We start from the raw sequence: 115,343 nt of genomic DNA, 5'->3' as shown, positions 1-115,343 counted from the left end.
AGCAAGGCGGTATCCTTCCAGGTGAAGCTGCGGTGACCAATGCGGGAAATCTGCCTTTCCTGGGGATCATACATACGGTAGGGCCGATATGGAAAGGCGGAGCTGCGGGAGAAGCTGCAATTCTGGCCAAATGCTATTCGAGCAGTCTGGAGGCAGCCTGTAGACGGGGGGCGGTAAGTGTTGCTTTTCCCAACATCAGCACTGGGGTCTACAATTTCCCCAAAGTCCTGGCTTGTCAGACTGCGCTGAATTCTGTCATTGAGTATATAAAGGAACGCGATTCCGGTGGACTGCCGCTGAAACGGATAGAATTCATCTGCTATGAGAAGGATAATGCCCAATTATACGAGGAAATGCTTCATGGCTTTGCCTGAATTGCGTTATCACGTTCCTGTGCTAATATGAAAATCACAAGCTGCAACTATATAGATAAAAGTACATTCCAATGGGATGAGAGTGAGGGATCAGAAATGTGTTCTAATATTGGAGTGAACTTTGTTGTAGTTGATCCCGAGAATAAGGATTTGAGGGCGCTAATTGACCGTCTGGATGTTGAACTGAAATCAAGGTATCCGCATGAGACGATCTACGTAGTGGATTTCTCTGACCCCAAGGTGCGGGAAATGACCTTCGTGGTGGCTTATGCCGGGGACAAGCCGGTAGGCTGCGGGGGCCTGCGTCCACTGGCTGAAGATTCTTCCAGTATGGAACTCAAGCGGTTCTATGTAGATCCGGATACCCGCCAGCAAGGGATAGCAAACCGTATGCTGCTGGATTTGGAACAAAGGGCTGCAGCAGCGGGCTGCAGAGAAATCCGGCTGGAGACAGGCATCAAGCAGCCGGAAGCCATTGCCCTGTATGAGAAGAACGGCTACCGGCCCATTGATTTGTTTGGACCCTATATTGGTGATCCTGACAGTCTTTGTTACGGCAAAATTTTGTCTTAATCCAAGTTTATGCGTGGTACTTGCCGGCCGGTGCATCCAGCACCCACTCCAGCATCAGGATCATATCCTCAACCCGGCTCAGCTGGGCATTCAGCGGTTCCCGCTGGGGGCTGCCATCCGGCAGCGGTGTCAGCCGGGATTCCACGGATCTTTTCTGCAGGGTCAATTCGTTAATTTTGGATTGGATCTGTTGTTCGGTTCTCATGCTGGAAGCCTCCTGGCGGTGATGATTTGATGGTACTTCAAAACTATTATAACGGATACATGGGGGTATTAAAAATGAGTATCAATGTGAAGCAGCTAGCGGCAGAAAAGGCAGTAGAGTATGTTAAGGACGGAATGAGAGTCGGACTCGGAACAGGTTCTACAGCTTACTGGGCCATCCGGAAGCTCGGTGAGCGGGTAAAGGAAGGGCTGCAGATCACTGCCGTTGCCACTTCGGTTGCCTCAGAGGAACAGGCACGTGAGCTCGGGATCCCTCTGGTCGGTTTCGGCGATATCGGGAGTCTTGATCTCACCATCGACGGTGCGGATGAGCTGAACCATGATCTGGAGCTCATTAAGGGCGGCGGAGGTGCGCTGCTTCGTGAGAAGATCGTAGCCCGCAATAGTACACGGATGATTGTGGTGGCTGACGAGAGCAAAGCTGTTCATACGCTAGGTAAATTTCCATTGCCGGTGGAGATCGTTCCATTCGCCTGGGAGTGGACCGTGGCTGCGCTGGCCAAGCTGGGCTGCACACCAGAGCTCCGGCGGAGCGGGGATGCCCTGTACAAGACTGACAACGGAAATTACATTGCGGATTGCCGTTTCGGGTCTATTGCTTCAGCTGCTGAACTCGCGGATTCCCTTCAGAATATTACAGGGGTAGTGGAACATGGCCTCTTTATTGGCATCGCCGCTGTGGCGATTGTCGGCAAACCGGACGGGAGCATTGAAGTCATTGAGCGCGGGCAAGGCGAGTAACAAAGGTAAGCACAGCAGCACCGGCCAGAGCAGCAGGAAAAGGCACATGCCACCGCAAGCGGAGGGAATAGCCAAGGCGCTCCTCATGATTCTGTTTATTGGATATAGTGCCGCCCTGGTATACTGGATGTTCCTTGGATTTGGACGAACGGTTCATACAGAAGGGCCTTTCCGGTATAACCTGGAGCTGTTTCGTACTATAAGGTTGTATTTTGATCTAGAGAACGGAGTTTCTGTGACAGGAAGGGTTATCAATATACTGGGCAATGTAATTGTATTTGCGCCATTTGGGTTTCTGCTGCCGTTGCTGAAGCGGAATTTGCACGCTGTCATTCGGCTGCTCGTGGTCTCGGCAGCGGGCATACTGCTATTAGAAACCATGCAAATGCTGCTGCGCGCCGGCAGCTTCGATATTGATGATGTGCTGCTGAACCTTGTGGGAGTATTAAGCGGGTACATCTTGCTTCGGATTGTGTATTTTAGAAGAAAGTAAAAATGTAATCATAGGCTCTTATAGCAGGATTAGGTGAAAGTACGGAGAGGAGAACAAAACAAATGCTGATTGATTTGAAGCCGCGTATCGATACAGAAGAAGTAAAGGAGCTGCTGGCTTATGCTGTGATTGATGAACCGGATGCGCTCTGGCGTACAACGGTGGAATATGGAAGTAAGGCGGGACTTCAGCTCTGCGGCTGGGAAGAGGAAGGATTACTTGTAGGACTGGTAGGCTTTGAGGAGACCGAAGATGGTTCGCTGGAAATCCGTCATATTGCCGTGCTCCCGGAGAACCGGGGCAAAGGCTATGCGCGGGGAATCATTCTGGAGCTGCTGGCGGTCCGTAATCCGCGGTATCTGCTGGCTGAGACGGAGGATGAGATTGCCGCAGACTTTTACCGGAATCTAGGCTTTATGGTCTACAGTCTTGGGGAGAATCCCGCAGGTATTGAAATGTTCCGCTGTGTGTATGAAGTTGAAGAAGCTGAGGATGAGGAGTAATCCTGCGGACTGCATCCGCATTTTCCAAAATATAAGGATTTTATGTTTCATGCTGTTTAGGCAGCATGGGTGTAAGCCATTTCGCATATGAATTGCGGGGTGGCTTTTTTTTGCAGTATAAATCTTTTACGGGGACCTGATTCGTGATATTGACTTTTTAGGTTGCCAATCATATAGTTTTACTGTAAAACTATTCTATACACGAACTATTATCAGGGCTAGGAGGTTGGGATTTTGAAGCTTGAGGCGGAGCAATGGATTAACCGCTATGTGGATGCATATATGGTAGTGACCCGGCAGATCAACGCGCAAATTAGAGACAGTATGGCAGAAGGATTAACCAACGATCAATTTCTCATCATGCGTCTGATCAAGAGCCAGGATCTCTGTACTTCCACTTATTTAGCAGAAGCAGTAGCTGTGGGGAAGAGTTCCATCACTGCAATAATTAATAGACTGGTTGAAGCCGGATTTATTGACCGTACCCGGGATGAGAATGACCGCCGCCAAGTCTATTTGTCACTTACAAACACAGGAAGAGAAACCTATTCTACGGCTGAAAAGCAGGTACATGAGGTGATTTCCCCTTATTTCTCGCATTTTGAGGAACGGGATATTGAGAAATTCATCACTATGTTTGAAAAGCTGGCATTTTTGATGCAGGATACAGGAGGTAGAAACAATTGAAGACCATACTTAAAGCAAGATGGGCCATTATAGCCGTATGGCTCGCCGTGGCGGTTCTGTTATTTTTGACAGCTCCGGGCATGTCAGATCTGGTACGCGAGAAGGGGCAGATTTCCGTTCCGGACGGCTACTCCTCAACAAGGGCTTCAGAGATTATGAAGGAAGTGGCCGATGCCAAAGGCGGAGAGACGCTGCATCAGGTAGCGCTTGTCTTCAACAAACCCGGCGGACTTTCCGCTGAAGACACAGAGAGCATTAAGCAAGGCATCGGGAAGCTAACCGCTCAAAAAGACTCGCTCAAGATTGACTCCATCACTGACCCTTTTTCGCAGCCGGAATTGAAGGACACCCTGATTGCCAAAGACGGCAAAACGGTGATGACAGCGCTCATGGTAAGTGGCGGGGGGGAAGCCGTCAAGCAACTGCCGGATAAAGTGAATGCACTGCTAAGTGGTGTCAGCGCCGGTCACTACTTGACGAGCGAAGGACTGATTACAGAGGATACTATTGCCAGCTCGGAAGCAGGGCTGAAGAAATCGGAATACATCACCGTTATCTTCATTTTGCTGATTCTGTTTGTAGTCTTCCGTTCGTTTGTTGCACCATTTGTGCCGCTGCTGACTGTGGGGCTCAGTTATATTGTGTCTCAATCCATTGTAGCGTTTCTTGTGGACCGCTTTGATTTTCCATTATCGACCTTTACGCAGATATTCATGGTTGCCGTCATGTTCGGGATCGGGACGGATTACTGCATATTGCTGATCAGCCGCTTCAAGGAAGAGCTGGCTTCTGCTGAGGATACCAAAAGTGCAATTATTTCAACTTACCGAAAAGCAGGCGGCACAGTATTCTACTCCGGGCTTGCTGTATTTGTCGGCTTCCTGGCGATCGGACTGTCCAAGTTCGTGCTCTACCGTTCAGCGGTAGCGGTGGCCGTAGGAATCGCCGTGATGCTGCTGGCACTCGTGACAGTCGTCCCCTTCTTCATGGCAGTGCTTGGCAAAAGACTGTTCTGGCCGTCAAGCAGCAAGCTTGCGCACAGTGAGAGCCGGATTTGGGGGGCAACAGGTTCCTTTTCCCTTAAAAGACCTTGGGCAGCTTTGTTGATTGTAGCGGCGATCGTATTACCATTCCTGTTGACTTACACTGGCAAACTGTCCTTTAACAGCATGAATGAGATTGGTTCAAACTACGATTCGGTCAAGGGCTTTAACATTATTTCTGAGAGCTTCGGCCCCGGGGAATCTATGCCCGGCAAGATCGTTATTAAGAATGACGACCGTATGGACACCCCGGAATATATAGGGCTTGCGGAGAAAATTAGCCGTGAGCTGGAAAAGGTGGAAGGCGTTAAATCGGTACGCAGTATGTCGCGTCCGACCGGCGAACAGATCAATGACTTTTTGATTCCGACGCAGGTGGCAACTCTAACCGATGGTCTTAGCCAGAGCAATCAAGGACTGACCAAGATACAGTCGGGGCTGGAGAAAGCGAGTAAGCAGCTCAGTGACAATGAGCCGAAGCTGAATGAAGCTGTATCAGGCAGCGCGAAGCTGACACAAGGCACAGCCGCGCTGAGAAAAGGCATTGATGCTCTGGGAGACGGATTGTTGCGCATCGAAAACGGTATAAAGAGCGGCTCTTCGGGAGCCGGTGAGATCAAAGCTGGGCTGGCCCAGGCGGCAGCCAGTGCCAAGCAGTTAGCCGATGCCAATGCATCGCTGCTCGCGGGCTACAAGAAAATCGGGGCAGGACTGACGGCGCTGGATGGCGGACTTGGACAGCTCCAGACCCAGCTTCAAGGCGTGGCAACGGCACTGGGCGGTTTGGGTGCATCTTTCACCGGTCTGGAAGCTGCTCATCCGGATCTCCTGCAGGATGTGAATTATCAGACGATCAAAGGCACTGTAACACAGACTGGTGCAGGAACAGCTCAGCTCGCAGAGGGCCTAGGCCAGATTACGGGGCAGTTGAAAGGAGCCGCAGCGGGCCTGAATGAGGCCAATACGGGATATGCCAAAGCGGCAGCCGGACAGACTGCGCTGGCGCAGGGTCTCGATAAGCTGGTGGCTGGAATCGGCCAGCTGCAATCAGGACTGAATCAGGCAGCAGCCGGACAAGGACAGATCGTGGATAAGATTCCTTCCATTACAAGCGGTCTGGATCAGCTTCAGGGTGGCCAGCAGCAACTGGCAGACGGCTTCGGCCAGCTTACAGGACAAATCAGCCAATTGACCGATGGGCTGAGCGACAGTGCGGACGGCCTGAAGCAGATTACAGGCGGACTTGATTCTGCACAGGATTACCTGAAGCAGATTCAAGATGCCAAGGATGATGAGCTGAGCGGGTTCTTAGTACCGGCTGAGGCGCTTAAGTCTGATGGGATGGGGCAGGTGTTTGATAATTATCTGTCTGGAGACCGCAAGGTGATGACACTGGACGTAGTGTTTGCTGCCAATCCATACAGTGCGAAGGCGATAGACAGTATGGGGGATGTTCAGGCAGCTGTAGACCGCGCCGTCATAGGTACAAAGCTGGAAAATGCCGAAACGGCCATCAGCGGAGTAACCAGTACCTATAGTGATTTGCAGAAAATTTCGAATGAGGATTATACACGGACGGTTGTCCTTATGCTAGGCGGTATCTTCATCATACTGGTAGTTTTGCTTCGTTCGATTATTATGCCGCTGTATCTGATTCTTTCACTAGTCATCACATACTTTACAGCGCTCGGGGTGACCGAGGCGATTTTTGTACATTTGCTGAATTATTCAGGAATCACCTGGACGACGCCATTCTTCAGCTTTGTGATGCTGATTGCGCTGGGTGTGGACTATAGCATTTTCCTCATGGCCCGATTCAATGAGAACAAAACCTGGGATGTACGTGAAGCGATCCTGCACGCAATGCGTAACATGGGTACAGTTATCCTGTCTGCGGTAGTGATTTTAGGCGGCACCTTCGCCTCGATGTACCCGTCAGGAGTACTGTCAATGATGCAGATTGCAACCGTAGTCCTGTCGGGTCTTGCCCTGTACGCGCTGGTGTTTCTGCCGTTCTTCGTACCGGTGATGGTACGGATGTTCGGCCGGGCCAACTGGTGGCCGTTCAGCGGGTCCGCTTCAGATGACAAACCCAAATCGCTGGATATGTAAAAACTTTATCTGAGTTGTAGTTTGAACTCCAAAAAAACCTCCGCTGCACATTACCTGTGCTGGCAGGAGGTTTTTTCGTTGATGTATGTAGCAGCTGAACTAACGCATTTTTGCGAAATAACTGCGCAGCGCCCATCTGCGTTCCTGGCGTTTTTTGTATTTGGGGAGCGAGCGGTAAATAGCTGTTGATTCGGCAAAAGCACGTTTGGCATCGTCAACTCTGCCCAGTGCCTTGTACATCGAACCTGCAAGATAATAGGCTTCGCTGGAGGAGGATTGGATCTCTTGAAACTGGGTTACATAGTGCAAGGCTTTGTCATGGTCGGTATTGCGGAAGGTTTCGGCGAGACGGAGATAAGGCTGTCCGTATTGGGCCTTGCGGTTGATCTCCAGGCCTTGCAGCATCTGAGCTTCGCCTTCGGGCAGGAGACCCAGCTTCAAATTTGCATAGCCGAGCTCAACCCAATATTCGGCAGATTGCTCGTAGCGGTCAGCGATTTGTACAAGCAGTTCCTTGGATTCACTGTAACGCTTGCGCTCAATCAGCAACCGTGCCAAATCGAACTTGGCTGACACATCATTGGGATTGAGTGAAATGGTCGTCCGCAGTCTGGACATTTGGCGGCTCCGGCGGAAGGGTTTGGAGATGCTTGGGAATATACCGACGTATCGGCGGTCCAGAAAATACAGGATAACGAGCAGAAGGATAAGTGCCAGAAAAGGGTTGCCCACCAGGCGGTACAGCAGCAAAAAACCAAGAATTTTAAACATGAATTCCCTCCGTTATATTGGTGTTTCCGAACTCATTTCCTATAGAAGACTGCAGAGCAGGGTAATTATACCATATCAGCCTATATTTCTGATTGTAATTTTTTGAACAGAACGAGCACAACTTTTGCGGACTGGACTGCGTATATAGACTATATTATACAAAAGATACCAATCTGCTTGAGAAGAAAGGCAGGATTGCCATGAATATATTTTTCCGGAAAATCCGACTTTTAGGTATGCTATCAACAATTGCTGTAACTGCAGTAACTGGAGTATTTGGATTACCTTCTATTCACGTAACTGCCTCCGGTTCAACTTCAACTTCTGATTCGGCAGCAGTGGCAAACAGCACCGTTTCAGCAGCTTCCAAACTGCCAGGGATTCAACAAATCGTAGCATCTGCAGGGTTCTGGGGCGGAAGTTCATTTGCACTTGGCAAGGATGGTTCCGTATGGGTTTGGGGCAGCAATGTATATGGCCAATTCGCAAATGGCACTGCCGGGCCTCAGGGCTGGACTATAACTCCACACCGTATTGAGGCGCTGGACCATACCCGGCAGCTATTGATTGGATATGGATATTATCTGGCGCTGAGAGAAGAGGGGACGGTGACGGTGTGGGGGGCTTATGCCAAGGATGATAACATTTCGGTTAACCAGCAAAGTGAGGTTCAGCAGCCGCAGACCATACCCGGGTTAGCTGACGTCGTTAAAATTACCTCCTGCTCAGGGGGCATGCTGGCTCTGAAGAAAGACGGCACATTAATGCAGTGGACAGCTCCGGACAGAACGGCTGCAGGCTATGCTGTAATTCCTCCGGCAAATCCCGTTAAGGGTATAAGCGGTGTAAAAGATATCGCAGGGGGTGCTTTTCAAGCGGCACTCAAGGATAATGGCACTCTGTGGGTGTGGCAATCGGATTCAGGAGTAGCACCCGGCAAGGCATTGCCTCTGTCGCCAACTCCTGTAAGTAATCTGTATCATGTGAAATCCATTGTGATGAATGGGGCTAGCCTGCTTGCATTGACAGAAAGCGGGACGGTGTGGGGGAGCGTGGATGGCGACGTCCATGATCTATCCAAGCTAGTTGTGAAGAAAATGGCCGGATTAACCGGTATTGTCACCATAGATACAGGAAATGGCTTCAATGTTGTCCGCAGCAAGAAAGGAGAATATTGGCTGTGGTCATCTGGAACGGATTTGAACTCCTTACAAAAGGTTACTTCTCTTACCGGTCTGGCGAAGCTTAGTTTGGGGTTAGACGGGTTTGTTGGAGTGAAGAAGGATGGTACCGTCTGGACCTGGGGTGAAAACCATGCAACAGATCCCAAACTGACGTTCACAACCCCTAAGCAAATCAAAGGTCTTCAGTCTCCGGTATCCATCACCTCAGGGGAGAACAGCAGATACGCAGTGCTCAAGGACGGAACTGCAGTAGCCTGGGGAACGAACATGTTCGGCCAGCTAGGCATCAGTGTGCTCGAATCACGGCCGTTCAGGCTGTCGCCGATTCTAAAGCCGATTAACCTAGTCGTTAACGGAAAGCCTCTGGAAGCCGAGCAGCCGCCGATCTATGTAAATGGAAGATTGATGCTGCCGGTCCGTGCCGTATCGGAGAGTCTGGGTTATACGGTTACTTGGGATGCAGGCACAAAGCTTACGAGAAACGGCAAGTCTCTGCTGATCCGGGAGAGCCAGATCCAGTTAGCTGGCGGCAAAAGTATGACAATGACCCCGCCTCCGGTAAAAGTCAGCTATACAGAGCTGGTCCCGGCCTCTGCACTGATCCATGCTCTTGGACTTTCAGTGACTTGGGAGGGGAAGAGTTCTATCCTCACTATACGGGAAGCTGACAATACGGATTGAACCGCCGGATAACCCATACGGGAACAGACTCGTTTCAGAGACAGTCCAGCTGACTGTATGCTAAATTGACAGTCAAAGCCTTAAGTCTTAAGCTGGGGTTGTATCTGCTGATTAGCACAGGGATTTTCTGTGTTCAGTCTGCACATCAGATCGTACTCTATCTATGGGAGAAGGATGATTCATGGAATCAGGATGGGCAACTGCCGGCTTACGTCCTTTGGGGCAATCCGCGTTATTGGTGTCACCGCTTGGACTGGGATGCTGGCAATTCAGCCGGGGCAAAGGCATTGTCGGGAAGTATTGGAGTAATCTGGAGGATGCGGATATTCTGGAAATTGTCCGGGTAAGTCTGGAAGGCGGCATGAATTGGGTTGATACTGCAGAGATTTATGGCGGCGGAAAATCGGAGGAAGCTCTGGCTCATGTGCTGGATCAGTTGAAGAGGGAGAACAGCCCCCATGCCACGCCTCTGATTGCAACCAAATGGTGGCCGCTGTTCCGCACCGCTAATTCCATTACTTCCACGATTGATGAACGGCTTCGCTGCCTTGGCGGGCGGGATATCGATTTGTACCAGATTCATCAGCCCTTTTCCCTCTCTTCGATCGCCAGTGAGATGAAAGCGATGGCCGGTCTTGTGCAAGCTGGTAAGATCCGTAACATCGGGGTGAGCAACTATTCGGCGAAACAGATGACAGAGGCCCACCAGCTGCTCCGCCAATATGGCCTGAACCTTGTCTCCAACCAAGTGAAATACAATCTGCTGGACCGAAAAATAGACCGGAATGGAACGATGGCGGCGGCTAAAGAGCTTGGGATTTCGATTATCGCCTACTCCCCGCTGCAGCAAGGCATCCTGACCGGACGCTTCCACCAGGACCCTGCGCAGATCCAGGCAATATCACGTATGCGAAAATTGCAGTCCGGCCTGGATGACAAAGGGCTGGCCCGCAGTAAGCCATTAATAGAGAGCCTGAAGGGATTAGCTGAGAAGTATGGAGTGACTCCTGGTCAAATTGCCCTTAACTGGCTGATATATTACAACGGGGACACGGTAGTTGCTATTCCAGGTGCTTCCAAGGTACGTCATGCACAGGAGAATATTGGAGCCATGAGCTTCCGTCTTGAGCAAGGCGAGCTTGATCATCTGAATGAAGTCTCCTGGTCAGCTCAGAAATAATGAACCTAAATGTGTATAGGCCTCTTACTATTGAAACTTGTTCAACCTCCATTCCGCTTAGCGGATACGGAGGTTTTTATTTTTTTTATCTTCATATGCAAAAAAACTGTTTAGGATTGGAAGGTACGGGTTAAATAAGGGATAAGATGATGCGCAGATACGCAAATATGGTCGAACCTATTCAAGGAGGTTGAACTTAAATGAGTATGACAGTACATAATCTTATGGCCTATAATCATCAATATTTCAGACCTCAACCTGTGGCTGATCCGAAGCCGCAAAGGTCCGATGACAAAACACTCAGCTTTCAGGATATTCTGAGCGAGAAAATGAAGGCGAATGGCGGGTTGAAGAAATAACTGTAGCAGTCCAGCAAACCTATAACGTTTAAAAAGATAGGGGCTGTCCCATAAGTAGAATTTTCTACGAGTGGGAAAGTTCATTTTAAAAAATCGTAAAACGAAAGAAGAGCAGTGATTCTTCCACTACTGGAGAATTGCTGCTCTTCGTTTTTGGTCTTTGGTTGCTTGCTCCAGCAGAGTGTAGGCGTAGACGATGATTTTCTGGAATATCTTCTTTCTGGTCCACTCTCCAAGCAAAGTTGGTCCATGGTATATTGAATGTACAAAAGAAACCTATCCTTGATTTAAAATGGTTGTGTGCACTTCCATTTTACCAAAGAAAGGTTTCTTTATTTATGATTTTAGAAGGATTGCAGATAGGGTTCCCACTTAAACAGCGGAGAGAACGGAATGATTGTGGAAAAGCGAAGCGTTCGCCTTGGTCTCCGGATTTTCACCGCTAAGGGGAATGAAAAAAATCTGGAGACCACAGCGATTGGAACAACGTTTCGTTCGCGGAGCGTCCTCACCTAGCGCAACCGTCTATCCAACTCTTGAAACAAAGAGCGTACCACCATTTCATGGCTTATGCGACAGCTCTTTTGTGCATAATCAAATGTGAATTTGTTAAAGCGGCTAAGGTCTAACCTCAAAGAACTGGCAGCTCCTGCGGGAATAATAGGTTAAGTCGCTGACCCGGGATTGAATCACAACATCCGAATCGGTGAAGCGGACGACGGTCGCTCCGGAATTCACCAGATGGTCATCCTCGAAGACCCGAACCGGCAGTTTGCGGTCAACGGCTTCCTGAAGATCGTTGTCGGTCAGCAAAGGGCGGTTGATAGGCATGATAATACTCTCCTTTTGTAAAATATAAGGATCTGGATGGGGGAAGGATGGAAATAAAAATAGTATACCTGTGTGCAGCACATAAATCCAGAGTGAGCACAAAGGTGAATAACCACTATCGTAAATATTTCCACCATAAATCGGAAGTTTGCCTCCTCAAAAAACCGGATTGCCTACTGTACACTAAATCTTGTAAGAGAAACCTTTGAAAGGGGTACAGAGGAATGAGAAAAGCAAAGCACCTGGCAGTGTCACTTGCCGCCGTTCTGCTAGTAGGTTCACTGGCAGGATGCGGAGGGAACAACAAAGCCGGGAACGACACCAAAAAAGAAAATGCGGGTAACAACGCAGCAAGTACAAATGCTCCGGCAACCGAAAAGGCTGCAGATCCTGCTGAAAAAATTGAGCTCTCCTTCTGGACGCTTGGCAATGTCAACTATGAAGAGCTGGCGAACCAATACACGAAGGATCATCCGAACATTACCATTAAGGTTCAGAACACCGGTGACCAGACCGCTCACCACAACAACCTGACGACAGCATTGTCTGCGGGTTCGGGAGCACCTGATATTTTTCAACTTGAAATCGGTTTCATGGAACGTTTCCTGGGGGCTCAGGATAAATTCTACAACTTGAACGATTATGGTGCGAAGGATATTCAAGCCAATTATCTGGACTGGAAATGGAAACAAGCCTCTTCTGTGGATGGCAGCTTCCAATTGGGTCTTCCAACAGATATCGGACCTACCGTTGTATACTACCGCACGGACTTGGCTAAGGCTGCAGGGTTACCGGATGATCCTGACGGCTTCGGCGCTGCTATTGATACCTGGGATAAGTTCGCTACGGTAGCTAAAGCGTTCAAAGACAAAACCGGCAAGCCGTTTGTGGATCTGACGGATCTGACTTATAACGCTCTGCGCGATCAATCCGCTGACGAAATTTACTTCAGCAAAGCTGACGGCAAATTCATCGGCGACACGAATCCGCAGGTGAAGAAAGCTTATGATTTCACGGTTAAGGGCATTCAGGAAGGCTGGATCAGCAATGTAATGCTGTGGTCCCCTGAGTGGGGTCAAGGTATGAGTGACGGTTCCTTTGCAGTGGTTATGGGACCTGCATGGATGGCTGGCAACATTAAGAGCAACGCACCGGATTCCTCCGGCAAATGGAAAATCGCCCAGCTTCCTGAAGGTGCAGGCAACTGGGGCGGATCGTTCATCACCCTGCCAAAGGAAGGCAAGCATCCTAAGGAAGCTTATGACTTTATCCAATGGCTGGTCAATAAAGACAACCAGCTCGAATCGTTCAAGACCAAGGGTCTGATGCCTTCCATTCCTGCACTGTATGAAGATCCTGCATTTAAGGACTTCAAGGATGATTTCTTTGGCGGCCAGCAGACTGCGGTTGAATTCGGTAAATCAGCAAACCGCGTAAAACCTGTCTACTACGGTCCTCTGCATGACCAGACCGATACGTTCTTCAAGAACGCCTTGAAAAACGTGCTGGAGAAGAAAGCCGATCCGGCCAAAGAGTGGGATGAAGCTGTGAAACAGGCGAAGACTCTGGCAGAACGCGGCTAAGTCTTTCAATGAAGTTATCATGACCGTCCGGATTCATGGGGTGCAGTATCCTCCTTGAATCCGGATTTAAAAACGTTATATTCCCTGGAGGTGTGACATGGCTGAGCCCGTACTCGCGAGTCCACATGCCGAGAGCAAACGCCCTTTTTTAACTGAACAAAGACGGAGCCGCATTACTGCATATACCTTTATTTCTCCTTTCTTTATTCTGTTCTCGATATTTGGACTGTACCCGATCTTTTTCACGATTTATTTATCCTTTTTCAAGTGGGATGCACTGGGTCCCATGAAGTATGTCGGCATGAAAAACTATGATCTGGTGACGAGCGACCCCACCTTCTGGATCTCTTTCACCAACACGCTCATTATGGGACTTATGGGAACAGTGCCGCAGATTATTCTGGCGCTGCTGCTGGCGGTACTCCTGCATTCCGGGATGACCCGGTTCAAAAAAACATTCCGCATTCTCTATTTTATGCCGAACATCACTTCTATCGTTGCCGTTACGCTGGTATTCAGCACACTGTTCGGCAATAACGGGATGATCAACTGGATGCTGAATGGACTGGGCTTAGACAGCGTAGCCTTCAACTCCGGGTGGTGGGGCGTCAAAATTGCCATATCCTCGATGGTCATGTGGCGCTGGACGGGCTACAACGCGATTATCTTCCTCTCCGGTCTACAGAGTATTCCGATGGATCTGTATGAAGCGGCCCGCATCGACGGAGCCAGCAGAAGACAGCAGCTTACGTTCATTACACTGCCGCTGCTGCGTCCGTTCATTATTTTTGTTACCCTGCTCTCAACGATTGGCGCCCTGCAGCTCTTCACAGAGCCATATGTATTCCTGGGCCAATCCGGAACCGGCTCGACACGGCAGGAAGGGATTACAATGGTGACCTATCTGTATAGTGAAGCCTTCCGTAATGGATTCTTTGGTACGGCGGCGGCTACGGCAGTTCTGCTGTTCCTCGTCACGATTATTTTCTCCTTGCTTAATATGCTGGTCTCAAGCCGCATGGGTGGAGATACAGGAGGGAAAAAAGCGTGAGTACACTGCGTATGTTCAAAAAAAATCCGGACGATCTGGGTCTTTTCGGCAAATTCTGGTTCTATGTTTTGTTGATTCTCGGGGCGCTGATATCCATCTTTCCGTTTTACTGGATGTTTGTGGTGGGGACCAATGACAAAGGTGCGGTCTTTCATGTGCCGCCGCTGCTGACTATCGGAGATCAGTTCATCGACAACTTCAAGCGTGTACTGGATAAAGCGGATTTCTTCCAGGCGCTGGGTAACTCTCTGTTTGTTTCGTCGATGGTGACGATCTCGGTCGTGTTCTTCTGCACGCTGGCCGGCTATGCGTTTGCCAAATATGAGTTTCCGTTCAAAAATGTACTGTTCTATTTTGTCATTGCCACCCTGTTTGTACCGCAGCAACTGGGTGTATTGCCAACCTACGTGATTATGGCAAAGCTGCACTGGATCGACAGCTTCAAAGCACTGATTGTGCCGGCGATGGTTAATGCATTTGGGATTTTCTGGATGCGTCAGTACATTTCTACAGCCGTACATACGGAGCTGATTGAAGCCGGCCGCATTGACGGCGGGGGGCATTTCCGCATCTTTTGGAACATTGCAATTCCGGTCATTACACCGGCCATGGCTACACTTGGCATTCTGAACTTCATGACCGTGTGGAATGATTTCTTCTGGCCTCTCGTCGTTCTGAAGAATAAAGAGCATTATACCATTCAGATTGCCCTCCAGCAGCTGTTTACCACACGTGACGGTCTGGATTATGGAATGATTATGTCCGCCACTTTCACCGCAACGCTGCCGCTGCTGGTTGTGTTCCTGCTCTTTAGCCGGTGGGTCATTGCCGGACTGACTTCGGGGGCAATCAAGAGCTAACAGGAAATAAGGATTACCGTGAAGAATAATAAGGACATAGGACAGCAGGAGGAAGGGAAGGATTTATGAAGCTCCGCCGCAAAATATTGTTCGCTATTATTCTTCTCGTGTTCATCCCCGTCATTGTGATGGGGAGCGTGACCTATGTTAATTTTTCCAATGCCATGGAGAAGAAATCCAGCAATTTCTACTGGATCTCACTTCTGGAGACGGACCGCAAGCTGAAGTTCGCGCTCAGTGAAATTTCATCCATAACCAACTCGGCCATAACGCAGCCGGCGATTCAGCAGTCACTGAAGCAGCCGGATTTTGTGCTGACCTATGACCGTAAGCAGGAGATTAACAATCTGCTGATCAACCATCCGATGATAACTTCCTTTAGTTTATATGGCAAAGACCGTCTATTGTATCAATACAACGCACCTATGTCCTTCGCTGACATGCGGAAGCAGGTCTGGTACGGGGCCATGGAGAGCGCGGAGGGGCGTCCCGTCTGGTCAGGTCCAGGGGAGAACGGATCGGAATCTTCCGGTAACCCAGTGTTGGTGCAGGCCAGGATAATTAAGGATTATTATTCCCTGGAGGATATCGGTTATCTTGTGGTGTATGTGAAACCGGATTTGCTGGATCAGATTTTCTGGGAAGCCGCCACACTGAAAAAAGGGGATATTCTGCTGGTGAACAAGCAGGGGAACATCGTCTTTACCAAATCCGGGGAGCATATCGGGCAACGAACGGACTTCCCTTTTTTACAGGACAACTATTCCCGGGATGAGGACTATTACATCGACAATTATCAAGGGGAGAAATCACTGATTACTTTCCTGCCTTCACATAATACAGACTGGTTTTTGGCAGCGATTACACCGATGAATCTGATTTCTTCAGAGTCCGTGTCGATCCGCAATATTGCGCTCATACTAGGTGCGGTTTCATTAATATCTGCGTTTTTGTTTGACCATTATTTTGTACGCCGGCTTGTGCGCAGCATCAACAGTGCAGTGAACGGCATGAAACGGGTAAAGCAGGGTATTTTTACACCCATAACCATACCTCCCCGGGCCGATGATGAAAGCGATTCACTGATTGACGGCTTTAACCGGATGAGCGCACAGATCGTGGAACTGATCGAGCAGGTGCAGACAGAGCAGGGCCGTAAAAAGGAAGCAGAAATGCAGGCGCTGATGGCGCAGATTAACCCGCATTTTATCTATAATTCACTGGAATCCATCAACTCCATGGCTGTACTGGCTGGGAACCGGGATATCAGCAAAATGGTCGTCTCTCTCGGCAAGCTGCTGCGGATCAGCATCAGCCAGAATCAGGAACTGATTCCACTGCAGATGGAGTTTGAGCATGTCCGACACTATCTGGATATTCAGAAATTCCGTTTTGAAGACAAGTTCTCTTATGCACTGGAGCTGCCGGATTCTCTGAAATACCTGATGACCCAGAAGCTTATTGTCCAGCCGATTGTCGAAAATGCTTTATACCATGCCATTGAGCAGATGGAGGAGCACGGAGTAATTACAATCTCAGCGGAGGAGATGGGAAAGGATCTGATTATTATAGTCAAGGACAACGGCCCGGGCTTTGATCTCGCCACGCTGATGAGTCTGTGGAACAAGGAACGCATCAATCCGAAAAAATACAGCGACAGCGGGGTTGGACTAAAAAATGTGCATGAGCGCCTGAAAATCCGGTTCGGCAATCCTTACGGCATTGTAGTCTGTTCCTCCCCTGGTTTCGGGTCAACAATTTGTATCCGTATTCCGAGAATTCAGCCATGACGGGAGCGGATGGAATGACTAGAAAGCAGATTGTCCAAAGATGGCTGATGAAACGGGGCTGGATTATTCTCTATATTGGCCTGATGACGGGAGCGGTTCTCTTTATTATGCAAGGCAGAAGGGAACCGATTGAGGACAATGCCCAGGAGAAAATCACCCTCACCTTCCGCCATTTCTGGATTAAGGAGCATGATCGGCCATTACTGGCTATTTTCGAAGAGGTGGTAGAGAAGTATCAGCAGGAACATCCCAATGTCAAAGTGAATTTCGAGGGACTGGACCAGACCATCCACCGTGAGCAGAAGCTCAAGAGTGAAATGGTTACCGGCACGCCCCCGGATATGTTCGTGTTATTTGGAGGAGCCGAGATCGAGCCTTATGTCCGTTCCAACCGCTTGATGGACTTAACGGATTTCGCCCAGGTGAATGGCTTGAAGGATCAATTCAAGGATCTGCACCTGTGGACGTTCAATAATAATCATATTTACGGACTTCCGATTGAAGGCAATGCGGAGCCGCTGTATTATAACCGGACGATCTTCAACAAGCTGGGTATTAAGGTCCCTGAGACGCTGGCTGAACTGGATGCAGCGATCCTCCAATTGAAGCAGGCGGGCTACATTCCCTTTGCGCTCGGCAATGAAGACCGCTGGCCTGCCGGGATATTTGCCCATTACTTAATGGACCGCTACGCGGGTCCGGATCTGATCCAGAAACTGGTTACCGGTAAGGAAGGAGCCAGCTTTGAGAACAGCTATTATAAGCAGGCGTTCCGGCATCTGGGGCAATGGATCGGGGAGGAGGCATTTAGCCCGCTTTCTAATGATACCTCCCCGGAAAATGCAGTCGGGCTGTTCACAAGCAGGCAGGCTGCCATGTATTTGAACGGCAACTGGGATATTAACCTGTTCTCAGGGGAGAAAGCACCAGCAGATTTCCAGAACGAAGTTGGGGTTATTCCGTTCCCGGCTCTGAACAGCAGTGAGGAAGCCTCTATCGCCGGCGGGTATACCATCGGGATCGGGTTGTCCTCCAGCTTGAGCGGAGCCAAACGGGAAGCGGCACTTGCACTGATGAAAGGATTCTATACCCAAGAGATACAGAGCCGGATCGTGTATGAAGGCTTAAGAATTCCGTCCATGCGGATTCCCATTGATCCGAATAAGACTGGGCCGGTATTCGCCCAGGTCATGGAGATGATGGAGAAGAATCAGCAGAGCTTCGTGCCCTACGATAATCTGCTGTCACCGGAGGTCAAGAAAACATTCCTGAGTGTCATAGAAGAGATGATTGATGGCGGCCTGCAGGGTGATGAGGCATTGAAGCAGCTACAGATCTCATCAGAGCAATACTGGAAATTGATTCGGAGTTCGGCCATACAATAAGCCTGGGGGGTCTTGAGATGGGTGCAACACTGGTGAATTACAAAGTGCTGCTGGTAGATGATGAACCAATCATTCTGCGAAGCTTGAAGGTGGCCATCCCTTGGAAGGAACTGGGTCTAACGATTGTGGGAGAAGCAAGGAATGGGGAAGTGGCGCTGCGTTTGATAGAGGAGACAGAACCCAATATCATCATTAGTGATATCCGCATGCCGGTCCTTGATGGCATTGCGCTGATGAAGGAGGTGCTGCCGCGCAGCGGCAAGCTGATCTTTATCTTCATCAGTGGTTATGGGGAGTTTGAATATGCCCGGGAGGCGCTGCGGCAGGGGGCATTTGATTATTTGCTGAAACCGATTGATCACGGCGAATTGACCGAGATGCTCGCCCGGGCCAGAGAAAGACTCGACCGCCAGAAGGAGAATGAACAGCTGCTGCTCTCGGTGCAGACCTTGTCCATGCTGGCCCGTGAGCGGATGTTCGCTGAATTCACGCTCGGGAATCCGCGTCCGCTTCAGCATCTCAAGTGGCTGGAGAATAGCGAGCTGGAAAGCGACTATTTCATGGCGGTGGTCCGGCTTGATCATTATGCTTCTCTGACCGCCCGTTGGAGTGTGGAGGAGAAGCGCCTCTGGCTCTTCGCGGTACGGAACATTCTGGAAGAGTGGTCGCTGGAAAATGGAGTGTTGTCCGTATTCCCGTTCTATAACGGAGAGTGGATTCTGCTATTCCCCGGGAACCTAAGTGCAGGCAGAAAAGAACTTGGCGAGCAGCTGACCGCCGGGATTAAAAGATATTCCAAGCTGGAGTGTTCGGTAGGCATCAGCCGGACTACACAGGGAATTAATCAATTGAGCACTGTGTACCCGCTCGCCTGCAAAGCACTGTACCAGCGGTTTTATTCGGGTCAGGCAGGTGTGTTTCTTGATGAGGAGTCTTTGCCTGGCGGGAGCCGGGAAGTGAAATATCCGAAGGAGCTGGAGCTAGCCCTGATTGAGAGTATCCGGACTTTGGATCTGGAGCGGATGATGTCCTTATTCGATGAAATGGCCGATTACATTGAAGCGCAGGGATTGCCGCAGGAGCTTGCAGAGAGACTGATCATTGAGATGATTGTGGTGCTGTACCGGCAATTTGAACATCTTAATTTGCATACCGACTGGTCACTAGAAGGTTTGCTCAGCAGAATGCACGGTCTCGGTACCTTGTCGGCAATGATTGCTGCACTTAAGATGGAATTCCGCGAGTGGATGCTGGAGAGCCATAAATCGGCCTCCCGTGAGGATGGCCGGAGCATAGTAGAGAAGTCCAAACGGTATATTGAAGCTAACTACCACAAGGATCTTAGCATAGAAGAAGTTGCGGAGGTTGCGGATCTGAGCATCAGCCACTTTTGCACACTGTTCAAACAAATGTCCGGCTATACCTTCCTGGAATTTGTAACCCATTGCCGGATGGAGAAGGCCAAATATATTTTGCAGAACAGCAACGTGAAGGTCTATCAGGTCGCGCCACTTGTCGGCTATCAGGACCCGCGCTACTTTACCCAAGTATTCAAAAAAGCCACCGGCAATACCCCAACGGAATACCGTGAGGCGAATTCCCGGCAGGCGAATTAGATTTTGTCGTTGAAGTTTGTGCTCTTGATTCAATCATTTCCCCATAACGAATCCCGTGATATATTAATGTATTTCAATTGCTTCATACCATTGAGAAAATCAGGTTTTCGGTGGATCATACACATTCCCAAGTTCAAGCTTTGCAGGTACTTCAGCTTCACTAACTGGGGCAGCAGCTCATGGATCGAGGTATATTGAATGATAAGCTGCTCCAGCTGCTCCAGCTCTCCAATTTCCGGCGGGATACGGTTTAAGCGGATCTCTTCCTTCGGCTTGGCCTGATACCCGGGAGTCGGCCGATCCGAGCTTGCACAATAGATACATAGCTCTCTCAGGTTCTTCAGCCTAGCTATTGACGCGGGAATACTCTCTAAATCCCAATGATACCACTAATTGGAACGTAGGTATGACATTTGTCATACAACATCATTGATGTTTATGCCTTTCTGGGATGACACATACTACTCTATAATGAAGATAGATGAATGTATCCGTTACCTGGAACATCCGAGGAGGAAACGAACTAGATGACTACAAACCAGACATCCCAGCTCTCCAGCCTGAAAAAAAGTATGGCCCCCTTTGAAAAAACAAATCAGAGTGCGAGTATCAGACAATTGATTAATACCCTCGTTCCGCTTGTGCTTTTATGGATGGCTGCCTATTTCAGCCTGTCCGTATCCTACTGGCTAACGCTTGTGTTCGCGGTTCCCGCAGCCGGGTTTGTGATCCGCACCTTTATTATTTTCCATGACTGCTGCCATGGCTCGTTCTTCAAAAACCGCAAAGCCAATGATATCATCGGGACGATTACGGGCGTATTGACGCTTGTACCCTACCGCCAGTGGAAGCATAGCCATTCCATCCATCATGCCGGGAGCAGCAACCTTGACAAGCGGGGAATCGGCGATATCTGGATTATGACCGTAGAGGAGTATATCGCAGCGAAGCCATTGAAACGCCTGTACTACCGCATCTACCGCAATCCGCTGATCATGTTCGTGGTCGGACCGGTCGCCGTCTTCCTGATTCAATACCGTTTCAATGCCAAAGGTGCAAGACGCAAGGAACGGATGAACACCTATTTGACTAACGTTTCCATTGCCGCACTTTATGCTTCGCTCATCTGGGCGATGGGCTGGCAGGCTTTTCTGATGGTGCAGCTGCCGATCGTATTCGTTTCCGGCTTTCTCGGCATTTGGCTGTTCTATGTGCAGCATCAATTCGAAGATTCCTACTTTGAGCATGAAGAAGAATGGAGTTATGTATCAGCCGCGGTGGAAGGCAGCTCGTATTATAAACTGCCGAAGGTGCTGCAATGGATTACCGGCAATATCGGATTTCACCATGTTCATCATTTGAGTCCGAAGGTGCCGAACTATAATCTGGAGCTGGCACACAATGCATCAACACCTCTGCAGCACGCTACAACGATTACCATTGGAACCAGCCTGAAGGCACTGCATTTCCGCTTATGGGATGAAGAGAATAAAGGCTTTGTCGGTTTCAGGGAGATCAAGACGAGAATGAAACAGCCGGAGTCGGCAGCGGAGGGTCTGAAAGTCATCAAACCCGGATTCCAGAGCGAATAGAATTTTTAGTAGAGAAAGACGAAGCCGGAGAACATTACAGCCGATGCTCCGCTTTCTCTTTTTTTGCCGAAAATTGTTGGAAAACGCAGTGTTTATGCTAAAATGGGGGTACAATCTTGCTGGCAAAAAGGATGGCTGACATGCAGAAGTGGCATCATATCTTTCACAAAAGTACCGGTCTCAGCCCTTATGTATGGGTCATATTTTATATTCTCCCGTTTTATTTCATCTTCCGCTCCGCATCGGTGAATCAGAACCAGTGGGTCTATGGAATCGTTATGGTATTGGTCTTTTTTACTTGTTATGTCCTCTCGTTCAAATCAAAGGGATGGGTAGTCTATTTCTGGACCAGTGTGCAGATCGTGGTCTCGATCACAATGACTCTGCTGTTTGGATATATGTACTTTGCTTTGTTCATTGCTTTTTTTATCGGGAATATTCAGAAAAGAGCCGGTTTTTTCACTCTGTATTCGATTCACCTGCTGACCACCATCGTTGCCATCAACTATGAGCTGATTACTGGAAGTTCTGTGTTCATCTCACAGATTCCGTTCGTACTGGTGAGTATGATCGCTGTAGTGCTGCTGCCCGCGACAACCTACAACCGTAATAACCAGGATAAACTGCAGGGTCAGCTGGAGGATGCCAACAAACGGATTTCCGAGCTGGTGATCATAGAGGAGCGGCAACGGATTGCCCGGGATCTGCACGATACACTGGGTCAGAAGCTGTCACTGATCGGCCTCAAAAGCGATCTGGCCGGCAAATTGGTTCACAAAAATCCGGCGCAGGCTGTACTAGAGATAAATGATGTCCGCCAGACCGCCAGAAGTGCGCTTAAGGAAGTCAGGGAGATGGTAACGCAAATGCGCGGAATCCGCCTGGAGGATGAACTCGTACGTATCCGTCAACTGCTGGGGGCAGCTGAGATAGAATTCGAGCTGGAGGGCAATCCAAAGCTAACCAATACCTCCCTGATTACGGAGAATGTGCTGAGTATGTGTCTTAAGGAAGCCATTACTAATGTGGTAAAGCATAGTAAGGCCACACTCTGCCAGGTGCGGATTGAACCGTCACGGACCGACCTGCAGATTATGATAAAGGATAACGGCTCGGGAACCAAGGGAATCAATCTGTATGACAAGGGTCACGGACTGCAGGGAATGAGAGAGCGGCTTGAATTTGTAAACGGCTGTATGGATGTATTGCAAGATCAAGGAACGACGCTTGTCATTAAGGTGCCAAACGTCTTTAAGCAGCCGGAACTGGAGGTAAAGGAACAATGATCAAAATAGTCATCGCTGAGGATCAGCGCATGCTGTTGGGGGCACTGGCTTCCCTGCTGGATCTCGAGGAAGATATGAAGGTAGTGGGCCGGGCAGGCAACGGGGAGGAGGCCGTCAAGCTGGTACAACAGCACAAGCCGGATATTTGCATCATGGATATTGAGATGCCGGCGATGAGCGGTCTCGAAGCTGCGGAGGTCTTGAAGGATTCCGGCTGTAAAATAATGATTCTGACCACCTTTGCCCGGGCTGGGTATTTCGAACGGGCCGTCAAAGCCGGTGTAAATGCTTATCTGTTGAAAGACAGTCCGAGTGAAGACTTAGCACTCTCTATCCGCAGTGTGATGGCTGGCAAACGGCTCTATGCGCCTGAACTGATGGATGAGGCTTACAGCAATGAGGCCAATCCCCTGACCCAGCGGGAGAAGGAAGTGCTGGGACTCATCGCCGATGGCAAAAATACGAAGGAAATCGCCAGCCAACTCTACATTACAACCGGAACGGTGCGCAATTACATATCGGTCATCCTCGACAAGCTGGATGTAGGGAACCGGATTGAAGCCATTACCAGATTTAAGGAGAAGGGCTGGTTTAAATAAACGGAAATCACATGGGGACTCGTAGAGTCTCTTTTTTTATGCTGTAAGTCTATAATCGCGTCCCACAGTCCAGGGTTTAAACTGAAGCTGATTCGTTAAATAATCTGCTGTCAATATTTTTGCATTGACAAGACTATGTACCTGTTTTTTAGGTAAAATCGTGTGCCGGATTGGAACCTGTGGGTATTTTTGTTAAGATAAATGCAAACATGTGATCTTATCCCTGGATTTGGGTAATGAAGTACATGTGTTCATATTACATGTTATATCATCTGCTGATCTGCCACCTAATTCAGTCGGGAGGACAACTAATTTGCCTGAACTAACATCATCCTATGTAGATTCGCTCGCACCCAATGCCGCTGCTATCAAGAATGGCCAGGGTCTGGTACGCAAGAAGAGCTTCTTACAGCTGCACACTTCAGAGAACGGGGAACTGCTCTTTGGACAATGTGCCGGGAGCGGCAAAACCCCTTACGAGTGCTCCGTAGATTTTATTACACCGGAAAGTCCGGTGTTCCGTTGTACCTGTCCCAGCCGGCAGTTCCCCTGCAAGCATGCACTCGGTCTTCTCTATGCCTATGTGGAAGGGCAGGCCTTCACGCCGGCACCTGTGCCGGAGGATGTAGCCTCCAAACGCGAGAAGGTGGAGAAGCGTGAAGAGAACAAGGCCAAACAGGCAGCCGAGGGTACTGAGAGCAAGCCCAAGAAGGTCAACAAGTCTGCGTTGAAGAAAAAAATAGGTGCACAGCTTGAAGGGCTCGATCTGCTGGAAAAACTGGTGCTGTCCCTGATCCGCGGCGGGTTATCCACGATCGACAGCAAAACAGTTAAAACCGTGCAAGAGCATGTAAAACAGCTTGGTAATTACTATTTATCGGGAGCACAGACGCAGCTGCGCCACTTTGCTCTGCTGCTGGGTAAGGCAGAGGACCGGGAAGAGGGCTATACATATGCTATGGAGCAGTTAACGCGGCTTCATGCTTTTATCAGGAAAGGCCGGGTCTATCTGACTGCCAGAGCGGAGGACCCTGAGCTTGCTCTTGATCATGAATCCACGATTGATGAATGGCTGGGACATGCCTGGCAGCTGTCTGAGCTCAGGGAGTATGGACTGGTGAAGGAGAATGTCGAGCTTCTGCAGCTGGCGTTCTACAGTTACGATGATCCTGCTAGGCAGGAGTTCGTAGATCTCGGCTACTGGCTGGAGACAGCTGGCGGTGAGATTCACCGGACAGTGAATTACCGGCCATATAAGGCCGCCAAGCTGATGCGGGAAGAAGACAGTTTTTTTGAGCTTGCCCGTATTCCACTGCTGTACACCTACCCGGGAGATATGAATGTCAGGGTGCGTTATGAAGAAATGACACCGAGAGCTATAAGTGATGCAGACTTTGACAAGGTTTCGGCAAAGGCTAGCCGTTCTTATGCGGAGACGCTCAAGAAGGTCAAAAATCAATTGAAGAACCCGTTAAGCGACAAAACGCCTGTAGTGCTGCTGCATGCAGCTAGTGTGGGTGTGACGGAAGGCGGTCAGTACGTAATTACGGATGAAACCGGAACCGGGCTGGTGCTGGAGGACATTCCTTCGCTGCCTCAGGGCACGCTTGAGCTGCTTCCGTTCTTGCCTGCAACTACTCTGAAGGATTGCTGCATTCTGGTGATGTTCGAGCATCTTCTGGATCAGGGGCGTCTGATTGCCCAGCCATTAACCTTGATCCAAGGCGGTTCGATTACCCGGCTTTTGTACTAACTACCTGTAAATATCATATACGTTCTTATATATCCTATAGGGGGACAGCCCATGAGTACAGCATTATTGCAAGAGCTTTATCAAGAGGTCAGAAGACTATATATTGCCGGCAGTGACCTGGCAGCCGGTGATTTCCGGCTGAAACGGCTGCTTCCACAGTTTCAACAGCTTGGCGAGCGGGCAGCAGTTTTTAAGCGGCTGGGGGAAGGCATTACCTCCCTTCTGGAACCGGGTGACGGACAAGGAACGCCTGCCGCCGTCCGGCTGCAGGAGCTGACGCTGCTCCTGGAATCGGTATTGTACACCCAAGGGGTTACCGCACCTGAAGGAACGCCGGGCGAGCTTCGCAGCCGCAATCTCTCTCTGGATACCAAATTCCCTTACCGGAAGCTCGCGGTAGTACGGCAGGCACTGACTACAACCGGGAGCGGCAGATATGAGATTGTGACCGAGGCTTTTAAGGAGGGGATGTTTCAGGATCTTCGTCTGCTTCCCCTGGCGATTGCGGCTCTAAATGATCCCTATTCGGAGATCGCTGAATTTAGTATGACCGAGATTCTTCCGGCTTACGGCCCTGCCATCGCTGGTTATCTGATCGAAAATCTGAATATCGCAGGCGGTAAAAGTGAAGTCCGCAAGCTGAAGACCATTGCCAAGGCGGGTGGAACAGAAGTGCTTGAAGAGATCTTTCAGGCTGCTGAAACCGGCAGTGACGATATCCGGGCCGCCGCGATCGAATGCCTTGGCTGTCATGAGGTTTATCTCCCGGCCCTGCTGGAGTGGAGCACCGATAAGAAAAAAGTGATCCGCGAGGCTGCGTATAAAGCGCTCGCGACAGGCGGATCGCCGCAAGGCGAAGACCGGCTGTATGAAGCTTTTGCGGCAAAGAAGGACCGGGAGTTGGTGGCCGATGCGGTGGTATATTCCTCTTCCGAGCCACTTGCCGAGAGATTGTCTGTTCTTTATATGCAGGAGCTGCGTGAAGCGCCGCAGGAGAATGTGGATAAGAAAAAAACGGAGGAAGTGTGGAGCAGAATCCGTCCGTTTGCGACCGTTCTTTCCGGACAACGGAACCCGCAGCTGGATGAGCTCTACAGCTATGTAATCCAGGAATATGCCCGGTTTGCTTCCCTGGGTTACACGACTATCATCAATGAAGCGGCTTGGTACAAGCAAAGGGCTGCTTCCGAATCAGCCTTTGAAGAGCTGCAGCAGCTGCAAAAACTGGATTCCCGTTATTTTCCGCACTACTTCCGGGCAGCCCAGCAGCTGATGACACCTGACGAGCTCTACAGGCATTTCGGCGGGACGATGATTAACAAGCTGAAAGCTGTAGTTACCAAGGATTCTGCACAGCGCAACAAACTGCTCATGGACACGATCAAAGAGCAGGTTATGACTGCGGAAGAGCTATTGTATGACGCGGTCTGGGACCCCCAGAGGGAGCGGCAGTACCGTGAGTTGGGAATGCTCTCTCCTGAAAAAATTCAGGCTGCATGGGACCTGCGCTGGCTGGATTTGTTCATTCACAGGGACGTACCGGAGCTGGTATGCGCTTTTGCACATCCGGGTCATGAAGAATCCCGCCGCTATCTGCTGAACAAGCTGAGCGAGCAGAACAACCAGCAGAAAAGGCAGCGGAATCATGAATTTTTCACAAATATATTTACAGGTCTTGAACGTTCTGGAATGCAGGACCCTGAGCTGCTTGAGCTGATGATGTCTGTGATGGAAAATGAGAAGAACTATAACCCCTACAGATTTGATTACGCCCAGTTCCAGCAAATGCTGCGGTTTCCCGCAAGCTTCAGCAGCCGTCTGGAAGCCCTTCTTCCGAATCAGAGGTACTACGAAAGCCGTGCTCAGCTGGAATATGTGATTCATCAGCTTCGTAGCCGGGAATAATCAAGAGCGGTCCATACAAAGGAGAGATATCCATGTCAACGGAACAAGAACAGCTTCAGGATTATATGCGGCTGCCGGCAGAGATTTTATACCGGGAGGAGCTTGAGGCCCTACGCAAGGAGGATAACGGCAATATCCCCGCTGGCTGGCAGATGTCCCCGCGTTCGGTGCTGACCTTTATCGCAGGCGGCAAGGCTGGCAATACAGTCATTACGCCTAAGTATATCGGCAATACACGTCTGATCGAGATGGCGGTCGCCACATTGGTTACTGACCGGGCACTACTGTTGATCGGGGAGCCGGGAACGGCAAAATCCTGGCTGTCGGAGAATCTGGCGGCGGCGATCTACGGGAATTCGGGTCTGGTAGTTCAGGGCACTGCCGGCACCAGTGAAGAGCATGTGCGCTATTCATGGAACTATGCCATGCTTCTGGCTAACGGCCCTACTCCTGAAGCACTGGTCAAAAGCCCGATTATGCGGGCCATGGAGGACGGCGGGATCGCCCGGTTCGAAGAGATCTCACGGTGCGCTTCAGAGGTGCAGGATGCGCTGATCTCCATTCTTTCGGAGAAGACGATTTCTGTACCGGAGCTAGGCAAGGAAGCAGGGGCACGCAAGGGCTTTTCCATTATAGCTACTGCCAATACCCGGGACCGCGGTGTCAATGAAATGTCTGCTGCGCTCAAGCGGCGCTTCAATATTATTGTGCTGCCCGCACCGACGGATATCGAAACCGAGCTGTCAATTGTGAAGAAGCGGGTAGCTGAGATTGCATCATCCTATAATCTTGGGGCTTCCGTTCCTGCGGATGAGGCGCTGCTCAAGGTCGTTACAATCTTCCGTGAACTTCGCAGCGGCATGACACTGGACAAGAAGGAGAAGGTGAAAACTCCTGCAGGGGTGATCTCCACGGCAGAGGCTATCTCGCTGCTGACGAACAGTATGGCACTTGCGGCCAGCTTCGGTGATGGTGAGCTGACAGAACGCGATCTTGCTGCCGGGCTTCAAGGGGCGGTTGTCAAGGATGATGACAAAGACAAGCTGGTCTGGAAGGAATATCTGGATAATGTGATGAAGAAAAAAGGAGCGGAATGGCGCGGACTCTACCAGGCCTGTAAGGAGTTGAACGAGTGAAAGCGACTGCTGAAGCCGGGGTACATATTTTCGGAGTGCGGCACCTGTCTCCGGGCGGCGCGAAGCATCTGCTGGAATACCTGAATGAGCTTCAGCCGACGGCGGTGCTGATCGAAGGCCCAAGCGACGCGACGGATGAAATCCGCCATTTGACGAATCGCTCAACGGAGCCTCCTGTTGCCATATTAGCTTTCACGGAGGAGTTGCCGGTGCGTACGGCCTTGTGGCCGTTAGCAGTCTATTCCCCTGAATATCAGGGCATGAAATGGGCCAGTGATCACGGGGCAGATGCTGCGTTCATTGATCTTCCTTCCTCGGTCATTCTAAGCCTTCAAGATGCCATGAGACGGGAAAGTATCTCCGTACAGGAAGTGAAGCCTGAAGCGGATGAAGCGGTTGAGCCGTCAACTGAAGAGGTCAAGGAACAGGAATCCGTGTACAGCCGGATTGCCCGGCTTGCCGGTGAACATGACTATGATATGTATTGGGAGCGCAATTACGAGCACAATTTAAGTGCCGGAGCTTACCGTGCAGCGATTCTTTCGTTATCTGCCGGGATGCGCTTGCTATCGGAAGGCCGGGAGCAGCTCGAGCAGCCGAAAGAGCACGCGTATAATGCGCTGCGCGAGTCCTATATGCGGCGGCAGATCCTGGATAAAATCGCTGAGGGGCATGCACCGGACAAGATCGTGGTCATTTGCGGAGCGTATCATGCGTCTGCCCTTGCAGATCTGTCGGACGCCCTGAGCGACAAAGAACTGGCTGGGCTGCCTTCACGCAGCACCAAGCTGACACTGATGCCGTATTCATACTACAAGCTCTCTACCATGTCGGGCTATGGGGCGGGGAACGGAGCGCCTCATTACTTTGAAATGATGTGGGAGACCATGGATGCCGGGCGGCCGGAGGAGCTGGCACATCTCTATTTGTCCACGCTTGCGGGCTATTTACGCAGCAGCGGGACACACCGCTCCACAGCCGAGGTGATCGAGGCGGTGCGCCTGGCCGAGTCGCTGGCTGCGCTGCACGGCGGGAGTGCGCCTACCCTGCGCGATTTGCGGGATGCCGCCCAGACGCTGCTTGGCCACGGTGAGCTGTCTGTCATCGCCGATGCCCTGGCGAGGGTCGATGTAGGAACAGCTATCGGGCAACTCGCTGACGGTGTCAGTCAGACACCGATCCAGGACGATCTAAACCGGCTGCTTAGGCGTTATAAGCTGGAGAAGTATAAATCAACCGTTGCCAGTGAACTGCCGCTGGACCTCAGGGAGAACCGCAGAGTGTCCAGCGAGGAGGCCGCCTTTCTGGACCTGAGCCGGTCTATTTTGTTCCATAGACTGCGGCTGCTCGGGATATCTTTTGCGAAGAACAGGCCCAGCGGGCAGGACGCGGCAACCTGGGCAGAATACTGGATTATCCAGTGGACGCCGGAGGTGGAGATACAGGTGGTCGAATCGACCCTCCTTGGGGAGACCATTGAAGTGGCTGCCGCCTATGTGCTGCGCGAGAAGCTGCAGGCTTGCCGGTCCATCGCCGAAGCTTCAGCGCTCATCCGTATTGCCTGTGAATGCGGTTTGACAGCGCAGATGGAAGAAGCCAGCCGGGTTCTTCAGAGCCTTGCTGTAGACAGCCGCGATGTGGTTGGCATTGCCGCTGCTGCCCGCGAGCTGGCAACGATTATCGGCTTTGGCGACATCCGCAAGGTGGATACCGTACCGCTTACACCACTGCTGGAAGAACTGTTCCGGCGGGGCTGTCTGTTCCTGCTGGATGCGAGCGGCTGCAATGACGAGGCCGCCGGGCAGATGATTGTGGCTATGAATGAACTGAACGGAATATCGCTGGATTATAGCGAGACGGTGGACGAACCGCTGTGGCTGCAGGAGCTGCTGCATCTGTCTGAGCAGGATAACCGCAACCCGAGGCTGTCCGGCTTCGCCTGTGCCATTCTGATGGAGCGTGGAGCGATCTCAGCGGATGAAGTCGCTTCGGAAGTCTCACGCCGTCTGTCTCCCGGCATCCCGGCCGATCTTGGAGCGGGATGGTTCGAAGGCTTGTCGATGCGCAACCGGTATGGACTGCTCTCCAGAATGAGCCTCTGGGAGCAGCTGAACGATTATATCAATGCGCTCGAGGATGATGAATTCAAGCGGGCGCTGGTGTTTCTGCGCCGGGCATTCAGCACCTTCTCACCAAGAGAGAAAACGATGATCTCCGAGCTGCTCGGTGAACTGTGGGGTGTGGATACAGAGCAGGCGGCAGAGATTCTTACCGGAGAACTGAAGGAGGATGAAGCCAAGATGCTGGACGATTTGAATGATTTTGACTTCGGTGATTTTTAGATGACGAATGACAGCAAGCAGGAGAGTACTGTTACCCGTTGGCGGCTGATTTTGGGGCAGGAAGCCGAAGCCTCACTTGCAGGCTATGGTGAAGGCGGCCAGCTTAGCCTGACTGAAGAGGAATTAATCATGGATTCAGCACTTGCCGCCATCTATGATGAGACGAACGGAGGCGGCGGCTCCGGCAATGCTCCCGGCGGCAGGGGCAAAGGAGCAGGGACGGGCCATGCCGCCCTGAATCTCTCGAAGTGGCTTGGCGATGTGCGCAGCTATTTCCCGGAGGATGTCGTATCGATCATCCAGAGTGATGCCATGGAGCGCAGGGGCTGGAAGCAGCTGCTCTTCGAGCCGGAGCTGCTGGCTGCGGTGAAGCCGGATATCCAGCTGGTAGGCACGCTTTTGTCACTCAAGGGTAAAATTCCTGAAAAGACGAAAGATACTGCAAGAATGCTGGTCCAGGCTTTGGTTGATGATCTGGTCAAGCTGCTGGAGACCGATATCCGCCGCGCCGTTACCGGGGCGCTGAACAAGCGGCAGCACTCTCCGCTACCATCGCTCAGCGGGCTGGACTGGAAGCGGACCATTGAGCGGAATCTGAAGCACTATGACCAGGAGCGGCGGATTATTATTCCTGAGCGGTTTTATTATTTTGACCGGGCACGCCGCAGTAAGGAATGGACAGTTATCGTGGATATTGACCAGAGTGGTTCGATGGCCAGCTCCATTATCTGGGCTTCGGTCATCGGGTCTATCTTTGCAAGTATTCCTGCGCTGAACACCAGGGTAGTCGTTTTCGATACTGAAGTGGTGGACTTGACTGAGCAGTGTGCTAATGATCCGGTGGATATGCTGTTCGGGATTCAGCTCGGCGGAGGAACGGATATCCACAAGTCGGTGAAGTACTGCGAGCAGTTCATTGAAGAACCTAAGAAGACGCTATTCATTATTGTCTCGGATCTCTATGAGAACGGCAACCAGGCTGGGCTTGTGCGCCGGATGCGCGATCTGCGCGAGTCAGGGGTCCGCACAATGACCCTGCTGGCCTTGTCGGATGAAGGCAAACCCTCTTATGATGAACGGCTGGCCGGACAGTTGTCGCGCGATGGCACACCTTGCTTCGCCTGCACTCCGGCCCTGCTGCCCCAACTTGTGGAAGGGGCGCTTAAGGGACAGGATCTTGGCGAGCTGGCGAAACGTCTGGGAGCTTCGTAACACCGATAATTTTTTCCAAAAGGCTCTTCTTTACAATCACATATTGTGTAAGCTGCATATATCATTTATAATCGGTTATTAAAAAGCACCTATCGAAGGCGCTGCTTGAAAGGAAATGAATTTCTTATGTCAAGTAAGTTGAGAGCGGGTATCGTCGGGGGTACTGGAATGGTAGGCCAGCGTTTTATCGCATTGCTTGAGAATCATCCCTGGTTTCAAGTAACGGCGATTGCCGCAAGTGCAAATTCAGCAGGTAAAACTTATGAAGAATCGGTCAAGAACAGATGGAAGCTGTCCACTCCTATGCCTGAGGCTGTCAAAAGCATCATGGTTCAGGATGCCTCCAAGGTGGAGGAAGTGGCTGCGGATGTAGATCTGATTTTCTGCGCCGTTGATATGAAGAAAGAAGAGATCAAGGCGCTGGAAGAAGCTTACGCGCGCACTGGAACGCCGGTGATTTCCAATAACTCCGCACACCGCTGGACGCCAGACGTTCCTATGGTGATCCCTGAGATCAACCCTGAGCATCTGGAGGTCATTGCCCAGCAGCGCAAACGTCTGGGTACGGAGACCGGATTCATCGCGGTGAAGCCTAACTGCTCCATTCAGAGTTACATGCCTACACTGCATGCGCTCCATGACTTTAAGCCGACCAAGGTGGTAGTGACTACCTATCAGGCGATCTCCGGGGCAGGTAAAACCTTTACCGATTGGCCGGAAATGATTGACAACGTCATCCCATATATCGGCGGTGAAGAAGAGAAGAGCGAGCAGGAGCCGCTGCGGATCTGGGGGAACGTGACGGATGAGGGGATTGTGAAAAGCGAACAGCCTGTCATTACGACACAATGTATCCGTGTGCCTGTTGCTGACGGCCATATGGCTGCAGTGTTTGCCTCCTTTGAACAGAAGCCATCCAAGGAAGAGATTCTTGAACGCTGGAACAGCTTCCAAGGCCGTCCACAGGCACTCGGCCTGCCAAGCGCACCCAAACAATTCATCACTTATTTCACAGAGGAGAACCGTCCTCAGACGCAGCTGGACCGCGACATTGAGAACGGTATGGGTATCTCTGCCGGCCGGCTCCGCGAGGATTCGCTCTACGACTACAAATTCGTCAGCCTGTCCCACAATACGGTTAGAGGTGCAGCCGGAGGCGCCGTATTAATCGCTGAACTGCTGAAAGCGGAAGGTTACATTCTGCCGAAAAAATAAACCGCACACTAATATATATGAGGGTAAGCAACAACCTGCCGGATAAGTTCCGGCAGGCTGTTTGCGTATTTACCTGACATATTGTGCATGGTAATGGTAAGATAGATGGATGCAAGACGAAAACTGAATACCGGGTGGAGTGATATTGTGGCAAAAAGTAAAGGCGGCGGCACAGGCAGAGGAACAGGCAGCAAGGGCTGGACCCGCTGGAACAAAACGGCGAAACCTGTGAAGCCGGCAAAAGGCGGACCCGCTGGGGGACCTGGCGGCAAAAGCACAGGAGCAGCCAAAGGCAGCGGAACCAAACCAACTAGGAGCGGCAAGTAAAAAGGCCGGATGCTCATAGATCAACATGCGGCATCTGATTTGGAATTTGTAGCGTATACACTCCAATCAGGTGTTTTTAATTACCCTTCAGGAGAGCGGAAACAGACATGAGAATCAATAAGTACATAAGCGAAACAGGGATTTACCCCCGAAGGGAAACCGATAGATTACTTGCGGCCGGGCGGATTACGATTAATGGCCTTCCTTGTGAAAAAGGTGCGGAGGTTGAGCCGGGCGACATTGTAGCCGTCGACGGAGAGCTCCTAGCTGCTGTCGATAGAGAGCCAGTATACCTGGCGCTGAACAAGCCAATAGGCATCACCTGTACATCCTCACGCGAGGTGAAGGGGAATATCATTGATTTTGTGGGATACCCATCCCGGATATTTGCCATTGGCAGGCTGGATAAACAGTCGGAGGGACTGATTCTGCTGACTAATGACGGAGCGATCGTGAACCAGATGATGCGCTCGGAATATGGTCACGAGAAGGAATATGCGGTTACTGTTGACAAACTTGTGACGGATGAATTTCTTCAGAGGATGGCTGCTGGTGTGGAGATTCTTGGTACACGGACCAAACCATGCGAGACCAGCCGGATCAGCGAGACTGAATTTCGGATTGTACTCACCCAAGGACTGAATCTGCAAATCCGCCGTATGTGCAAAGAGCTCGGTTATAGAGTGCTCCGTCTGGAACGGATCAGGATCATGAATATATCCTTGAGCGGGCTGGAGAGAGGGCAGTGGAGGCATCTGGAGCAGGATGAACTGGCAGAGCTCCATGGAATGCTTAGCAATGCTCAGGCCCCTTTACAACCATAGAGGAGGACTACCTTACATGCGCTTTGTGAGTTTTTTTATCATGTTGATATTCCTGGCCGGTTGTTCATCATCCGGGGATAACGGGAATGCGGGGCATACAAGCCCCACCGAAAATCCTGTGTCAGCAACACAGGCATCGCCGTCACCGCTTGCTTCACCGGCTGTTTCAGCATCGCCAGCAGTAGAAGCCGCAGGGACTGCATCGATAGAGGATCAATATCCTGGTTTTGTACACAAAGAATCTTTTGATCTGAACGGACAGACCTATGAAGTTTATTACTGGAATAGCGGAGATTTTGATTATACCCAGTTTGTGGTTGCGAAGAACCGTGAGATTCTTTTTGACAGTAAACATCAGGGATTAAGCTTTGAAGGCGGGGACAAATTTGATCAGGCCAAGAGCATTTGGGCAAAGGCGCTTATTCAAAATGGACGGCCCACACTGCTGTTCAGTCTGGCAGATAACCGTCCCGAGTCGGCAACTATTGTTCTGGAGGAGATAGAAGGTAAGCTGCAAGTCACTGTGAATGATGATGTTCTATTGACCTATGAGGATGTAGATCAAGACGGCGAGCTGGAGTTGTTAGCAAGTCCATATTCCGGTCAGGTGCTTCTTGGGCCCGCATTATTCGCTGTTTATGAGTTCAAGAATAACCAATATATCCCGAATCGAGCCAGAACGCAGCAATATTATGAAAACCAGCTGGTTATTGAGGAACAGCATTACAAAACAGAACCTGAAGAAAGCACCTTTGAGTCGTTAATGGATGTATATCTGATCTTGGACCGGCTGGACGAAGCGGAGGCAAAGTTCCCCGAGTACTATAAGTGGGCGGGCCAAACTGCCGGGGACGGCGGATTTGTGAGTGTCTACCACAAACTCATTGAAGCGGGTACCTACGATCCGATCAAGGGATGGATGGATAAGCTCAAACCGCTGGATCACACCAGCCCTCATCAATAATTATATAAAAGAAATCCGTATGTGCCTTTTTATACCATGGCGCCATACGGATTTTTGTTATTCTGATATAAGATATGTGCCTGCGTTCCTAATTGTTAGGCCAGAACCTTGGACTCGAATTGCTTGTCGTATAAATCTCTGTATACTCCGTTATGCTCCAGAAGGGACTCATGCGTTCCTTCCTCGACGATAGCTCCGCTCTGAACGACGAGAATTTGATCCGCCGCCATGATGGTAGAGAGCCGATGGGCGATCACGATGCTGGTCTTGCCCTGGAGCAGGGAATGCATGGCTTGCTGGATATAATACTCGGAGGCTGTGTCAAGGGAGGAGGTGGCTTCATCCATGATAATGATCGGCGGATTCTTCAGCAGCACACGGGCGATGGAAATCCGCTGCTTTTCGCCGCCGGACAGCTTGATGCCCCGGTTACCCACAACGGTGTCGTACCCCTCCGGCAGACTCAGAATAAAATCGTGAATATAGGCTGCCTGGCATGCGGCAATCATTTCTGCTTCGCTGGCCCCGTCTTCTGCGTACATCAGGTTGTCCCGGATCGTTCCATTGAATAGATAGGTGTCCTGCGTAACAAGGCCTATCTGTGACCTCAGGGAATCCAGTGTAAAGTCGCGGATGTTGCTGCCACCGATTGTGATCGAGCCTGAATCCGTATCATAGAGACGCGGAATAAGGTTGGTGACGGTTGTTTTTCCAGCGCCGCTTGGGCCGACGAGTGCAGTTAAGGTTCCGGCAGCAGCAGTGAACGAAATCCCGTGCAGCGCTGTTTTATCCGCCTGGTAGGCAAAAGAAACGTTGTGAAAACTGATATCCTTGCCGGCTGCGGGAATGACCCTGGCCTCCGGTTCGTCTACAATCTGTGGCTTCATATCAAAATAGTCAAAAATCCGTTCAAACAACGCTGCAGAGCGCTTGATATCCACATAGAGATTCGTCATTTGCATCACGGGTCCATAGAGTCTCCCCAGCAAAGCTACAAAAGCTACGATTGCCCCAACGGACAGCTCTCCCTGAATAAACAGGTAACCGCCATATAAGTAAATCATTAATGGACCGATACTGGTAAAAGTGGACAGAACCATCATGAACCAGCGGCCGGCCATGGATTGCCGGATTTGCAGGCTTGTGGCTTCCGAGTTAATGGACTGGAATTTGGCGTACTCTGCCGATTCTTTGGTGAATAGTTTCATAAGGAGATACCCGCTGATGCTGAGTGTCTCCTGGATGATCTGATTTTGATCTGAAATTTTTTCCTGGGTCTGCTTGGCCAGCTTCCAGCTGATATTGCCCATCTTGCGGGTAGGGAAGATAAATAAAGGGATTACAAGAATGCCGACCAGCGCCAGCTTCCAGTTCATGATGAACAACGTAACCGCAGTGGAGACGAGAATGAACAGATTGCTGGCAAAATTGACTACTGTGCTGCTGAATACACCCTGCACCCCTGAAATGTCGCTGGTCATACGTGTGATAACTTCACCTTGCTGTACCCCGGAGTAGAACTGCAGCGGCATCTTTTGCAGATGGCGGTACATTTGGTTTTTCATATCGAAGACAATGTGCAGCGAGATAAATGAATTCAAATAATTCTGCAGCACACCCAGCAGGCCGGACACGACAGTTGTACCCAGTGAAGCAAGAACGAGCAGAACGAGCAGCCGCAAATTTTTATCCGGAAGCGCCTGGTCGATAATCTGCTGGATGAACAGGGGAGGCAGGAGTCCAAGTACAGCGGTCACAATCAGCACCGCCATTAAGAGCAGGGTTTGTTTCCAGTAGGGCATGAAAAATTTCACGATGCGGAGCAGGAGAGCTTTGCTGAGATTGGCTTTTTGCGCGTCGTCGTCGAATTTCAATCGGCCATGGGGGCCGCCCGGTCCAAAACCTCGGGACATTCTCATCACCAGCTTCTATTGATTTAGGAATTCAGATGCAGCAGCAGCTGTTTGTTCATATGAATGAGCTGACGCAGCTCATCCTCCTTGAAGGGGGCCAGGGCTTCCCCGAGCACCTTATGGGACCAAGCTTCCTCGTTATAGCGCTTGCACAGCATCTCACCTTCGGTGGTGAGGTACAGCATCGTCTCTCTGCGGTCCAGCTCCGAAACTGTGCGGGTGACCAGTCCCTTGAGCGCCAGCGCATCAATATGCAGACTGACCCGGCTTTTGTTAAATACCAGGCGTTCCGTAACTTCCTTCTGGGTCTGCCCCGGATGCTGTAGAAGGAAATTCAGGATGCCGATCTGATGCACGGTCAGTCCAAGGTCCGCCGCGCTTTGATGTGCCAGCTTCTTAAGCTGACGGGCTACCGCAAAATAAGATTGATACACTTCTATGGTTTGCTCACGATCAGCCATGCTGCACCTGCCTTTGAAGAAAAGTTATCAATGTGAACTGTTTATAAAGTAAACCAATAATTTGGTATAGTCAAGCACGAACAACATTGACTAAACCGTCAGCATGTTTAATATTGGAAGTGCATACAGCTGAAGTCCTCAGGAAAGGGAGTACATCATGAAAATGGAATCACGGCAATATGAACGCGGCGGCAAAAGCATTACGGTTCGGGAAGCAGACCCCGCAGATGCCGGGATGCTGTCTGAAATTCGGCTGCAAATCGATGGAGAGACGGAGAATTTGGACAGGGAACAAGGGGAAGCAGTTATTGATCCAGCGGGCTTTGAACAGCTCATTAAGGAGGATGCCGCGAACAACAAAAACCTCTTTTTGGTGGCATTAGTAGATGGCAGGCTGGCCGGATTCTCCAGATGTGAGGGAACTAGCTTGAAACGCTTGTCTCATCAAGTGGAATTTGGTATTGGTGTGCTGCAGGAATACTGGGGGGTTGGGATTGGCAACCAGCTGCTGGCTGCCTCCATCCACTGGGCGGAAGCCAGCGGCATCCGCAAAATCACATTGAAAGTTCTGGAAACGAACAACAAGGCTATCACGCTCTATCAGAAACTGGGATTTGAAGAGGAAGGCCTTTTGAAGAACGACAAGCTTCTATCTGACGGCAAGTATTATCACACCGTTATAATGGGTAGATGGAGCTGAGGATTCATATCTGCCACGTAAAAAAGCACAACGCCAATCGAAGAACGGCGGCTGTGCTTTTTGGTTATATCACCATAAGGAACTTCCGCACAGCAGCGCTGATGTTGTCTGTTCCGGCAATCGCAGAGATCACAGAGATTCCATCCGCTCCAGCCTTTATTACAGGGACAGCATTATCCACGGTGATACCGCCGATTCCAACCAGGGGAATGGTAAGTCCGCTGCGGCGCAGCGTCTCTATCACAGCGGTACCCTGAACCGCTTCAGCATCGTCCTTGGAAGAAGTGGGATAGACCGGCCCGACGCCCAGATAATCGGCACCGTCCGCAATAGCCTGTTGGCCTTCTTCCAGCGTATGGGCGGATACCCCGATGATTTTATGCGCTCCCAGCCGCTCGCGGATCGAACGGGCAGGTTCATCGTCCTGTCCAACGTGAACACCGTCCGCATCCAGGGCAACCGCCAGCTCAATGTCATCGTTTACGATAAAAGGCACCTGGCACTCCCGGCAACGCTGCTGGAGCTGCCGGGCAAGCTCGACATAGGCCTGGCCGGTGAAAGCGGTCCGGCCTTTTTCGCGATACTGGAACAAGGTAATCCCGCCCTCAATCGCTTCAGAGAGTGATTCCAGTGGAGCCTTCCGGCAGTTCACACTGCCCATAATGAAATATAGTTTCAGCAGTCTGCGCATATCTTCGCTGTCTATCCGCTGCATATCAGCGCCTCCCCCTCATTCTGTTCTGATAGGCGAAGTGGTTCGTCGGCCCGTGTCCGGAACCGATATTCAAGCCGTCTTCAATGGCTGCATGGATAAAAGCCTTGGCTGTCTGAATCGCTTCAGGGACCGTTTTGTGTTGTGCAAGTTCTGCGGTAAGGGCAGCGGAGTAAGTACAGCCGGTTCCGTGGGTATGCTGAGTTGCAACACGTGGACTTTCCCAATAAGTGAACTTCTCTCCATCAAATACAAGGTCAGTTACCATAGGGCTATCTTCATCAACATGACCACCCTTGAGCACCACATAGCGCGGTCCCATGGCATGAATAAGTCTGGCTGCTGTCTCGCGGTCTGCCATGCCCGAAATCTTCATTCCGCTCAGAATTTCTGCTTCAGGGATATTGGGTGTTACAGCCAGGGCCAGTGGCAGCAGATAGCGGATCAGTGCCTGTACGGCTTCCTGCTGGAGCAGGGGAGAACCGCCTTTGGCAACCATAACCGGATCAACGACCAGATGGTCCCAGCCATATTGGCTTACCTTTTCGGCAACTGCAAGGATGAGTCCGCTACTGAACAGCATGCCTGTTTTGACAGCATCCGGTGTAAGATCGGTTCCGATGGAATCAAGCTGTGCGGTAACGGCATCCGCTTCCAGCGGATATACGCCTTGAACACCTAAGGTGTTCTGTGCTGTCACTGCAGTAAGCGCGGACATACCGTATACCCCCAGCTCTTGGAAGGTTTTAAGATCGGCCTGAATGCCAGCCCCACCCCCGGAGTCGGAACCGGCAATTGTCAATGCTTTGAATATTTTATTCCTTGTAGGCTCTGTCATCGCAAGCTCTCCTTTGGTGAAAATGTTATCATTGTTCAAGTCGTTGTATGCGGGAGCGCTCTGCGTATACTTCCGGGGTAACGAGAGCCAGCTGATTCAGGAACTCGATCTGGAAGCTGCCGACTCCCTGTTGGCACGACCGATTGGCCGCAATTTCAGCGGCAACGCCATAGAAGGATATAGCTTCTGCAGCTGCTTCCAGCCAGGCGCCGCCGCTAGCTGCCAGGAAAGCGCCGACGACTGCACTGAGCAGGCATCCGGTGCCGGTAACCTTAGTCAGTACAGGGTGGCCGTTGCTGACTACGTAGGTGGTGCTGCCATCCGTGATAACATCCTCTTTGCCGGTGATGATCACCACACAGTTCAGCTTCAGCGCAGCTTTTACAGCCAATGCCACCACATCACCGTCTCCGGTACCGGCATCTACACCTTTGATGTTCCAGCTCTCGCCTACCACATGGGCCACTTCAGCGACGTTGCCGCGCAGCGCGGTGATCTGCATTTGGTTGACCAGCCTATGGGTTACTTCGGTGCGGTAAGCAGTGGCTCCGGCACCTACGGGGTCAAGCACAACCGGCACATGATGACGGTTCGCTGCCAGTCCGGCAATTAGCATCGAATCAATGGCGTAGTCATTGAGTGTACCGATATTGAGCACTACTGCACCAGACATAGCGGCAATATCCGCGACTTCTTCATGTGCATCCGCCATAAAAGGCGAAGCCCCGAGTGCCAGCAGTCCGTTCGCACTGAAGTTCGCGACCACAATATTGGTAATGTTATGCACCAGCGGATTGCTGTCCCGCACTTTGGATAAGAAAGACATGAGTATTCCTCCTAAAAGTTTTGTCAGCCTTGCTTCTATGAATTCACTTCGTACAAAACTCGCTCCAGAAGCGTAGACTTAGTTATATGAGCATTTCTGAATTCTCATTTACAAGTTAATAAAAGCTTCCGCGGTCTTCACCTTGCCATTCAGCAGCCCGTTATCACTCAGCCAGGTTTGTACCTTTTTCCATGATGCAGGGTCCTGATAGCCAAACGGCTCACTGCCGGCGTCCATTAGGGGCAGCAGCAGCTCCAGGCTTTTGGACTCGATGTCTTTGTCGAGTGGAGCCGTTGCATCCTCATGAGCCAGAAGGAGGTTAAGTGCCTCCTGCGGGTGATCCGCAACGAATTGCTGTCCTTTACGTGCTGCCTGGATAAACTTCTGGATATAGCCTTCAGAATTCTGCAGGCCCTGGTCGCTGGCGACCAAGACTAGCTCATAATAATCGGGGACGCCGTAATCGGTTGGATTCAGCGAAATGACCGGATGGCCTTCCTTTTCCAGAATCAACTGCTCATGGTTAATAAATCCGCCAATAATGCCATCGACACGCCCGGTTGTAATGGCTGGAATCAGGTCAAACCCCACATCGGTCAGGGTTACTGCTCCAGGATCTCCACCATCGCTTTTGACCATGGTTTTCAGCATAGCTTCATAGAGTGGGATCGAGGAGTATCCGGCATTTTTGCCTGCCAGGTCCTTTGGGCTCTTGATCCCGCTGTCAGCCGGAACCATCAGATGATTAAGCGGATGTCTGACGATCGCAGCTACGGACTTCACCGGAATCTGCTCACCCCGTGCCATCAGCACCTGCGGCTGGTAACTTAGGGCCAGGTCAACTTTACCTGCGGCTACGAGCTTCAGGGCATCATTGCTGTCAGCGGGCATTTGGATATCCACAGTAAGCCCTTCGTCGGCAAAATAGCCGTTCTGCTGGGCGGCGTACAGGAAGGAGTGGACTGCATTCGGGTACCAGTCGAGCATAATCGTCAGCTTGTGGGGCTGCCCGCCTTGATCCGCTGATGCAGAGCTGGCTGGAGACTTATCATTGCTGTTCCCACAGCCTGTCGCAGCAAGTCCCAGACACAGAAGCAGCAATAAGGGGAGCAAAGGGAGTTTCCTTTTTCTAAAGGGAGGTTCAGAAGGGATCAGTTTCATCGATGAATGCCTCTTTTCTGCAAAATGATTTTTTCGAGCAGCACAATAAATAGAAACAGAATGATTCCGAGTGCAGATAAAAGAAATACTGCGGCGAACATTTCCGCACTTTGCAGATTGCCCGCCATCCGCCGGCTGAAATAGCCGAGCCCCCGGCTACCGCCCAGCCATTCCCCAATCGTCGCGCCAATGACGCAGTAGACCATAGAGAGCTTGAGACCAGAGAACAAAGAGGGCAGTGCAGGCGGAATCTGGGTCTTTCGCAGAATTTGCCAGCGGGTCGCACCAAGTGTGAGCAGCAGTTCTTTGTACATAGCACCGCTTTTGCGCAGACCGTCAAAGGTCCCTACTACCACCGGGAAAAAGGCAGTAAGGAAAACCACCGCAACCTTGCTCCATAGGGTATAGCCAAACCACATAATAAAAATGGGTGACAGCGCGATCAGCGGAATGGTCTGACTGATCACCAGCAAGGGGTATAACGCCTTTTCGAGCGGAGTGAACATGTGCATTCCCGTACCCAGCAGCATGCCGCAGGCTGCTGACAGAACAAAGCCGAGCAAAACCTCCTGAAGTGTAGCGGGTAAATGCTCTCCGAAGAGCAGTTCTTTCTGCTCCATCAGTGCCGTCCATATAGCTGTTGGAGCCGGGAGAATGAATGCTGGAACAAGCTTCAGCCATGCAGCGAACTCCCAGCCGGCTAGGGTGACCAGTACCAGCAAGGCAAAGGGGCCATAATCGCGCAGAAAGGTTCTGCTAATAGATACTCTCATGCAGCCTCCGCTCCAAATTCTCCCGCAAAGCAATAAACTTCGGTTCATAGTTCATCCGGTAGTGTCTGGGCCGCGGGATATCCACCGAGAATTCCTGTACACCGCCGCTGCCTCCAGACATCAAGTAAATCCGGTCACTGAGCAGCAGCGCTTCCTCCAGATCGTGGGTGATGAACAGAACCGTTTGCTTAAGACTGCTCCACAATTCCAGGAGCCAGCGGTGCAGTTCACGCTTGGTTATGGCATCCAGTGCTCCAAAAGGCTCATCGAGCAGCATCAGCTCATTTCCAGCGGCAAGGGTACGGAGCATAGCGATCCGCTGACGCATCCCCCCGGACAGTTCCTGCGGGTAGAGCCGCTCTGTACCTTCAAGGCCAAACCGGTCGAGCATCTCACGGATATTCTTTACAGCAACTGCCTTGCTGCCTTTTCGCTTCAGCTCCCAAGGCAGCAGGCAGTTGTCCATCACGGTTCTCCAGGGCAACAGCAGATCCTGCTGCGGCATATAGGCGACCTGGCCCAGGCGCGACGATGGATCGTCAGAGATCATACCGTGAACTTTGAGTTCGCCACCTGTATGCCGAAGCAGACCGGCGATGATTTTGAACAGGGTGCTTTTTCCGCAGCCGCTGGCACCGACAATGGAAATGAATTCGCCCCGGCGGACGTTCATCGAGAGCCTACTGAATACGGGCATCTGCGGTGAAGTGCTGAAAGCATAGGACAGGTTAGTGATAGAGATCATACTCGTATGTATTAAGCCTCCTTTCATTGGCACGCATCTGCTTCCGGGACTTAGGAAGCACAATAAAGACCCATCCGTCTCCAGGGGAGGCAAATGGGTCTGAAAGGTTCAGGCAGTAGGCGTGAAGCGGCACTGCTGATCGTTTCTGTTCCACTTCCCTCCGCTGGTATGATCCAGATCAGGTTCCAAGGGTCCGAAGCTTAAGGCTTCGTCTCAGTCATTAGACTCCCCTAGTGAAATAGCAGGTCAATATTATATTCGCAACTGCTAACTAATATAGCATATTCCAGAATGTTGTCAAAAGAAAGTGTACTCAGGACCGCTGCAGTCCAGTTACGAATAGGGTTAGAATCCCTTCCAGGATATCCTTTTTGCCCGACCCGTGAAGCTTCTGCTGATAGAGATAGAGATCAGGGCTGAGGACCGCGATCAGAGAAGTTGCGGCAAAATGCGGATCAATAGCAATCAGCTTGCCGTCATCAGCAACCCTCCGCAGACGCTCGGCCATAACTGCATTCAGCCGCTGGAAAATCGGATGTTCAAACTGGGTAAGCTGTTTCTTGCCCGTGAACTCAGACTTGATCATCTGCAGCAGCTCGGCATGCTGGTCTATGAAATCCACCACTTGTTCAATACTGCTCCGCAGTTCCTCAATGGAGCTGTCTGTTTCTAAAGTGGTTTGGAGCTCCTGCTCCAAACGGGTAAGAAAACGCTCTGAGCTGGTGGAGAGCAGGGCAGAGCAAATTTCACCTTTGTCCGTGAATCTGCGGTAGAGCGAGCCCTGGCCGATTCCTGCCCGCTTGGCAATGCCGTACATACTGACTCCTTCCAGACCGTTCTCAGTAAAAAGCGCTCGGGCGGCCTCAAGAATACGCTGGACATAAGGGTCCTGATTATTCCGGAAGGAGGATGGATTTGATGGTGGTATTGGGTTTGAGGATGGGTTGCTGCCTTGTTTTCTCGGGTTCATGACAGGCTCCTTTCAGAAATACAGCATATATTTACAGGAAATATGTGAACTCCATTGACAGACCGGACAATTGTCCGTAGACTGAAAAATGTAAATACGGACAGTTGTCCGTTTAGAGATATATTATATCGATTAAGCTGCGCTGAGGTCAATAAGTCCACCTGCGCGCAGTTCAATTCAGGAGGAGATAGAGAATGGAGCAATCGCTGAAACCGGAGGCCGATTTTCGCCTGTCAAGCATTCTGGTTCCGCTGCTGGCCATCATTGCCGGTGTATTCATGGTGGTGCTCGATAGTACGGCTATGAATGTGGCTTTATCAACGCTGGTTAAGGATTTTAATACGGATCTAAATACACTGCAATGGATTGTGACCGGGTACATGCTGGCCCAGGCCTCGGTGATCCCGTTGTCCGGCTGGCTGTCTGACCGCTTCGGGGCCAAGACTGTTTTTCTGACTGCAGTTATCGTATTCACTATAGGTTCAATTCTCTGTGCAACACCAAGCCGTGCAGAATGGCTGATTGCGTTCCGTGTCCTGCAGGGTCTGGGCGGAGGTTGTGTGCTTCCTGTCGGGATGGCATATGTGTACAAACTGGCACCCAAGAGCAAGGTAGGCGTAGTCATGGGGATCATGGGTATTCCGGTGCTGTTCGCTCCGGCTATCGGTCCCGTGCTGTCCGGCTGGCTGGTAGAGTATCATTCCTGGCGCTGGATCTTCCTCATTAATATTCCCATCGGGATCATTTGTCTTCTGATTGGTTCCCGCAAGCTGCCTCAATCGGAACGCAGCCAGGTGCCGGGGATGGATAAGCTTGGGATCATTCTTGGGCCCCTTGCCTTTGCTTCTCTATCTTACGGGGTGAGCCAGGGAGCGGACAGCTGGACATCGGACAAAACACTGATCGGTTTATCCCTGGGTGCCGTGGCCTTAATCGCTTTTGTCATTGCTGAGTTTCGTTCGGAGACACCGCTCCTGGAACTGCGTATTCTGCGTTCGGTCGATTTCAGCACAGGGATTGTTGTACAATGGATTGCACAGTTCGGCTTGTACGGTGCGCTGTTCCTGCTCCCGCAGTTTCTTCAGCAGGCCCGCGGCTTCGGAGCATTTGATACGGGTCTTACCCTGCTGCCCCAGGCGATTGCCTCTGGCCTTATGATGCCCATTGCCGGGATTTTGTTCGACAAGATCGGAGTTCGCTGGCTGGTGGTCTGCGGACTCAGCCTGGTTTCGGGTGCGTTGTACCAGTATTCTCATGTGGATCTTACCACGCAGAGCAGGGACCTGATTCTGCCGCTGATCATGTGCGGTGCAGGCATGGGAATGATGGTGATGCCAATGAATACACATCTGCTAAACAAGGCGCCAAGTCATTTGGTTAACCGGGTCACTTCTTTGACCAATTCCATGCAGCAGGTAATCAATTCTTTGGCTGTTTCCACACTGGTAACCATCCTGACCTCAAGAGCGGCTGCGCGCGGGGCGGAAATGCAAGAGGCTGCCGCTGCAGCCGGCAAGAGCGCGGCAGAAGCTTCACCCGAAGCCTTGAAGCTGGCTACACAAACCGTTCTTGCCAAAGGGTTTGATGATACCTTTCACATTATGATTTTCGTTGCTCTGGGCGGTGCTATGCTGGGCTTACTTCTGCGGAGAGGGCGCAGAGGCGGGGAAGACGGCTCCAAGTCAAAGGTTCAGCCTGAAATGATGCATAGTTAGTTTCTGTAAATGCAGTCAAATAACATATGGGTTAGTGCAAATATCTCCGTTCAGCATTCAGGTGCTGCGGGGATTTTTATATTGTAGAGGCGCTATAAGGACTGCGAAGCTGTTTCCACTTTTTGTACCTGATTTCTCTGGGGAATTTAACATGTATTGGGGTAAGCTATCTCAATACCGGCAGGCTTAAGATAAGGGAAATAGCGGTTCAAACGCTTACATCATAATTCCGATGTTTATTATCGGAAAAACTATTGACTCCGCTGATGAGACGGTGTTACTATTCAACTTGCCGGTGAACAGCCGGTACATACAGAGAATGAGACGAAAGGGGTTATCGATTTATGAAAAAACTTAGTCTGACTATCCTATTGCTGCTTACAGTGGTACTGCTAGCAGCTTGCGGCAATAATAACAATAATGCCGGAGGCAAAAATTCAGCAGCCGAGTCTTCGGCAGCACCTACTGAAGGAGCTGCAGCGCCTGCGGAACAAAACAGCCTGGAGGCCATCAAAGCCAGCGGTAAGCTGCGTATTGGGACCGAAGGTACCTATGCACCATTTACCTTCCATGATGCTTCCGGCAAGTTAACCGGTTTTGACGTTGAGATCGCTGAAGAGGTGGCTAAGCGGCTGGGAGTACAAGCGGAATTTTTCGAAACCCAGTGGGACGGTATTTTTGCCGGGATGGACGCGAAGCGCTTTGATGTTATCTTTAATGAAGTTTCCATTACCGACGAACGCAAGGTGAAGTACGATTTCTCGGACCCTTATATTGTCTCCAAAGCTGTGCTGATCGTTGGCGAGAAGAATGAAGATATCAAAACCTTCGCCGATCTGAAAGGTAAGAAAGCCGGACAGTCTATGACCAGTAATCTGTCTGATATCGCACGTAAGAACGGAGCGGAAATCGTGGCAACCGACGGTTTTAATCAAGCCATTGATCTGCTGACCTCAGGGCGCATTGATGCAACCGTGAATGACGGCCTGTCCTATCTGGATCTGAAGAAGCAGAAGCCGGATGTGAAAATCAAGGTTGTTGACGAAATTGCAGAGGGCTCTCAGAGTGCGGCTGTTTTCCTGAAAGGCAACGATGAACTGGTAGCCGCTGTGAACGAAGCTCTGGCAGCTATGAAGAGTGACGGTTCATACCTGAAGATTTCCGAGAAGTATTTTGGCGCTGACGTTTCCAAATAATAACGTGTAGACGAGGGCGGCCGAGGCCGCCCATAGTCTAGAGAAGGATGTCTGAACTATGGATGACCGCAAAATACAAATTTTCCTGGATTCGATGCTGCCCCTGCTCAAAGCTGGGGTGGCTTTTACCATTCCGCTGGCTGTCGTTTCATTTATCTTGGGGCTTCTGCTGGCTGTATTGACCGCACTGATCCGTCTTTCGCCATGGACCTTGCCGAAGCTGATCGCCCGCTTTTACGTTTGGATAATCCGGGGCACACCTCTCCTGGTGCAACTGTTTATTATTTTTTACGGCTTGCCGGCGGTAGGCATCATACTTGATCCTTTTATTGCTGCTACGATAGGATTCACGCTCAGCGTGGGCGCTTATTCCTCCGAGATTGTGCGGGCCGCGATTCTGTCTATACATAAAGGCCAATGGGAAGCAGCATTCTCTGTCGGAATGACACGGGGACAGGCGCTGCGCAGAGTCATTCTCCCTCAGGCAGCGCGTGTTTCGGTTCCACCGTTGTCCAATTCTTTTATCAGCCTCGTTAAGGACACTTCACTTGCAGCGACAATCACTTATGTAGAGATTTTCAAAACAGCGCAGCAGATTACGGCAACCACCTATGAACCGCTGCTGTTATACTGTGAAGCGGCTCTGTTTTATCTGCTGTTTTGTTCCGTGCTGTCCGTTCTGCAAAATCACCTGGAGAAGCGGCTCGACCGTTACTCGGCGAGATAAGGAGGAGTACCCGTGATTGAAATTCGTGACTTGCATAAATCGTTCGGCCCCCTCCAAGTGCTGAAGGGTGTAGACCTCACCGTTGAACATGGCAAAGTACTCGTTATAATAGGCCCTTCCGGATCTGGAAAAACAACCCTGCTGCGCTGCTTCAATCTGTTGGAACAGCCTGACCAGGGAAGCCTTGCACTGGCTGATCTGAAGTTGAATTTCACAGCCAGCGGCAAAATCCCGCAGCGTTCGATACTTGCGCTCCGCCAGCGGACCGGAATGGTCTTTCAGTCCTATAATTTGTTCCCGCATATGACCGCATTGGGAAATGTGATGGAGGGTCAGGTTACCGTCCAGAAACGCCCGAAGGAGGAAGCCCGCAAGCGGGGCATGGAGCTGCTCGCCAAGGTTGGCCTTGCAGACAAGGTGGATGCCTACCCGCATCAATTATCGGGCGGACAGCAGCAGCGTGTCGCCATTGCGCGGGCGATGGCTGTGGAGCCTGAAGTACTGCTGTTCGATGAGCCCACCTCGGCGCTCGATCCTGAGCTGGTAGGCGAGGTATTGAAGGTAATCAAGCAGCTTGCCGCCGAAGGCATGACGATGGTCATTGTTACCCATGAGATGAAATTCGCCGCGGATGTGGCGGATCAGATTATATTGATGGATGACGGTGTAATCCTGGAGCAGGGGACACCGGCTGAAGTGCTGGAGCATACAACGAATCCGCGCGCGCTGCAGTTCCTGAACCGGATTAGCGGAGAGGACATCTAATCTGGTTATTAACAAAAAAGGCAGTCCGGAAGAACGTCCGGGACTGCCTTTTTACAAATATAAGGATTTATATGTTTCACACTATAAATCATCCTTCTATTTCTCGCTGAAACGGATACCTGAGGGGGTGTCCCATAAGCCATGAAATGGCTGGGACGCCCCTTGTTTTTAGAGTTGGATAGACGGTTGCGCTTGGTGAGGACGCTCCGCGAACGAAACGTTGTTCCAATCGCTGTGGTCTCCAGATTTTTTTCATTCCCCTTAGCGGTGAAAATCCGGAGACCAAGGCGAACGCTGCCGCTTTTCCACAATCATTCCGTTCTCTCCGCTGTTTAAGTGGGAACCGTATCTACAATCCTTCTAAAATCATAAAAAAAGAAACCTTTCTTTGGTAAAATGGAAGTGCGGCCAACCATTTTCAATCAAGGAGAGGTTTCTTTTGTACATTCAATATACCATGGACCAACTTTACTTGCCAATGGATATGGAAGAAGATATTCCCGAAAACCACCTCGTTCGTGTCGTAAATGCTGCTGTCAATCGATTAGACTGTCCAAAGAAAATAAAGTATTAGACTGAAAATTAAAGTGTTAGCCTGGGGAAATAAAGTTGTAGACTGAGAAAACAAAGTATTAGACTAGCTGACGCTTCATTATGCTAACGGGAGGTTAGTGTGGCATTAGGGGTCACATCACGAAACGGAAAAAATCGTACATTATCGGCGATCCTGTCAGATTGAGTCCTAAGAAGTTGCCATGAGAGCGTCAGATAAATCAACCCTAAATTAACGCTATTGTTCCCTACGGCAGACGTCCAGTTGAAGTATAGTTTATTATTACACATTGATTGTGGCTAACTTGCATTTCTCTACTATACATGGAAAGTCAAGTTCACGACTCTTTATTTAAAGGGTCTTTTTTAATGGATATATAGATCGATTTTGGGGAATATAACATTGAATTGGAGGTGGTGAGGTGCAGAGACTTTTATTGATCCTAATTTTTCTATTTTGTTTCCAGGGATCACTCATAACTCATGCAGAAAGTACATTGAAAGCCGCTTTTATCCGCGAAGAGAATCTTTGGTTGAAAGTCGATAAAGTGGAAAAACAAATAACTAATGATTCGCGTGTGGATTCACCTGTTTGGTCATATGATGGGAAATGGATTGCCTATACGAAAAAGGATGGAATATGGGTTTATGATACCCTGGGCATGAAAAGCTACCAAGTGTATCATGAGGGAGGCTCAAACTGTCAATGGGCACCAGATAAAAATGTTCTTGCCTTCCAAGACCGCAGCGTTCTGGATATTTCAGACATTCGTTTGGGAAAACCTAAAAGTTTTACGAATGTAGCCCTAGGTGTCAGTAGTTTCTCATGGATGCCAGATGGAAGTGGCTTTTTGGTTTCATCAAGTGCAAATCTACTCCCAAATGGATGGACAAACCCTATACTTTTTAAGGTTCCCTTAGGAAAGGACCTAAAAGTTGAAGACTTAATTAAAAATGTGCAACAATTTTTCACCATCCCTGGGAATTTGAAGAAAGGTAATATTGAAATATTGGCAATAGGTACGTCTAGTTTCGAATGGTCTGCTGATAAAAAATGGATTGCTTTTATTGTCCATCCAACTGCTTCATGGTCTATGGATAGCAATATGCTTTGCGTGTTATCTTCGGATGGAAAGAAGTTTGAACCTCTCGATGAGATGGCTTCGGGGTTTGCATTTAATTGGGCACCCAGCAGCAATTTATTGGGATACATTCAAGGTGGCGGTAGAATGAGCTTTGGATTCAAGAACAAACATTTGAAAGTAAAAGAACTCCCTGCTTTGCAATCTCTTATTTTGACACCCGAAAATTTTGTTGATCTAAGTTTTACATGGCAGAGCGATAAGAATGTAATTGTTTCCAGGTCACCTGAAATAGAATGGTCAAATAAACCCTCCAAGAGGGCACTGCCGATTTTATTTAGAATTGATATTCAAAACAAAGATCAAAAGCAAATAAGTTTCCCACCTATCGGGTATGGTGATTTTAACCCTGAATTTCTGTATCTAAATCAAAAATTAACTTGGACACGATCGAATTGGGGTAATAATGATGTTTGGATTTCCGAGCCAGACGGAAAGTCGGCAAAAAAATGGATCGAAAACGTAGATTATCAACATTCAGTAAGTTGGTATGCTCCAATGGAGTGAATAGCATAATATTTAACCGTCGGGTAGTCTTGGCGGTTTTTATTTTAATTGGGCAGGGTTACTCCAAATGAACTGCAGATACCATTGCCGATCTATTTTGTTTCGAACAAGAGTAAAATTAAGATACTAAATATGGAGAAGGCCGAAATTCCTTGTGAAATAGAAATTGGTTTTTCATTATTTCCAAACGTACGATTTTTTCTGTTTCGTAATGTGACCCCTAATATAAAGTAAAAGGAATATATTGTTATAACAAAAATGTGGGGTCGTGTGGGAGTCAAACTTGTTGGCTGGCTCGAAATTGTACATTAAACTCTAACGGGGAACGTTAGCAATAAAATCCAGAAACATCAAGAAATCTGCAGACAACAGCGGCCGGAAGTCCAAATATTCTCTGGAGTCACGGCAATCCTAAAACATAAAAATCATTAGTTCAATCTATATAGCTGACATTTTATTGAGTTATAGTCTATTAACAATAAACCACACCTGCAATGAAATAGCCACACCGTGGTTCTAGTAATTTCGCTAATATAATACTATGATTACGATGAATGGGTTACCGATAGAGATTTATGTCGAGCGACACCTTATAAAGTGAGAAATGAATGGAGATGAAATCTATGATTAGAGTTGCGAAATTGGAGGATAGAAAAGATATATCCAAATTATTGATGCAATTAGGCTACCCGGACACCGAATTTTTTATTAAAGAGAACATGGAAAGGCTTCTTGCTGACCCCAATGAAGAATTGATGGTTTATGAAGCTGAAGGAAGGGTTACTGCCTGTATTTCCCTGCATTATATCCCACAATTGGGTATGAAAGGAGATATCGCATCAATTAGTTATTTTGTTGTGGACTCTTCTATTAGAAGTAAAGGAATTGGAAAGGAATTAGAGGAATTTGCCTCTGCCTCTTCCAGAAAAAGGGGATGTGACAGTATCCAAGTTCATTGTCATTCCAGAAGAATAGATGCTCATAAATTTTATGAGAGACAAGGTTTTAAGGAGGCTCCTAAGTACTTTTCAAAAATGTTAGACAAATGACAGACCACTTTTAGTAAATAAACAGCAAAGTTTTATTAGAGAGCTAAAGAGAGCGAGTGGTTCAGAGTACCCAAAAGCCGTTCAACTAACGGGAAACATTAGTTTAATAACAATAGCGGCAGTCTAAGACTTATTTATCAAGTCTTGTTCTGCCGCTGCTACTTTTAATGAGTCAGTCCAATACTTATTTATTAAAAGTTAACGATAATCAAACTCAGAAACCGTGTCAAATCAACAAATACAGTCTAACACTTTATTTTCTTTTAACATAGACGACGCCATCTTTGACGCTGCCTACCCTGGCGGCGGCCGCGACAGCTACCACCCCAAAATGCTCACCAAAGTCATCATCTACGCCTACACCCAGCGCATTTATTCCTCCCGGCAAATCGCCAAAGCGGTCCGGGAAAACATTCCCTTTATGTGGCTGGCGGGACGGCAACGCCCGGATTTCCGCACGCTTAACCGCTTTCGTTCTCAGCGGATGAAGGACGTCCTTGAAACCGTATTTACCGCCGTGCTTCAGTTTCTGGCGGACGAGAAATACATCTCCCTGGAGCATTATTTTGTGGATGGAACCAAAATCGAGGCGAACGCCAATCGCTACACCTTCGTATGGGGTAAAGCTGTTAGTAAACATAAGGCCAAGCTGCAAGCAAAGGTACATGCATTGTTTGTCGATATTGAGGCCGTAGAGAAACAAGAAGAACAGGAACACCGTGGCCAGGACCTGAGCGAACTTGGCGAGTCCGCCGAGATCGGCAGGGAGAAACTCGAACAAATGACCCAGGCGCTAGAGTCGCAACTGCTGGAGAAGCCCAAGGACAAACCACTGAAAAAAGCCGTTCAGAAGCTTCGCAAGGATTTGATGCCCAGGCTGTTAAAGTACGAACAGTATCAAGTACTGCTCGGTGACCGGAACAGCTTCAGCAAGACAGACCCGGATGCAACCTTTATGCGGATGAAGGAAGATCACATACGAAACGGTCAGCTCAAACCGGGTTACAATGTACAGATCGGAACCGAATACCAGTTTATATTAACATACAGTCTACATCCAAGACCTACCGATACCCGTTGTTTATGGCCGCATATGGAAAAAGCAAGGCGGATCTTGGGGAAACTTCCGCAGACGGTGATTGCGGATGCAGGCTACGGTAGTGAAGAGAACTATGCGTATTTGGAAAACGAACACGTGAAGGCCGTGGTCAAATACGGTAGCTACCACAAAGAAAAGAGCAAAGCGTGGAAAGAGAATATTGGAAAGATTGAGAACTGGACGTACGATGAAGCCGAGGATACATGGAAGTGCCCAGCCGGACAAATGCTGCATTTCCGCAAAGAAAGCAAGGAAACGTTAGAGAGTGGATATGAAATTCGAAAACGTCATTATCGTAGCGAAAGTTGTGACGGTTGCCTACTGAAGGAACGTTGTACAAGGTCGACAGGAAATCGGGAAGTCGTCGTCAGTTTGGAACGACTGCGATACCAGAAACAGGCTCGGGAAATTTTACGGAGTGAAGACGGTTACGCCTTGGCTGTGCGGAGGATGACGGAACCGGAAAGTGTGTTTGAACAACTGAAGAATAACCGGGGATTCCGGCGCTTCCTGCTTCGAGGGATGGAGAAAGTGACCCTCGAAGTCGGTTGGCTTTCCCTTGCCCATAATCTGCTAAAGCAAGCAGCCAATGACCAAAAACGCAAAGCAGCGATCCTCCAATAACGGGAGAATCGCTGCCTTGCTATCGTTTTACGGTTTTTAAAACAAAAGAACGGTCCCATTCGTAGAAAATTCTACTTATGGGACACCCCCGCTTCGGAAGCATATGTTTTTAAAAGGACAGCGAAGCCGTTTCCACTTGGTGCGCCAATGGGGATGCCATTAGCAGGACAGAACGAGCAAAAGGGTCTACTTTGTATTTAGCTTTGTGGAACAATATCCGTTTTGGATTTCAGGTAGTCCAGAGCATTATAGAGCATAACAGCTGCTTCAGCACGTGTAATTTCACTTTTCGGATGGAACTTGCCGTTGGCATCCAGAGTGTTGATCTTGTATTTCAGCGAGCGCTGAATGCTGCCCTGGAAAGACGGGTTCAAGGCATCCGCATCTGAAATGTCGGCAGGGACAATGTTGATCATAGGCAGATTGCCCACTTTTTCTATACCCTGAATCAGCAGATTTGTGAATAATTCTTTGGTCATTGGCTTTGCAGGGTCGATATCTGCAGGAATTTCAATCCCGTTGTAGTGGGCGTTGATAAAAGCTTCCGCGTACCAGGCGTTGTCTTTAACCTTGGTGAACGTGCTGCTGGCGAGCGGCGCCTTGTTGAAGTCGATAGCTGCAAGGCTTAGCTGAAGGCCGCCTGAGATGAACTGTATGCCCTGAGCGGTGGTTACCTTGGCGCCTGGAAGGAACTGGGTGTCAGAGATGCCCTTGATCAGGCCTTGATCCTTAAGGGAAATGATTTTGTTTTTGCCGGTAACGCTGTCAATATCCTTGAAGCTGCTGTCAGCGGCAAAGATGGGACCGGCGAGTGAGAAAGTAAGAAGCGATACACTGGTGATCGCTGCAAAAGCGCTCTTTTTGAAGTTCATATTGTTGTCCACCTTTGTCTATAGGATTCAGGCCGCTTGGCCTTATACAACTCCTTAGACGCGACAGTTTATGGAAAGGTTGCAGACCCCTAAATTTAGTCAACGGGAATATAAATAGTGATGCGCAGGTGATAAGGACAAGAATAGTTCACCACATCCGTGATTTCAAAATCGGGGCCTTCCCTGCGTTCATAGCCGGAATTCGGCAGCCAGGTTCCATAAATATAGTTGCGGGTCGTTGCAGTGAGTGAGGCGGGTCCATAAGCTTTGAACATCACATACTTTCCTGCGGGGAGAACCAAATGGGTGTAATTCCCGTCCGGCAATTCTGCACTTTCCGTTACTGCCTCACCTACGATGAAGGAGAAGTCGCCGTTGTCCTGATAATCACAAGAAATGCCGTAGGACATTCCCGTAGAAATCTTATCCGGTATAGGCATAAACCGTCCGTTTCGTCCAAAATCATCGTAGAATCCGGGGATATCCGCATAGTGGCCGTCTCCGTTCAGGCTGGTTTTGTATCTATAGCCGATAATAGGGGTGTCATCTAGCTGAATCATGGTTGGTTTGTCCATTCGCTCTACATCTCCTTCGGTATTTTTTTGCAGCTCCAGAAAGTTGATCTTGTGCTGGGATTCGGTGGTCAGGTCCAGAGATTTCCGGTACTTGCCAGGAGTCACACCTGCGTAGCTTTGAAAAGCTCTAGTGAAGGCTTCCTGGGACTGATATTGGCAGGCCAGGGAAATTTGCAGCACACTTTCGCTGGTGTGACGCAGCAGCTTTGCCGCTTCGGTGAGTCGCCGCTTGCGAATGTATTCGTGTACGGTAAAGCCGGAAACCGCCAGGAACATACGCTGGAAATGGAAGGGGGAAAAGCAGGCTTTGCCGGCAATCTCAGCAATCCGCAGTTCGTCCTGCAAATGATCTTCAATGTAGTCCAGCGACAGCTGAATTCTGTGATAATAACTCATCTGTTTCACCCCTTTACAAGTGGAGTACAAAGTCTATTATGGAATATTCTTAATATTTTTTTTTTGATGGTTTGTGCGAAATTTCTAAACGTAATGGTATAATCATGTCAGGCCCTTTTCTTTGGTGGGTATTTTTGTTATGCTTAATTCGTAACGATTACTAATTATAATCGCAATCCTCGCTTCCGGAAAGGTGGGAGACCTAAGGTGAACCCGATTGTTAATATCAGTCAGCAATTTGCTGCACAAAACTATAAATTGACTCCTCAGCGAGAAGCCATTGTCAAAGTCCTGCTGGATAATGAGAAGGACCATTTAAGTGTGGAAGAAGTATATATGCTGGTTAAGACCAGCTATCCGCATCTTGGTCTTGCGACGGTGTACCGGACTCTGGAACTGCTATGTGAACTTCATATTGTGGAAAAGATGGATTTTGGCGATGGGGTAGCACGATATGATTTGCGCGGTGACGATCATGCCCATATGCACCATCATCTGATTTGCAATGTATGCGGCAGGCTGGAGGAAATCAAGGAAGATTGGCTTCATGACCTGGAGCTCCGGCTGGAACAGGAATATGGATTCAATGTTACGGATCACCGGCTCGATTTCAAAGGCACCTACAATACATGCAAACGGAACGGCTGCAAAGGAGAAAAGGATTGCCAGGCGGTCTCATGAGGTTGGTGCTGGTATGAGTCATCCGGCAGATGAATGATTTAGCCTGGGTGGAATTTCTGCCCACAAGTGGAAACGGCATTTCAAGAGCCTGCACATTGCGCTCTGAAATGCCGTTTTGATTTTATTCAGGGCCTGGAGGGTACAAAAGATTTGATCCATGTTCCGAAGCTTCCCGGATTGCGGGACTGCACCAGCACAACACCTTCGCCGCGGAACCGGCAGACCAGGGCTTCCCCGCTCGTTAAGCTGTTCAACCAGCCGGAGGCTGCTTTTTCCACCTTGTAATCCATATAATCCGGCCAGGCCACCAGATGTCCGTTATCAATGATCATTTCCTCACCCGGTTCAAGGTTGATGGCATGTATCGCTCCGAACGATGAGAGGAACACCGTACCGCTGCCGCTGATCTCAATGATGAAGAATCCTTCCCCGGAAAACAGCCCGCGCGTCAGATTCTGCATTTTTGTATTGACCTGAATACCATGGGTCCCGGCGAGAAATCCGTCCTTTTGCACAAATAGCTTGTACGATCCGTCCAGCTCTATGGCCTGAATGTCACCAATGGATCCCGGAGAGAGCAGGACTTCACTTTGCCCTCTTGTCGCCGTCAGTTCCTGGAAGAAAAATTTCTCCCCGCTCAGCATTCTTCCGAGTCCCCTCATTATGCCGCCGTCCACAGTACCTCTAATTTCCACATTGGGGGACATGGCGACCATCGCACCCATCTCTGCTTTGACACTTTCACCAGGATTCAAATATACCTTAAGCATAGCAAAAGCACCTTCGTACAATACATCGTATTTCATGAATTCCCTCCGCATCTGTGGTTACTGGCTTTCCCAGTACTCCACGGTTTTGCCCATTCTCCGGGCGTACTCAATCTCTTTGCGTGTACTTTCACCGATATACCCATTCACATGAATGACCATAATTCCGTCTGACATTTTGATTTTGCTGTAATGGAGCTGTTCGAACAGATGCGCTTGATCCGCTGAAATATGAATGCCTTCGCTCTGTTCAAAGAATCCCAGACTCAGCACGATTACGCCTTGGCGGGTTAAAGCGGCATTTGCGGCCTCGAACTGTGGTTTGAACTTGGTCGATCCGCATAGGGTAATGATCCTCGGACGGTCGCAATTCTTCATGGAATCTTCCTTTTTAGGGATAGGCTTGTACCATCAAGAATACTGTACCCGAAGCTGCTTGTGCAAGCGGACGCCGGCAGGCGTAATGATTATAATCAACTTTACCGGGAAATCTACAAACGAATATGTTAAAATTAAAATATCAGCAGGTCTAGACACCAATCTACTGAACATTCAGACTAAAAAAGGAGTGCAAGCGCATATGGCACGTACAAAAACACAAAAAGCTCTGCTGAGGGCAGAACGCTCCGGCACCTGGTGCGCGGAACGAAACCGCAGGCAAAATGATCAGTACGGCGTGATATCCCAGCATGTCCGGGTCACCCCAAGCAAGCAGCAGAAACTGAATAAGGTCAAACACAAGGAGCGGATCTTTCAGGATGGCGCTCCTTTTGCATGTCTGGAGAATAAAGCTAAATTCACCATCATTGGGGTATAAACCTTGATTCGCCAGTCCAGGCTCAGCGGGATTGGATTACGGCAGTGAGGTCATTTCGGTCTGCCGGCTATACGCACGGTATTGCTTGGGTGACATCCCGAAACGTCCCCGGAACAAACGGTGGAAATAGGTATAATTGGCAAAGCCGCATGTCTCAGAGACATGCTCCAGCGGCATAGGGCTGAAGGTGATCCGCTCCCGTGCCATATCCAGTCTGACGTCGTTTACATACTTGACAATGGTGGTGCCAAAAGCCTCCTTGAACAGATGAACCGCGCGGGAGACCGATATATCCACATGTCCGGCCACATCCTCAAGACGGAACGGATAAGCCGCATGTTCCTCGACATATTGCTTCATGCGGTACGCCAGATAGCCCTTGGGTGAAACCGCTGGCTGTTCAGACATTAGGCGGTCGATTTCCAGGCACAAAATCTGCAGATAACAAGCAGAGATCTCTGGTGAAGGATTGGACAAACGGCGCTGCTCCAGCACGATTTGGCGGAATAGGCCCAGGAAATAGTCGCTGAGCGGCATGTGGAGAACCAGCGGGCGCTGCTTGCGGGTCCACCATTCTTCAATCCAGGGCCCTCCGCAGAAAATATGATAGTCACCACTTTCAATACGGGGCTTCCCCACGGGATAGCTCTCTTTGTCGATACTCAGATAATAGGGATCGCTTGGAGCGAACAACATTAGATCGCCGCTCTCTACGGTGGTGAGAACACCATCAACCATGGTCCGGCTGCGTCCTTCAGTCTGCAGACGCAGGAGATAATACTGAACGCTGTCGCCACCCGACATATGGAAGGGCTTGCGGTGAACTGAGAATCCGGCTGACAGGATGTGGCATGGTGCTGTTTGTGTCATAGGTCCTCCTGGTGATGGAATAGGATATTGAAATGATAAGCAGATTGTTCATGTTTTAATCATATTCTTCATTTTATTATATACGCTTTCATATTACTATGGACCTGAGCAAAAAACATATAAATGATGTGGAGGGGGCTTTATAGCGGCTCTGAAAGCTACATAGGTACGCATATGGAACATGAAGGATAAGGGAGACAGATATTGGGCATTCAGTTGCTTGCAGCCCTTTTGTTCAGGTGAGTCATATGATGTGGCACCACAGGGACGATAAGAAGCAGGATAGATATGGAAGTACAATCCAAACCATTAGGAGTGAGGCAAACATGCTGAAAATCGGCTTGCAGCTGTATACGCTGAGAGAAGAACTGGAACAGGATTTTGAAGGAACCCTCCGCAAGGTAGCGGAGCTTGGATATGCCGGGGTAGAATTTTATCATTTCTTTGGACGGACGGCAGAAGAAGTAGTTGCACTGCTTCAGGAAACGGGTCTTACCGCGCTCGGCGCACATCGTCCATATGATGCTATGCTGAATGACACGGAGCAGGAAATCAGCTTCAATCTGGCTATCGGCAACCGCAATCTGATTGTGCCTTATCTGACTGAAGAGCAGCGCAATTGGGAAGAGGTTGCAGCGAATTTGCGGACTATCGGAGAGAAGTGCAGCGCTCGCGGCACCGTTCTTTCTTATCATAATCATGATTTCGAATTCACGGAGCAATTCGGCGGACGGACCGCTTTTGACGGTATCTTCGAGGAAGTGCCTGCCGAAGTGCTGAAAGTGGAGATGGATACTTGCTGGGTATATTATGGCGGCTATGATCCGGTAGAATATATCAACAAATACGCCGGACGCCTGCCGATTATCCATCTGAAGGATATGAAAAAGCGTGAAGACGGATCGGCGGAGACGGTTGTATTGGGCGAAGGGGAAGTAAATCTGGCTGCGATTCTGGAGGCTGCTGATGCAGCGGGTGCGGAATGGGCCGTAGTAGAGCAGGATTATTGCAGCAGATCACCGCTTGAAAGTGTAGCGGACAGCCTGAAATGGGTTAGAACATATGCCAATCAAGGAGGAAAAGTTCATGTCTAACAAACTCAAAATTGCTATTATCGGTTGCGGTGGTATCGCAAACGGCAAACATATGCCAAGTCTGTCCCGTCAAAAAAATGCCGAAATGGTGGCTTTTTGTGACATCGTAGAGGAACGTGCACAGGAAGCGGCGAAAACTTATGGGACTGAGGATGCAGCTGTCTACACTGATTTCCGGGAGCTTTTGGCAAAAGGCGGATTTGATATCGTTCATGTATGTACACCTAATGACAGTCATTCCGTGATCTCCGTAGCAGCGCTTGAAGCCGGCAAACACGTGATGTGTGAAAAGCCGATGGCCAAGACAACAGCCCAGGCTCAGGAAATGCTGGACGCAGCACGCCGTACCGGCAAAAAGCTCTCCATCGCATACCAGAACCGCTTCCGTTCGGACAGTGAATATCTGAAGGGCCTCTGTGAGAGTGGAGAACTCGGTGAGATTTATTACGGCAAGGCTATTGCGCTGCGCCGCCGTGCGGTTCCTACGTGGGGAGTATTTCTGGATGAAGAGAAGCAGGGAGGAGGCCCGCTGATCGATATCGGGACGCATGCGCTTGATTTGACCCTGTGGCTGATGGATAATTATAAACCTCGGATGGTAGTCGGTTCGACATTCCACAAGCTGGGACAGAAGAAAAACGCGGCAAATGCCTTCGGTCCTTGGGATCCTGAACAATTCAAGGTAGAAGATTCCGCCTTTGGATTTATCACTATGGAAAATGGAGCGACGATCTCTCTGGAATCCAGCTGGGCACTGAATGTGTCCGAGTTCCGTGAAGCCCAAACTTTACTTGCAGGCACAGAAGGCGGGGCGGATATGAAGGACGGTCTACGTTTGAACGGAGAACGTGCAGGACGTCTGTACGAGACCAAAGTGGATCTCTCCTCCGGTGGTGTAGCCTTCTACAGCGGAGAAGCGGAGAGTGAAGCAGACCGTGAAGCCCGCTTGTGGCTGGAAGCAGTAATTGAAGACAAAGAACCGGTTGTAAAACCGGAGCAAGCTTTTGTAGTTACGCAAATTCTTGAAGCAATCTATGACTCGGCACGGACTGGCCGTGCGGTGTATTTTGACGGAAGCTCAGACAAATAACTGGCAAAGGTAACGTCTATCGAAACAGGAGTGGAGACCATGAGTTCACAGAAGCATACAATCGTCATCGTTGGCTATGGCGGAATGGGAAGCTATCACACACAATTGATTGAGGAGAACGGCCGCCTGGAGGTGGCCGGAACGTTCGATCTGCTAGAGGAACGCCGCAGTGCTTCGGTAAAAGCGGGATATACGGCTTATACCAGCTATGAGGAGGTTCTGGCCGATCCGAAGGTTGAAACCATACTGATTGCCACACCTAATGATGTGCACAAAGAAATCGCCATCGCAGCTTTTAGAGCCGGTAAACATGTAATCTGCGAGAAGCCCGTGGCGTTATCCTCGGATGAATTCAATGAAATGCTTGAGGAGGCTGAAGCCGCCGGACGTATCATGATGGTGCATCAGAACCGCCGGTGGGACGAAGACTTCAGGATCATCAAGGAAATGTATGAGCATAACACAATCGGCCCTCTGTTCCAGCTTGAATCACGTGTGCACGGAGCCAATGGCATCCCTGGTGACTGGCGGCACGTGAAGGCACAGGGCGGCGGTATGCTGCTGGATTGGGGTGTTCATCTGCTGGATCAGCTGTTGTTCATGATTGATAGTAAAGTAACCAGCGTGAGCAGCAGCTTAAGCTTCATTCTGGGCAATGAAGTGGATGACGGCTTCGAGGCGCTGCTGCAATTCGAGAATGGCATCAAAGCCGTCGTGGAAGTCGGAACCACCAACTTTATTACGCTGCCAAGATGGTATGTAAAAGGTACTGAAGGCACCGGAATTATTGAAGATTGGTCATTGACGGGACGGATCGTTACCCGCAATCAGGAGAGCGAAAGACGGGAGCCTACCCCAATCCGCGCCGGTGTAGGCCTTACGAAGACCATGGCTCCTCCATCAGAAGGAGCGACGATTACAGATGTGCTGCCGACAGCAGTGGAGCTGTCCTCCAGCTTCTATACCAATTTTGCCGATGTCATTGAGGGATCGGCAGAGCCGATTGTCAAAAATGCCGAGGTCATGCGTGTGCTGAAGCTGATCGAGGCGATATTTGCAGCGGCTGAAACCAATCAGACCATTAAGGATTTTGACGTGTATTGAAATGAATGCTTATCATGAACGAGAGGCGGCAGAACAATGAAACTTGGAGTATTTATGGTGCTTTTCGGCGGTCGCAAGCTGGAGGACGCGCTGGATTATGTAGCTTCCAAAGGACTTAAGGCTGTAGAGATCGGCACTGGAGGCAATCCGGGCAACAGCCACTGTGATCCCAAGCTCCTGCTGGAGAATGAGATTGCACTCAAAGAGTTCAAGCATGCGGTAGAGTCACGCGGTCTGATGATTAGTGCACTGAGCTGCCACGGTAATCCGCTGCATCCGCAGAAAGAACTGGCCCGTAAGGATCACGAGGATTTCGTCAATTCGGTCAAACTGGCGCAGAAGCTTGGTGTTTCTGTTGTGAACACCTTTTCAGGTTGCCCGGGCGATCATGAAGATGCGAAATACCCGAACTGGCCGGTAGCTCCATGGCCGAATGACTACCAGGAGATTCTGGCCTGGCAGTGGGAGAACAAAGTGATCCCTTATTGGACAGAATGGGGCGCGTTTGCCTCGCAGCACGATGTGAAGATTGGTCTTGAGCTGCATGGGGGCTTCTCTGTGCATACGCCCGCTACTCTTCTGCGTCTCAGAGAGGCAGCAGGTGAAGTGATCGGCGCGAACCTTGATCCGAGCCATATGTGGTGGCAGGGCATTGATCCGGTGCAGGCCATTCATATCCTGGGACGTCAAGGTGCAATCCATCATTTCCATGCCAAAGATACCGTGATTGATCCGGTAAATGTGAATATGTACGGTTTGACTGATATGCAATCCTATACGAATATGCTGGACCGGGCGTGGCAGTTCCGTTCGGTGGGCTATGGCCATGATGTGAAGGTCTGGGCGGATATCATCAGCGCACTCCGCTTGGTTGGTTATGATTATGTGGTCAGTATTGAGCACGAGGATGGACTGATGTCTATTGAAGAAGGATTCTCCAAAGCGGTAGACAATCTCCGCCAGGTACTAATTGAGGAACCTCTTGCCGATATGTGGTGGGTCTAAACAAATGGAGAGTTTTACTAAAGTCAAATTGGATGATCAGCAGCTGAGAACTTTAGTAACGGGTACGTTTGGAAAGGATACATCGATCATCAGCAGCAAGGAGTTGACCGGAGGTTTTTTTAATACTGCCTACGATCTGGAATTATCGGACGGACGATCCGTGATTCTGAAGGTCGCACCCTCTGATGAGACAGCAACGCTGAGCTACGAAAAAGACATCATGCGCGCAGAAGTGGAGGCACTTCGTCTGGTTCTGGCAGCAGGCAGCGTTCCGGTTCCAGCCGTCTATGGATTCGATGAGAGCCGCGAACGGATTAGAAGTCCTTATTTTTTCATGGAAAAGGTTGAAGGGATGCCCTACAATGAGGTCAAAGAGAGCCTCACGGATGAAGTGAAAGCCTCCATTGAACTGGAGCTGGGCCGCTATCAAAGGCAAATTAATGAGATAAAGGGCGGGCACTTTGGGCTTTTTGGGGAGTCTCCTGATGGAACAGGAAGAACATGGCGTGAGACCTTCACAAAGATGATTCATAATGTGCTGGACGATGGTCAAAGACTGGGGGCTGCGCTCCCGTCTTCGTATGACGAAATCAGGCAGGGGCTGGAGAGGTATCTGCCTGCACTTGATGAGGTAACCGAACCGCGCCTGATTCACTGGGATCTGTGGAATGGCAATATCTTTGTCCAAGACGGTGCGATTGTCTCGATTATTGACTGGGAACGCGCGCTGTGGGGGGATGTCCTGCTCGAATATTACTTCCGGCACTTTGAGAATTCTCCGGCATTCTTGGAGGGCTATGGTGCAGTGTTTAACAGTCCGGGCGAGCAGCTCCGCATCAGGCTGTACGACCTGTATCTTGATCTGATTCTGGTCATCGAGTATTACTCCAGGCAATATAAGGATGAGAATCATATTGGCTGGGCGTTTGATAATTTGCGTGAAACCTTGAAAGACTTTGTGAACACAGTGGAAGTATAAATGTGAAAAAGCGGAAGGCCGGTTCTCACAGGAGACACCGGTCTTCTTGCCTGTGAACGGCACAGCGGACTTGAATGGGGCCGCGTGTAATTTTGCTAAGCTATTGAGGTTCGTGTATATTTTGTTAGGGATGAACGCGTTTGCTTTGGCATCGCCGGTTTTCAGAAAATTCTTGACGTAAGCACATGTAAATAGATAAAATAATACTTATTGTGTGTTTTTTACGTATTGAGAATCATTATCGTAATTTGAAAAGAAACGAGAGGGTGACAGGATGGAGCGCCTTTTAGAGGTAAAAGACCTGGCTATATCATTCAGAACACGCGGAGGCGAAGTACAAGCGATCCGTGGTGTAAGCTTTCATGTGAATAAAGGGGAAACACTGGCGATCGTGGGCGAATCCGGTTCCGGTAAGAGCGTAACTTCGCAGGCTGTCATGAAGCTGGTTCCCCAGCCGATGGGTGAATACAAGCGCGGACAGATTTTGTTCGACGGACAGGACCTGATTGGTAAAAATGAAAAGCAAATGCAGAAGATCCGCGGGAAAGAAATCGGAATGATTTTTCAGGACCCGATGACCTCGTTGAATCCGATGATGAAGGTCGGCAAGCAAATTACCGAAGTGCTGTTCAAGCATGAGAAAATCTCCAAGGATGCTGCGTACAAACGCGGGATCGAACTGCTGAACCTGGTAGGGATACCTTCACCGGAACGCCGTTTTCAGCAGTATCCGCATGAGTTCAGCGGCGGGATGCGCCAGCGTGTGGTGATTGCCATGGCACTTGCAGCCAACCCTAAGCTTCTGATTGCCGATGAGCCGACCACCGCGCTCGATGTAACGATTCAGGCACAAATCCTGGATTTGATGAAGGATCTCCAGAAGAAAATTGATACCGCAATTATCTTCATTACCCATGATCTCGGGGTTGTAGCCAGAATGGCTGACCGCGTTGCGGTAATGTATGCCGGTCAGATTGTTGAAATGGGCACAGCGGAAGAAATCTTCTATGACCCAAGACATCCGTATACCTGGGGTCTGCTGGCTTCCATGCCAAGTCTGGAAAGTAAGGGTTCTTTGCTTACTGCGATTCCCGGAACGCCTCCGGATCTGATCAAGCCGCCGAAGGGCGATGCTTTTGCACTCCGCAGCACTTATGCGATGCAGATCGATATGGAGAAAGAACCTCCAATGTACAAGGTGTCCGACTCCCATCTGGTAAAATCCTGGCTGATGCATCCGATGGCGCCAGCGGTAGAGCCGCCTGAAGTGGTGAAGAAAAGACGGCGTGTTCTTAGCAACGCTTATCCGCAGCCGATCCTGGTAGAGAACGCCGGAGATTATTAATATATTAGTTGTAAGCGTCAAGCTCCTTTATGGACTTGGCGCTTTTTTGCGTGAAATAACGGATTAATGTTTAGATAAGTGTGAAACAAAACTAATATATTTAAATAAAAGTATTGACTATTTCATCTCCGGACAGCAAAATGTAAGGGTATACATAGGAGGTTGAAGGATGAAAAAAAGAACGTTTACCACTTTATTATCATTGTCTATTTTGACGGCATGCAGCAACAGCAACCCTGAATTTAATAATGTTTCTGTACATGATCCCTCTGTAATCAAAGTAGATGATATGTATTATGTCTTTGGCTCCCATCTGGCTTCGGCCAAATCCAAAGATTTGATGGACTGGACGCAGGTGTCTTCTGGCGTTGCCGACGGCAATGTGCTTATTCCCAATGTTACGGAAGAATTAAGTGAAACGCTCAGCTGGGCACAGACGGATACGCTATGGGCACCTGATGTCATTCAGCTGTCTGACGGGAAATTCTATATGTACTATAACGCTTGCAAAGGGGATTCTCCGCTGTCGGCAATGGGAATAGCTGTATCCAGCAAGATTGAAGGACCCTATAAAAATAAGGGGATCATTCTCAAATCCGGTATGGCTGGCACAGGCGATGACGGTGAAATTTATGATGCAACGAAGAAGCCTAACGTGGTTGACCCTGATGTGTTTTTTGACAAGAACGGTAAGCTTTGGATGGTATATGGTTCCTATTCCGGCGGGATCTTTATCATGGAGCTGGATGCCAAGACAGGTATGCCGCTGCCTGATCAGGGTTATGGCAAAAAACTGCTCGGAGGCAACCACGCCCGGATTGAAGGACCTTACATGCTGTACAGTCCTGAAACCGATTATTATTATCTATTCCTATCTTATGGCGGACTGGATGCTAAGGGCGGATATAATATCCGTGTTGCCCGCTCCAAGAACCCGGATGGTCCATTTGAAGACTCGGAAGGCAAGGCTATGCTGGATGCGAAAGGTACAGCAGGTGTATTGTTCGATGATCCGGCTTACTCTCCATATGGAGTGAAGCTGATGGGGAATTTCGAATTCACGAATGCAGGGCTGGATCCGGAGGCAAACCGGGAGGGTTATATTTCTCCTGGCCACAATTCGGCATATTATGATGCCAAGAGTGGACAATATTTTCTTATTTTTCATACCCGCTTTCCTGGCAGGGGGGAGGAGCATGAGGTTCGTGTACACCAGATGTTTATGAATACCGACGGATGGCCGGTGGTAGCGCCGCACCGATATAGCGGAGAGAAGATTGGTAAGTACACTGCCGAGGAGATCAGCGGCGGTTATGGATATATTAACCACGGCAAAGAAATCTCGGCGAAAGTTACAGGCTCGAAACCGATTGAATTAACCGCTGACGGAAAAATTACCGGGGCGGTTGAAGGGACCTGGAAGCTGACGGGAGAACATAATGCTGAGCTGATTATTGACAGTGTGACCTACAGCGGAGTTTTTCTGAAGGAGTGGGATGAAGCGGCTGGTAAAAGTGTAATGACGTTTTCTGTGGTCTCGTCTGCAGGCATCTCGCTCTGGGGAAGCCACGATTTACCGGAAACAGAGGAGAACTAACCGGCAATTTAGCCCGTTGCGATCGATATAGCTAGAGTTAACAAGCGCCAGGTGCAGCACGACAAAAAAGCACCAGCGGTAAACCTTCAGCCCCTCCTGCGTGCAGGGGAGCTGAAGGTTTTTATGAATTTTAGTGTCCGGCTACCGGATCACTCCGTATATTTCCGCAGTACAATCACAGCATTATGACCTCCGAAGCCAAAGGAATTGGAGATTCCGATGTGCAGGTCCGCTTGGCGGGCGGTGTTCGGCACATAATCCAAGTCACAGACTTCATCGGGCTCCTCCAGATTGATGGTGGGTGGAATAAGGCCTTCCTGTATACTCTTAACCAATGCAATGGCCTCAAGGCCTCCGGCGCCGCCCAGGGCATGCCCTGTCATTGATTTATTTGCCGTCACCGGAATGCGGTAGGCCTGATCGCCGAACAGCTTTTTGATCGCCATCGTTTCTGAACGGTCTCCCACCAGAGTGCTGGTGGCATGGGCGCTGATAACATCCACCTCACCTGGCTCTATATCCGCCTCTTGGAGCGCCAGTTTCATGGCCTGATAGGCGCCTATGCCTTCCGGATGGGTGGCCACCATGTGATAGGCATCCGAACTGGCACCATAGCCGGTCACTTCGCCGTAAATGACGGCATTTCTCTGCAGAGCATGAGATAAGGACTCCAGGATGACAATCCCGCTCCCCTCCCCGATGACAAACCCATCACGGTTCGCGTCAAATGGACGGCTCGCTTTGAGCGGTTCAACATTATGTGTGGACAACGCAGTCGCATTTCCGAAACTGGCTAGTGATATTTCGTTAATGGCGGCTTCAGCACCTCCTGCAATGACAACATCGGCACCGCCGTACCGGATCAGCCGGAAGGCTTCACCTATGGCTGTATTCCCGATGGAACAGGCCGTTACAGGCGACAGAGCAGGTCCAAGTGCCCCCAGCTTAATACTGATCAAGGCTGCAGCCATATTCGAGATCAGCATCGGGATCAGCGTCGGACTGACTCTTTCCGGTCCGCGAGAACGCAACACATCGGCTTGCTCCATTAAGGTCTGAATCCCCCCGACACCTGAGCCTACATAAACCCCAAATCGTTCGCGGTCTATCTTGTCCAGCTGAAGCCCGGAATCAGCCCAGGCGTCTTCGGCAGCAGCCAGAGCGAACTGGCTGAACCGGTCCATCCTCCGCGCCTCCTTACGGCCAAACCGGCCCTCAGGATCGAAATCGTGCACAGCACCGGCAATCTTTGTTTTGAAATGTGAAGTATCAAATGTGGTGATCGGAGAGATCCCCGACTCACCTGCCGACAAGCGTCTCCAGAACTTCTCTACTGTATTTCCTAGCGGCGAGACCAATCCCATGCCGGTAATCACTACGCGCTCCATAATTATCCCCCTAAAAGTTTTGATAGCATAAGCTCCCATGAATCTACTCCGCAAAACTCACATCGGAAGCATCCACAATGTTTTGCCAGCATAAGCTTCCATAAAGACACTGTGTTATACTCGCAGCCGAAGCATGTAACTTTTTTGTTATACGTTTATTTTTCCACTTTATTTATCCTATTACAAGTTGTCGTTTATCATAGTATAATTAATACTATTCTAAACATCGTTCAGGAAGAGGCGCATAGATAATGTCTACTCAGACCAGGCTACAGGCTTTATCGGACTTCTTAAAAGCAAGGCGGGCGGCGATATCGCCCGCCTCCGCAGGGCTGCCTCAAGGCACGCGTAGAAGGACCCCGGGCCTGCGGAGGGAAGAGGTTGCGCAGTTAGCCGGAGTCAGTAACACCTGGTACACCTGGTTGGAGCAAGGCCGGGATATCAAAGTCTCGCCTTCTGTATTGGACTGTATTGCGGCCGCTTTGCAACTGACCAAAGATGAGCGCAGCTATTTATTTGCCCTGGCACTGGAGAACGGGCCTGGAGCTGCCCTTTATCCGCAGGAGAACATCTCCGAGATCAATCCTTCATTGCAGAAAATTCTACAGGAGTTGACCACCTGTCCGACTATTATTTCCGACCGGCGCTGCGGGATTGTGGGTTGGAATGAAGCGGCTGCGCATGTGTTTCTCGACTTTGCCAAGCTCCCGCCGGAGGAGCGGAATATGATCTCTCTTCTATTTGTCCGGAAGGAATTCAAGCGCCTCGCCGTGAACTGGCAGCAGTTCGTCAGCGGGTATTTATCCATATTCCGGGCCTATTACGGCCAATATGTGGAGGACCGCTGGTATGATGATTTCATTGCGGAGATGAAGCAGCAGCATCCGGAGTTCAACACGCTGTGGGAAGAGAGCCGTGTCAGCTCAGCTCCCGATGTTGTGCTTGAATTCCGTCATGCGAAAGCTGGCAAAATGCTGTTTCACCTGACCTCGCTCCAAGTACACGGCAGCACCGATTTGCGGTGCAGTATCTATACACCGGCTGGGGACTCCAATACAGAAGCAAAGCTCAAGCAGCTGATGGAACAGCACGCCCAGGAATGATGATAAAAAATCTTTATGGATTCATAAAAAACTATAAATATGCAATGCAAGGTTTCACGTTTATACTCCTAATATGATGTTTAACTTATGGAATCGGAAAAGGAGCAAAGTATAATGGCAAAAGTGACCGGATTGGAAGGCGTAGTGGCAGGGGAAACTGACATTGGTCTGGTGGACGGTGAAAAGGGGTACTTGGTATACCGGGGATATTGGGCGAAAGAACTTGCAGTGACACGCACTTATGAAGAGGTAGCCTATTTGCTGTGGAACGGACACCTGCCATCTGCGGAAGAGCTGGTACGGCTTAAGAACGAAATGGCTGCATCCCGTCAGTTGCCAGGGTATATCCGGCAGATCATTGAACTGATGCCTGCTTCCGTTCCAATGATGCTGGTGCTGCAGAGTACCATTGCTGCACTTGGAGAGCAGGAGAATACCTCTTGGCCCCCGGTACTAGCGCAGGCGGTAAGGCTGGCATCCATCCTCCCGACCATTATTGCTTATAGATACCGTACGCTGAACGGATTAACACCACTGGAACCGTTATCAGAGCTTGGGCATGCGGCCAATTACTTATACATGCTGACTGGTGAAAAGCCGACCGAGGCGCATGTACAGGCGCTCAGTGCTTACCTGATTCTATGTATGGAGCACGGCATGAACGCCTCAACCTTCGCTGCCCGCGTGGTACTGTCTACCGAATCGGATATGAATGCTGCAGTCGCCGGGGCAATCGGGGCTATGAAAGGGCCGCTGCATGGCGGTGCTCCGTATGAAGTAATAGCCATGCTCGAGGATATTGGTACCCAGGAACGGGCGGAACCGTGGCTGCGGAAGGCTCTGGAGAGCGGAACCAAGATCATGGGTTTCGGACACCGGATCTATAAAACCAAAGATCCGCGTGCTGAAGCCCTTCAGATCGCGACACAAGAAATGATCGGCAAAGATCCTTCTTTTGACTTGGCACTTCATGTAGAAGCAACAGCTATACATTTACTTCAAGAATACAAGCCGGGCCGCAGACTGTTCACCAACGTGGAGTTTTATGCTGCTGCTATTCTTAAGGCGCTGGAGCTTTCACCGGACATTTTTACACCAACCTTTACAGCAGGAAGAATTATCGGCTGGACCGCCCATATTATGGAGCAGGCTGCCAACAACCGGATTTTCCGTCCGCAATCCGTCTATACCGGCCCTATGCCCCAGAACGAATTCTAAAAAAAGCTGCAGAATCATTCCTGAGGTTAATCGCTTAGAACATAGCTAGTAAGTATGCAAAAACATCCCCGTCCGATAAGCGGCCGGGGATGTTTTGAGTAGAGGGATGATCATGAGTGAGAGTATGAGGGGGATACCTTATACTGACAGTAAAACCCCTTGAAATCCTTGATGTATAAGGGTTAAAAGGGGTTTGTTAATTACAAAAATCACATAAAAATCACAGTAGCTTGAATTATTTCAATTTCAGCAAGTCTCCGTACTGTATATTTACTTTATTTGCATCATCTTGTTTCATCTTGTTTGTGACATGTAGATAAATCTTCGTCGTAGTTTTGGCATCATCGTGTCCGACTCTTTTCATGATATTCGCAATATCCACTCCAGCCTCTGCAAGCATGCTGATATGGGTATGTCGGAAGATGTGAGGTGTAGCGTGCTTGGTGATGTTTGTATATTCTAAAATCCGATCCATACGATTGAGTACATTAGTAGGATTATACGGATATCCGTTAGGTCTGCATAACACAAAGTTCTTAGAGTGATGATCATCAAACTGAGCTTTGTATTTTTCATGAATTCCAGTCTGCTGCTCCTGATACGATTTGAGTAAGTTTATTATTGCAAGATCTAAATTAAGTGATCGTATGGAGCCTGTTGTCTTAGGTGGTGTGAGTTCGTAATTTTTCATATTATTGTTCGGGCTATACAGCGTCTTGGTTACCCGGATCATTGTAGTGTCAAAATTGATGTCTGCCCACTTAAGTGCGCATAATTCCCCCGAACGAAGACCAGTGAAAGCTAAAAAATAGAATGTTTCCAAATCACGCTCCAATCCATGGTTCACCACGGCGTTTAAAAAACTTTCGAGTTCATGTCGTTCTAAATAAGACGCTTCTAAATCTTCTTCTTCGATTTCCTCAACGGTCAGCGCTTTTTCTTTGATGACTGCGCCTTCACTCGGGTCGTCCTTTCTTAATCCTTCTTTGACCGCCCATTCTAATATCATTCCAGCAGCAGTATGAGTAGTCTTAATCGAATTTACAGCATAAGGCTTATAAACGAACTGCCCAGGGTTTTCTTTATCTTTTACTTTATACCCAACCGTTGCCATGGTATCGAGCATTCCCTGATATTGTTTCTTCGTCAAAGTAGCTATGGGTAATTTACCAATATAACGATTAATAATTTTAATTGATTTATCTCTGATTGCTAGTGTGGCATCTTTGTCGATCGTCTTAATATATTTTTTACGCCATTCAGCTGCAGCCTCAGAAACGGTGACTTTCTTTGCCTTCTTGACGTTTATTCCTCCGGCTAACCGGTCATATTCTTCCTGGCAGGCCTTTTTCACCTCAGCAATTGTATCACGCACCCGGGGGATCTGTGTGCGTACGTTGGTCACTGGATCAGGCGGGCCCTCAATGACAAGACGCCATTTGTATCCCTGTTTGTTGTTGGCTGGTATTTTCTTGGGGACGGGGACAGATGAGCGTTTCTTCTCTATGGTCATGAGTGTACCCCCTTGTTATTTATAATTGCTAATTGTCGAGTGTTTGTCCAGGAAAGCTTGAATAGATTTGTTTAGTTTGACAGCATCCACCTGTAGCCCCGATTGGGCGCTGAGGGTAAACAACCCCACATCCGACTTGAGCAAGAAATAGTCATTATCCTTAGCAAGTTCCTCCAAATACATCGTGATCCCCGAGTAATCAGGGACTGGAACCTTGGTGAGCTCATTCAGGATCGTGTCAATTTTTAGACCCGATTGATACAAGGCACTAGGATCGATGTTTTGTTTTAACTCTTGATTTGCAGCATACAGATCACTCAGGTACTGCCGAACGGTTGCCAGTGCTGTTATTTCACTCTCAGTGAGCGTAAGCTTCTGGCGGACCTCTGGATCTTCTTTAATTTCAAGTGATTTCTCATACACAGCTTTGGCACTCTGCAGGTCACCATCCTTATAATGTTGTTCGGCCTGACTGCTCAGTTCAGCTGCTTGATCTGTTTTGGAAGGACTGCATCCGGCCAGCATCATCGCGAGTGACATAGCCAAAATCAATTTTTTCATTTCGCACCTCTTAGGAATATTTTAATTGCTCTTCTAATCGCTTCTCTAATCTCGCCAAGCGTTCAGTATAACCGTCAATAGTATAATCTCTAATCTCATATTCAATTGCCGCATAACAGATGTCGATGGCTTCATAGTATAGTCCTCTATTTTCGTAGTATCGCCAAAGGGTATTAAATGATAGAGGATCAATCGGAAGCCTGTCATTGCGATAACGGGCCTGCCAGGCATCAATGAAGCGAAAATAATACTCTATATCCAGCCGGCAAACCATTACGAGCTTATCCGCAGCGCCTTCATGATATTTCAGATAATTAGAGTAGAAGATGATTAAACTTTCATACATAAAATGGAGATCACAGGGATCGTGAAGAACCTCTACAGTTTTCTTGACAAGGTAGTCCTCCCCTTCATCATAATTTGATGTTGAGTAATGAAATCCATAATCCACTTAACCACCTCGAAACGATTGTAATATTTTATGCAATGCTGTATGTAGAACCTTGTCGTAAAATGATTTAAAAACCATCCAGAATTCGGCAGAGGAGATAGGTATGATTAGAAGAATGAAGAAACTACAACTCAAGAAGAAAGATAGTTTTACATGGAAGGATGTAGACCTTAAGGACGTCAACTATATTGATAAATGGCAGCGTACCAGCAATTCACATTCCGAGCTTGCATATCACACCAGTGATGGTTCTTATCAAGAACTGGATATCTTGGTCGAAGCAGCTGAGGCATATAAGGATCAAGGATTCGTGTTAGTAGGAAGGACGGCGCTGGTGCAAGAATGTAAAATCGATCAAATAATATCAATTGAGAATAATGGATCGTTGATTAAATTCAAGGATGGAAGCGAATTGTATGTGCTAAAGCAAATCTAGGAATATAAGTCAACCCCTTCATTGGGTTTTAGGGGGTGCTTTCGTTCGTCCTTTTTCGACAGCGTTTTCCAACTGGATCTGCTAATCTATGTAATACAACAAGTAGATTACGTGGTAGTGAGGTGATCGAGCAAATCAAATGGTACATATATATCAGTACTCGTTCCTTAAGAGCAGCTGAGCTACTCTGCTATCGCCATTCCCAAACAAAAAGATCATCTTGCAAGCAGTCAAGGTGGTAAGCAATCAATGCTGCACGCTGAATACCCATGCTCTTGTAGCCCGAGCGGAGATTGATGTAATCAGACATTTGTTGCTTACTAATGCCTATCTTGTCTGCTAACCATTGCTGATTGATCTTAATTTGACTCGATGGCGGTTCCATCTTGGCACGCCGAACAAGCAATTCGGGAATACGACAGCGCACGGGAACAAGTTCCATCGCACTGCCACCTACTATTATACTATTTTTTTGGAACATTTACGAACATGGGTTCGTATGTTAATATGTTGAAATAATCCCTTTTGAATTGGACGGTGACACCCTATGGTAGAAGAAGACATGCAAAAAGATGAAGATTACACAAAACTCGAAGAAGAATTATTTGTGATTCTCTCTGTTTGCGATAGTAACCGCCTCAATTACCTTAAGGAATACTTCACGGAACTTTGGATCTCCAGGTGATAGACCACTTCTTTTTGCAGCATCTAATATTAACTGGATAGCTTCTTCGGTCTCTTTGTCATAGCCGGTGACTGTATTTTCTTGTAAATCCACCAAGTATGTGGGTTCAATCTCCAGTATCTCAGCTAACACAGTCGCTGTCTCCAAATCAACCCTCCTTTGCCCCGTCTCATAATAACCATACGCTTGTCGAGTAATTCCTAATTTTTGTGCCATATATTTTTGCGTGAATTTCTTTTCTAATCTCTTCTTCTTCAAACGGTCTGTTCTAAATATCACAACATCACCTCTTGGTCATTATACCGCAACTAATTGTTGCTTTAAATCGAGGTAACAAATAGTTTCTTAAAAGTATTGACAGTAACAAAATGTTGCGTATAATAAAGATATAAGGCAACACAATGTTACCTATAGGGGTGGTGAATATGGATAGAGAATGGTTAAGCAAGATCAGGAATAATACAGGTTTAACACACGACGAAGTAGCTTCAGATGTTGGAATTAGCCGTCAGTACTATGGGATGATTGAATCAGGATTAAGAAATCCCAGCGTCGATCTCGCTATGAAAATAGCAACCAGATTAAAGTTCAAATGGACTCTTTTTTTTGACAATAAAGGCAACAAAACGTTGCATAATAAAAATAATGAAAAAGAGGTGATCTAAATGGCCGTTATCGTAATTGAAACCGATGACCTTGAACGTTGGATCAGAGAAACGGTCGCAGCATCAGTACAAACTGCAACTACTCAAGAGCTTCCGCCATTCTTACGTCGGGAAGAATTTATGAACTTGCTGGGAATTGGTGAATCGAAAACAGCCGAACTCTTTAATCGCCCCGATTTCCCGGTCATCAGAGACTTTGGTCACCCGCGAGTCATCACTCATCTATTGATGCAGTGGGCTGAGAAACAGGTTGGTTGGATCAATGAGAACGCTGGCAAAGAATTTAAGGCAAGACGCAATCATGCAACCGGATAATACAAACCCGCCGAGCTGTACCGGCAGCGGCGGGCAGGGAATGCGGCAAGGGGAATTGCTTAACTAAATAGTACATCGTCGGTGTGTCACATATCTACGCGGATTACGTGCCATTTTGTCCGATTCAGACCTCTTCAAGCCCCATTTTGTCCGACTACCCTGATTATAACGGACAGAGGGAGATGAGAAAATTGTCTATAGGAGACGTGCTTCAGGATTATCGAAAGCAGCAAGGGATGACACAAGAGGAATTCGCTGATCAGGTTCTAGTGGATCGATCATCAATCGCGAAGGTTGAGACCGGAAAGCGGCCGGCAACAAATCATCTAATGCGGCAGGCAGCTTCAGCTTTCGATGATCCCCGGCTTTATATCGCAGCTGCTGAAGAAGTTACCGGTGGCGCCAGTGTTCCTTATTTGGATGGCGCTGACCTACATAAAGCGGCTACACATTACAAATCGCTCGAAGAGGGCGAAGAAGCTCTAGCGGCAATGAGATTTGCACCAATCATGAAGCGAAATGATCAAATGACGGAAGCAGACAAAGCTGCAGTCAAGGCGGCCATCATGGAGAGCATCGAAGCCATTACGGCGTTCACACATCACATCATGGCATTATGCCGGGAATATGGATTCAGCTGGCGGGGCGTATGGAAAGAACACCGTGCCGATCTGAAGGCCAAACAATACATGAAATGAGGGATTCTGAAATGATGACACTCGAACAATTGGAAGGGGAAGCGAGATTCGTGGCACAGAATGCAAAGCACAATCTGAAGCTGGTTAAGCAGCAGGCAGCAGTGATTGACCCGGCAAAGCTGGAGAGCAACATTAAGTGGCTTGAAATGATGATTTCTTTGCATCAGAAGGATCTGGCAGCAGCAAAGGAACAAATGAAAAAAGCCCGCCTGGCAGGGCGGACCTCGTTGAGAACTCGCTTAAAGTATCTCGTTGCGTCCATTTTACGGGAAGATCGCAACAAAGGCAAGGGGGAAGCGGTGTGACAGAGCAGGAAGTTCAGGAGTTCGCCGTAGCCCTGGTATCATCGTATCTCCATTACAGACAACGGTGGTTTGAAGCTCTGGACTTGACCCAAACAGCGTACTCAGATCGATTCGCCGATCCTCACCGTTACAACCGAGCTGTTAAGCAGAACGAGAAGGCAACACATAATTGGGATTTGATTTCAGATATTACGGACCACCTTCTTACTCCCACTATCAAGACAGCGTTCGATGTGGAGTTGAAACGTAGAGAAAAAGATTTATGAGCAGCGGCTTCGGCCCTGTCTCCAAGCGTCGACCCTTAGAAATAACCTTTCCTCCGGGTTGGCGTTTGGAGATGCGGTTGACGCATCCAAGGTGGTGGCAGAACGAGTATGCAGCGCCTTAAAACGAATAGTGAAGTAGGAGTGAAAATCTCCGGCGCTTATAAGAGTTTGTACGGCATGACCGTACAGAAAAACGCCCACTTAGTCTTTCCGGTGAAGCTTGCCCGAAACATGGCGGCCATAAACTACGATGCAAACCGATGCCGGGTTCAAGTCCCGGCCCACCTTGATTCTACATAGGAAGGAGGAGTGAAATTGGAAGCTTCTGAAAAAGCGATAGCTCAGTTTGACACGATATCTTCAATAGTGGCGCAGTTAAAATCTTGTGGCTATGAATGCGAAGCGGGAGTGCTCATAAAAAATGTCGCATTCATTGCGTTAGAAAGAATGGCTGAAAACGAAAAATAGCCCGCGGGAACGGGCTACCAGTGATCTTTGACAATTTAATATCAACTTGCCTCCATCTTAGCAGGTGGAGGCGCACTACACAAGAGGGAGTGAATGGAATGTCAACTGCCTATTCTGCTGACATTAGCGGTCAGCGCATCGAGGTAGAAATTGTACCTCCTACTAATTACTCGCCACCGGTGCTTTCAATCCGACAGCAGTTCGGGACTTTTCAACTGCATGCTGATCCCGAGCAACTGGCTGAAGTCGAATACGCCATCCGGACTTATCTGGAAGGCATTCGTTATCCCGAAACACCTGATCAACAAATGATCTTACACGCCGAGTGTGTATCGGCAATTGAGGAGGTGATCGCTTGAGTCGTATCGATCTGGAGCGTTTAACGCTCCGTAATTTCAAAGGAATTAGAGAGTTCGTCCTCGCTGTTAACGGCGGGGACGCTGATGTCTACGGCGATAATGCTACCGGAAAGACAACAATTTTTGATGGATTCACCTGGTTGTTCTTCGGTAAGGACAGCCAGAACAAGACCGATTTCGAGATTAAGGGTTTGGACGGTGCCGGCAAGGTCCTGCAGCACAAGCTGGAGCACGAGGTAGAAGGAGTATTCCTGATCGATGGTCGCCGCCGGACGTTTCGCCGGGTCTTCTCCGAGAAATGGACTAAGAAGCGCGGATCCGCAACGGATGCATTCGAAGGTCATGAGACGAATTACTTCTTGGATGGTGTTCCTGTCAAAAAGGGAGAGTATACCGCCGAGGTAGATTCCCTCATTAAAGAGGATCTGTTCAAGCTTTTGACCAGTCCTTCTTACTTCAATGAACAGTTGAAGAAAGAGGACCGCAGGAAGGTGCTGCTGGAAGTGTGCGGTGACCTCACGGATGCTGAGGTGATTCACGGCAACAAGGAACTTGCTCCGCTGCCAGGCATTCTCGGCGGGCGGGACCTTGATTCTCACAAGAAGGTCATTTCCTCCCGCTGCACCGTGATTAACCGCGAGATTAAGGAGCTGCCGGTGCGGATCAGCGAAGTGCAACGACAGATGCCTGATGTTGCCGAACTGGATGAAGAGCTGCTTAAGGAAGATATCGCCATCCTGCGTAGCAGGGTAGAGACTGGGGAGGCGGAGCTTACCCGAATCCTCTCCGGCGGTGAAGTGGCTGTGAAAGAGAAGCGGCTCCGGGAGATCGAAGGCGAGCTGATCTCCATTAAAGGCCAACTGCAATCGGATGCGCTGGATAAAGTCGCTGTTAAACGTGACGCTGTGAATCAAATGCATATCGAGGTTAACCGGTACCGCCGGGATATTGAGGATAAGCAGCAGCGCATTCAGAACAATGAAAGGCTGGCAGCAGGGCGCCGGCAGGAAGCAAATCGGCTGAGGGCAGAGTTTTCAGAATTGAAAGGCATCGTCTTCGAACATCCAGAAGGGCATGAAGCCAATTGCCCAGCCTGCGGACAGTCACTTCCAGAAGATCAGGTCAAAGCTGCTCATGACAAAGCTGAAGCCGACTTCAACCGTCGATTGGCGGAATGTAAGGAGCGGATTAATGCTTCCGGAAAAGCGGCGGTGGCTGAAGCTCAGAAGTTTGAACAGGAGATTGTGCGGCTCAATGGAGAGATTGAAAGCCTGAAGAATGCTTTGCAGCTGCTTCAAACAGAGATGACAGATGCCGAGGCTGAGCTGACTGATCTTCGATCTGGTGTAAAAGACCCTGCAACGAATCCGGGTTATGCCAGTAAGCAGGCTGAGGCAGCGACAGTGCAGCAGCAGATCAATGATCTGAAAGCTTCCTCAGATGATGCTGCAACTGCTGTCCGGCAGAGTATTCTCCTGCAGCGTTCAGAGATCGCTGGAATGGAAAGTGATCTCGCTAAATTTGATGGTGTCCGCCGCGCGCAGCAGCGTGTGACGGAGCTGGAGAACCAGGAGCGGGAATTGGCTGCTGAATATGAACGACTGCAGCACGAGTTGTTCCTCTGCGAAGAGTTCACCAAAACCAAGGTCAGCATGTTGGATGCCAAGATCAACAGTAAATTCAAGCTTGCCCGGTTTCGCCTCTTCGAGGACCAGATCAACGGCGGGATCAAGGAAGTCTGCGACACACTCTACAAGGGGGTGCCGTATGATAGCGGCCTAAACAATGCTGCCCGGATCAATGTCGGCCTGGACATCATCAATACGCTGGGTGAACATTACGGTTTTAGTGCTCCGATCTTCGTGGACAATGCGGAGGCCGTTACGAAGCTGATCGGAACGGACGCTCAGGTCATCCGGCTGGTTGTAAGTGAAGCTGATAAGAAGCTGCGCATTGAGACGGCAGCCATACAGGAGGCGATTTAAATGTACGACGTTCAAGAGAGCATTAAGGCTCAGGAAATTTATTGTGAGGAGAACAAAGCACCTCACTTCGCGCCAAAAACTGGCCGCTGTTGGTCGTGTAATCAAAATATATATGCGCCTGGTCATCATGTTTGGAAAGGGAAATCCGATGGACGTGAGTCCGCGGGGATTTCTGTTGAAAAAGCAGGTCGGGAACTTGTTACTGGATGCCCGCACTGCTTCCGGTCTTACTGCGATTAATACGAGGAGGGGATTTAATTGAGCACTACAGATCAAACAAAGCAGCAGGCAGCTCCGACGGCGGTTGCCAAGAAGGAACCTACCCAATCCGAACGCTTCATGACAAAGGTCATTTCACAGTTCGGTTCCAGTGTAGGCGAGGTTGCTCTCACTAATTTTCAGAAACGTCTGGCTCAGAACTACTTCATCGCCCTGGATGCGATTCTGAAGTCTACTGAGGAGAAACGATTGAAGAAATCAGGCAAGTTTCAAGATCCGGTTCCGGTTACCTGGCAGAATGTGAATATGGAGAAACTAGCTTGTGATGTCGTGGCTATGGCGAGGGTTGGATTTGATCCTTCTCAGCCAAACCACATTAATCCCATCCCATACAAGAACAAAAATACTGGTAAATACGATGTCACCTTCATTGAGGGTTATCGCGGTATTGAATTGAAAGCTACCAAATATGGCCTTGATGTTCCAGATCATGTGACTGTTGAACTTGTGTATTCCACAGATAAGTTCAGACCAGTCAAGAAAGACTCCAAAAATCAATATGAAGGCTACGAATTTGAGATTGTAAATGCTTTTGACCGCGGGGATATCATCGGAGGCTTCTATTATCACAGTTTTTCCAACGCGCCCGAGAAAAACAAACTCGTGATTATGACAAAGAAGGATATCGACAAACGTAAGCCGGATAAAGCTTCTCCTGAGTTCTGGGGTGGCGAGAAAGACAAGTGGGAAAATGGTAAGAATGTCGGAAAAGAAGCGGTAGAGGGTTGGCCGGAGAAGATGGCATGGAAGACCATTTATCGTGCGGCCTATGGTGACATCACTATCGACTCCCAGAAGATCGATGATGATTACCTGCGACTGAAACAAATGGAGAGCGATTTTGCAGAGGCTGAGGTTGATGAGGAGATCAGGGCAAATGCAAATAGAACCATCATTGATGTTACTCCTACAGATCCACCAGCCAGTACACCCGATGCTCAGCCGGAAGATCCTACAGGCAGCCCTGATCCATATGATTTCTCTGAAGATGTTCCTCCGATGGAACAAGAGATGGATTTCTAATGATCGACATCCAATGTCTCGGCTCCAGCAGCGCCGGTAACGCCTATCGTATATCGGATGGTCATACCGCGCTTCTACTGGAAGCCGGTTTTCCTTATAAGTCGATTCAGCGGGCCCTTAACTTTCGGATGACGGATATAGCCGGATGCCTTATCACACATGAGCACCTGGATCATAGCAAGGCTGCTCCTGACATTATGCGAGCAGGCATCAACATTTACACCAGTGCAGGGACAGCAGTTGCCAGAGGGCTGTCAGGTCATCGCCTGAAGGTCATCAAGGCGCTGGAGCAGTTCACGATAGGCACCTGGACGATTCTACCGTTCGATATTCAGCATGATGTGGAGGAGCCCTTGGGCTTCCTGTTGGCGAATACAGCAGGCGATAAGCTGGTCTTTCTTACAGATACCTACTACTGCCGGCATCGCTTCAGCGGATTGACTCACATCATGGTGGAGTGTAACTACTCTCGGGGCGTCGTTAACGAGCGGGTGGCAACAGGCCATCTACATCCGGCTCAGAAGAAACGGCTGCTTCGCTCTCACTTCTCACTGGAGAACGTGAAAGACTTCTTGAAAGCCAATGATACCCGGAATGTTGAGGAAATCTGGTTGCTTCATCTTTCCGACGGGAACAGCGATGCCAAGAGATTCAAGCAGGAGATTCAAGAGACAACCGGCTCACTGGTCCGTGTGGCTGACCGATGATCGATGACAAGCCACTCATGAAGAGCATGATGGGCGAGAGGATCTGGAAAATTATGAAGGTAGACCAGGAAAAGTTCAAACGGGAAACCCGGGAGTACTTCGCTCGTGGTTATCCCGGTTTTACGGTCAAGCGAGTGAAGTATCCATTTGTTTACCTGCAGGATGATAGGAATTAACTGAAATAGCACGGCTGCTGCGGGAGGGGGGAGTGAATGACGGAGTCAGCCAGAGAACCAACTATGGCCGGCCTCCTTAACCAGTATGAAGCGATAGGCGGTCCTGAGGAATACGGACCAGAGGGAATTGCAATCATGGTCGCCTTATGGCGGAAATCTTGCAAGCTGGGATGGAAGCGGGCTTTCCAAATGACAAACACTGAGCTTACACTTCAAACCGGAATAAAGAGTCGGGATACCATTAACACACATCGTAGTAAACTCGTCAATGCCGGATTGATCGGCTATACTTCCCCTCCACGGGGGAGTGCTAAGGGCAGTTACACTGTCAGATTTGATCTAATAGTTGTCGGCGAACCTGTCCAAAATTCGGACTACTTTAATATAGTTGGTGAAAAAGTTGTCCAAAAACCGGACTACTTTATAAAAGCTGACGGTGAACCTGTCCGAAAATTGGACCACTTTCCCGACACTGTATTAAAAGATCTTAGTACTACTATTACTACTACTACTGACAATGAGTTCGCTGATGAGGTAATTCCAGACCGGAAATCCAATCCGATGATTGAACTTTTAGATGCTTATACCAAATTGCATGGGAAGTTAGATTTCCACGTGAAGCCACGAGAGCGTGAAGCCATGGGTAAGATGGTCGCCGGAGGTACGCCTAACCCTTTTACCATCCGAACTATGGAACTTCTCCTGGAGGAGAAACGCAAGCGTGAGGGAGGAGGTTTTAAGCTTCCTACAAGCTTTTTGTATTACGTGGACGGGATCGAAGAGGCTTGGAAGAACTCCCAAACTACCTCAGCGCCGACTGACGGAGTCGCCCCGGGAGAACTGCCAGAGAAGCCTCAGCGCAAAACGAAACAGCAACAAGAAATCGATGAGCTTCAGCGTTTCATCGAAGAGGAGGAACGCCGTGAACAAACTGGAAGTCGCTAAGCTGTACAAGATTATCAAGAAGCGATATGGCAACTTTGACGCCAGCCTACAGGCCGTGGAGGAAGACCTTGATATGCTGAAGGATATTCCTTACGATACGGCTCAGTCAAATGTTCGACAGCACATCATGACCAGTGATTTCCCCCCCAAGATATCTCAAATACGAGGTCGGCTGGGAGAACAGTTGGAGCGAGAACGGATGCGGAAACAGACACAGGAATTGATACACGAAATGGATGCATCGCGATTAAAGGCTGTTCCTCCTCCATCAGGGCTGAAGGAGGCGCTTTATGCAAGACTTAATATCCAGCATTAAGATGCCGCATAATCCAGAAGCAGAAGCTGCTGTATTGGGGGCAGTTTTAATTGACAAGGAAGGCGATGCTCTTGAAGCAATGCTGGAATTGCCGATTGATGTGTTTTACAACCCAGAGCACCGGTTCATCTTCGAGGCTATGGAGCAGATCATCGAGGAAGGACAGCCGATCGATCTAGTTACACTGATGTCCAGACTGCAGGACAATGGACAGCTTGAGGATATCGGAGGGGTCAGTTATTTATCCCAGATCGCTCACAGTGTTCCTACCGCTGCCAATGTGGATTATTACATCGGGATTCTGAAGGAAAAGCACCTGCTCCGCGAATTGATTCGAACGGGGATTGAACAAGCACAAATGGCATCTGAGAGTGAAGATCCGGCACGGGTCATGGCTATTGCTCAGGTCAATGCTTCACGCTTATCCGATCAAGCAGCACCAAAACAAGAGTTCAAGCGGATCGGTGAAGTGGCTGTCCAGGTTTACGAGGACATGGAACATCGGGCCACGAACAAAGCTGAGAATGGAGTAAGTGGCATTCCTTCGGGATTCGTTGATCTTGACCTGTTGACCGCCGGATTCCAGAAGAGTGACCTGATCATCGTAGCCGCCAGGCCTTCCGTGGGAAAAACAGCATTCGCCTTGAACGTCGCTCAAAATGTGGCGGTGCGGTCAAAAGAGACCGTAGCGATTTTCAGCTTGGAGATGTCGGCGCCGCAGTTGGTACAGCGGATGATCTGTGCGGAAGCAAACCTGGACGCGAATCATATGCGGACTGCGGACTTTGCTGAAGACGATTGGAGGAAAGGCGCGGACGCGATTGGTATTCTGGGCAACAGCAATATCTTTATCGATGACTCGCCGACGCTGACCGTCCACGAGATCAGGAATAAGTGCCGCAGGTTGAAAAGGCAGGAGGGGTTGGGGTTAATCCTGATCGATTACCTGCAGTTGATTTCTGGAACCGGGAAGCGCAACGAGAACAGGCAGCAGGAAGTGTCCGAGATTTCCCGGACGCTGAAGCAGATCGCTCGAGAGCTTGATGTTCCAGTGGTTGCACTTTCGCAACTCAGCCGCGGCGTCGAGCAGCGCCAGGATAAACGGCCAATGCTTTCGGATCTGCGGGAGTCTGGTTCCATTGAGCAGGACGCTGATATCGTAGCCTTCTTGTACCGGGATGACTACTATGATCAGCAGACTGAGAAGAAAAACATCATCGAGATTATAATTGCGAAGCAGCGGAACGGTCCGCTTGGTACAGCTGAGTTGGTCTTCCTGAAGCAGTTCAACAAATTCGCAAACTACGAACGAGCACACAGCAATGTACCTGCACCACCGGATGACGTAGACAAACGCAAATGGGCATGAGGGAGGAACGTAATGACTAACCAAATAGAAGCCATAGTTACATTTAACGATGGAATTGCTTATGTAATGTCGAACCCAGTTGAGTTCACTTACTACAAGGAAGGAAATCTAATCATCGGATTAGATGAGACTTGTACTTTTGTATCGTGCTACTACTATTCCAGGCCAACATTGGGATTCGAGGCATTTGGCGGCAGAGAGTTTGATATCACACTTGAGAATGGTGAGGTCATTCACTGTAACGGCCAATGGTGGGACGGTGGATATCTCAAAGCCGAGGAATTGCTCGGGGAAACATTGGTGAGTGTCACTTACAAAGATATAGAGGCTTTGAAAGATTGTTACGTTTTCTATGGATGTACCGCAATAGCCAACAGCTTAAACAAACTTCGTGAGACTTCTGACAGCGCGGTGAAAGGATATTGGGCATATGAAGCTCAATTAAAAGGCCGGGATAAACCCATAAGGGAAGATCAACCACGATAGGAGGAACGGGAATGAAACAGGAAAAGCGGCCAACACGCCGGCAGAAGCTTGAAATTCAGGCAGCTGGCTTGATTGCGGGGAATTGGTTTGTGGAGCGGGATACGCGTGAACATTTAGTACTGATAAATCGGTACTCCGGCAAGCCCCGGACGATCCGGAGGGCAGTGTCGTGAATGGCGCTTGGAATTACTGGCACGTGTATCACTTCATGGTCATCTACTACCAAAACACGGGGCTCGTACCGGAGCGAACGGTTCTATTGGCAGAGTTTCCTAATCTGGATCCGGAACAGGTGGATGAAGGTATCGCCGAATTTGATCTCGTGATGGGGAAACGGGGTGAGGCCGGATGATTCCGGATAGATCTATTGATCCTTTGTTCCAGCAGAAGTATTACTTCGCTGTTTTTGATAAACGTGGGCATGTGATCGGCACGGTGTACGTACTGGACACCGAGATGAAGCCGCGCAGGGAGAGGGAGGAAACCAAAGATGAAGATGCTAGGTATTGACCACGGCACGAATTATGCCGGATGGGCCACCATGGAAGACGGCAAGCCGATTGAGTTTGGTCTCCGGGATTTCAGTAAGATCGCTATGCCGGATGTGCTGGACGCCATTTATCAGGACACCTTCCGGATGATTGAGCAGGAGAAGCCGGATCTGATCATTCTGGAGCGTCCGGTTCACTTCAAAAATGCTTCCAGCGTAATCGCCCTAGTCGGAGCATTTTCCGTGGTCACACTGGCTGCGCTTCACTTGGGTATCAAGATTGCTCATATCCGGCCGACTGAACTGAAGATGCAGACGGGTAAAGGTAACGCGGATAAAGAGACAGTGGCTTTTGAGATGCAGATACTGTTTGACCTGGATTATGACGAATTGGCCGTTCCGGTTCTCTACAAGACCACTGATCCTAAAGGCAAGTACAAGAAGGGCGATGTGCAACAGCGATTGTTCGATCCTTCCGATGCTCTGGCGCTCTGCTGGGCTTACCACCAAAAATATATCAAGGGAGTTGCGTAATCATGGGATATCTCGATTTTAAAGGATTGGTAAAAAAGGTTGACTTGAAGTCAGATGGTGATGTGAACATCTTGCTGGTTGTGGCCGGCGAAGATCTTCGCGGAAAGATTGAATGGCTGCATGAAATGATCGGAGACAAAGTGACAGCATCACTTGATTCTGCGGTTGTTAACTACAACATCGAGATCAATGCCCGGACGGAGAAGCCGATTAAGACCTACCGGGTGGACAACGGTGTTGTCTCCGAAGTGAAGCCAGAAGGCGAACAGCTTGCGATGGACCTGGGGCTGCCTGCGGAGAAGATCGAGATCAAACAGCTGCCGGCAGAGATCGAACTGGCCATCATCGAAGAGTTCATTCAAAGCGGATTGGCGCCGACATTCGAGGATTTGGATTTTGATTTCGTCGCCTTCTCCCTGCGCTTGGCGAGCGGAGAAACCTATATGAAGCTGGCTTCCGAGCTCGGGATCAGCAGCGGGAAAATCGTAGAGAAAATTGATGAATACCGCAAGCGTGTAGCCCCTTCCGCAGCAGCATGGCATGAATGGATGCAATCCCAAGGTGTATCCCCTTCAAAAGCAGCAGAGCCTGATCCAGTCACTGAAGATGGTGATTCCGCTGAAGGTGAGGTCGGAGATATTGTCATCGAAGAAGCTGACGGCGCGGTTCAAGACGGTGAAGGCGATGGGTTCACTCCTGAGTGGGAGAGCGGCGCTGACCAGGGGACAGGTGATCCGTCCGGTGAAGCAGGTCATGACCCTGCGGACCCGACTGATGCTGATGAAGTGGATAAAGAGGAGTTGGACGCCTTCATTCTGAAGGAACGCCCAATCTTCCCGGAAATCGAGCATCAAGGCCAGCCTATCCCGTTCCCGGACCTGATCGAGAGACGGGCCAAGGAAGACAAGACTTGGCTAGAGATCGCTGTTTCTCAAGGTATGACCAAGGGACAGTTCCAGTCGAGATACAACGCTTATAAGAAACTGGCAGCTAAGAAAATGAAGGGTGGCGGAGGAGCAGCGTAAGCTGCTTCTTCTCTTACAAAGGAGGGAGAGGCATGCGATTTCTCATTCTCTATGCACTTGCCTTGGACACTTACATTGAAGTGGTTTGGGAGACGGCAGTTCGTAAATACCGGAGTGAGCAGCTGCAACGACTGATTGATCAGGCGCTTGATAGCCGGGATGCAGACGCCTTCTATCAATACTCGGCGGAACTGGCCGGAGTAAGGGCGGTGCAGGCTTATGGGCAAGTCACATCAGCGTCCAAAGGATGAATCCATCCGGAAGTTAGCAGACCGGATCACCCGGGCAGTGAAGGCCCACGGAATCACGGTACAGCGGTATGATGCCTTCACCACCAACAGTGTTTATCTCAAATTCGATTACGGCGTGGTGAATAGCGTCCGGATCAGTGATCACAACGGCAAGAAGTAATTATCCTATCGATTCAATCTCCTGACTACGGTGGATCAGAGCTATGTTGAGCTGGATAAGCATTTGCGGTATTTCTACAGCACAGCTGACTTCGACAAGCTGATCGAAGACATCATCCAGAACCGCAATGACCAGGTCGAGAAGTACGGACCGCGGTATTATGAATTTCTTATTAAGCGAAATAAAGCGGCTAACACCGACACTAAAGGGTTTTGGAGCAAGGCCAGGATTGTATAAAACGGGAGGGATTCACTATGAAGAAAGTGATACACGATGCATTGGCAGGCCTGATGCCTAAGCTGCGTATGGTACAGGCAGCGATCGAAGGAGCGGAGGAAGGCTGGACAGAAAATTATGACCGCAATGATCCTCAGGACCAGTATCTGCGGAACGAGTATGGAGCAATTGGTGAACGGATTGATGACATCCGAACTGCATTTGATCTGCTGAATGCTCCAGTGGTAGCGGAAGGGCAACTCGCAAAGAACGGCTTGGGCCGCTATGAAGTCGGTGGTTTCGAATTGAATTCCGGATCGCGGGTTGAATACCTGCAACGTGGCGAACACGGATGGCCGGACATGTGGCGTGCAAGCCGGATCGAACACAACTTAGATTATTACATCGTCGCCGAGCCAGAGCTACCGTTGGCAGGGGTGTTGGTAAGGATCAAACGCGTAAAGCGCTTTGGTTGAGCTACGAACTGGCGCGCCGCGACTTCCCAGCAATTACGGATGGTAATGTGGGACACCGGCGCGCATCCGGTTCATCGACAGGAGGCCGAGGCTGAACTGCTGCGCCGCCGCTCCAAACGTTGGAGCAAGTTGAATCAGAAGATTAGGAGAGTGTATCGGAAATGAGCAGACTGCAGGCGGTATATGCAATAAGCGATATCCTTCAGCATTGCGGGTCTTGCCCTCAGCGAGCTGAATTGAATTTGATTCACGGCAGCACTTATTCCAAGATTGACGGATTCTGCAATCGGGAATGTCCTGTCGGCGGATTGCTGCAACTACAAGGCAAAGAATTGGTACGTGATCATACGTGATCGGCTGGACCCCAGAAGTACCCACCATCAAGCAGGCCTGCGGCCGGGATAACAAACTCCGCACCTACATCGTTGCAGGCAGCGAGTTTGAGATTGAGGTTATGCTCCGATCTGCCGGAGTTTTTACGGGGGTCATACATGAGCAGCATAACGAGGCACTGACCGGATATTACCGGATACTGAGGCCCCAAGAATACAAACAGGTAAGGGAGAGGTTCCCATGAGAGAGATCATAGTAGATTCTTTCGCTGGCGGGGGCGGGGCCAGTACAGGAATGGAACTTGCAATCGGCCGCAGCCCAGACATCGCCATCAACCACGATCCGGCAGCCATTGCTATGCACAAGGCAAATCATCCAGAGACAGAACATTATTGTGAAGATGTTTGGGATGTTGATCCCGTAAAGGCAACGCGTGGGCGTCCGGTTGGTCTGGCCTGGTTCTCACCTGACTGCACACATCACAGTAAAGCCAGAGGCGGGAAACCGCGCGAGAAGAAAATACGCGCCTTGGCGTGGGTCGTAATCCGGTGGGCAATTGCAGTGAAGCCGCGGGTTATCATCCTTGAAAACGTAGAGGAATTCCAAGACTGGGGCCCGTTGGATGAGGAAGGGCAACCGATTCCAGGTGAGAAGGGGCGTATCTTTGAATCATTCGTTGAGTGTCTCCGACAGCTTGGATATGAAGTCGAATGGCGCGAGTTGGTGGCTTGCGATTATGGAGCACCTACTTCTCGCAAGCGGTTGTGCATGGAAATGCGGCGTGACGGCAAGCCCATTGTCTGGCCGGAGCCGACACACGGAGCGCCTGACAGCCTGGAGGTACAGGCTGGGAAGCGGAAACCATGGCGGACAGCTGCTGAGATTATTGATTGGTCCCTTCCATGCCCCAGCATTTTTGATTCAGCTGATGAGATCAAACAGAAATACGGATTGACCGTTAAGCGCCCGCTGGCAGACAGTACACAACGGCGGATTGCTCACGGTACTGTGAAATTCGGTTTGAAAAACCCAAAACCGTTCATTGTAACCGTGAATCACTCAGGGGATGGATTCAGAGGACAAGGAATCGACCAACCGCTCGGAACAATGACGTCAAAAAACGGATATGGCCTGGTGCTTCCTTTCCTTACGAAATATCACGGGGAGATTAAAGGCCAAGAAGCTCGGGGGCAGACACTTGATAATCCTCTACTTACCCTGGATACTTCCAATCGGTTCGGGTTGGTCACTGCAAATATTATCAAGTTCCGGGGCACGAACATCGGGCAGTCTGTAAATGAACCTCTACAAACTATAACAGCCGGCGGCAATCATCATGGTTTGGTATATGCGTTCCTTGTGGCGTACTACGGGTCGAGCATTGGACAGGACTTGAACAGCCCGCTGCATACAATACCTACACATGACCGTTTTGGCCTAGTAATTGTCCACATTAAGGGTGAACCGTATGTGGTGGTAGATATCGGGTTCCGAATGCTGACTCCCAGGGAGCTTTATGCAGCTCAAGGATTCCCCAGCACCTATATCATTGATGGTTATCGGGCTAACGGCCGTCCTGTTCAGAAAGATCAGCAGGTAGCCAAATGCGGCAATTCTGTTTCGCCAGAAATGGCGAGAGCCAAGGTCCAGGCGAGCGTGCCGGAATTGTGTGTCGGCTCTGGCCGGGTACTGTCCCTGGAGAGATACAAGCCAGCAGCTGGGCAGATGGAGTTCAGCCTATGACCAAGAGAATAGATGTACTGCAGCAGATATTTGAAATAAGGGAAGGCCCCTGCAAAGCCTGCGGTATCCCTTCGGACATACTCCGGGAGCACCCCGGGCATTTGGCAAAGGCAGATAATTACTGCAATAAAGTATGCGAGCACGGCGCAAAGCTCCAGGAGCTCGGAAAGCAGCTGACACTGCCCCCGAGAAAAGGCAATGTTGCTGCTGGTTAGTGGCGCTACCCCGACAGTCCGGAAATATGCAGCATCCCCTAACCTGGGCTGCCTGCTAACCCCACGGTCCCGCAATTCGCTTGAATCTATGGCCGGGCTGCCGTGGGCAGCAGATAATGATTGCTTCGGCGGATTCGACAGCGCGGCAGAGTCGCGGTTCAGGGCAATGCTGACCAAAATCGCCGGAACCTCCCCGCTGTTTGTTACGGCGCCGGATGTAGTGGCGGACGCCGCCTGCACACTGGCGATGTTTGATACCTGGGAACCGATCATCCGGGAGCATGGCCTGCCTGTAGCTTTGGTGCTTCAGGATGGACAAGAAAAGCTGTGTATGCCCTGGGGGCGTTGTGAGGCGGTGTTTATCGGCGGATCTACTGATTACAAGCTGAGTGACACGGTGCGCTGGTTGGTCCGGGAGGCAAAGTGGCGGGGGAAATGGGTGCATATGGGCCGCGTCAATAGCCTGGAGAGGCTGCGGATTGCTAGGGATATGGGTTGCGACAGCGTTGATGGTACCGGGTATAGCAGATTCCCCGATGCCAACTTGCCCGGGGCACTCAAGTACCTGCAGCATGAGCAGTTAGTAATGAATTTTTATGAACCAATATAGGGGTTGTCATAGCCCCAGGGAGGACCAACGACATGGAAACACTCAGTTTCACTTATGAACCGTTAGCCCTGACAAGAATCTTCCTGCAGAAGTACGTGGAAGATTTTGTCCAAGGGAAGTTTTACAAGGCCAAACAATTTGCTATGTACGATTTCCTATATCAAATGAGTGATGAAGAGCTTGAAACCATTCTCGGTAATTATGTTTCTGCCTCCGGCGTGGAGTTCATCACTTTTAATGACTGGTCAGCGGAATGCGCGGCAATCTTTGAGCAGATTTGCAAAACCGAGAAGTACACAAAACTGGAGTTTGATCACAAGTGCAAGGGTTATGGAATAACGGGCCTAGGGGTTGTTGATAAATCTGACAATACATTCTATGACTGCCCGCGTGTTGGGCATTGGCAAAAAGTTCTGGAGATTGTTGAGTTCAAATATCCGGAGAAATTGAAACCACTTCGGCATTTCTGGACTTTTGAGAAAGAAATCGAGCACGCTGGATTCACACGGGAAGAAATTGAACATTTCATCATGAACAACTTCAGGTTAATTGGCGGCGGTAAATTACTGAATGAGTACTTAGGAGATTAATGCCCTAGGGAGGGAACAGACATGAGCTTAATTTACAGACGTAGAGCGAAGGCCCCCAAAAGAGCTTGGAGGCTCCTGAAACGGGTTACCGGGTTCCATCGGATTCATCATATTTACTGGTCTTACGGATGGAAGATCCCCCTTATCCGGCTAGGCTACTTTCATAATGACTCCTTCGGCCAGAAACACGGATACAAGAAGCTGAAGGGGCGCGGCATTGATTACCACGATTGCACAAAGACCGGGATTTATTAAACGGGAGGGTTAACCACCCTCTCCCCAAGTTATTTATCTTTATTCTTTTCTTTATCCCTATTAATTTTACGGATAACAAAAAACGCGAGTACAGCGGATGTTATTGACAGCACAGTTCTTACCCATTCATTTCTCACTTACGCACCTCCAGTAACCAAATAATAACATGTCCGAGGATGACGGCAAGTGCAATAGTTCACGGATTTATTCCCTATAAAGGAGCTGATAAGCAATGAGTGTAGCCTTGAACGTCTATGAGGTCACTTATCTGAATCCGGTGAGTATGAAGCATATTCGGTTATCCGGAGTGGGTTAACGGCTGGAAAAGTGAAGTATGCCGAGTACCTTGAATATTCAGATCCCTGGCCTGATACGACTTATATTGAATTTTTGAAGATGATTCGCTGCCGAAAGATAGGACAGTCTCAGCCAAGACCAGGTGAGGTCCTGCCGCCAGGCATGCCATGGCTTGAGAAACGGATTGAAACGGCAAATAGGCTGATCCGTGAGATCGGCAGCCGTGGACGTAAGTTCCTATATCACGATAAAGAGGATCGATACTCAGAATTTCACTGGGCTGGCGGGAGGCTCTGGTACACAGATCATTATTCCGACATGCCTTTGATTTTTGTACCGGGAGCTGAAGGCAAAACCAATGAGCAAAAGCATCGCTTCAGCAACGGCGGCACAATGTGGGGGTTGATTAACGACTTCCGGGATTATATCTTCGGAGACGATGACGCTAACCACAACAACGGGTACGGCGGCTTGTACTGCCCTCACTGGGGTTATCCGGAAGAGGATATGCAGGCCATCCGGCAACTGGCGGTAGAGATGGGATATCTGAAACCAAGAGAGGCGGCGAAGGCATGAAGGCTATAACCATCATACAGCCCTGGCCTACCAAGCATCGCGGTGAGCTCGCCATCCACGCCGGTATGAAGATTGACAAGGCCGCATGTGAGGAATCGGAGATTAAAGCAGCACTCGCCCGGTACGACCATACTGCGGACACACTTCCCACCGGGGCGGTGGTTGCCATCTCCCGGTTGGTGGACTGCCAAGAAATCCATATTGCCCATACAGGTGATGCGACGCTTCTGACCGGATTTGTGCCCACATTTTTGATCGACCAAGCGAGTAAGGAATTTACCTTCGGATGGTACGGGAATGGCCGTTATGCCTGGGAACTCGCGGACGTTAAGCAGTTGCCGGAGCTGATCCTTGCTAAAGGTCAGCAGGGATTATGGAATTGGACAAAGATATCCAATAGTAGATAATATTATTTTTTATATTTTTCTCTTAATCTCCTATCTCTGATAATTGATATTTGCTCCATATGACTTTTACGTATTGCCTGTTTTTCTTTGCGCATTTGGATTTCATATTCAATAGTTTTTATGTCGTTCACTAGATTGGACACTACTCTATTTTTTTTAGTAAAGAGAAAATATATACATGCGGAAAAGAATAGAAGAAACAAAAAAAATAAATTTCCTGTGCCTGTATAAGTTTTATTTATGATAATGCCTACTATGGTCAAAATTATTGTTATCGCCGATAACAACACACCAGATAGTTTCAACTCTTCCAACGTTGCTTCGTAATCAATCTTTATTCTCATTAATTGATCATCAGTGATATTGGGATTTAGCATAATGTACGCACGCATGCTCCTTCTGTTGTTACTAAACATCGAATTACCTCCATTTTTATGAATAGCAAAAGACCCCCATATCCTTGGCCGGGGCGGGGGTCATTTCGGTAAATCACTCCTCTTGACATTATAACATAAAGGGGAATGAGGGGAATGGCGATGGCATACGAGCAAGGGGAATTGTTTGCTAAAGCATCAGAGGAGGAGATTACAGAGACCGAGTTCTACCTCGAACGATATCGGGACATGATTTTGTTTATAGAAGATTTCAACGGATTCCAATCAGAAATGGCTCAGGTTGCGGTTGATGGAGAGGCTGCCCGTAGGCTGAGTGCGGACGAGCTGCACGCTGACAAGACGGCAAATGCGGTGATCTTGACAGAAAAGCAGAAGTGGATGTATGAGCGGTACCGCGTTTATACGTTCATGATCTTTCGGGCATATAACCTAATTCCGCACCAGGGAATAAAGAAGGTGATCAAGGCTCGCTTCATTGAAGGACACAACCGCAGTAATACGATCCTGTTTACTTACGCATCAGGTAGCACCGTGGACCGTTACATTGAGAGGGGAACCAAGATGATAGCGAACTCCCTGGTACAGATGGGATTCTTCGATGAAATTTTGAAGAGGAACTGATGAAAATATGGCGGAATAGCGGGGTTTTCTGAACATCACATGAGGAATTGACCGTGCTATATTGGTAATGTGGAAATCAGGCGAGAGTGACACGCACGGCTGCAGCAATGCAGCATTAACCGAGGCGTACCTCCTCTCGCTTTTTCCTTACTCTGTACTTGCACCTTGCGACATTTCCCTTGTCCCCCTAAGAGCCGTGACCATAGCGGTTAAAGTACGGATCATGGAGGCTTCCGGCCGCCTGAGTAAGTGCCGGATTAATTATTGTGGGTGGAAATAATAGGATCAAATAAAATTCGGGAGGGTTCAAAATGATTGGTATGCCAGTACAATGTGATAATTGCAAAGGTGGATTTCATATAGACCTGCAGCATCGCCGACTTGACGATTCGGTTGAGGAAACATATTTCACGTGTCCATATTGTCAGACAGAGTATCCTTCGTTCTATACAAATACTGCTGTTCGTGAGAAACAGCGTTCCATCAATCAATTGCGGGAACGATATAATGGTCTGAAGAATCCTGAAAAACGTGATTCGCTCCAGGAAAGAATCGAGCGGGAGCAGGTTGAAGTCAGCGTAATGATGACTGAGCTTGAAATGAAATATAAGTCGAATTAAACATGCGGGGTGTCTGGACGCAACGCCAGCAAGAACCGGGCCGAAGCCGGGGTTCAAATCCCTGCCCCCGCTATTATCGAATCAGTGAGCAATGAAGAGAGAGAAAGAGATTTCTCGGAATGAATCGCCCGTTATCAACTGTGGCGGCTTTGACTTCGATTTCTCAAGGTCAGTAAAATGGTCTTGTTCTCCTCTGTAACAAAGTCCGTAAAGATTTTAAGCAAAGAGCGCAGCGCATTTGCTGCGGATGCGAAGCGGACGCCGTTCTAAAAACCGGAATCGCCGCACGATTGAACTGAATACATATTCCGAAGTCGCTCATTATCATTGGGCGGCTTTTTTATTATGAGGAAAGGGTGATTCTTGTGGAGATAACAGCAGAGCTTGAGGATCTTGAAATGACCTGTGAAGAGGTCGCATCAACTCTCGCAGGACCATATAGGCTCAATAAGAAGGAGCAGCGTTTGCTCGCTTATCTGCTGGATGACAGCAAGAGCAAAATTATCCGCGATATCTGCAAAGCACTTAAAACCACGACCTGGACGCTGCTCGGCAAGACGAAGCCCGAGCTGATAAGGAAGATTGAGGCTGTTGGTTCCGAAGCATGGAAACGGGACCTGGAAGCTGCGCTTCAATCCAGCTCGGTTTATAAACGTGAAGTGAGCCAATGGCTATATCTGTATACACGAAAGGATGACAATCATGGTGAGAAAGCAGAATAGCATCCGTCCTCCACTGCAGGTGCATCCGAAGCAGCCGAAGAAGTGTGTGGGCTGTATATGGGGAGAATGGACAGGGACGAAGCAGTTTTGTTCCAGAGTGAAATGTCAGAAGGAAAAAACTTCCTGGACGTCGAAATATGATGTCGAAGGGAGGGATAAGTATGAGTAAATCAAATGTTGAGGTAGCCGCAGAAATCGTGCAGTCACTGATACAAGCTAGAGCAGCAGCTATTGCACCTACTACCGGAAGCCGCGGCGATTTTATTAATTTATATTTGAGTGACGATGCGATAGCAAAGACATACGAAGCTGTTTTAAAAGCAGTTAACAATTCGTAGGACAAAGAATAACGAATGAGCACCTTAGGGTGCTTTTTTCATGTTGATATATGACCTTCTGTGAGACGATTTGAGCGTTTGAGACGGAGAACGTCCGTTTGTTAGTATGAAGCCAGAGAAGGGCAGCGCGGCACAAACCAGACAGCGTGCTTACGGATTACAGCCAGACCCTACAGCGAAACCGACATAACATAAGTTTCGCATTGACTGCTACTTTATTCTGCCTTGACTAGCCTCTTAAATTGTCTGATACTGGAACATGAAGTCATTTTTTAGGGGGCAAATTATGAGCAGAAGTATTAAGTATGCACGTCCTGGAGATGGAAAGTATTCAGCTGAGTATTTTACTAATGTGAATCGATATCCTGATAAATGCCCCATTTGCAATGTTGTTCTAGAACCCAGAATTATTTATGCTAGTTACAGTATAAATGGAAATTCCGAAATAGTATTTTTTTGTACTAAAAGAGAGTGCCAATCTCTTTTCATTTCGTATTATTTTTCAGGTGACATAACTGAATGGCAATATCTGAGAAGTGCCCCACACAATCTTGTAACACCAGAATTCAGTGAAGAAATAAACGAAATTTCACCTCTATTTAAAGTAATTTATGGACAAGCTTACATTGCAGAAAATTCTGCATTAAATCATATTGCTGGAATGGGCTATAGAAAGGCATTGGAATTCTTGATAAAAGATTACTTAATTAATTTTCTTGAAAAAGAAAGAGTATCAATTGAGAAAAAGCTTTTGGGGAAATGCATCAAAGATGATGTCGACAACTCAAATATAAAACAGGTTGCTGAAAGGGCTGTGTGGATTGGAAATGACGAGACACATTATGTGCGAAAATGGGAAACCAAGGACGTCTCTGACTTAAAAAAGCTAATCGATGTTACAGTTCATTGGATTTCATCAGAGATAATCACCAAAAGAGTAATTGAAGAAATGCAGTAGTAACAACGGCACCTGAGTTAATTCAGGTGCTTTTTCTTTGCTTTAAAACTAATGCCGGGGGTGGTGAAATGTAAATGCCAAGAGAAAGAGACCCGAAAAGGGCAGAAGCAGAAAAGTTGTGGCTGGACAGCGGCGGGCAGCTCGATCTTGTGGAAATTGCTGCTTCGCTGAATGTGTCTGCGGGAACGATCCGAGGCTGGAAGAGTAAGGATAACTGGTCAGGTCAATTAAACGGAACGTTCCGAACTGATGAAGGGAGCGCTCCGAATAAACCGGAACGTTCTAAAAGAAAAATAGGCGCACCGAAGGGAAACAAGAACGCCGTCGGCAATCGCGGCGGTGCTCCTCCCGGCAGTAAGAATGCGCTCGGCAATAAGGGCGGCCATGGCGGACCATACCGAAACGATAAGGCCGTTACTCACGGCTTCTTCCGCAAGTTCTTGCCTGACGACACCGCCGAGATCATAGAGCAGCTTGAAACCCGTTCTCCTATTGATATGATGTGGGATCAGATCACGATTCAGTATGCCGCCATACTCCGGGCGCAGCAGATTATGTTGGTGAAGGACCGGGATGATATAACGAAGGAATTGAAGAAGTCCAAGTTGGTCACTACCGAGAAATCGGATAATGAGGAAACCGAGTGGGAAATTCAATTCGCCTGGGATAAACAAGCCACCTTTCTGACTGCTCAGAGCAGGGCGATGACCACTCTGCAGAACCTCATCCGGCAGTATGACGAGATGTGCCGGCAGGATGGAGCGGATACAGAACATCAACTCCGCGTTGAGAAGCTCAAGAAGGAAATTTCGATTCTTGATAAGAAAGGCGGAAGTGACGGCAGTAAGCCTCCTCTTCACATCATTGTTGATTACGGGGATGATGCATCATGAGTGCTCCGGTAGTTGTGGCGTTCAACTCTCACTTCAAGATCATTAACCGCTCCAAGCATCGGTACAGGGTTATGCGTGGGAGTGCCGGATCTGGCAAATCCGTTAATATAGCACAGGACTTCATTCTGAAGCTTGGCGATCCGAAGTACGAGGGAGCCAACCTGCTGTGCGTACGGAAGGTCAATGAGACTAACCGGAACAGTACTTATGCGGAGCTGGTCGGAGCGATCAACCGTATTTACGGTGACCGGGCAGATGAATATTGGGAAGTTCTTCGTTCGCCGCTGCTGATCCGCAGCCGGGTGACCGGCAATGAGATCATATTCCGCGGCATGAACGATGTACGGGACCGTGAAAAGGTCAAATCTATCACCTTCACAAAGGGGAAACTGGTATGGATCTGGGTGGAGGAAGCAACCGAGCTGCAGGAATCTGATGTAGATATCCTTGATGACCGGCTGCGCGGCGTTCTACTGAACCCATATCTCTATTATCAAATCACCTTCAGTTTCAACCCGGTATCGGCTTCCCATTGGATTAAGAGGAAGTACTTCGATTACTCGAGTCCGGACATCCTAACGCACCATTCCACATATCTGCAGAACCGGTTCATTGATGAAGCCTATCATCGTCGTATGATGATGCGTAAGGAACAGGATCCGGAAGGATATGAGGTTTACGGACTGGGTGAATGGGGCGAGCTTGGCGGCCTGATCTTCAAGAACTTCATTGTCCATGACTTCGATACCTCCTTCGGGATGTTCGACAGCATGCATCATGCACAGGACTTTGGTTTCAACCATGCAAACGCCATTCTCACGGTCGGTGTCAAAGACGGTGAGTTTTTTGTGTGCAATGAGATATACGTCCATGAGATGGCGACAGACGGGATCATTGAATTGGCTGATCGGCAGGGCCTTAGCAAGTATCTGGCGATGTACTGCGATTCTGCCGAGCCTGACCGCATTCAGATGTGGCAGAATGCCGGATATAATGCTTCCGGTGTCATGAAGGAGCCGGGCAGCGTGCAGGCTCAGATCGATTACCTTAAGCAGCGAAAGATTCACATTCATTCGGATTGCGTCAACACCATTAAGGAGATTCAGCAATGGTCATGGCGCAAGGACCCGAAGACAGGGCTTTATCTGGACGAGCCGGTCAAGGTGTTCGATGATGCAATGGCCGCGCTTCGCTATTCGGCAGAGCCGCTGAGACGGCCAGAGTTGCTATACGCTAATCAACGGCCTTCGGGCTGGTAATCTCTGATATAATAAAAGCGGAAATTACCATATCAGAGGAGTTGTATTTATTGAACGAATTTAAAATTAAAATTAACAGAACTTTAGTTCAGGAACGCAAGCAAGGATCCTATCACAGAGAAAGTAGTGCTCTAGAGTTTGTGACCTCATTGCCTTTTGTGCCGTTTGCTGGAATGAAGTGGGTTGACAAACAAAAAGGAATTAACTTTACAATCACTAATGTAACTTGGTCAGGTGATGAAAATGCTTTTCTACTAAGCCAAAGTAATAATGAGCTTACTGAAGATGAAGTAAAAGAAATAATAGTAACTGCTAGAGAACAAGGTTGGAAAACAATTTAGTCGCTCAAATGAGCGACTTTTTTTATTGCCAAGAAAGGAGGAATGAACCGTGACCATCATTTACAGCAAGAAGCGTTTCCCGCCGCCGCCCTATGACGTTGAAGTTGAGGACATGAACTATTACCGTCTGCTCTATGGTGGGGATCACGACCAGATATTCCCGCGGGCTCGCAGCATCCAAACGACGGAGCGGGTGTTTCGGCGGTCGCGGCCGGGGTTAATTCGCCGCGGCATGAGCGCGGACATCAAGATAACAAGCGAGCATCAGTATGTTGTGGTCAACTTCGCTTCTCTTGTGGCTGAAGTTCCGGCGGACCTGATCAACCGGGCGCTCGGCAATTTGTCGGCGGATGTGGAAGCTGGCCCGGAGTTGGAGTTTGTTTCTGCAGTGGTCACCGCCTCCAAGCCTAACGATAAGATTTGGGCAGCGGTCACGCAGCATCAGGTCGACGGTCTGATTGCTTACCGGATCCGGCGGAGTGCCAAGGGTAAGGTCTGGTTTGAATGGGTGCTCGGTGATCGGTACTTCCCGCATGAGGACGGGAACGGCGCCGATCTGGCATGGATTGAGAAGTGGGACGATGGTAAGGGCGGCGAATTGAAGTTCTTGCGGGTGGAGCGGCAGGAGCTCAGTGATGAAGGCCTTACCATTCAGCAGCAGGTCTATAAGATGGACGGTGACAGCGTTGGTGATCAGATCGATATCAGCCAGTATGCTGCTGCTTATGAGATCGAAATCCCGGATGATGAGACGCTGAAGGATGTCAGTGAGTTGCTCTGTGGATTCGTCATCAACGATGAAACCCTGCTTCATCCCCGCGGGCGGTCTGCTCTCCGGAACATTGATACCATCCAGGAGGAGATCAACTGGACCATCACCAGGGACAGCATTGTCTTTGACAAGCACGGCAAGCCGAAGCTGGCAATCCCTCGGGCCCTATGGGATACGGTCGCCAATCAGAACCAGCGGGATTATGGTGCTCGGTTTGTTCGCGGGGCTGATCTGGAGGTTGTCAGCTTTGACGAGAAGACCGGGGCCATTCCGCAGTACATCACCTGGGATGCCAAGACGGATCAGTCCTTCAAGCATGTGGAGCGCCTGATCCGTTACCTGCTGGCTGTGTCAAAGACTTCCGTCCAGGCCGCCGGCCTTGAAGATGCCAAAGGAGATACCGGCATTGCGCTGCTGTACCTGTGGATTCAGTCGGTTATAAAGGCCGAGGCGATCAAGGATAAGTTCGACTCAGCTATCAAAGACGCCATTCGGAAGTGCATGCTGCTGGAGAATGCGATCGGCAAAGGTGGTCTGAAGCCTGTTAACCCAGTCATTGAATGGGGAACCATACTGCCGAAGGCTGAGAGCGAGAAGGACGAGGAAGAGAGCAAGAAATACGTTGATGGCGTCCAATCGCTTGAAACCACGGTCCGCCGGCTGCATCCGGACTGGTCAGAGGAAGCAATTGCTGCCGAAGTTCAGAAGATTCAAGATGAGAAGACTGTCGATAGCTTGAATCCAACCTTTGCGCAGCCGCCAAAGGTAACGGTGTAGGATGGCTACCACAGAAGAACTGATCACGCTGTTCGAAACGGGCGGACTCCGGCTCTTGGATCTGGTTGCTCAGCTTCAGGACGGCAGTATTTCAAACCGCCGTAAACAGGAATTATTTCGTCAGGTCGATGCGATCATCTCGGAGCTAACCAATAACGCTGGGCAAGGATTGGCCGATCTGATTGGTACCGAGTACCGGGGCGGAGCTTCTGCGGCAATTGAGCAGATGCTGGCAGCGGGGCTTGCTCGGGAAGCGCTGGATATAACCATTAAGGCAATCACGCACCAGCGAGCGGCTCAGGCGATTTCAGACGAAGCCTTTTATTCCATTTTGGAAGCATCGGAGCACATGAGCTGTGATGCTAAGCAGCGCATCGTGGATGCTGTAAGGATTGCGAATGAGCAATCACTTATCCAAGGAGTAAACCGACGTCAGGCCACTCAGAACGCCATTGCTCAGGTGAACAAGCAGGGGATTACCGGCATGGTCGCGAAAAATGGTGCCCGCATCCCGGCTGAAAAGTACATGGCTGGGGTTATCCAATACCATCAGCGCAAGGCTCATGTCGCCGGTACCGAGAACATGGCTGTGCAGAATGGGCAGGACCTGGTGTACATCAACTTCGTCGGCATCACCTGTTCGCTGTGTGCCAAGTATCAGGGCCGTGTCTACAGCATAAGTGGTAATGATTCGCGCTTCCCGAGATTGGAGCGGCGTCCGCCGTATCACAGCCATTGTGTTCACTCCATTTCAGTATGGGTGGAGGAATACACGCCTGGTGCCGAGGTTGAGCAGACCATCAAGGACAGCAATCGGGCATTTGAGGATAACCGCACTGAAGCCAACATGAAGCGGTACAACGAACTGCAGCGGGAGAAGTCGCTGAAGAATGAGACACGTAAGCAATGGATCAGGTACAAGGCCACGCTTCCGAATGACACTCCGGACCTGAAACAGTTTGCCAGCAATAAGGTGCGCGGTACCAAGAAATACGGGGAGCTGCAGGATCTCTACCGGGCTGCGAACATTGAGATTAAGAAGAAGTGAGAGAATGGATGAAGGTATTTCAATTCAAATGTTGAAATCTGTAATAAACGATATTCAAGGAGGCAACTTGATTGAAATTCTGGAAGCCATTCTTCACTGTAATGATTATTTTAGTACCTTCTTTATACTTTGGTTACGAAGGTAAAGCCGCAGAAATGGGTATCGCATTGGCTGCAGGTGCCTTAGCGGCTGCATTTCTCAATCTTGATAAGCTTCAGAGCTTTAAGGGGGCTGGGATTGAAATAGAATTGAAGAAAGCTGTTGAAGAAGCCTATGCTACCATTGAAAGTTTAAAAAATGTGGCTGAACCATTATTCCTTACTGCAATTACTAATCTTACTTATGGAAAAAGGCTCTCTGGAATACCTCAAGAGCAAGAACGGCATTTAATTACATCTATGGAAGAAGTAATTAAGACGACTAATCTCGTTAATCCTGATTTGGATAATGCAATTAAAGAATTTTATATTCACGAAACATGGGACCGTTTTTCGAAATTGATTGATATTGTTAGAAAAAACAATGTTTCTGTCTCAGATAAATTAAAAGAATTAGTTGATAGGAAGGAGACTTCTTATCCCAGTGAGGAGAGGATCAATCAAATATTAGGTGAAGTACCTGAAGAAATTGCATTGTCTGTAAAAGAAGCAATTAATAATTACGTCTATTATAAAGAAAATCAAAAAGATAGATAAATAGGATCAATTAACGAGTCGCTCATATGAGCGGCTTTTTCTTTTGTCCAAACCGTGGCATGACTTTAAACTGCCTATCGAGGAAGCCTACCCGGGCATAAAACAGGAGGTCAATACCGTGAAAGAATATATCGCTAAAAAAGCATCGCGTTTTCCTTTGGACTTGCAGTTCTTTGCTGAGGATCCGCCTGCTGATCCACCAGCAGATCCGCCCGTCGATCCACCGGGAAAGACCTTCACTCAGGCTGAACTTGACGCAAAAGTTCAGTCCCGCCTTTCCCGTGCTGAGAAGGCTGCGAATCTGGCTCTTGCCAAAGACTTTGGTTACGACTCAGTTGAAGCCATGCAGACCGCCCTTAAGCCGAAGGGCAAGGAAAAGGAAGACGGGAAACTTGATCCCGCAGAAGTCAGCCGTCTGGTTGATGAGCAAATCAAGGAGCGTGAGAAGGAACAGAATCAGAAGACCTTCAAGCGCCTGCTAAACGCCGAGGTGAAGGTACTGGCAAACGAACTCGGGTTTGTCGATTGGGAGGATGCAACACTCGCCGATCTTTCTGCTGTTAAAGAGAATGAGAAGGGCGAGCTGGAGGGTGTCAAGGAAGCGCTGGAGGCACTGGCAAAGAAGAAGCCACACCTGCTGAAAGCCAAACCAACTGCTGGACGTTTTGGTGCAAATGTTCTGAACTCCCCGGATCAGAAGAATTCAGCGCTTGAGAACATCAAGAAAATTGCCCAAAACGACAGAACTGCAACTGCAGCTGCTAATGATCCTTGGGCAAAAAAATAAGGAGGAATACTTGTTATGAGATTACAACCACGTCCACTCTTTGAAGTGGAAGGAGATTATGAAATCTTCGCTTCGATGGAAGTTGTCCGGTTTATTACGAACGGCGCCACAGTCGATTATACCAAGGTACCTGCTGACGCCAACGGTAACCGGATCATCCAGAAGGGCATGCCGATGGCGAAGATCACTGCATCCGGAAAGTATCGTCCATACACTGGTGGGCTGGCGCTTACGGCCAATGTCGCGGCTAACGCAACCACTGCTGTTCTGAATGATGTTAGCAGGCTCGTTGTTGGCGATATCGTCACCTTCTACAACGGCACAAATACCGAGCCGAAGACCATCACCGCAATTAATACCGGTACTAAGACGATCACCTTTACAGCAATCACCAATGCCTACACCACTGCCAACGGTGTGCTGACCAATACTGACGGTGGTGATACTCCGACATTTATCACAGTCCGTCAGACTAACGTCAAGGATGGCGATCATGTCATTGGAGGCGTTGAAGTAGCAAAGCTGATCTCTGCTCGTCTGGCCGTTACTGTTGATGCAGCCCTGAAGGCCAAGATGCCTGGCATTACGTTCGCTTAATCAAAATCACCCACCTGAAAGGACTGAATAACATATGGATCCAGAACTGTTGTTGTTAGAAGAGGCGTTGTCCGGGGAGGAACTGCTGGTTTATGCATCCAACCTCACGATTCAGAATGATTATTGGCAGAACATCCTGTTCCCGCCACTGCAAACGGACGAGCTTACTGTTGATGTGATCAAGTCGGCTTCTACGCTGCCTGTTATGGCGCAGATTGCTCACCTTGGGGCAGAAACCAAGTACGGTTCCCGTGAAGGTATATCCGGACAGCGTATTGAGATCCCGAAGATTCAGCGGGGACGATGGATGGATGAAAAACTGATTCGTCTGCTTCTGATGGCAAGTCAGGCAACCGGTCTGCGAAGACAGGAGGTTGCCAGCATCGTCCGTGATCAATTGGATGATGCGAAATATGCTGTATCAAGTATCCGGGCCCGTAAAGAGTGGATCGCTATGCAGGCAGCGAGCCTCGGTGCTGTAACCTATGTTGAAGACGATGTTCGCATTGCTGTCGACTACGGTTTCACCAATGATCAAAAACCTGTCTTGAGCGGAACGGATCGCTGGAGTGATCTGGTGAATTCCACGCCACTTCTCGACATGCAGACATGGTTTAACATCCAGAAAGCCCGTGGCGTAATTCTGGAGCGTGCATTCACCAGCCAGACTGTCCTCTCGTACCTGCTGAATAACCTCTCCATGCGGCAATTCTATTTCGGCAACCCAACGGGGACAGCAGTGCCGCCTCAATTGGATTCGAGCCAACTGGATCAGATCACTGACCGCATGAAGCTGCCACGCATCCTTTCCTATGATACTGTAGCGCGGACAGAGAACACTGGCCTCGTCAATGGCAAAACCAGCTACAGCACTGTGCGCATGACTCCAGAAGATCGGTTTGTAATGCTCCCAGGAGGCAAGCTTGGTGACTACCTGTGGGCAGAAACAACCGAATCACTGGTATCCGGCATCGAGCCTGAGTTAACGGCTGAGAACGGCATCTATGTGTTCCGGGATCTGGTCAGCAAACATCCGCTGCGGCTTCGCACTGTGGGCGTGAACCTGGCATTCCCTTCGTTCCCATATGCCGATTCTGTTATGAGCGCGACCGTAATCTAGGGAGCTCCTTCGGGGGCTCTTCTTTTTATCACGTAAGATCACGAAGAAAGGGTGAATCAAGTGGATATTAAATTGAAGGGTGTTGTGAAGCACGGTGGCACGTGGAAGAGACCGGATGACATTATCCGTAAGGTGGACGAGGAGATTGCCGAAGAACTTATTGCCAAGGGCATTGCCGAAGAAGTGGAACCTCTACCGGAGGATGACAGCGAGCTGCAGGCTCTGCGGGAGCGAGCGAAGGTGCTCGGCGTTGCAAGTGCCGGCCGTCTCGGTGAAGCGAAGCTGAAGGAAGCTATTGCCGAGAAAGAGGTCGAGTTGCAGGAGCTCCGCACGAAGGCTGCCGAACTGGATATTGAAGGATTTGACACCAAGACAGCCGAGGAACTTACCGCGGCAATTGCTGAAGCTGAAAAGAAGTAGGTGATGAGTCATGCCCACTACCGAAGAGGTCAACCTCTGGATAGCGGAGAATGTTCTCGATTCAGAAGCTTGGGAAAAGAAGCCACTGAAGCAGCCATTGGCCGTAAAGCAGGCAGAACGTAACCTTGTCCGCTGGTATCCCACTGCGGTTCTTACGGTGGAAATCGTTGCGCTTCAATCCATATGGGAAATGCAAGGGCTTGATCCGGCGCTCAAGTTCCAGAAGCACGGTGTCAAGTCGGTTGATGACCACGGTGAAGGTGTCACTTACAATGGCACCCGCGATGTTGTAGCTCCGGACGTTCGGGACCTGCTTGGGAAGACGGTCAGCGAAATTGCTGAAGAAGAGGCGGAGGAAGGCGACACTGATCTGCAGTATGGCGGGTGTCTAATATGAGTCTTTTCGGATATCCAGCAACGATTACCCATTACCACCCCGGCGTTGACGAATGGGGACGGCCTATTCCGGCCGAACCAGTGGTCAAGGATGCCAAGGTGGTCGAGGAACAGAAGCTGGTCAAGAACTCCAAAGGAGAGGATATCACAATTGCTTACACCATTTACCTGGAGGGCGTCAATGCTGTGGGCATGGATGACTGGCTTCTGTATACTAACGCTCTCGGTGACGAGATCCGGATCGATGTGATGCATTACGAGATCCGGAAGTATCTCGGTACTGACGATGTGAAGGAAGTGGTTCTGTATGGCTGACAGTAGCGGATTCTCCTTCGACCTCGGCGGATTGGACACGATCATCGCACGACTGGATAGGCTGGAGAATGACATTGACCGTAGGCTGGAGGAGAAGCTGACCAAGATTGCACTGAAGGTTATTCACGACGCCAAACGTCTTGCGCCTATTGATTCAGGTGATCTTGAAGCTGCTTTAATCGTCGATGATGTCAAGCATCTGATGGGCCTGGCTTACGTCGATTTCGGTACATGCCCAGAGGTAAATGCTTATGCTGTGATCCAGCACGAGGGATTCAATAAGACGCCGAGCGGAGCAATAGTTCAGTTGACTCCGGGAGAGAAAACCCTCAGCAAAGGGAACTACAACGGATACTCTCCTGGCAAAAAGTTTCTGGAGAACGCGCTGAAGATGAACGAGAACTGGATTAAGGAGGAGCTGTCTGGGCTCCTGGAAGGTTGGTGATTCCGTGCTTGCAAATGAACTGATTTCTTATCTGACCACAGCCGGTTATACCGTGTATCCGGATGCCAACTTCATCCCAGCCGATCTGCCCGAGACAAAGCTGCCATGTTTGTTTGTAATGGACTCCAGCGGGCCTCCACCAGATATGTATGTTCCGACAGAGCGGACTGCATATCAGATCATTGTCAAAGGCAAGTCCTATAAGACTCTGCCGAGCAATATGGCTGCAACTGAGGCGCTGGCGAAGGAACTGGGCGATTTGCTGCACCGCAAACCAAATTACATGATCGGCAGTACTTACGTCTTTGCCAGTACTGAGACTATGCAGCCGATCTATTTGGGACAGGACATTAATAATCATCCCATGTATTCAACCAATTTTGAGTTTTACGTGAAGGAGGTATAAGGAATGCCAAGAACTGCAATTACAATTCAGAAGCCGTCTGATGGCGGCATGGTATTGGCGAGAGCGAATGGTGATGCTACAAATAATCATGAGTTTATTAATAACGGATCGACAGTGTTGATTGTCAAGAACGGTGGCGTATCTTCCATCGATGTCACGCTTAATTTCGCAGCGGATAAGTACGGACGGACCGGTTCCAAAGTTGTAGCCGTCGCTGCTTCCGCCGAGAAGGTTATCGGCCCATTCGTCAAAGAGCTCTATAACCAGTCGGATAACAAAGTGCAATTCGACTTATCGGCAGCGGCGAGCGTCACAGTTGCTGCTTTAAGCCCACAATAAGAGAGGAGATGAATACGAATGAGTGAAGTAAACAACATTTACGCAGGCCCAGGTGAATTTATCTGGGGAATCGATGAAGACGGCAATGAAGAATCCGGTGCAATCACCTTTGATTTGACCCAAGGCGGCATCAACTTCACAACGACGACCACTTATTTTGAACCAACGACTGACCAGACCGGGACCGCGCCTGTCGATTCTATTTCTACCGGGACTACCGGTGCGGTCACTTTCGATACACCGGATATGAATTTCGAAAAAGTTGTCAGCTATAACCCTAACGCTGGTAAGGTGGTAGACGGCACGACACCATCCAAGGTGAAGTATCAGGTCACTGGACTGGCTGGAAAGAAGCTGCCTCGCAAGCGTGCAGTCATCAAGCCTATAGGTGTTACGGATCCTTCTCGATTTATTTACATCGAGAGCGTGGGTATAAAGTTTGATGTTAATGCCGGTTTCAAGTTGGATGATAACCAGAAGATGACTATCTCAGCAATTGCATACCCTGATCTGAACGCTATCCCGAAAGGCCTGCTATACACTTGGGGAGATATCACGGCAACGGCATAATCGAATATTTACTTATCGGGAGAGGGCATTTGCCTTCTCCTTTTTTTGTATGTCCACATGAAGGAGGCAAGCACATGCTCAATTTTGGAAAAAAGGATGCCTTACAGCTAGGGAACCGAAAAGTTCAGATTCCCAAATTAACCCGCACACGCTTGAAGAAGCTGACAGACCACCTTGGAACTATAGGTGACCTGGTTGTGAAAATCTTTCTGACTCCTACGGAAGATAGGTCTGTGATGATCGTCGCCGGTGCGGAGATCATGATTGACGAAATCTACGAACTCACATCACTACTCAGTGATTTGGACATAGAGGAGCTCAGTGAGCAGGCGAGCCTTGCGGAATGCACGGAATTTCTGAATCTCACTTGGGCCAAGAACGATATGAATGCAACCCTAAAAAACTTAAGCGGCCTGATCCCGCCAATGGCGCAGCAATTCGTAACCAGCATCGCGCAGCGGATGGGTCAGGCCCAGGGCTAACCTACGATGAATTTGTAATGCGATGCTGCACGGTATTGGATAAGACCCAATATCAGATCGAGAATGAATACTTCTTTATCGACCTTCCGCAACTCTTGCTGCTGAAGGACCAGGCGCGAGCATCAGAAGTAATTGAACAACTTGAAATAGCGTCTTATCCGCACATCGTGGATAAGCAAGTCCGGCAGGAAATTATCCAGCGTTACATCAATGCGCTTCCAAAGGCGCCAGAACCGCCGAAGATGACCGCTGAAGAACAGTATCAAGCGCAGCTTGCGCGCATGAGGGGAGGAGGGTAATCAGTGGCAGGAAACCTCGGTGAACTGAAAGCCCGGCTGACTGCCGATGCGAATGGCATCAAGCAGGAATTGAAAAATGTGAAGAAAGACTTCGCCGACATGGGGACACAGGCCAAGCAGACGGCAACTGATCTCCAGAGATTGAACCAATCGCTGTCTGCAACCGGAGCAAGCGCTGAACAAGTATCAAAGGTCGGTCAAAGTATGTCAGGTGCAGAAAAGAGCGCCAAGACTGCCGGAGAAGCTATCAACAAGATGGGAGCGCATGCTCATACCGCAACCAGCAGCTTCATGAATCTCAACATGGCCATGCAAGATGTCGGAGCTGGCTCTAAATATATCGATACCATTAACGCCACGCTTCGGAGGACAAATCCACAGATATTGCAGCAGCAACTTGAAGGAGTCCGGACTGAACTAGAGGGCCTCGGTGTTGGCGGAGACACCATCCAGGAGATTATAGACCAATTGGAGAATCTCGGGTCTACTGCGAGCCGGGCAGAGATTGAAGTTGCATCTCTTGGAGCTGCCTATATTGCATTGGCTGCTGCAATCGCAGCCGTAATATACAAGTCCATCCAGACCTCTGCGGAATTTGAACAAGCCATGCAAAACGTCAAGGCAATCACTGAGAGCGTCGGTAAGGAATTCAATGATCTGAGAGAGAACGCCATAAAGCTCGGGGCACAAACTAAATTTAGTGCTTCTCAGGCTGCCGATGCTATGGCGAATCTCGGACAAGCAGGTTTTAAAGCTGCGGAGATCATCAAGGCCATGCCTGGTGTGCTCGCTCTGGCTGCTGCGGGGAATGTTGATCTTGCAACAACAGCGGATATAGCCTCCTCCATCCTGCGTGGCTTTGGTTTGCAGGCGGAAGAGACGAGCCGGGTGGTTGACGTACTTGCTAAGTCTTCAATTGATACGAATGCCGATGTTACTGATCTCGGCATGGCAATGAAATATGTGGCGCCAGTCGCTGCGGCGATGGGCCTTAACATTGAAGAAGCCACTGCAGCCGTTGGTGAGCTGAGTAATGCCGGTATTAAAGGAGAGATGGCGGGGACGTCCCTTCGGGCAATCTTGCTGGCCCTGGCGTCACCTTCTAAGGAAGCAGCTTTCTATATGGAAAGACTCGGTGTTTCTATTAAAGATAGCGCTGGAAATATCCTTCCTCTATCCAACATCATCGGCCAACTAACCGGATCATGGGCGCGGCTGACTGAAGCGCAGCAGGCAGACGTTGCTGCAACACTAGTCGGCCGTGAAGCTGCATCTGGATTTATCGCATTGATTGAAGCTGGGCAAGGTACTTTTGACAACTACGTTGATTCCTTGGAGACTGCCGGCGGGACTGCGGAACGAGTGGCCGGTACGCAGATGGACACACTGAAAGGTTCCATCGATAACATGACGTCTGCCATGGAATCTGCCGGGATTGTCATCGGGGATAACTTTGCTCCAGCTGTGCGGGGTGCTGTGGAATCTATAACATCAATGGTGACCGGATTCACGGAGCTGAATAAACCATCCCAGAACGCCATCCTTGCCTTCTCAACGATCACACCATTAGTTCTTGGGTCCATTACAGTGGTTATCGGGCTCAAGTCAGCATTTGACGCTTTGGCTTTGTCATTGTCCGCTGCAGGTATTGCAATGACTTCATTTTTGAGAGCGATCCCGATACTCGGTGCAATATCATTGACTATAGGACTTGTGTCTGCAGGTATATCGGCACTGTACGGCCATTACCAAGAAGCTAAAAAAGCCAGTGAGGAATTCGCAGCAGCTCAAAAAGAGGTAAATGAGGCACTAAATGAGTCGCCTGTTAAAAGATCATTGGATGAGCTGAAGGAACTCCGGACCAAGACAGAAGAACTGTCAAAAGCGCTACATGAGCGGGCACTCCTCCAGAAGCGGTTGAATGAGATACAGGCAGCTGGGGAAAAGGGTGAAGGCACTCCAGCGATGCTATCCGAGTCTATGGATATCAATGAACAATTGGAGAAGATGGACAAAAACCTTAGGAGCATGGGGTTCGATGGCGTTGAAGAAGCGACGGCGAAGCTGGAGGATATGAACAAGGCTGTGAAGGAGTCGATCACGGCGCTGTTTGACGAACAGAAGGCAGAGGTTGCTGATCTGGCTTCCAAGAACCAAAAGGTCAAATCTATGGAAGTTGCGCTCGCATCATATAAAAAGCTTTCTTCCTCTCAGAAGCTTAACCGGGATCAACTGCAAGAAATGGTCGATGTTACGAATGTGCTGAAGCGGGAGTATCCCGGCATGAATGCCTTGCAGGAAGAGGATGGCCGAATTCGCATCCTGAATATAGGCTTCATTGAGGATCAAATATCTGCTGACAAGTCGATGACATCAATTGCCGCAAATAATGCTCAAACGAGGATCAATAACCTCGCTGCTGAAGCATCGGCCCAGCGAGCATCTGTCGAAGCTCAAATCAAGAACTATAGTAAGCTGCTGGATGCGATGAATGCGGTCAATGGAGCAAAGGCATCTACGTTTGCTGAATCTGTAAAACAAGGCCAGGAGCGGATGAGCGGTAAAACGCCGAACGTTATCGACATTGTGACAGGACTTGCGCAGAAGCAAGCAGAAAACGAACTGAGTAAGTTGTCATCGGAGCAGTTGGCGATCGCTGAAAAGCAGAAGGAGATAGAGAAGGCAGCAGCGTCGTTATCATCCGGAGACTTCAGTCTTGGTGCGAACAACAAAGGAGCACCGATTGACCTTACTGCTCCAGAAAAGGTCAAAAAAGAGAAGGCACCCAAAGAAGGGAAGTCTCCCGCCGAGATTGCTGCTGAGATCAGGAAGGCCAACTTTGAAGCAGACCTTAAGACCATCCAGTTCCAAGCGGAGTACTACGACCTCTCTGCAGAAGATCAAATCAAGAAATATGAGGCGCTTCGAAAGAAGCATGCTCAGTTTCTGAAAGAGAGCGTTGATGATGCCCGAACACTAACGCTTCAACTTAAGCGCCTGAATGAGGATTCTGTAAAATCACGGTATGACTTCAGCACCACCTGGATCGATACTGAATCCAAGCGGATGGAGGACAGTGGGAAGACGGAGCTTCAGATCGCACAGATGAAACTTGACGCTTGGACAAGGCTACGGGATCGCTATAAAAAGGATTCTGATGAGTACAAGGCAGCAGACGAACAGGTCAGGCAATCCCGCAAGGAGGTTGCTACAGAAACCGAAAATGAAGTCGCAGACACATATGAGAAGCGATCTAAACTTATTGAAAAGGAAGTTCGCCGAATGGAAGAGTCCGGTTCAACGGAAGCCGAAATCGCTGCATATAAGGTCAAAGCCTGGACGGATCTCCGCAATCAATACGCAATTGACTCTGAGTATTACGAAAAGGCAGATGAACAGCTTTATGAATCCCGCAAAGACTTGACGGATAAGACGATTGATCTGACAAAGGATCTAGTCGATGCCGAAAAGGATCGAATTGAGGAAGCTAAGAAAGCGGACTTGGATGCTATCGAGGAACGCAAAAAGAAGTACGTATCCGCGCAGGATGAAAAGATCAAGGCCATTGATGATCTACTGGCGAAGGAAGCGGAAGCGAATGAGGATTTAGATTATGAGTCTGAACTTGCCAAGAAAAACGCTCGGATAGATATACTCGCATCTGCCGTTGGCAATGATGGCCGCCAAGAACGGAAGAAGCTCATTGAAGAGCGCGACAAATTTATTCTCGACCATGATCGCGATCTTCGTAAACGGGACCTGAACGATCAGAAGGATGTTCTTCAGGATGAGAAGGATACTAAGCTTCAAGCGTTTGAAGACGAGAAGGATGCGACTGAGGCTCACTACGACGATCTAAAAGATGCCTTCGACAATTACTCAAACGATATTAAAACTATTGAAGCGGGAATTGCTTCCTTCCGTGTTTCCTCTGCTGGGACGGCAAATAATCAGATTCTTACGGAGCTGGACGCCTTCATTATCCAGTATCAGTCCAAGATGTCAGCGATCAGTGCTGCCAAGCAAGCTGCTCAGAAGGACACGGATTTGGCTGAATACAATGCCAACAAGGACACTTATGCTGCAGCCACTGCCGCAGGTAACCGCACTGAAATGATGCGTCTGGCTGCCAGGAATCAAGCACTACGTGATCTATATGGGATCTCCAAAGACACGGGTAAGAAACTACAGAGCTTTGATGTCGGCGGCGTTATCCCTGGACCAGCCGGCGCTCCTATTCCTATCATTGCGCACGGTGAGGAAGCAATTTTCAACACTTCGCAGCTTAACGGATTGTTCCGACTCCTCGATAATCCGAGCCTGATCGGGGCTGCTGCGGGTGTGGCTAAATCAGAAACCATTATTCATAACAGTTTCGACATGTCGGTCAACGATGTGAAGCTGGAGGATCGGGTTGACACTGAAACAGTCTACACCGAGCGAGAGAAGTCAGCCCGCCGACTCCAGACGATGGGAGTGAAGTCCGGATGAATGACGTATCTGTAAATGGAACATGGCTGTCGACGCTTGATATTATGCTGGTAAGCCGGGAGATTCCTGCTTTGCCAGAGACGGAGGAAAATATCGTCAAGATAGCTGGCAGAGATGGAGTCAGGAACTTCGGCAGTACCTACGCGGCGCGGCCAATTGGCTTGGGTCTATTTATCATGGGTGATGATTACGATGGCACTGTGGCGCTGCTGGCCAACGTGTTCAATGTCCGGCGTGGACCGTTGATTATCATCTTCGACGACAGGCCGGACAAACGGTACATTGCTGAGTATCGTGGCTCCATGTCATTCGATACTTCAACCGGTAATCGGCTGATTAATGTTCCTTTGAAGATGGATGATCCGTGGGTAGAGTCAGTACAGGACACGGAGCTACGTGAATATGGACAGGGCCTTTCCTACGGGGAGGGCTATTTTTATATCTCCGATTCTTATTTCGACATCACATCCAGCGGACAGAACGTGACCATAAATAACGAGGGTTCAGATATAGCGTATCCGCTGATTCGAATCACTGGCTCATTCGCTGACCTGTCCATCAGCGATGGCAATCATACCTTCACTTTTTCCGGTAGCATCGGCACGAATGATGTGCTGGAGGTCAACAGCGACCCAGATAAATGCACAGTACGGCTGAATGGAAGTAATGCATTCTCGCGCAGCAACGCCGTATTTCTTAAGCTACCGCCAGGGGAGACGATACTGACGGTGACGGCGAACAGCCCGGCGTTCGCGCTGGAAGTCATCTATAGATACAAATACCTCTTTTAGAAAGGAGCATTCGGACATGATTTTTAACCGCAGAATCATCTCCAAACGTCTTGATTTTCCGGATTTACAGAGCCACAACGATAACTATGCAGACATCCAGACGGACTTAACCGACCATGAAGGACGAATTACGGGAGCTCAGAGCGATATCACAACTCACAAAGCCTCAACGGCCGCCCACCCTGCCGAACATGTCACTTATGACGGAGCTGTCGTTGGGGCAACAAATATCAAAGAAGGGTTGGATGGCTTAAAAGATACTCTCGACAACGTCATAGTAGATGGTGGTGATGGTACGCAAGCTGCAGCTGCAGCTGTCAGTGTATCCGGGACAACATACGACACCCTGAAAGATCGAGTGGACACGGAGTACCTTCAGACTGCTGCACAGTTGGCGGTGACAGCTGAGCAAATCAGCGACAACAGTGCCCAAATTGTGACCGTAAAGGATATTGTAGCAATTAAGTCTGATATCTTCATGGAGGGAGATAGCCTATCGGTAGGCGACCCGACAGCAGGTGGATCAATACCGAAATGGTTAAGTTACTTTCTTAAGAAGCCCATCGAGAATCGGGGAGTATGGGGAAGCTGGAGCGCTCAAGTGTTGGCTCGTATCCAGACGAATGTTATTGATCTGAGACCCCGGCAATGTATCATCCTTGTGGGTACAAACGACTTGCATGGTAGTGAGCCATTAGGGAATATAGTCTACAACGTGACTCAAATTGCCGATAAGCTACTCGATGCTAAGATCGAGCCAATATTTCTAGCAGTGCCCCCGCGTAACGACTTCCCTGCTGATAATACGAAGATCAGAGAGTACAATATGCGCCTCATGGTTATGTGCCAGGAGAAAATGATTCGGTTCATAGATACTTATAACCCCTTGGCGAAAGAGGACGGTACTTCGCTGGATTACATCCATGTCGCGGACAATCTTCACTTGTCCGTATATGGTGCGTATCTTATCGCACGTGAAGTGGAAAAGTATTTTCCTTCGCCGTCGATTTATCAAAATGCTGATTACCCATACAATTATGCCAAGGGAGAATACCCCACAAAGGACAACTGTGCCTTTACTCTTGACAGTAACGCGGACGGGCTTGCTGACTATTGGTCAAAAGTAGAGAACACTGGCTCGACATACACCCTTGAGGATAATCCTAAAGGCGGCAAGTACCAGGTTGTTCGGAAAACGTCTACTACATTACAGTCTGCCGGTATATATGGGGATGTCGGAAGCCTTGTACAAAACACAGTTTATCGGATTGAATTCGATTTAGAATTTGATATCGATAACAAGGATGACGCGGATGTAACAGTAGTGATCGGATTTACTCATTATGATTCAGTCGGCACTCCAATCGGATCGAATGACGCTTTGAATATATACGCGAAGAAGATACCGGCTTGTACCGTGTTCAAGGATTTCACGCCGCCTGTTGGAACAGTTAATTCAAGGTTGTTGATGTTCTCAAGGGGTGCGTCATCCTTAACTATAAAGTTCGGACGGGTGTATATCTATAAGTCAAAGTGAAGTCGAATTCCGTCATATCCATATCTATTTCATTGTTGTAATATGGTAATTATGTCATGAGATAAATAGAGATAGGGAGAGGGCTGTTTGTGAAAAATCGTATTAATCAACTAGATGAAATTAGGGGACTGGCAGCGTTATCAGTTATTT

General features: G+C 49.3%; 130 protein-coding genes and 1 riboswitch (2 of these 131 running past the window's edge). Of the genes, 106 read left to right on the top strand and 24 right to left on the bottom strand.

All coding sequences use genetic code 11. From position 1 onward, the window contains the following. Together A3844_RS02290 and A3844_RS02285 are read left to right on the top strand one after the other, a co-directional pair. On the top strand, window positions 1-374 hold the 3' portion of the coding sequence (locus tag A3844_RS02290) for a macro domain-containing protein (protein WP_074102189.1). It extends 181 nt beyond the left edge of the window; 374 of the gene's 555 nt are visible here — the last part of the coding sequence; the start codon falls outside the window, past its left edge; it ends in the stop codon at window positions 372-374. Window positions 375-470: 96 nt separating this feature from the next. Beyond that, window positions 471-947 (top strand): GNAT family N-acetyltransferase, encoded by a 477-nt coding sequence (locus tag A3844_RS02285; protein ID WP_083606644.1) that lies wholly within the window; start codon window positions 471-473, stop codon window positions 945-947. A gap of 7 nt (window positions 948-954) precedes the next feature. Here the strand turns inward: A3844_RS02285 and A3844_RS02280 are convergent, their stop codons facing one another. Beyond that, window positions 955-1,152 (bottom strand): hypothetical protein, encoded by a 198-nt coding sequence (locus A3844_RS02280; protein ID WP_074106484.1) that lies wholly within the window; start codon window positions 1,150-1,152, stop codon window positions 955-957. 80 nt (window positions 1,153-1,232) lie between these two features. Between A3844_RS02280 and rpiA the strand changes: the two genes are divergently transcribed. The 5 genes from rpiA (at window position 1,233) to A3844_RS02255 (ending at window position 6,751) form a co-directional block, all read left to right on the top strand. Further along, on the top strand, window positions 1,233-1,913 hold the full coding sequence (rpiA, locus tag A3844_RS02275; protein WP_143191987.1) for a ribose-5-phosphate isomerase RpiA: 681 nt from the start codon (window positions 1,233-1,235) through the stop codon (window positions 1,911-1,913). A 46-nt stretch (window positions 1,914-1,959) separates the two neighbouring features. Next, entirely contained in the window at window positions 1,960-2,406 is a 447-nt protein-coding gene (locus A3844_RS02270; RefSeq protein ID WP_074106561.1) for a VanZ family protein, read from the top strand. A gap of 62 nt (window positions 2,407-2,468) precedes the next feature. Next, entirely contained in the window at window positions 2,469-2,909 is a 441-nt protein-coding gene (locus A3844_RS02265) for a GNAT family N-acetyltransferase (protein ID WP_074106482.1), read from the top strand. A 234-nt stretch (window positions 2,910-3,143) separates the two neighbouring features. After that, window positions 3,144-3,596, top strand: a complete 453-nt coding sequence (locus tag A3844_RS02260) for a MarR family winged helix-turn-helix transcriptional regulator (protein ID WP_143191978.1) — start codon at window positions 3,144-3,146, stop codon at window positions 3,594-3,596. After that, a complete protein-coding gene (locus A3844_RS02255) occupies window positions 3,593-6,751 on the top strand; it encodes an MMPL family transporter (protein ID WP_074106481.1) in 3,159 nt (1,052 codons plus the stop codon). Before A3844_RS02260 ends, A3844_RS02255 begins: the two co-directional genes overlap by 4 nt. A gap of 99 nt (window positions 6,752-6,850) precedes the next feature. On the opposite strand, the gene A3844_RS02250 is transcribed toward A3844_RS02255, so the two are convergent. Beyond that, a complete protein-coding gene (locus tag A3844_RS02250) occupies window positions 6,851-7,522 on the bottom strand; it encodes a tetratricopeptide repeat protein (RefSeq protein ID WP_074088646.1) in 672 nt (223 codons plus the stop codon). 200 nt (window positions 7,523-7,722) lie between these two features. Between A3844_RS02250 and A3844_RS02245 the strand changes: the two genes are divergently transcribed. From A3844_RS02245 to A3844_RS32640, 3 genes are all read left to right on the top strand, one after another. Further along, window positions 7,723-9,387 carry a stalk domain-containing protein gene (locus A3844_RS02245; protein WP_074106480.1) on the top strand — a complete coding sequence of 555 codons (1,665 nt, stop codon included), beginning with the start codon at window positions 7,723-7,725 and terminating at the stop codon, window positions 9,385-9,387. A 181-nt stretch (window positions 9,388-9,568) separates the two neighbouring features. Next, entirely contained in the window at window positions 9,569-10,567 is a 999-nt protein-coding gene (locus tag A3844_RS02240; RefSeq protein ID WP_074106479.1) for an aldo/keto reductase, read from the top strand. A gap of 200 nt (window positions 10,568-10,767) precedes the next feature. Continuing rightward, window positions 10,768-10,926: a hypothetical protein gene (locus tag A3844_RS32640; RefSeq protein WP_167374618.1), complete on the top strand. Its 159-nt coding sequence runs from the start codon at window positions 10,768-10,770 to the stop codon at window positions 10,924-10,926. A gap of 618 nt (window positions 10,927-11,544) precedes the next feature. Here the strand turns inward: A3844_RS32640 and A3844_RS02235 are convergent. Continuing rightward, window positions 11,545-11,757 (bottom strand): hypothetical protein, encoded by a 213-nt coding sequence (locus A3844_RS02235; protein WP_074088649.1) that lies wholly within the window; start codon window positions 11,755-11,757, stop codon window positions 11,545-11,547. 224 nt (window positions 11,758-11,981) lie between these two features. Here A3844_RS02235 and A3844_RS02230 point away from each other — a divergent pair, with 224 nt between their 5' ends. From A3844_RS02230 to A3844_RS02145, 18 genes are all read left to right on the top strand, one after another. After that, on the top strand, window positions 11,982-13,340 hold the full coding sequence (locus tag A3844_RS02230; protein ID WP_074088650.1) for an ABC transporter substrate-binding protein: 1,359 nt from the start codon (window positions 11,982-11,984) through the stop codon (window positions 13,338-13,340). Between the two features lie 97 nt (window positions 13,341-13,437). Continuing rightward, the gene (locus A3844_RS02225; protein WP_074088651.1) at window positions 13,438-14,391 is read left to right on the top strand and encodes a carbohydrate ABC transporter permease; all 954 of its coding nucleotides are present in this window, start codon (window positions 13,438-13,440) and stop codon (window positions 14,389-14,391) included. A gap of 11 nt (window positions 14,392-14,402) precedes the next feature. Next, the gene (locus A3844_RS02220; RefSeq protein ID WP_425270593.1) at window positions 14,403-15,251 is read left to right on the top strand and encodes a carbohydrate ABC transporter permease; all 849 of its coding nucleotides are present in this window, start codon (window positions 14,403-14,405) and stop codon (window positions 15,249-15,251) included. Window positions 15,252-15,316: 65 nt separating this feature from the next. Then, window positions 15,317-17,041 carry a sensor histidine kinase gene (locus A3844_RS02215; protein ID WP_074106477.1) on the top strand — a complete coding sequence of 575 codons (1,725 nt, stop codon included), beginning with the start codon at window positions 15,317-15,319 and terminating at the stop codon, window positions 17,039-17,041. 14 nt (window positions 17,042-17,055) lie between these two features. Continuing rightward, window positions 17,056-18,426, top strand: a complete 1,371-nt coding sequence (locus A3844_RS02210; protein WP_083606642.1) for an ABC transporter substrate-binding protein — start codon at window positions 17,056-17,058, stop codon at window positions 18,424-18,426. A gap of 17 nt (window positions 18,427-18,443) precedes the next feature. Continuing rightward, a complete protein-coding gene (locus tag A3844_RS02205; RefSeq protein ID WP_074106476.1) occupies window positions 18,444-20,042 on the top strand; it encodes a response regulator in 1,599 nt (532 codons plus the stop codon). Between the two features lie 527 nt (window positions 20,043-20,569). After that, window positions 20,570-21,634, top strand: a complete 1,065-nt coding sequence (desA, locus tag A3844_RS02200) for a Delta(5) desaturase DesA (protein ID WP_074088656.1) — start codon at window positions 20,570-20,572, stop codon at window positions 21,632-21,634. Between the two features lie 140 nt (window positions 21,635-21,774). Next, entirely contained in the window at window positions 21,775-22,920 is a 1,146-nt protein-coding gene (locus tag A3844_RS02195) for a sensor histidine kinase (RefSeq protein ID WP_074106559.1), read from the top strand. Then, window positions 22,917-23,519, top strand: coding sequence for a response regulator transcription factor (locus tag A3844_RS02190; protein ID WP_074088657.1), 603 nt, complete (start codon window positions 22,917-22,919; stop codon window positions 23,517-23,519). The genes A3844_RS02195 and A3844_RS02190 overlap by 4 nt, the downstream gene beginning before the upstream one ends. 313 nt (window positions 23,520-23,832) lie before the next feature. After that, window positions 23,833-25,272 carry an SWIM zinc finger family protein gene (locus A3844_RS02185; RefSeq protein WP_074106475.1) on the top strand — a complete coding sequence of 480 codons (1,440 nt, stop codon included), beginning with the start codon at window positions 23,833-23,835 and terminating at the stop codon, window positions 25,270-25,272. Window positions 25,273-25,323: 51 nt separating this feature from the next. After that, window positions 25,324-27,177, top strand: coding sequence for a HEAT repeat domain-containing protein (locus tag A3844_RS02180; RefSeq protein WP_074106474.1), 1,854 nt, complete (start codon window positions 25,324-25,326; stop codon window positions 27,175-27,177). Window positions 27,178-27,209: 32 nt separating this feature from the next. Next, window positions 27,210-28,313 carry an AAA family ATPase gene (locus A3844_RS02175; RefSeq protein ID WP_074088660.1) on the top strand — a complete coding sequence of 368 codons (1,104 nt, stop codon included), beginning with the start codon at window positions 27,210-27,212 and terminating at the stop codon, window positions 28,311-28,313. Continuing rightward, window positions 28,310-30,655 (top strand): DUF5682 family protein, encoded by a 2,346-nt coding sequence (locus tag A3844_RS02170; RefSeq protein ID WP_074106473.1) that lies wholly within the window; start codon window positions 28,310-28,312, stop codon window positions 30,653-30,655. The genes A3844_RS02175 and A3844_RS02170 overlap by 4 nt, the downstream gene beginning before the upstream one ends. Beyond that, complete coding sequence (locus A3844_RS02165) at window positions 30,656-31,867, top strand: VWA domain-containing protein (RefSeq protein WP_074088662.1); 1,212 nt, start codon at window positions 30,656-30,658, stop codon at window positions 31,865-31,867. A 126-nt stretch (window positions 31,868-31,993) separates the two neighbouring features. After that, a complete protein-coding gene (gene asd / locus A3844_RS02160) occupies window positions 31,994-33,082 on the top strand; it encodes an aspartate-semialdehyde dehydrogenase (protein WP_074106472.1) in 1,089 nt (362 codons plus the stop codon). A gap of 144 nt (window positions 33,083-33,226) precedes the next feature. Then, window positions 33,227-33,409 carry a DUF3934 family protein gene (locus tag A3844_RS02155; RefSeq protein ID WP_178382789.1) on the top strand — a complete coding sequence of 61 codons (183 nt, stop codon included), beginning with the start codon at window positions 33,227-33,229 and terminating at the stop codon, window positions 33,407-33,409. 107 nt (window positions 33,410-33,516) lie between these two features. Then, a complete protein-coding gene (locus A3844_RS02150) occupies window positions 33,517-34,233 on the top strand; it encodes a pseudouridine synthase (protein WP_074088665.1) in 717 nt (238 codons plus the stop codon). A 16-nt stretch (window positions 34,234-34,249) separates the two neighbouring features. Continuing rightward, a complete protein-coding gene (locus A3844_RS02145; RefSeq protein ID WP_074106470.1) occupies window positions 34,250-35,197 on the top strand; it encodes a hypothetical protein in 948 nt (315 codons plus the stop codon). A 95-nt stretch (window positions 35,198-35,292) separates the two neighbouring features. On the opposite strand, the gene A3844_RS02140 is transcribed toward A3844_RS02145, so the two are convergent. Both A3844_RS02140 and A3844_RS02135 read right to left on the bottom strand, forming a co-directional pair. After that, on the bottom strand, window positions 35,293-37,110 hold the full coding sequence (locus tag A3844_RS02140; protein WP_074106469.1) for an ABC transporter ATP-binding protein: 1,818 nt from the start codon (window positions 37,108-37,110) through the stop codon (window positions 35,293-35,295). A gap of 23 nt (window positions 37,111-37,133) precedes the next feature. Further along, on the bottom strand, window positions 37,134-37,571 hold the full coding sequence (locus tag A3844_RS02135; protein ID WP_074088668.1) for a MarR family winged helix-turn-helix transcriptional regulator: 438 nt from the start codon (window positions 37,569-37,571) through the stop codon (window positions 37,134-37,136). A 157-nt stretch (window positions 37,572-37,728) separates the two neighbouring features. On the opposite strand from A3844_RS02135, the gene A3844_RS02130 reads away from it, so the two are divergent. After that, window positions 37,729-38,271 (top strand): GNAT family N-acetyltransferase, encoded by a 543-nt coding sequence (locus A3844_RS02130; RefSeq protein ID WP_074106468.1) that lies wholly within the window; start codon window positions 37,729-37,731, stop codon window positions 38,269-38,271. Window positions 38,272-38,335: 64 nt separating this feature from the next. Here the strand turns inward: A3844_RS02130 and thiE are convergent, their stop codons facing one another. From thiE to A3844_RS02095, 7 genes are all read right to left on the bottom strand, one after another. Next, window positions 38,336-38,986, bottom strand: coding sequence for a thiamine phosphate synthase (thiE, locus tag A3844_RS02125; protein ID WP_074106467.1), 651 nt, complete (start codon window positions 38,984-38,986; stop codon window positions 38,336-38,338). A 1-nt stretch (window position 38,987) separates the two neighbouring features. After that, a complete protein-coding gene (gene thiD / locus A3844_RS02120) occupies window positions 38,988-39,821 on the bottom strand; it encodes a bifunctional hydroxymethylpyrimidine kinase/phosphomethylpyrimidine kinase (RefSeq protein ID WP_074088671.1) in 834 nt (277 codons plus the stop codon). A gap of 28 nt (window positions 39,822-39,849) precedes the next feature. Further along, window positions 39,850-40,653 carry a hydroxyethylthiazole kinase gene (gene thiM, locus A3844_RS02115; RefSeq protein ID WP_256702597.1) on the bottom strand — a complete coding sequence of 268 codons (804 nt, stop codon included), beginning with the start codon at window positions 40,651-40,653 and terminating at the stop codon, window positions 39,850-39,852. A 102-nt stretch (window positions 40,654-40,755) separates the two neighbouring features. After that, the gene (locus tag A3844_RS02110; protein ID WP_074106466.1) at window positions 40,756-41,808 is read right to left on the bottom strand and encodes an ABC transporter substrate-binding protein; all 1,053 of its coding nucleotides are present in this window, start codon (window positions 41,806-41,808) and stop codon (window positions 40,756-40,758) included. Then, entirely contained in the window at window positions 41,805-42,581 is a 777-nt protein-coding gene (locus A3844_RS02105) for an ABC transporter permease (protein WP_074106465.1), read from the bottom strand. Before A3844_RS02105 ends, A3844_RS02110 begins: the two co-directional genes overlap by 4 nt. Then, a complete protein-coding gene (locus tag A3844_RS02100) occupies window positions 42,565-43,353 on the bottom strand; it encodes an ABC transporter ATP-binding protein (protein ID WP_244169662.1) in 789 nt (262 codons plus the stop codon). The genes A3844_RS02105 and A3844_RS02100 overlap by 17 nt, the downstream gene beginning before the upstream one ends. A 111-nt stretch (window positions 43,354-43,464) precedes the next feature. Then, window positions 43,465-43,568: riboswitch (TPP riboswitch) on the bottom strand. 71 nt (window positions 43,569-43,639) lie between these two features. Next, on the bottom strand, window positions 43,640-44,296 hold the full coding sequence (locus A3844_RS02095; protein WP_074106464.1) for a TetR/AcrR family transcriptional regulator: 657 nt from the start codon (window positions 44,294-44,296) through the stop codon (window positions 43,640-43,642). Between the two features lie 194 nt (window positions 44,297-44,490). Here A3844_RS02095 and A3844_RS02090 point away from each other — a divergent pair, with 194 nt between their 5' ends. From A3844_RS02090 to A3844_RS02060, 7 genes are all read left to right on the top strand, one after another. Next, entirely contained in the window at window positions 44,491-46,011 is a 1,521-nt protein-coding gene (locus A3844_RS02090; protein WP_074106463.1) for a DHA2 family efflux MFS transporter permease subunit, read from the top strand. A 344-nt stretch (window positions 46,012-46,355) separates the two neighbouring features. Then, window positions 46,356-47,207, top strand: a complete 852-nt coding sequence (locus tag A3844_RS02085; protein WP_074106462.1) for an amino acid ABC transporter substrate-binding protein — start codon at window positions 46,356-46,358, stop codon at window positions 47,205-47,207. A 58-nt stretch (window positions 47,208-47,265) separates the two neighbouring features. Next, entirely contained in the window at window positions 47,266-47,934 is a 669-nt protein-coding gene (locus tag A3844_RS02080) for an amino acid ABC transporter permease (protein ID WP_074088678.1), read from the top strand. Window positions 47,935-47,946: 12 nt separating this feature from the next. Then, window positions 47,947-48,699 carry an amino acid ABC transporter ATP-binding protein gene (locus A3844_RS02075; RefSeq protein ID WP_074106461.1) on the top strand — a complete coding sequence of 251 codons (753 nt, stop codon included), beginning with the start codon at window positions 47,947-47,949 and terminating at the stop codon, window positions 48,697-48,699. Between the two features lie 974 nt (window positions 48,700-49,673). Further along, a complete protein-coding gene (locus A3844_RS02070) occupies window positions 49,674-50,900 on the top strand; it encodes a TolB family protein (RefSeq protein WP_074106460.1) in 1,227 nt (408 codons plus the stop codon). Window positions 50,901-51,523: 623 nt separating this feature from the next. Beyond that, window positions 51,524-51,949 (top strand): GNAT family N-acetyltransferase, encoded by a 426-nt coding sequence (locus A3844_RS02065; protein WP_074088681.1) that lies wholly within the window; start codon window positions 51,524-51,526, stop codon window positions 51,947-51,949. 223 nt (window positions 51,950-52,172) lie between these two features. Beyond that, complete coding sequence (locus A3844_RS02060) at window positions 52,173-53,672, top strand: IS1182 family transposase (RefSeq protein WP_074106459.1); 1,500 nt, start codon at window positions 52,173-52,175, stop codon at window positions 53,670-53,672. Between the two features lie 197 nt (window positions 53,673-53,869). Here A3844_RS02060 and A3844_RS02055 read toward each other — a convergent pair whose 3' ends face one another. Further along, the gene (locus A3844_RS02055) at window positions 53,870-54,544 is read right to left on the bottom strand and encodes an S-layer homology domain-containing protein (protein ID WP_074106458.1); all 675 of its coding nucleotides are present in this window, start codon (window positions 54,542-54,544) and stop codon (window positions 53,870-53,872) included. Window positions 54,545-54,639: 95 nt separating this feature from the next. Then, window positions 54,640-55,515, bottom strand: coding sequence for an AraC family transcriptional regulator (locus A3844_RS02050; RefSeq protein WP_074106457.1), 876 nt, complete (start codon window positions 55,513-55,515; stop codon window positions 54,640-54,642). 207 nt (window positions 55,516-55,722) lie between these two features. Here A3844_RS02050 and A3844_RS02045 point away from each other — a divergent pair, with 207 nt between their 5' ends. Then, complete coding sequence (locus tag A3844_RS02045; RefSeq protein WP_074106456.1) at window positions 55,723-56,196, top strand: Fur family transcriptional regulator; 474 nt, start codon at window positions 55,723-55,725, stop codon at window positions 56,194-56,196. A gap of 125 nt (window positions 56,197-56,321) precedes the next feature. On the opposite strand, the gene A3844_RS02040 is transcribed toward A3844_RS02045, so the two are convergent. After that, on the bottom strand, window positions 56,322-57,002 hold the full coding sequence (locus A3844_RS02040; protein WP_074100938.1) for a TIGR00266 family protein: 681 nt from the start codon (window positions 57,000-57,002) through the stop codon (window positions 56,322-56,324). Between the two features lie 21 nt (window positions 57,003-57,023). After that, a complete protein-coding gene (locus A3844_RS02035) occupies window positions 57,024-57,341 on the bottom strand; it encodes a hypothetical protein (RefSeq protein WP_074083645.1) in 318 nt (105 codons plus the stop codon). Window positions 57,342-57,543: 202 nt separating this feature from the next. On the opposite strand from A3844_RS02035, the gene A3844_RS02030 reads away from it, so the two are divergent. Then, on the top strand, window positions 57,544-57,780 hold the full coding sequence (locus A3844_RS02030) for a hypothetical protein (protein ID WP_074100937.1): 237 nt from the start codon (window positions 57,544-57,546) through the stop codon (window positions 57,778-57,780). Between the two features lie 36 nt (window positions 57,781-57,816). On the opposite strand, the gene A3844_RS02025 is transcribed toward A3844_RS02030, so the two are convergent. Beyond that, a complete protein-coding gene (locus tag A3844_RS02025; RefSeq protein WP_074083644.1) occupies window positions 57,817-58,650 on the bottom strand; it encodes an AraC family transcriptional regulator in 834 nt (277 codons plus the stop codon). 326 nt (window positions 58,651-58,976) lie between these two features. On the opposite strand from A3844_RS02025, the gene A3844_RS02020 reads away from it, so the two are divergent. The 7 genes from A3844_RS02020 to abnB all read left to right on the top strand — a co-directional run bounded on the left by A3844_RS02020 (window position 58,977) and on the right by abnB (window position 66,864). Next, window positions 58,977-59,744 (top strand): sugar phosphate isomerase/epimerase family protein, encoded by a 768-nt coding sequence (locus A3844_RS02020; protein ID WP_074106455.1) that lies wholly within the window; start codon window positions 58,977-58,979, stop codon window positions 59,742-59,744. Then, window positions 59,737-60,834 carry a Gfo/Idh/MocA family protein gene (locus A3844_RS02015; protein ID WP_074106454.1) on the top strand — a complete coding sequence of 366 codons (1,098 nt, stop codon included), beginning with the start codon at window positions 59,737-59,739 and terminating at the stop codon, window positions 60,832-60,834. The genes A3844_RS02020 and A3844_RS02015 overlap by 8 nt, the downstream gene beginning before the upstream one ends. Before the next feature lie 39 nt (window positions 60,835-60,873). Next, complete coding sequence (locus A3844_RS02010) at window positions 60,874-61,938, top strand: Gfo/Idh/MocA family protein (protein WP_074106453.1); 1,065 nt, start codon at window positions 60,874-60,876, stop codon at window positions 61,936-61,938. A 36-nt stretch (window positions 61,939-61,974) separates the two neighbouring features. Further along, window positions 61,975-62,943, top strand: a complete 969-nt coding sequence (locus A3844_RS02005; protein WP_074106452.1) for a sugar phosphate isomerase/epimerase family protein — start codon at window positions 61,975-61,977, stop codon at window positions 62,941-62,943. Between the two features lie 4 nt (window positions 62,944-62,947). Beyond that, complete coding sequence (locus A3844_RS02000; protein WP_074100933.1) at window positions 62,948-63,922, top strand: phosphotransferase family protein; 975 nt, start codon at window positions 62,948-62,950, stop codon at window positions 63,920-63,922. 274 nt (window positions 63,923-64,196) lie between these two features. Next, entirely contained in the window at window positions 64,197-65,267 is a 1,071-nt protein-coding gene (locus A3844_RS01995; RefSeq protein WP_074083638.1) for an ABC transporter ATP-binding protein, read from the top strand. Between the two features lie 169 nt (window positions 65,268-65,436). After that, entirely contained in the window at window positions 65,437-66,864 is a 1,428-nt protein-coding gene (gene abnB / locus A3844_RS01990; protein WP_074106451.1) for an arabinan endo-1,5-alpha-L-arabinosidase AbnB, read from the top strand. Between the two features lie 149 nt (window positions 66,865-67,013). Here the strand turns inward: abnB and fabF are convergent, their stop codons facing one another. Continuing rightward, window positions 67,014-68,252, bottom strand: coding sequence for a beta-ketoacyl-ACP synthase II (fabF, locus tag A3844_RS01985; RefSeq protein WP_074100931.1), 1,239 nt, complete (start codon window positions 68,250-68,252; stop codon window positions 67,014-67,016). Between the two features lie 251 nt (window positions 68,253-68,503). On the opposite strand from fabF, the gene A3844_RS01980 reads away from it, so the two are divergent. Together A3844_RS01980 and A3844_RS01975 are read left to right on the top strand one after the other, a co-directional pair. Next, window positions 68,504-69,355 (top strand): helix-turn-helix transcriptional regulator, encoded by an 852-nt coding sequence (locus A3844_RS01980; RefSeq protein WP_074106450.1) that lies wholly within the window; start codon window positions 68,504-68,506, stop codon window positions 69,353-69,355. A 114-nt stretch (window positions 69,356-69,469) separates the two neighbouring features. Beyond that, window positions 69,470-70,573: a citrate synthase/methylcitrate synthase gene (locus A3844_RS01975; RefSeq protein ID WP_074100929.1), complete on the top strand. Its 1,104-nt coding sequence runs from the start codon at window positions 69,470-69,472 to the stop codon at window positions 70,571-70,573. 235 nt (window positions 70,574-70,808) lie between these two features. On the opposite strand, the gene A3844_RS01970 is transcribed toward A3844_RS01975, so the two are convergent. The 3 genes from A3844_RS01970 to A3844_RS01960 are packed head-to-tail and all read right to left on the bottom strand — an operon-like array spanning window position 70,809 to window position 73,098. Further along, entirely contained in the window at window positions 70,809-72,086 is a 1,278-nt protein-coding gene (locus A3844_RS01970; RefSeq protein WP_083606641.1) for a tyrosine-type recombinase/integrase, read from the bottom strand. 15 nt (window positions 72,087-72,101) lie between these two features. Further along, window positions 72,102-72,647 (bottom strand): murein transglycosylase A family protein, encoded by a 546-nt coding sequence (locus tag A3844_RS01965; RefSeq protein WP_074106449.1) that lies wholly within the window; start codon window positions 72,645-72,647, stop codon window positions 72,102-72,104. Window positions 72,648-72,657: 10 nt separating this feature from the next. Next, window positions 72,658-73,098, bottom strand: a complete 441-nt coding sequence (locus tag A3844_RS01960) for a hypothetical protein (protein ID WP_074106448.1) — start codon at window positions 73,096-73,098, stop codon at window positions 72,658-72,660. Window positions 73,099-73,201: 103 nt separating this feature from the next. Here A3844_RS01960 and A3844_RS01955 point away from each other — a divergent pair, with 103 nt between their 5' ends. Further along, entirely contained in the window at window positions 73,202-73,534 is a 333-nt protein-coding gene (locus tag A3844_RS01955; protein ID WP_074106447.1) for a LytTR family transcriptional regulator DNA-binding domain-containing protein, read from the top strand. A gap of 190 nt (window positions 73,535-73,724) precedes the next feature. Here the strand turns inward: A3844_RS01955 and A3844_RS01950 are convergent, their stop codons facing one another. Next, window positions 73,725-73,976 (bottom strand): helix-turn-helix domain-containing protein, encoded by a 252-nt coding sequence (locus A3844_RS01950; RefSeq protein WP_074106446.1) that lies wholly within the window; start codon window positions 73,974-73,976, stop codon window positions 73,725-73,727. Window positions 73,977-74,135: 159 nt separating this feature from the next. Then, window positions 74,136-74,498 carry a helix-turn-helix domain-containing protein gene (locus A3844_RS01945; protein WP_074106445.1) on the bottom strand — a complete coding sequence of 121 codons (363 nt, stop codon included), beginning with the start codon at window positions 74,496-74,498 and terminating at the stop codon, window positions 74,136-74,138. A 146-nt stretch (window positions 74,499-74,644) separates the two neighbouring features. Between A3844_RS01945 and A3844_RS01940 the strand changes: the two genes are divergently transcribed. From A3844_RS01940 to A3844_RS01785, 31 genes are all read left to right on the top strand, one after another. Further along, window positions 74,645-74,884, top strand: coding sequence for a helix-turn-helix transcriptional regulator (locus tag A3844_RS01940; RefSeq protein ID WP_074106444.1), 240 nt, complete (start codon window positions 74,645-74,647; stop codon window positions 74,882-74,884). Further along, the gene (locus A3844_RS01935; RefSeq protein ID WP_074106443.1) at window positions 74,885-75,199 is read left to right on the top strand and encodes a hypothetical protein; all 315 of its coding nucleotides are present in this window, start codon (window positions 74,885-74,887) and stop codon (window positions 75,197-75,199) included. Between the two features lie 191 nt (window positions 75,200-75,390). After that, a complete protein-coding gene (locus tag A3844_RS01930; protein WP_083606640.1) occupies window positions 75,391-75,897 on the top strand; it encodes a helix-turn-helix transcriptional regulator in 507 nt (168 codons plus the stop codon). 11 nt (window positions 75,898-75,908) lie between these two features. Then, entirely contained in the window at window positions 75,909-76,202 is a 294-nt protein-coding gene (locus A3844_RS01925) for a hypothetical protein (protein WP_074106441.1), read from the top strand. Next, window positions 76,199-76,468: a hypothetical protein gene (locus tag A3844_RS01920; RefSeq protein WP_074106440.1), complete on the top strand. Its 270-nt coding sequence runs from the start codon at window positions 76,199-76,201 to the stop codon at window positions 76,466-76,468. Before A3844_RS01925 ends, A3844_RS01920 begins: the two co-directional genes overlap by 4 nt. A gap of 315 nt (window positions 76,469-76,783) precedes the next feature. After that, a complete protein-coding gene (locus tag A3844_RS32635) occupies window positions 76,784-76,936 on the top strand; it encodes a hypothetical protein (RefSeq protein ID WP_167374603.1) in 153 nt (50 codons plus the stop codon). Between the two features lie 98 nt (window positions 76,937-77,034). Next, a complete protein-coding gene (locus tag A3844_RS01910) occupies window positions 77,035-77,295 on the top strand; it encodes a hypothetical protein (protein WP_074106438.1) in 261 nt (86 codons plus the stop codon). Further along, a complete protein-coding gene (locus tag A3844_RS01905) occupies window positions 77,292-79,280 on the top strand; it encodes an AAA family ATPase (RefSeq protein ID WP_074106437.1) in 1,989 nt (662 codons plus the stop codon). The genes A3844_RS01910 and A3844_RS01905 overlap by 4 nt, the downstream gene beginning before the upstream one ends. A gap of 258 nt (window positions 79,281-79,538) precedes the next feature. Continuing rightward, a complete protein-coding gene (locus tag A3844_RS01895; protein ID WP_074106435.1) occupies window positions 79,539-80,582 on the top strand; it encodes a recombinase RecT in 1,044 nt (347 codons plus the stop codon). After that, a complete protein-coding gene (locus A3844_RS01890) occupies window positions 80,582-81,289 on the top strand; it encodes an MBL fold metallo-hydrolase (RefSeq protein ID WP_074106434.1) in 708 nt (235 codons plus the stop codon). Before A3844_RS01895 ends, A3844_RS01890 begins: the two co-directional genes overlap by 1 nt. A 212-nt stretch (window positions 81,290-81,501) precedes the next feature. Then, window positions 81,502-82,410 carry a hypothetical protein gene (locus A3844_RS01880; RefSeq protein WP_074106432.1) on the top strand — a complete coding sequence of 303 codons (909 nt, stop codon included), beginning with the start codon at window positions 81,502-81,504 and terminating at the stop codon, window positions 82,408-82,410. Then, window positions 82,388-82,726, top strand: a complete 339-nt coding sequence (locus A3844_RS01875) for a replicative helicase loader/inhibitor (protein WP_083606639.1) — start codon at window positions 82,388-82,390, stop codon at window positions 82,724-82,726. Before A3844_RS01880 ends, A3844_RS01875 begins: the two co-directional genes overlap by 23 nt. Further along, window positions 82,701-84,095: a replicative DNA helicase gene (gene dnaB / locus A3844_RS01870; RefSeq protein WP_074106430.1), complete on the top strand. Its 1,395-nt coding sequence runs from the start codon at window positions 82,701-82,703 to the stop codon at window positions 84,093-84,095. The genes A3844_RS01875 and dnaB overlap by 26 nt, the downstream gene beginning before the upstream one ends. 12 nt (window positions 84,096-84,107) lie before the next feature. Further along, window positions 84,108-84,581 (top strand): hypothetical protein, encoded by a 474-nt coding sequence (locus tag A3844_RS01865; protein WP_074106429.1) that lies wholly within the window; start codon window positions 84,108-84,110, stop codon window positions 84,579-84,581. Window positions 84,582-84,592: 11 nt separating this feature from the next. Further along, entirely contained in the window at window positions 84,593-84,754 is a 162-nt protein-coding gene (locus tag A3844_RS32630) for a DUF6906 family protein (protein WP_167374617.1), read from the top strand. Then, window positions 84,751-84,933: a hypothetical protein gene (locus A3844_RS32625; RefSeq protein ID WP_074106428.1), complete on the top strand. Its 183-nt coding sequence runs from the start codon at window positions 84,751-84,753 to the stop codon at window positions 84,931-84,933. The genes A3844_RS32630 and A3844_RS32625 overlap by 4 nt, the downstream gene beginning before the upstream one ends. Then, a complete protein-coding gene (locus tag A3844_RS32620; RefSeq protein ID WP_167374616.1) occupies window positions 84,930-85,091 on the top strand; it encodes a hypothetical protein in 162 nt (53 codons plus the stop codon). Before A3844_RS32625 ends, A3844_RS32620 begins: the two co-directional genes overlap by 4 nt. Then, a complete protein-coding gene (locus A3844_RS01855; protein ID WP_074106427.1) occupies window positions 85,072-85,605 on the top strand; it encodes a crossover junction endodeoxyribonuclease RuvC in 534 nt (177 codons plus the stop codon). Before A3844_RS32620 ends, A3844_RS01855 begins: the two co-directional genes overlap by 20 nt. Window positions 85,606-85,607: 2 nt before the next feature. Then, the gene (locus A3844_RS33005; RefSeq protein ID WP_074106426.1) at window positions 85,608-86,630 is read left to right on the top strand and encodes an ICP22 family protein; all 1,023 of its coding nucleotides are present in this window, start codon (window positions 85,608-85,610) and stop codon (window positions 86,628-86,630) included. Between the two features lie 32 nt (window positions 86,631-86,662). Continuing rightward, entirely contained in the window at window positions 86,663-86,881 is a 219-nt protein-coding gene (locus A3844_RS01845; RefSeq protein WP_074106425.1) for an IDEAL domain-containing protein, read from the top strand. Then, window positions 86,850-87,041 (top strand): hypothetical protein, encoded by a 192-nt coding sequence (locus tag A3844_RS01840; protein WP_074106424.1) that lies wholly within the window; start codon window positions 86,850-86,852, stop codon window positions 87,039-87,041. Before A3844_RS01845 ends, A3844_RS01840 begins: the two co-directional genes overlap by 32 nt. Before the next feature lie 63 nt (window positions 87,042-87,104). After that, window positions 87,105-87,278, top strand: coding sequence for a hypothetical protein (locus tag A3844_RS01835; protein WP_167374615.1), 174 nt, complete (start codon window positions 87,105-87,107; stop codon window positions 87,276-87,278). A gap of 17 nt (window positions 87,279-87,295) precedes the next feature. After that, window positions 87,296-87,733 carry a DUF5348 domain-containing protein gene (locus tag A3844_RS01830; protein ID WP_074106422.1) on the top strand — a complete coding sequence of 146 codons (438 nt, stop codon included), beginning with the start codon at window positions 87,296-87,298 and terminating at the stop codon, window positions 87,731-87,733. A 161-nt stretch (window positions 87,734-87,894) separates the two neighbouring features. Beyond that, a complete protein-coding gene (locus tag A3844_RS01825; RefSeq protein ID WP_074106421.1) occupies window positions 87,895-88,086 on the top strand; it encodes a zinc-finger domain-containing protein in 192 nt (63 codons plus the stop codon). Next, window positions 88,083-88,310, top strand: a complete 228-nt coding sequence (locus A3844_RS01820) for a hypothetical protein (protein WP_074106420.1) — start codon at window positions 88,083-88,085, stop codon at window positions 88,308-88,310. The genes A3844_RS01825 and A3844_RS01820 overlap by 4 nt, the downstream gene beginning before the upstream one ends. Continuing rightward, window positions 88,307-89,809: a DNA cytosine methyltransferase gene (locus tag A3844_RS01815; RefSeq protein ID WP_074106419.1), complete on the top strand. Its 1,503-nt coding sequence runs from the start codon at window positions 88,307-88,309 to the stop codon at window positions 89,807-89,809. Before A3844_RS01820 ends, A3844_RS01815 begins: the two co-directional genes overlap by 4 nt. Beyond that, on the top strand, window positions 89,806-90,024 hold the full coding sequence (locus A3844_RS01810) for a zinc-finger domain-containing protein (RefSeq protein WP_074106418.1): 219 nt from the start codon (window positions 89,806-89,808) through the stop codon (window positions 90,022-90,024). The genes A3844_RS01815 and A3844_RS01810 overlap by 4 nt, the downstream gene beginning before the upstream one ends. Then, complete coding sequence (locus A3844_RS01805) at window positions 90,008-90,634, top strand: hypothetical protein (protein ID WP_074106417.1); 627 nt, start codon at window positions 90,008-90,010, stop codon at window positions 90,632-90,634. Before A3844_RS01810 ends, A3844_RS01805 begins: the two co-directional genes overlap by 17 nt. Window positions 90,635-90,666: 32 nt before the next feature. Further along, a complete protein-coding gene (locus A3844_RS01800) occupies window positions 90,667-91,224 on the top strand; it encodes a hypothetical protein (protein WP_074106416.1) in 558 nt (185 codons plus the stop codon). A gap of 714 nt (window positions 91,225-91,938) precedes the next feature. Then, window positions 91,939-92,352, top strand: a complete 414-nt coding sequence (locus A3844_RS33290) for a hypothetical protein (protein WP_074106556.1) — start codon at window positions 91,939-91,941, stop codon at window positions 92,350-92,352. Continuing rightward, the gene (locus A3844_RS01785) at window positions 92,349-92,759 is read left to right on the top strand and encodes an ASCH domain-containing protein (RefSeq protein WP_074106414.1); all 411 of its coding nucleotides are present in this window, start codon (window positions 92,349-92,351) and stop codon (window positions 92,757-92,759) included. Before A3844_RS33290 ends, A3844_RS01785 begins: the two co-directional genes overlap by 4 nt. A 2-nt stretch (window positions 92,760-92,761) precedes the next feature. Here the strand turns inward: A3844_RS01785 and A3844_RS01780 are convergent, their stop codons facing one another. Continuing rightward, window positions 92,762-93,175 (bottom strand): hypothetical protein, encoded by a 414-nt coding sequence (locus A3844_RS01780; RefSeq protein WP_074106413.1) that lies wholly within the window; start codon window positions 93,173-93,175, stop codon window positions 92,762-92,764. Window positions 93,176-93,289: 114 nt separating this feature from the next. Here A3844_RS01780 and A3844_RS01775 point away from each other — a divergent pair, with 114 nt between their 5' ends. The 27 genes from A3844_RS01775 to A3844_RS01645 all read left to right on the top strand — a co-directional run. Further along, window positions 93,290-93,775, top strand: a complete 486-nt coding sequence (locus A3844_RS01775) for a hypothetical protein (protein WP_042215813.1) — start codon at window positions 93,290-93,292, stop codon at window positions 93,773-93,775. Between the two features lie 311 nt (window positions 93,776-94,086). Next, the gene (locus A3844_RS01770; RefSeq protein ID WP_074106412.1) at window positions 94,087-94,395 is read left to right on the top strand and encodes a hypothetical protein; all 309 of its coding nucleotides are present in this window, start codon (window positions 94,087-94,089) and stop codon (window positions 94,393-94,395) included. A gap of 365 nt (window positions 94,396-94,760) precedes the next feature. Then, the gene (locus tag A3844_RS01765) at window positions 94,761-95,117 is read left to right on the top strand and encodes a hypothetical protein (protein ID WP_143191977.1); all 357 of its coding nucleotides are present in this window, start codon (window positions 94,761-94,763) and stop codon (window positions 95,115-95,117) included. 161 nt (window positions 95,118-95,278) lie between these two features. Further along, window positions 95,279-95,455 (top strand): hypothetical protein, encoded by a 177-nt coding sequence (locus tag A3844_RS32615; RefSeq protein ID WP_167374614.1) that lies wholly within the window; start codon window positions 95,279-95,281, stop codon window positions 95,453-95,455. 286 nt (window positions 95,456-95,741) lie between these two features. Further along, window positions 95,742-96,413 carry a DUF4145 domain-containing protein gene (locus tag A3844_RS01755; protein ID WP_083606637.1) on the top strand — a complete coding sequence of 224 codons (672 nt, stop codon included), beginning with the start codon at window positions 95,742-95,744 and terminating at the stop codon, window positions 96,411-96,413. Between the two features lie 74 nt (window positions 96,414-96,487). Beyond that, complete coding sequence (terS, locus tag A3844_RS01750; protein WP_074106409.1) at window positions 96,488-97,306, top strand: phage terminase small subunit; 819 nt, start codon at window positions 96,488-96,490, stop codon at window positions 97,304-97,306. Further along, entirely contained in the window at window positions 97,303-98,565 is a 1,263-nt protein-coding gene (locus A3844_RS01745; protein ID WP_074106408.1) for a PBSX family phage terminase large subunit, read from the top strand. Before terS ends, A3844_RS01745 begins: the two co-directional genes overlap by 4 nt. A gap of 50 nt (window positions 98,566-98,615) precedes the next feature. Then, window positions 98,616-98,906, top strand: a complete 291-nt coding sequence (locus tag A3844_RS01740) for a hypothetical protein (RefSeq protein ID WP_074106407.1) — start codon at window positions 98,616-98,618, stop codon at window positions 98,904-98,906. A gap of 49 nt (window positions 98,907-98,955) precedes the next feature. Then, window positions 98,956-100,455 carry a hypothetical protein gene (locus A3844_RS01735; protein ID WP_074106406.1) on the top strand — a complete coding sequence of 500 codons (1,500 nt, stop codon included), beginning with the start codon at window positions 98,956-98,958 and terminating at the stop codon, window positions 100,453-100,455. Window position 100,456: 1 nt separating this feature from the next. Beyond that, window positions 100,457-101,503 carry a phage minor capsid protein gene (locus tag A3844_RS01730; RefSeq protein WP_074106405.1) on the top strand — a complete coding sequence of 349 codons (1,047 nt, stop codon included), beginning with the start codon at window positions 100,457-100,459 and terminating at the stop codon, window positions 101,501-101,503. A 71-nt stretch (window positions 101,504-101,574) separates the two neighbouring features. Continuing rightward, a complete protein-coding gene (locus A3844_RS01725) occupies window positions 101,575-102,198 on the top strand; it encodes a hypothetical protein (protein ID WP_074106404.1) in 624 nt (207 codons plus the stop codon). Window positions 102,199-102,316: 118 nt separating this feature from the next. Continuing rightward, window positions 102,317-102,985, top strand: coding sequence for a scaffolding protein (locus tag A3844_RS01720; protein ID WP_074106403.1), 669 nt, complete (start codon window positions 102,317-102,319; stop codon window positions 102,983-102,985). 15 nt (window positions 102,986-103,000) lie between these two features. Continuing rightward, on the top strand, window positions 103,001-103,582 hold the full coding sequence (locus A3844_RS01715; RefSeq protein WP_074106402.1) for a hypothetical protein: 582 nt from the start codon (window positions 103,001-103,003) through the stop codon (window positions 103,580-103,582). 34 nt (window positions 103,583-103,616) lie between these two features. Beyond that, entirely contained in the window at window positions 103,617-104,702 is a 1,086-nt protein-coding gene (locus A3844_RS01710; RefSeq protein ID WP_074106401.1) for a major capsid protein, read from the top strand. Window positions 104,703-104,762: 60 nt separating this feature from the next. Then, entirely contained in the window at window positions 104,763-105,122 is a 360-nt protein-coding gene (locus A3844_RS01705; RefSeq protein ID WP_074106400.1) for a DUF7210 family protein, read from the top strand. 10 nt (window positions 105,123-105,132) lie between these two features. Further along, window positions 105,133-105,519, top strand: coding sequence for a hypothetical protein (locus A3844_RS01700; protein WP_074106399.1), 387 nt, complete (start codon window positions 105,133-105,135; stop codon window positions 105,517-105,519). After that, window positions 105,516-105,833 (top strand): hypothetical protein, encoded by a 318-nt coding sequence (locus tag A3844_RS01695; RefSeq protein ID WP_074106398.1) that lies wholly within the window; start codon window positions 105,516-105,518, stop codon window positions 105,831-105,833. The genes A3844_RS01700 and A3844_RS01695 overlap by 4 nt, the downstream gene beginning before the upstream one ends. Next, window positions 105,826-106,278 (top strand): HK97 gp10 family phage protein, encoded by a 453-nt coding sequence (locus A3844_RS01690; RefSeq protein WP_074106397.1) that lies wholly within the window; start codon window positions 105,826-105,828, stop codon window positions 106,276-106,278. The genes A3844_RS01695 and A3844_RS01690 overlap by 8 nt, the downstream gene beginning before the upstream one ends. Before the next feature lie 4 nt (window positions 106,279-106,282). Further along, window positions 106,283-106,684, top strand: coding sequence for a minor capsid protein (locus A3844_RS01685; RefSeq protein WP_074106396.1), 402 nt, complete (start codon window positions 106,283-106,285; stop codon window positions 106,682-106,684). A 3-nt stretch (window positions 106,685-106,687) separates the two neighbouring features. After that, a complete protein-coding gene (locus A3844_RS01680) occupies window positions 106,688-107,023 on the top strand; it encodes a hypothetical protein (RefSeq protein WP_074106395.1) in 336 nt (111 codons plus the stop codon). Window positions 107,024-107,041: 18 nt separating this feature from the next. Beyond that, window positions 107,042-107,593 carry a hypothetical protein gene (locus tag A3844_RS01675; protein ID WP_074106394.1) on the top strand — a complete coding sequence of 184 codons (552 nt, stop codon included), beginning with the start codon at window positions 107,042-107,044 and terminating at the stop codon, window positions 107,591-107,593. 74 nt (window positions 107,594-107,667) lie between these two features. After that, on the top strand, window positions 107,668-108,075 hold the full coding sequence (locus tag A3844_RS01670; protein ID WP_074106393.1) for a hypothetical protein: 408 nt from the start codon (window positions 107,668-107,670) through the stop codon (window positions 108,073-108,075). Window positions 108,076-108,110: 35 nt separating this feature from the next. Continuing rightward, window positions 108,111-108,374 carry a hypothetical protein gene (locus tag A3844_RS01665; RefSeq protein WP_244169661.1) on the top strand — a complete coding sequence of 88 codons (264 nt, stop codon included), beginning with the start codon at window positions 108,111-108,113 and terminating at the stop codon, window positions 108,372-108,374. 3 nt (window positions 108,375-108,377) lie between these two features. Next, on the top strand, window positions 108,378-112,865 hold the full coding sequence (locus tag A3844_RS01660) for a phage tail tape measure protein (RefSeq protein WP_074106391.1): 4,488 nt from the start codon (window positions 108,378-108,380) through the stop codon (window positions 112,863-112,865). Continuing rightward, on the top strand, window positions 112,862-113,656 hold the full coding sequence (locus A3844_RS01655) for a phage tail domain-containing protein (protein ID WP_074106390.1): 795 nt from the start codon (window positions 112,862-112,864) through the stop codon (window positions 113,654-113,656). The genes A3844_RS01660 and A3844_RS01655 overlap by 4 nt, the downstream gene beginning before the upstream one ends. Before the next feature lie 16 nt (window positions 113,657-113,672). Next, complete coding sequence (locus A3844_RS01650) at window positions 113,673-115,193, top strand: GDSL-type esterase/lipase family protein (RefSeq protein WP_074106389.1); 1,521 nt, start codon at window positions 113,673-113,675, stop codon at window positions 115,191-115,193. 89 nt (window positions 115,194-115,282) lie between these two features. Then, window positions 115,283-115,343, top strand: partial view of an acyltransferase family protein gene (locus A3844_RS01645; protein ID WP_074106388.1) — the 5' portion only. 1,091 nt of this gene lie beyond the right edge of the window; only the first 61 of its 1,152 coding nucleotides appear in the window; its start codon is at window positions 115,283-115,285; its stop codon lies off the right edge, out of view.

It is taken from the genome of Paenibacillus helianthi (assembly GCF_001909055.1).
Classification (GTDB): domain Bacteria; phylum Bacillota; class Bacilli; order Paenibacillales; family Paenibacillaceae; genus Paenibacillus_AQ; species Paenibacillus_AQ helianthi.
Note: the sequence above shows the minus strand (reverse complement) of the source record. Positions and strands in the feature narration are given on the sequence as shown.

Coding starts and splice junctions, on each gene's coding strand:
- A3844_RS02175 (WP_074088660.1), top strand. CDS start 27,210: ATGTCAACGGAACAAGAACAGCTTCAGGATTATATGCGGCTGCCGGCA.
- A3844_RS01805 (WP_074106417.1), top strand. CDS start 90,008: ATGTTGCTGCTGGTTAGTGGCGCTACCCCGACAGTCCGGAAATATGCA.
- A3844_RS02240 (WP_074106479.1), top strand. CDS start 9,569: ATGGAATCAGGATGGGCAACTGCCGGCTTACGTCCTTTGGGGCAATCC.
- A3844_RS32640 (WP_167374618.1), top strand. CDS start 10,768: ATGAGTATGACAGTACATAATCTTATGGCCTATAATCATCAATATTTC.
- A3844_RS01890 (WP_074106434.1), top strand. CDS start 80,582: ATGATCGACATCCAATGTCTCGGCTCCAGCAGCGCCGGTAACGCCTAT.
- A3844_RS02265 (WP_074106482.1), top strand. CDS start 2,469: ATGCTGATTGATTTGAAGCCGCGTATCGATACAGAAGAAGTAAAGGAG.
- A3844_RS02135 (WP_074088668.1), bottom strand. CDS start 37,571: ATGGCTGATCGTGAGCAAACCATAGAAGTGTATCAATCTTATTTTGCG.
- A3844_RS02080 (WP_074088678.1), top strand. CDS start 47,266: ATGGATGACCGCAAAATACAAATTTTCCTGGATTCGATGCTGCCCCTG.
- A3844_RS02085 (WP_074106462.1), top strand. CDS start 46,356: ATGAAAAAACTTAGTCTGACTATCCTATTGCTGCTTACAGTGGTACTG.
- A3844_RS01745 (WP_074106408.1), top strand. CDS start 97,303: ATGAGTGCTCCGGTAGTTGTGGCGTTCAACTCTCACTTCAAGATCATT.
- A3844_RS02235 (WP_074088649.1), bottom strand. CDS start 11,757: ATGCCTATCAACCGCCCTTTGCTGACCGACAACGATCTTCAGGAAGCC.
- A3844_RS02025 (WP_074083644.1), bottom strand. CDS start 58,650: ATGACACAAACAGCACCATGCCACATCCTGTCAGCCGGATTCTCAGTT.
- A3844_RS02095 (WP_074106464.1), bottom strand. CDS start 44,296: ATGAACCCGAGAAAACAAGGCAGCAACCCATCCTCAAACCCAATACCA.
- A3844_RS01770 (WP_074106412.1), top strand. CDS start 94,087: ATGATTGGTATGCCAGTACAATGTGATAATTGCAAAGGTGGATTTCAT.
- A3844_RS02065 (WP_074088681.1), top strand. CDS start 51,524: ATGATTAGAGTTGCGAAATTGGAGGATAGAAAAGATATATCCAAATTA.
- A3844_RS01785 (WP_074106414.1), top strand. CDS start 92,349: ATGAAGGCTATAACCATCATACAGCCCTGGCCTACCAAGCATCGCGGT.
- A3844_RS02035 (WP_074083645.1), bottom strand. CDS start 57,341: ATGAAGAATTGCGACCGTCCGAGGATCATTACCCTATGCGGATCGACC.
- A3844_RS01675 (WP_074106394.1), top strand. CDS start 107,042: ATGAGTGAAGTAAACAACATTTACGCAGGCCCAGGTGAATTTATCTGG.
- A3844_RS01855 (WP_074106427.1), top strand. CDS start 85,072: ATGAAGATGCTAGGTATTGACCACGGCACGAATTATGCCGGATGGGCC.
- A3844_RS02225 (WP_074088651.1), top strand. CDS start 13,438: ATGGCTGAGCCCGTACTCGCGAGTCCACATGCCGAGAGCAAACGCCCT.
- fabF (WP_074100931.1), bottom strand. CDS start 68,252: ATGGAGCGCGTAGTGATTACCGGCATGGGATTGGTCTCGCCGCTAGGA.
- A3844_RS01880 (WP_074106432.1), top strand. CDS start 81,502: ATGACGGAGTCAGCCAGAGAACCAACTATGGCCGGCCTCCTTAACCAG.
- thiE (WP_074106467.1), bottom strand. CDS start 38,986: ATGCAGCGGATAGACAGCGAAGATATGCGCAGACTGCTGAAACTATAT.
- abnB (WP_074106451.1), top strand. CDS start 65,437: ATGAAAAAAAGAACGTTTACCACTTTATTATCATTGTCTATTTTGACG.
- A3844_RS02105 (WP_074106465.1), bottom strand. CDS start 42,581: ATGAGAGTATCTATTAGCAGAACCTTTCTGCGCGATTATGGCCCCTTT.
- A3844_RS02165 (WP_074088662.1), top strand. CDS start 30,656: ATGACGAATGACAGCAAGCAGGAGAGTACTGTTACCCGTTGGCGGCTG.
- A3844_RS01965 (WP_074106449.1), bottom strand. CDS start 72,647: ATGAAAAAATTGATTTTGGCTATGTCACTCGCGATGATGCTGGCCGGA.
- A3844_RS01975 (WP_074100929.1), top strand. CDS start 69,470: ATGGCAAAAGTGACCGGATTGGAAGGCGTAGTGGCAGGGGAAACTGAC.
- A3844_RS02005 (WP_074106452.1), top strand. CDS start 61,975: ATGAAACTTGGAGTATTTATGGTGCTTTTCGGCGGTCGCAAGCTGGAG.
- A3844_RS02285 (WP_083606644.1), top strand. CDS start 471: ATGTGTTCTAATATTGGAGTGAACTTTGTTGTAGTTGATCCCGAGAAT.
- A3844_RS02040 (WP_074100938.1), bottom strand. CDS start 57,002: ATGAAATACGATGTATTGTACGAAGGTGCTTTTGCTATGCTTAAGGTA.
- A3844_RS01825 (WP_074106421.1), top strand. CDS start 87,895: ATGAGCAGACTGCAGGCGGTATATGCAATAAGCGATATCCTTCAGCAT.
- A3844_RS01940 (WP_074106444.1), top strand. CDS start 74,645: ATGGATAGAGAATGGTTAAGCAAGATCAGGAATAATACAGGTTTAACA.
- A3844_RS02150 (WP_074088665.1), top strand. CDS start 33,517: ATGAGAATCAATAAGTACATAAGCGAAACAGGGATTTACCCCCGAAGG.
- A3844_RS02140 (WP_074106469.1), bottom strand. CDS start 37,110: ATGTCCCGAGGTTTTGGACCGGGCGGCCCCCATGGCCGATTGAAATTC.
- A3844_RS01695 (WP_074106398.1), top strand. CDS start 105,516: ATGAGTCTTTTCGGATATCCAGCAACGATTACCCATTACCACCCCGGC.
- A3844_RS02020 (WP_074106455.1), top strand. CDS start 58,977: ATGCTGAAAATCGGCTTGCAGCTGTATACGCTGAGAGAAGAACTGGAA.
- A3844_RS01995 (WP_074083638.1), top strand. CDS start 64,197: ATGGAGCGCCTTTTAGAGGTAAAAGACCTGGCTATATCATTCAGAACA.
- A3844_RS01680 (WP_074106395.1), top strand. CDS start 106,688: ATGCCAAGAACTGCAATTACAATTCAGAAGCCGTCTGATGGCGGCATG.
- A3844_RS01970 (WP_083606641.1), bottom strand. CDS start 72,086: ATGACCATAGAGAAGAAACGCTCATCTGTCCCCGTCCCCAAGAAAATA.
- A3844_RS02180 (WP_074106474.1), top strand. CDS start 25,324: ATGAGTACAGCATTATTGCAAGAGCTTTATCAAGAGGTCAGAAGACTA.
- A3844_RS02195 (WP_074106559.1), top strand. CDS start 21,775: ATGCAGAAGTGGCATCATATCTTTCACAAAAGTACCGGTCTCAGCCCT.
- A3844_RS02090 (WP_074106463.1), top strand. CDS start 44,491: ATGGAGCAATCGCTGAAACCGGAGGCCGATTTTCGCCTGTCAAGCATT.
- A3844_RS02000 (WP_074100933.1), top strand. CDS start 62,948: ATGGAGAGTTTTACTAAAGTCAAATTGGATGATCAGCAGCTGAGAACT.
- A3844_RS33005 (WP_074106426.1), top strand. CDS start 85,608: ATGGGATATCTCGATTTTAAAGGATTGGTAAAAAAGGTTGACTTGAAG.
- A3844_RS01690 (WP_074106397.1), top strand. CDS start 105,826: ATGGCTGACAGTAGCGGATTCTCCTTCGACCTCGGCGGATTGGACACG.
- A3844_RS01655 (WP_074106390.1), top strand. CDS start 112,862: ATGAATGACGTATCTGTAAATGGAACATGGCTGTCGACGCTTGATATT.
- A3844_RS02190 (WP_074088657.1), top strand. CDS start 22,917: ATGATCAAAATAGTCATCGCTGAGGATCAGCGCATGCTGTTGGGGGCA.
- A3844_RS02030 (WP_074100937.1), top strand. CDS start 57,544: ATGGCACGTACAAAAACACAAAAAGCTCTGCTGAGGGCAGAACGCTCC.
- A3844_RS02205 (WP_074106476.1), top strand. CDS start 18,444: ATGGGTGCAACACTGGTGAATTACAAAGTGCTGCTGGTAGATGATGAA.
- A3844_RS02145 (WP_074106470.1), top strand. CDS start 34,250: ATGCGCTTTGTGAGTTTTTTTATCATGTTGATATTCCTGGCCGGTTGT.
- A3844_RS02015 (WP_074106454.1), top strand. CDS start 59,737: ATGTCTAACAAACTCAAAATTGCTATTATCGGTTGCGGTGGTATCGCA.
- A3844_RS01670 (WP_074106393.1), top strand. CDS start 107,668: ATGCTCAATTTTGGAAAAAAGGATGCCTTACAGCTAGGGAACCGAAAA.
- thiD (WP_074088671.1), bottom strand. CDS start 39,821: ATGACAGAGCCTACAAGGAATAAAATATTCAAAGCATTGACAATTGCC.
- A3844_RS02270 (WP_074106561.1), top strand. CDS start 1,960: ATGCCACCGCAAGCGGAGGGAATAGCCAAGGCGCTCCTCATGATTCTG.
- dnaB (WP_074106430.1), top strand. CDS start 82,701: ATGCAAGACTTAATATCCAGCATTAAGATGCCGCATAATCCAGAAGCA.
- A3844_RS02050 (WP_074106457.1), bottom strand. CDS start 55,515: ATGAGTTATTATCACAGAATTCAGCTGTCGCTGGACTACATTGAAGAT.
- A3844_RS01830 (WP_074106422.1), top strand. CDS start 87,296: ATGAAGAAAGTGATACACGATGCATTGGCAGGCCTGATGCCTAAGCTG.
- A3844_RS01810 (WP_074106418.1), top strand. CDS start 89,806: ATGACCAAGAGAATAGATGTACTGCAGCAGATATTTGAAATAAGGGAA.
- A3844_RS01950 (WP_074106446.1), bottom strand. CDS start 73,976: ATGGAACTTGTTCCCGTGCGCTGTCGTATTCCCGAATTGCTTGTTCGG.
- A3844_RS02055 (WP_074106458.1), bottom strand. CDS start 54,544: ATGAACTTCAAAAAGAGCGCTTTTGCAGCGATCACCAGTGTATCGCTT.
- A3844_RS01730 (WP_074106405.1), top strand. CDS start 100,457: ATGGCTACCACAGAAGAACTGATCACGCTGTTCGAAACGGGCGGACTC.
- A3844_RS01910 (WP_074106438.1), top strand. CDS start 77,035: ATGTCAACTGCCTATTCTGCTGACATTAGCGGTCAGCGCATCGAGGTA.
- A3844_RS01800 (WP_074106416.1), top strand. CDS start 90,667: ATGGAAACACTCAGTTTCACTTATGAACCGTTAGCCCTGACAAGAATC.
- A3844_RS02245 (WP_074106480.1), top strand. CDS start 7,723: ATGAATATATTTTTCCGGAAAATCCGACTTTTAGGTATGCTATCAACA.
- A3844_RS02230 (WP_074088650.1), top strand. CDS start 11,982: ATGAGAAAAGCAAAGCACCTGGCAGTGTCACTTGCCGCCGTTCTGCTA.
- A3844_RS02250 (WP_074088646.1), bottom strand. CDS start 7,522: ATGTTTAAAATTCTTGGTTTTTTGCTGCTGTACCGCCTGGTGGGCAAC.
- A3844_RS02130 (WP_074106468.1), top strand. CDS start 37,729: ATGAAAATGGAATCACGGCAATATGAACGCGGCGGCAAAAGCATTACG.
- A3844_RS01935 (WP_074106443.1), top strand. CDS start 74,885: ATGGCCGTTATCGTAATTGAAACCGATGACCTTGAACGTTGGATCAGA.
- A3844_RS01755 (WP_083606637.1), top strand. CDS start 95,742: ATGAGCAGAAGTATTAAGTATGCACGTCCTGGAGATGGAAAGTATTCA.
- A3844_RS01955 (WP_074106447.1), top strand. CDS start 73,202: ATGATTAGAAGAATGAAGAAACTACAACTCAAGAAGAAAGATAGTTTT.
- A3844_RS01980 (WP_074106450.1), top strand. CDS start 68,504: ATGTCTACTCAGACCAGGCTACAGGCTTTATCGGACTTCTTAAAAGCA.
- A3844_RS01700 (WP_074106399.1), top strand. CDS start 105,133: ATGCCCACTACCGAAGAGGTCAACCTCTGGATAGCGGAGAATGTTCTC.
- A3844_RS33290 (WP_074106556.1), top strand. CDS start 91,939: ATGCCATGGCTTGAGAAACGGATTGAAACGGCAAATAGGCTGATCCGT.
- desA (WP_074088656.1), top strand. CDS start 20,570: ATGACTACAAACCAGACATCCCAGCTCTCCAGCCTGAAAAAAAGTATG.
- asd (WP_074106472.1), top strand. CDS start 31,994: ATGTCAAGTAAGTTGAGAGCGGGTATCGTCGGGGGTACTGGAATGGTA.
- terS (WP_074106409.1), top strand. CDS start 96,488: ATGCCAAGAGAAAGAGACCCGAAAAGGGCAGAAGCAGAAAAGTTGTGG.
- A3844_RS01650 (WP_074106389.1), top strand. CDS start 113,673: ATGATTTTTAACCGCAGAATCATCTCCAAACGTCTTGATTTTCCGGAT.
- A3844_RS02010 (WP_074106453.1), top strand. CDS start 60,874: ATGAGTTCACAGAAGCATACAATCGTCATCGTTGGCTATGGCGGAATG.
- A3844_RS02215 (WP_074106477.1), top strand. CDS start 15,317: ATGAAGCTCCGCCGCAAAATATTGTTCGCTATTATTCTTCTCGTGTTC.
- A3844_RS02100 (WP_244169662.1), bottom strand. CDS start 43,353: ATGAAAGGAGGCTTAATACATACGAGTATGATCTCTATCACTAACCTG.
- A3844_RS01815 (WP_074106419.1), top strand. CDS start 88,307: ATGAGAGAGATCATAGTAGATTCTTTCGCTGGCGGGGGCGGGGCCAGT.
- A3844_RS01715 (WP_074106402.1), top strand. CDS start 103,001: ATGAGATTACAACCACGTCCACTCTTTGAAGTGGAAGGAGATTATGAA.
- A3844_RS32630 (WP_167374617.1), top strand. CDS start 84,593: ATGAAACAGGAAAAGCGGCCAACACGCCGGCAGAAGCTTGAAATTCAG.
- A3844_RS01775 (WP_042215813.1), top strand. CDS start 93,290: ATGGCGATGGCATACGAGCAAGGGGAATTGTTTGCTAAAGCATCAGAG.
- A3844_RS01925 (WP_074106441.1), top strand. CDS start 75,909: ATGATGACACTCGAACAATTGGAAGGGGAAGCGAGATTCGTGGCACAG.
- A3844_RS02110 (WP_074106466.1), bottom strand. CDS start 41,808: ATGAAACTGATCCCTTCTGAACCTCCCTTTAGAAAAAGGAAACTCCCT.
- A3844_RS02220 (WP_425270593.1), top strand. CDS start 14,403: ATGTTCAAAAAAAATCCGGACGATCTGGGTCTTTTCGGCAAATTCTGG.
- A3844_RS01845 (WP_074106425.1), top strand. CDS start 86,663: ATGCGATTTCTCATTCTCTATGCACTTGCCTTGGACACTTACATTGAA.
- A3844_RS32620 (WP_167374616.1), top strand. CDS start 84,930: ATGATTCCGGATAGATCTATTGATCCTTTGTTCCAGCAGAAGTATTAC.
- A3844_RS01840 (WP_074106424.1), top strand. CDS start 86,850: ATGGGCAAGTCACATCAGCGTCCAAAGGATGAATCCATCCGGAAGTTA.
- A3844_RS02280 (WP_074106484.1), bottom strand. CDS start 1,152: ATGAGAACCGAACAACAGATCCAATCCAAAATTAACGAATTGACCCTG.
- A3844_RS01710 (WP_074106401.1), top strand. CDS start 103,617: ATGGATCCAGAACTGTTGTTGTTAGAAGAGGCGTTGTCCGGGGAGGAA.
- A3844_RS01865 (WP_074106429.1), top strand. CDS start 84,108: ATGACTAACCAAATAGAAGCCATAGTTACATTTAACGATGGAATTGCT.
- A3844_RS02210 (WP_083606642.1), top strand. CDS start 17,056: ATGACTAGAAAGCAGATTGTCCAAAGATGGCTGATGAAACGGGGCTGG.
- A3844_RS01780 (WP_074106413.1), bottom strand. CDS start 93,175: ATGTTTAGTAACAACAGAAGGAGCATGCGTGCGTACATTATGCTAAAT.
- A3844_RS32615 (WP_167374614.1), top strand. CDS start 95,279: ATGAGTAAATCAAATGTTGAGGTAGCCGCAGAAATCGTGCAGTCACTG.